This is a genomic window from Pinisolibacter aquiterrae (assembly GCF_019160155.1).
Lineage (GTDB): Bacteria > Pseudomonadota > Alphaproteobacteria > Rhizobiales > Ancalomicrobiaceae > Pinisolibacter > Pinisolibacter aquiterrae.
This window is the reverse complement of the sequence record NZ_JAFNIH010000055.1, coordinates 1-108,835: the sequence shown is the minus strand read 5'-3', so window position 1 is coordinate 108,835 and position 108,835 is coordinate 1. Positions and strand designations below refer to the sequence as shown.

Annotated in this window: 104 protein-coding genes and 3 pseudogenes; 56 read left to right on the top strand and 51 right to left on the bottom strand. The window is 65.3% G+C overall.

What is annotated here, in order from left to right; all coding sequences use genetic code 11:
• The 3 genes from J3S89_RS20850 to J3S89_RS20840 all read right to left on the bottom strand — a co-directional run.
• Positions 1-325: TrbC/VirB2 family type IV secretion system protein (locus J3S89_RS20850; RefSeq protein ID WP_217931080.1), on the bottom strand; the 325-nt coding region annotated here is incomplete at its 3' end.
• Complete coding sequence (trbB, locus tag J3S89_RS20845; protein WP_217931071.1) at positions 322-1,335, bottom strand: P-type conjugative transfer ATPase TrbB; 1,014 nt, start codon at positions 1,333-1,335, stop codon at positions 322-324. The genes trbB and J3S89_RS20850, both read right to left, overlap by 4 nt.
• A gap of 628 nt (positions 1,336-1,963) precedes the next feature.
• Positions 1,964-2,581: a phospholipase D-like domain-containing protein gene (locus J3S89_RS20840; RefSeq protein ID WP_217931069.1), complete on the bottom strand. Its 618-nt coding sequence runs from the start codon at positions 2,579-2,581 to the stop codon at positions 1,964-1,966.
• Here J3S89_RS20840 and J3S89_RS20835 point away from each other — a divergent pair.
• The 4 genes from J3S89_RS20835 (at position 2,574) to J3S89_RS20820 (ending at position 7,229) form a co-directional block, all read left to right on the top strand.
• The gene (locus J3S89_RS20835) at positions 2,574-2,732 is read left to right on the top strand and encodes a hypothetical protein (RefSeq protein ID WP_217931067.1); all 159 of its coding nucleotides are present in this window, start codon (positions 2,574-2,576) and stop codon (positions 2,730-2,732) included. The genes J3S89_RS20840 and J3S89_RS20835 overlap by 8 nt on opposite strands.
• A gap of 134 nt (positions 2,733-2,866) precedes the next feature.
• Positions 2,867-3,562 carry an SH3 domain-containing protein gene (locus J3S89_RS20830; protein WP_217931066.1) on the top strand — a complete coding sequence of 232 codons (696 nt, stop codon included), beginning with the start codon at positions 2,867-2,869 and terminating at the stop codon, positions 3,560-3,562.
• Positions 3,563-4,229: 667 nt separating this feature from the next.
• Positions 4,230-5,480, top strand: a complete 1,251-nt coding sequence (locus J3S89_RS20825; RefSeq protein ID WP_217931064.1) for a DUF4297 family anti-phage-associated protein — start codon at positions 4,230-4,232, stop codon at positions 5,478-5,480.
• Positions 5,481-5,489: 9 nt separating this feature from the next.
• A complete protein-coding gene (locus J3S89_RS20820; protein WP_217931062.1) occupies positions 5,490-7,229 on the top strand; it encodes an ATP-binding protein in 1,740 nt (579 codons plus the stop codon).
• A gap of 564 nt (positions 7,230-7,793) precedes the next feature.
• Here J3S89_RS20820 and J3S89_RS20815 read toward each other — a convergent pair.
• The 3 genes and pseudogenes from J3S89_RS20815 to J3S89_RS20805 form a co-directional block, all read right to left on the bottom strand.
• Entirely contained in the window at positions 7,794-9,053 is a 1,260-nt protein-coding gene (locus J3S89_RS20815; RefSeq protein ID WP_217931059.1) for a helix-turn-helix domain-containing protein, read from the bottom strand.
• A 40-nt stretch (positions 9,054-9,093) separates the two neighbouring features.
• A complete protein-coding gene (locus J3S89_RS20810; protein WP_217931057.1) occupies positions 9,094-9,846 on the bottom strand; it encodes a hypothetical protein in 753 nt (250 codons plus the stop codon).
• A gap of 148 nt (positions 9,847-9,994) precedes the next feature.
• A pseudogene (locus J3S89_RS20805) lies at positions 9,995-10,660 on the bottom strand (IS3 family transposase); the annotation flags it as partial.
• Here J3S89_RS20805 and J3S89_RS20800 point away from each other — a divergent pair.
• The 5 genes from J3S89_RS20800 to J3S89_RS20780 all read left to right on the top strand — a co-directional run bounded on the left by J3S89_RS20800 (position 10,622) and on the right by J3S89_RS20780 (position 16,746).
• On the top strand, positions 10,622-10,855 hold the full coding sequence (locus tag J3S89_RS20800; protein ID WP_217931055.1) for a hypothetical protein: 234 nt from the start codon (positions 10,622-10,624) through the stop codon (positions 10,853-10,855). The pseudogene J3S89_RS20805 and the gene J3S89_RS20800 sit on opposite strands and share 39 nt — an antisense overlap.
• 9 nt (positions 10,856-10,864) lie before the next feature.
• Positions 10,865-11,791 carry a hypothetical protein gene (locus J3S89_RS20795; protein WP_217931053.1) on the top strand — a complete coding sequence of 309 codons (927 nt, stop codon included), beginning with the start codon at positions 10,865-10,867 and terminating at the stop codon, positions 11,789-11,791.
• Between the two features lie 51 nt (positions 11,792-11,842).
• Positions 11,843-13,258, top strand: a complete 1,416-nt coding sequence (locus J3S89_RS20790; protein WP_217931051.1) for a hypothetical protein — start codon at positions 11,843-11,845, stop codon at positions 13,256-13,258.
• Between the two features lie 449 nt (positions 13,259-13,707).
• Entirely contained in the window at positions 13,708-14,661 is a 954-nt protein-coding gene (locus tag J3S89_RS20785) for a 5'-nucleotidase (RefSeq protein WP_217931044.1), read from the top strand.
• Between the two features lie 165 nt (positions 14,662-14,826).
• Positions 14,827-16,746, top strand: coding sequence for an ATP-binding protein (locus J3S89_RS20780; RefSeq protein WP_217931035.1), 1,920 nt, complete (start codon positions 14,827-14,829; stop codon positions 16,744-16,746).
• Positions 16,747-16,820: 74 nt separating this feature from the next.
• Here the strand turns inward: J3S89_RS20780 and J3S89_RS20775 are convergent, their stop codons facing one another.
• The 3 genes from J3S89_RS20775 to J3S89_RS20765 all read right to left on the bottom strand — a co-directional run bounded on the left by J3S89_RS20775 (position 16,821) and on the right by J3S89_RS20765 (position 19,719).
• Entirely contained in the window at positions 16,821-17,300 is a 480-nt protein-coding gene (locus J3S89_RS20775; protein ID WP_217931028.1) for a ribbon-helix-helix domain-containing protein, read from the bottom strand.
• Positions 17,301-17,311: 11 nt separating this feature from the next.
• Positions 17,312-19,297: a conjugal transfer protein TraG gene (locus tag J3S89_RS20770; RefSeq protein WP_217931026.1), complete on the bottom strand. Its 1,986-nt coding sequence runs from the start codon at positions 19,295-19,297 to the stop codon at positions 17,312-17,314.
• A gap of 128 nt (positions 19,298-19,425) precedes the next feature.
• Positions 19,426-19,719, bottom strand: a complete 294-nt coding sequence (locus J3S89_RS20765) for a DNA -binding domain-containing protein (RefSeq protein WP_217931023.1) — start codon at positions 19,717-19,719, stop codon at positions 19,426-19,428.
• A gap of 107 nt (positions 19,720-19,826) precedes the next feature.
• On the opposite strand from J3S89_RS20765, the gene J3S89_RS20760 reads away from it, so the two are divergent.
• Positions 19,827-20,069: a helix-turn-helix domain-containing protein gene (locus J3S89_RS20760; RefSeq protein ID WP_217931020.1), complete on the top strand. Its 243-nt coding sequence runs from the start codon at positions 19,827-19,829 to the stop codon at positions 20,067-20,069.
• A gap of 139 nt (positions 20,070-20,208) precedes the next feature.
• Here J3S89_RS20760 and J3S89_RS20755 read toward each other — a convergent pair whose 3' ends face one another.
• The gene (locus J3S89_RS20755; protein ID WP_230489000.1) at positions 20,209-21,714 is read right to left on the bottom strand and encodes a DUF3363 domain-containing protein; all 1,506 of its coding nucleotides are present in this window, start codon (positions 21,712-21,714) and stop codon (positions 20,209-20,211) included.
• Here J3S89_RS20755 and J3S89_RS23245 point away from each other — a divergent pair.
• Positions 21,658-22,287 carry a hypothetical protein gene (locus J3S89_RS23245; RefSeq protein ID WP_230488999.1) on the top strand — a complete coding sequence of 210 codons (630 nt, stop codon included), beginning with the start codon at positions 21,658-21,660 and terminating at the stop codon, positions 22,285-22,287. The two genes, J3S89_RS20755 and J3S89_RS23245, sit on opposite strands and share 57 nt — an antisense overlap.
• A 254-nt stretch (positions 22,288-22,541) precedes the next feature.
• Here the strand turns inward: J3S89_RS23245 and J3S89_RS20750 are convergent, their stop codons facing one another.
• From J3S89_RS20750 to J3S89_RS20720, 7 genes are read right to left on the bottom strand one after another with little or no spacing between them, the layout of a single operon-like run.
• Positions 22,542-23,381, bottom strand: a complete 840-nt coding sequence (locus J3S89_RS20750; RefSeq protein ID WP_230488998.1) for a lytic transglycosylase domain-containing protein — start codon at positions 23,379-23,381, stop codon at positions 22,542-22,544.
• Positions 23,378-23,905, bottom strand: a complete 528-nt coding sequence (locus tag J3S89_RS20745; RefSeq protein WP_217931018.1) for a S26 family signal peptidase — start codon at positions 23,903-23,905, stop codon at positions 23,378-23,380. Before J3S89_RS20745 ends, J3S89_RS20750 begins: the two co-directional genes overlap by 4 nt.
• Positions 23,902-24,423, bottom strand: a complete 522-nt coding sequence (locus tag J3S89_RS20740; RefSeq protein WP_217931016.1) for a DUF2840 domain-containing protein — start codon at positions 24,421-24,423, stop codon at positions 23,902-23,904. Before J3S89_RS20740 ends, J3S89_RS20745 begins: the two co-directional genes overlap by 4 nt.
• Positions 24,420-24,677, bottom strand: coding sequence for a hypothetical protein (locus tag J3S89_RS20735; RefSeq protein ID WP_217931014.1), 258 nt, complete (start codon positions 24,675-24,677; stop codon positions 24,420-24,422). Before J3S89_RS20735 ends, J3S89_RS20740 begins: the two co-directional genes overlap by 4 nt.
• Positions 24,674-25,312: a ParA family partition ATPase gene (gene parA, locus J3S89_RS20730; protein WP_217931012.1), complete on the bottom strand. Its 639-nt coding sequence runs from the start codon at positions 25,310-25,312 to the stop codon at positions 24,674-24,676. The genes J3S89_RS20735 and parA overlap by 4 nt, the downstream gene beginning before the upstream one ends.
• Entirely contained in the window at positions 25,309-26,388 is a 1,080-nt protein-coding gene (locus tag J3S89_RS20725) for a replication initiator protein A (RefSeq protein ID WP_217931010.1), read from the bottom strand. The genes parA and J3S89_RS20725 overlap by 4 nt, the downstream gene beginning before the upstream one ends.
• 1 nt (position 26,389) lies before the next feature.
• A complete protein-coding gene (locus tag J3S89_RS20720) occupies positions 26,390-26,659 on the bottom strand; it encodes a helix-turn-helix transcriptional regulator (RefSeq protein WP_217931003.1) in 270 nt (89 codons plus the stop codon).
• A 576-nt stretch (positions 26,660-27,235) separates the two neighbouring features.
• On the opposite strand from J3S89_RS20720, the gene J3S89_RS20715 reads away from it, so the two are divergent.
• A complete protein-coding gene (locus J3S89_RS20715; protein WP_217931001.1) occupies positions 27,236-27,472 on the top strand; it encodes a hypothetical protein in 237 nt (78 codons plus the stop codon).
• A gap of 61 nt (positions 27,473-27,533) precedes the next feature.
• Positions 27,534-27,953, top strand: coding sequence for a Ros/MucR family transcriptional regulator (locus J3S89_RS20710; RefSeq protein ID WP_217930999.1), 420 nt, complete (start codon positions 27,534-27,536; stop codon positions 27,951-27,953).
• A gap of 70 nt (positions 27,954-28,023) precedes the next feature.
• On the opposite strand, the gene J3S89_RS20705 is transcribed toward J3S89_RS20710, so the two are convergent.
• From J3S89_RS20705 to J3S89_RS20700, 3 genes are all read right to left on the bottom strand, one after another.
• Complete coding sequence (locus J3S89_RS20705; protein WP_217931092.1) at positions 28,024-28,581, bottom strand: DUF2285 domain-containing protein; 558 nt, start codon at positions 28,579-28,581, stop codon at positions 28,024-28,026.
• A 16-nt stretch (positions 28,582-28,597) separates the two neighbouring features.
• On the bottom strand, positions 28,598-28,819 hold the full coding sequence (locus J3S89_RS23240; RefSeq protein WP_230488997.1) for a transcriptional regulator domain-containing protein: 222 nt from the start codon (positions 28,817-28,819) through the stop codon (positions 28,598-28,600).
• A 229-nt stretch (positions 28,820-29,048) separates the two neighbouring features.
• The gene (locus J3S89_RS20700) at positions 29,049-29,969 is read right to left on the bottom strand and encodes an ArdC family protein (protein WP_217930997.1); all 921 of its coding nucleotides are present in this window, start codon (positions 29,967-29,969) and stop codon (positions 29,049-29,051) included.
• Between the two features lie 494 nt (positions 29,970-30,463).
• On the opposite strand from J3S89_RS20700, the gene J3S89_RS20695 reads away from it, so the two are divergent.
• Positions 30,464-31,678, top strand: a complete 1,215-nt coding sequence (locus J3S89_RS20695) for an MFS transporter (protein WP_217930995.1) — start codon at positions 30,464-30,466, stop codon at positions 31,676-31,678.
• A gap of 17 nt (positions 31,679-31,695) precedes the next feature.
• Here J3S89_RS20695 and J3S89_RS20690 read toward each other — a convergent pair whose 3' ends face one another.
• From J3S89_RS20690 to J3S89_RS20655, 8 genes are all read right to left on the bottom strand, one after another.
• Positions 31,696-31,995, bottom strand: coding sequence for a type II toxin-antitoxin system RelE/ParE family toxin (locus tag J3S89_RS20690; protein WP_217930987.1), 300 nt, complete (start codon positions 31,993-31,995; stop codon positions 31,696-31,698).
• Positions 31,992-32,252, bottom strand: coding sequence for a type II toxin-antitoxin system ParD family antitoxin (locus J3S89_RS20685; protein WP_217930984.1), 261 nt, complete (start codon positions 32,250-32,252; stop codon positions 31,992-31,994). The genes J3S89_RS20690 and J3S89_RS20685 overlap by 4 nt, the downstream gene beginning before the upstream one ends.
• An 88-nt stretch (positions 32,253-32,340) precedes the next feature.
• On the bottom strand, positions 32,341-32,685 hold the full coding sequence (locus J3S89_RS20680) for a DUF2958 domain-containing protein (RefSeq protein WP_217930982.1): 345 nt from the start codon (positions 32,683-32,685) through the stop codon (positions 32,341-32,343).
• Positions 32,686-32,747: 62 nt separating this feature from the next.
• On the bottom strand, positions 32,748-33,056 hold the full coding sequence (locus J3S89_RS20675; protein WP_217930972.1) for a DUF736 domain-containing protein: 309 nt from the start codon (positions 33,054-33,056) through the stop codon (positions 32,748-32,750).
• 528 nt (positions 33,057-33,584) lie between these two features.
• Positions 33,585-35,591: a ParB/RepB/Spo0J family partition protein gene (locus J3S89_RS20670; protein WP_217930970.1), complete on the bottom strand. Its 2,007-nt coding sequence runs from the start codon at positions 35,589-35,591 to the stop codon at positions 33,585-33,587.
• A gap of 659 nt (positions 35,592-36,250) precedes the next feature.
• Entirely contained in the window at positions 36,251-37,168 is a 918-nt protein-coding gene (locus J3S89_RS20665; protein ID WP_217930961.1) for a plasmid partitioning protein RepB C-terminal domain-containing protein, read from the bottom strand.
• Positions 37,165-38,064 carry a plasmid partitioning protein RepB C-terminal domain-containing protein gene (locus tag J3S89_RS20660; protein WP_230488996.1) on the bottom strand — a complete coding sequence of 300 codons (900 nt, stop codon included), beginning with the start codon at positions 38,062-38,064 and terminating at the stop codon, positions 37,165-37,167. Before J3S89_RS20660 ends, J3S89_RS20665 begins: the two co-directional genes overlap by 4 nt.
• A complete protein-coding gene (locus tag J3S89_RS20655; protein WP_217931088.1) occupies positions 38,061-39,554 on the bottom strand; it encodes a recombinase family protein in 1,494 nt (497 codons plus the stop codon). Before J3S89_RS20655 ends, J3S89_RS20660 begins: the two co-directional genes overlap by 4 nt.
• Positions 39,555-39,891: 337 nt before the next feature.
• Here J3S89_RS20655 and J3S89_RS20650 point away from each other — a divergent pair, with 337 nt between their 5' ends.
• Positions 39,892-40,449, top strand: coding sequence for a hypothetical protein (locus J3S89_RS20650; RefSeq protein ID WP_217930959.1), 558 nt, complete (start codon positions 39,892-39,894; stop codon positions 40,447-40,449).
• A 97-nt stretch (positions 40,450-40,546) separates the two neighbouring features.
• Here the strand turns inward: J3S89_RS20650 and J3S89_RS20645 are convergent, their stop codons facing one another.
• From J3S89_RS20645 to J3S89_RS20630, 4 genes and pseudogenes are all read right to left on the bottom strand, one after another.
• Positions 40,547-40,762, bottom strand: a complete 216-nt coding sequence (locus J3S89_RS20645) for a hypothetical protein (protein ID WP_217930950.1) — start codon at positions 40,760-40,762, stop codon at positions 40,547-40,549.
• Positions 40,763-40,937: 175 nt separating this feature from the next.
• Positions 40,938-41,606, bottom strand: a complete 669-nt coding sequence (locus J3S89_RS20640; RefSeq protein WP_217930948.1) for an HNH endonuclease — start codon at positions 41,604-41,606, stop codon at positions 40,938-40,940.
• A 321-nt stretch (positions 41,607-41,927) separates the two neighbouring features.
• Positions 41,928-43,136: an AlbA family DNA-binding domain-containing protein gene (locus J3S89_RS20635; RefSeq protein WP_217930939.1), complete on the bottom strand. Its 1,209-nt coding sequence runs from the start codon at positions 43,134-43,136 to the stop codon at positions 41,928-41,930.
• Positions 43,137-43,183: 47 nt separating this feature from the next.
• Positions 43,184-43,405 (bottom strand): annotated as a pseudogene (locus J3S89_RS20630) (DUF3363 domain-containing protein); the annotation flags it as partial.
• Between the two features lie 16 nt (positions 43,406-43,421).
• Here J3S89_RS20630 and J3S89_RS20625 point away from each other — a divergent pair.
• The 3 genes and pseudogenes from J3S89_RS20625 to J3S89_RS20615 all read left to right on the top strand — a co-directional run.
• Positions 43,422-43,604, top strand: coding sequence for a hypothetical protein (locus tag J3S89_RS20625; RefSeq protein WP_217930937.1), 183 nt, complete (start codon positions 43,422-43,424; stop codon positions 43,602-43,604).
• A gap of 390 nt (positions 43,605-43,994) precedes the next feature.
• Complete coding sequence (locus J3S89_RS20620) at positions 43,995-44,225, top strand: helix-turn-helix transcriptional regulator (RefSeq protein WP_217930935.1); 231 nt, start codon at positions 43,995-43,997, stop codon at positions 44,223-44,225.
• Between the two features lie 421 nt (positions 44,226-44,646).
• Positions 44,647-44,826: pseudogene (locus J3S89_RS20615) on the top strand (JAB domain-containing protein); the annotation flags it as partial.
• Between the two features lie 261 nt (positions 44,827-45,087).
• On the opposite strand, the gene J3S89_RS20610 reads toward J3S89_RS20615, so the two are convergent.
• Together J3S89_RS20610 and J3S89_RS20605 are read right to left on the bottom strand one after the other, a co-directional pair.
• Entirely contained in the window at positions 45,088-45,399 is a 312-nt protein-coding gene (locus J3S89_RS20610; RefSeq protein WP_217930933.1) for a hypothetical protein, read from the bottom strand.
• 11 nt (positions 45,400-45,410) lie between these two features.
• The gene (locus J3S89_RS20605; protein WP_217930931.1) at positions 45,411-46,094 is read right to left on the bottom strand and encodes an RNase A-like domain-containing protein; all 684 of its coding nucleotides are present in this window, start codon (positions 46,092-46,094) and stop codon (positions 45,411-45,413) included.
• 347 nt (positions 46,095-46,441) lie between these two features.
• Between J3S89_RS20605 and J3S89_RS20600 the strand changes: the two genes are divergently transcribed.
• The 4 genes from J3S89_RS20600 to J3S89_RS20585 all read left to right on the top strand — a co-directional run bounded on the left by J3S89_RS20600 (position 46,442) and on the right by J3S89_RS20585 (position 50,595).
• Positions 46,442-47,893 carry a circularly permuted type 2 ATP-grasp protein gene (locus J3S89_RS20600; protein ID WP_238481876.1) on the top strand — a complete coding sequence of 484 codons (1,452 nt, stop codon included), beginning with the start codon at positions 46,442-46,444 and terminating at the stop codon, positions 47,891-47,893.
• A 43-nt stretch (positions 47,894-47,936) separates the two neighbouring features.
• On the top strand, positions 47,937-48,881 hold the full coding sequence (locus tag J3S89_RS20595) for an alpha-E domain-containing protein (RefSeq protein ID WP_217930929.1): 945 nt from the start codon (positions 47,937-47,939) through the stop codon (positions 48,879-48,881).
• 3 nt (positions 48,882-48,884) lie between these two features.
• Positions 48,885-49,697: a transglutaminase family protein gene (locus tag J3S89_RS20590; protein ID WP_217930920.1), complete on the top strand. Its 813-nt coding sequence runs from the start codon at positions 48,885-48,887 to the stop codon at positions 49,695-49,697.
• Between the two features lie 148 nt (positions 49,698-49,845).
• On the top strand, positions 49,846-50,595 hold the full coding sequence (locus tag J3S89_RS20585; protein ID WP_217930917.1) for a proteasome-type protease: 750 nt from the start codon (positions 49,846-49,848) through the stop codon (positions 50,593-50,595).
• A gap of 40 nt (positions 50,596-50,635) precedes the next feature.
• Here J3S89_RS20585 and J3S89_RS20580 read toward each other — a convergent pair whose 3' ends face one another.
• Complete coding sequence (locus J3S89_RS20580; RefSeq protein WP_217930916.1) at positions 50,636-50,917, bottom strand: usg protein; 282 nt, start codon at positions 50,915-50,917, stop codon at positions 50,636-50,638.
• Positions 50,918-51,141: 224 nt separating this feature from the next.
• Between J3S89_RS20580 and J3S89_RS20575 the strand changes: the two genes are divergently transcribed.
• The 5 genes from J3S89_RS20575 (at position 51,142) to J3S89_RS20555 (ending at position 58,165) form a co-directional block, all read left to right on the top strand.
• Positions 51,142-51,834, top strand: a complete 693-nt coding sequence (locus J3S89_RS20575; protein WP_217930914.1) for an HAD-IA family hydrolase — start codon at positions 51,142-51,144, stop codon at positions 51,832-51,834.
• Between the two features lie 240 nt (positions 51,835-52,074).
• Positions 52,075-52,362 (top strand): co-chaperone GroES, encoded by a 288-nt coding sequence (groES, locus tag J3S89_RS20570; RefSeq protein ID WP_217930912.1) that lies wholly within the window; start codon positions 52,075-52,077, stop codon positions 52,360-52,362.
• 83 nt (positions 52,363-52,445) lie between these two features.
• The gene (groL, locus tag J3S89_RS20565) at positions 52,446-54,080 is read left to right on the top strand and encodes a chaperonin GroEL (RefSeq protein WP_217930905.1); all 1,635 of its coding nucleotides are present in this window, start codon (positions 52,446-52,448) and stop codon (positions 54,078-54,080) included.
• Positions 54,081-54,475: 395 nt separating this feature from the next.
• Entirely contained in the window at positions 54,476-56,440 is a 1,965-nt protein-coding gene (locus J3S89_RS23545) for a methyl-accepting chemotaxis protein (RefSeq protein WP_217930903.1), read from the top strand.
• Between the two features lie 120 nt (positions 56,441-56,560).
• Positions 56,561-58,165 carry a multicopper oxidase domain-containing protein gene (locus J3S89_RS20555; protein ID WP_217930901.1) on the top strand — a complete coding sequence of 535 codons (1,605 nt, stop codon included), beginning with the start codon at positions 56,561-56,563 and terminating at the stop codon, positions 58,163-58,165.
• A gap of 79 nt (positions 58,166-58,244) precedes the next feature.
• Here J3S89_RS20555 and J3S89_RS20550 read toward each other — a convergent pair whose 3' ends face one another.
• Positions 58,245-58,580, bottom strand: a complete 336-nt coding sequence (locus tag J3S89_RS20550) for a c-type cytochrome (protein ID WP_230488992.1) — start codon at positions 58,578-58,580, stop codon at positions 58,245-58,247.
• A gap of 189 nt (positions 58,581-58,769) precedes the next feature.
• Between J3S89_RS20550 and J3S89_RS20545 the strand changes: the two genes are divergently transcribed.
• Positions 58,770-59,240, top strand: a complete 471-nt coding sequence (locus tag J3S89_RS20545; protein WP_217930899.1) for a protoglobin domain-containing protein — start codon at positions 58,770-58,772, stop codon at positions 59,238-59,240.
• A 21-nt stretch (positions 59,241-59,261) separates the two neighbouring features.
• Here J3S89_RS20545 and J3S89_RS20540 read toward each other — a convergent pair whose 3' ends face one another.
• Complete coding sequence (locus J3S89_RS20540; RefSeq protein ID WP_230488991.1) at positions 59,262-59,720, bottom strand: flavin reductase; 459 nt, start codon at positions 59,718-59,720, stop codon at positions 59,262-59,264.
• A gap of 649 nt (positions 59,721-60,369) precedes the next feature.
• Here J3S89_RS20540 and J3S89_RS20535 point away from each other — a divergent pair.
• From J3S89_RS20535 to J3S89_RS20505, 7 genes are all read left to right on the top strand, one after another.
• On the top strand, positions 60,370-61,287 hold the full coding sequence (locus tag J3S89_RS20535) for an ABC transporter permease subunit (RefSeq protein ID WP_217930895.1): 918 nt from the start codon (positions 60,370-60,372) through the stop codon (positions 61,285-61,287).
• Positions 61,288-61,291: 4 nt separating this feature from the next.
• Positions 61,292-62,653 (top strand): high-affinity branched-chain amino acid ABC transporter permease LivM, encoded by a 1,362-nt coding sequence (livM, locus tag J3S89_RS20530; RefSeq protein ID WP_217930892.1) that lies wholly within the window; start codon positions 61,292-61,294, stop codon positions 62,651-62,653.
• Positions 62,653-63,564 (top strand): ABC transporter ATP-binding protein, encoded by a 912-nt coding sequence (locus J3S89_RS20525; RefSeq protein ID WP_217930884.1) that lies wholly within the window; start codon positions 62,653-62,655, stop codon positions 63,562-63,564. The genes livM and J3S89_RS20525 overlap by 1 nt, the downstream gene beginning before the upstream one ends.
• An 8-nt stretch (positions 63,565-63,572) precedes the next feature.
• Complete coding sequence (locus J3S89_RS20520; protein WP_217931082.1) at positions 63,573-64,286, top strand: ABC transporter ATP-binding protein; 714 nt, start codon at positions 63,573-63,575, stop codon at positions 64,284-64,286.
• Between the two features lie 15 nt (positions 64,287-64,301).
• Complete coding sequence (locus J3S89_RS20515; RefSeq protein ID WP_217930882.1) at positions 64,302-64,652, top strand: DUF6867 family protein; 351 nt, start codon at positions 64,302-64,304, stop codon at positions 64,650-64,652.
• 437 nt (positions 64,653-65,089) lie between these two features.
• Positions 65,090-66,205: a branched-chain amino acid ABC transporter substrate-binding protein gene (locus J3S89_RS20510; RefSeq protein WP_217930880.1), complete on the top strand. Its 1,116-nt coding sequence runs from the start codon at positions 65,090-65,092 to the stop codon at positions 66,203-66,205.
• A gap of 142 nt (positions 66,206-66,347) precedes the next feature.
• A complete protein-coding gene (locus J3S89_RS20505; protein WP_217930864.1) occupies positions 66,348-67,424 on the top strand; it encodes a P1 family peptidase in 1,077 nt (358 codons plus the stop codon).
• On the opposite strand, the gene J3S89_RS20500 is transcribed toward J3S89_RS20505, so the two are convergent.
• On the bottom strand, positions 67,399-70,905 hold the full coding sequence (locus J3S89_RS20500; protein ID WP_217930862.1) for an indolepyruvate ferredoxin oxidoreductase family protein: 3,507 nt from the start codon (positions 70,903-70,905) through the stop codon (positions 67,399-67,401). The genes J3S89_RS20505 and J3S89_RS20500 overlap by 26 nt on opposite strands.
• A gap of 147 nt (positions 70,906-71,052) precedes the next feature.
• Here J3S89_RS20500 and J3S89_RS20495 point away from each other — a divergent pair, with 147 nt between their 5' ends.
• Positions 71,053-71,589 carry an Lrp/AsnC family transcriptional regulator gene (locus tag J3S89_RS20495; RefSeq protein ID WP_338020055.1) on the top strand — a complete coding sequence of 179 codons (537 nt, stop codon included), beginning with the start codon at positions 71,053-71,055 and terminating at the stop codon, positions 71,587-71,589.
• Between the two features lie 102 nt (positions 71,590-71,691).
• Here J3S89_RS20495 and J3S89_RS20490 read toward each other — a convergent pair whose 3' ends face one another.
• Together J3S89_RS20490 and J3S89_RS20485 are read right to left on the bottom strand one after the other, a co-directional pair.
• Entirely contained in the window at positions 71,692-72,102 is a 411-nt protein-coding gene (locus J3S89_RS20490) for a hypothetical protein (RefSeq protein WP_217930858.1), read from the bottom strand.
• Entirely contained in the window at positions 72,102-73,349 is a 1,248-nt protein-coding gene (locus J3S89_RS20485) for an NAD(P)/FAD-dependent oxidoreductase (RefSeq protein ID WP_217930856.1), read from the bottom strand. The genes J3S89_RS20490 and J3S89_RS20485 overlap by 1 nt, the downstream gene beginning before the upstream one ends.
• A gap of 234 nt (positions 73,350-73,583) precedes the next feature.
• On the opposite strand from J3S89_RS20485, the gene purB reads away from it, so the two are divergent.
• From purB to J3S89_RS20470, 3 genes are all read left to right on the top strand, one after another.
• Positions 73,584-74,906, top strand: coding sequence for an adenylosuccinate lyase (purB, locus tag J3S89_RS20480; RefSeq protein WP_217930847.1), 1,323 nt, complete (start codon positions 73,584-73,586; stop codon positions 74,904-74,906).
• 175 nt (positions 74,907-75,081) lie between these two features.
• Positions 75,082-76,020, top strand: a complete 939-nt coding sequence (locus J3S89_RS20475) for a phage minor head protein (protein ID WP_217930845.1) — start codon at positions 75,082-75,084, stop codon at positions 76,018-76,020.
• A gap of 5 nt (positions 76,021-76,025) precedes the next feature.
• Positions 76,026-76,568, top strand: a complete 543-nt coding sequence (locus J3S89_RS20470) for a hypothetical protein (RefSeq protein WP_217930843.1) — start codon at positions 76,026-76,028, stop codon at positions 76,566-76,568.
• A 622-nt stretch (positions 76,569-77,190) separates the two neighbouring features.
• Here the strand turns inward: J3S89_RS20470 and J3S89_RS20465 are convergent.
• Entirely contained in the window at positions 77,191-77,991 is an 801-nt protein-coding gene (locus J3S89_RS20465) for an HpcH/HpaI aldolase family protein (RefSeq protein WP_217930841.1), read from the bottom strand.
• Positions 77,992-78,714: 723 nt separating this feature from the next.
• Between J3S89_RS20465 and J3S89_RS20460 the strand changes: the two genes are divergently transcribed.
• Together J3S89_RS20460 and J3S89_RS20455 are read left to right on the top strand one after the other, a co-directional pair.
• Positions 78,715-79,287 carry a hypothetical protein gene (locus tag J3S89_RS20460; protein ID WP_217930839.1) on the top strand — a complete coding sequence of 191 codons (573 nt, stop codon included), beginning with the start codon at positions 78,715-78,717 and terminating at the stop codon, positions 79,285-79,287.
• On the top strand, positions 79,284-79,793 hold the full coding sequence (locus J3S89_RS20455; protein ID WP_217930837.1) for a hypothetical protein: 510 nt from the start codon (positions 79,284-79,286) through the stop codon (positions 79,791-79,793). Before J3S89_RS20460 ends, J3S89_RS20455 begins: the two co-directional genes overlap by 4 nt.
• Positions 79,794-79,973: 180 nt before the next feature.
• On the opposite strand, the gene J3S89_RS20450 is transcribed toward J3S89_RS20455, so the two are convergent.
• Positions 79,974-80,297: a DUF1476 domain-containing protein gene (locus J3S89_RS20450; protein ID WP_217930828.1), complete on the bottom strand. Its 324-nt coding sequence runs from the start codon at positions 80,295-80,297 to the stop codon at positions 79,974-79,976.
• Positions 80,298-80,702: 405 nt separating this feature from the next.
• On the opposite strand from J3S89_RS20450, the gene purC reads away from it, so the two are divergent.
• A complete protein-coding gene (gene purC, locus J3S89_RS20445) occupies positions 80,703-81,512 on the top strand; it encodes a phosphoribosylaminoimidazolesuccinocarboxamide synthase (RefSeq protein WP_217930826.1) in 810 nt (269 codons plus the stop codon).
• 120 nt (positions 81,513-81,632) lie between these two features.
• On the opposite strand, the gene J3S89_RS20440 is transcribed toward purC, so the two are convergent.
• Positions 81,633-82,949 carry an SAM-dependent methyltransferase gene (locus J3S89_RS20440; RefSeq protein ID WP_217930812.1) on the bottom strand — a complete coding sequence of 439 codons (1,317 nt, stop codon included), beginning with the start codon at positions 82,947-82,949 and terminating at the stop codon, positions 81,633-81,635.
• 262 nt (positions 82,950-83,211) lie between these two features.
• On the opposite strand from J3S89_RS20440, the gene purS reads away from it, so the two are divergent.
• From purS to grxD, 5 genes are all read left to right on the top strand, one after another.
• On the top strand, positions 83,212-83,451 hold the full coding sequence (gene purS / locus J3S89_RS20435) for a phosphoribosylformylglycinamidine synthase subunit PurS (RefSeq protein WP_217930809.1): 240 nt from the start codon (positions 83,212-83,214) through the stop codon (positions 83,449-83,451).
• 95 nt (positions 83,452-83,546) lie between these two features.
• A complete protein-coding gene (gene purQ, locus J3S89_RS20430; RefSeq protein ID WP_217930807.1) occupies positions 83,547-84,233 on the top strand; it encodes a phosphoribosylformylglycinamidine synthase subunit PurQ in 687 nt (228 codons plus the stop codon).
• A 59-nt stretch (positions 84,234-84,292) separates the two neighbouring features.
• Positions 84,293-86,512: a phosphoribosylformylglycinamidine synthase subunit PurL gene (gene purL / locus J3S89_RS20425; protein ID WP_217930805.1), complete on the top strand. Its 2,220-nt coding sequence runs from the start codon at positions 84,293-84,295 to the stop codon at positions 86,510-86,512.
• An 84-nt stretch (positions 86,513-86,596) separates the two neighbouring features.
• A complete protein-coding gene (locus J3S89_RS20420) occupies positions 86,597-86,830 on the top strand; it encodes a BolA/IbaG family iron-sulfur metabolism protein (protein ID WP_217930803.1) in 234 nt (77 codons plus the stop codon).
• 80 nt (positions 86,831-86,910) lie between these two features.
• Positions 86,911-87,237 carry a Grx4 family monothiol glutaredoxin gene (gene grxD / locus J3S89_RS20415; protein WP_217930801.1) on the top strand — a complete coding sequence of 109 codons (327 nt, stop codon included), beginning with the start codon at positions 86,911-86,913 and terminating at the stop codon, positions 87,235-87,237.
• 76 nt (positions 87,238-87,313) lie between these two features.
• Here the strand turns inward: grxD and J3S89_RS20410 are convergent, their stop codons facing one another.
• The gene (locus J3S89_RS20410; protein WP_217930798.1) at positions 87,314-87,778 is read right to left on the bottom strand and encodes a Fur family transcriptional regulator; all 465 of its coding nucleotides are present in this window, start codon (positions 87,776-87,778) and stop codon (positions 87,314-87,316) included.
• A 449-nt stretch (positions 87,779-88,227) separates the two neighbouring features.
• On the opposite strand from J3S89_RS20410, the gene J3S89_RS20405 reads away from it, so the two are divergent.
• On the top strand, positions 88,228-88,452 hold the full coding sequence (locus tag J3S89_RS20405; RefSeq protein WP_217930789.1) for a hypothetical protein: 225 nt from the start codon (positions 88,228-88,230) through the stop codon (positions 88,450-88,452).
• A 190-nt stretch (positions 88,453-88,642) separates the two neighbouring features.
• Here J3S89_RS20405 and rpsD read toward each other — a convergent pair whose 3' ends face one another.
• The 4 genes from rpsD to J3S89_RS20385 form a co-directional block, all read right to left on the bottom strand.
• Positions 88,643-89,260, bottom strand: a complete 618-nt coding sequence (rpsD, locus tag J3S89_RS20400) for a 30S ribosomal protein S4 (RefSeq protein WP_217930787.1) — start codon at positions 89,258-89,260, stop codon at positions 88,643-88,645.
• Positions 89,261-89,485: 225 nt separating this feature from the next.
• Positions 89,486-90,532, bottom strand: coding sequence for an SEL1-like repeat protein (locus J3S89_RS20395; protein WP_217930778.1), 1,047 nt, complete (start codon positions 90,530-90,532; stop codon positions 89,486-89,488).
• A gap of 231 nt (positions 90,533-90,763) precedes the next feature.
• Positions 90,764-91,588 (bottom strand): glutamate racemase, encoded by an 825-nt coding sequence (gene murI, locus J3S89_RS20390; RefSeq protein WP_217930777.1) that lies wholly within the window; start codon positions 91,586-91,588, stop codon positions 90,764-90,766.
• 213 nt (positions 91,589-91,801) lie between these two features.
• The gene (locus J3S89_RS20385) at positions 91,802-92,623 is read right to left on the bottom strand and encodes an RNA methyltransferase (RefSeq protein ID WP_217930774.1); all 822 of its coding nucleotides are present in this window, start codon (positions 92,621-92,623) and stop codon (positions 91,802-91,804) included.
• A gap of 140 nt (positions 92,624-92,763) precedes the next feature.
• Between J3S89_RS20385 and J3S89_RS20380 the strand changes: the two genes are divergently transcribed.
• From J3S89_RS20380 to J3S89_RS20355, 6 genes are all read left to right on the top strand, one after another.
• Entirely contained in the window at positions 92,764-94,536 is a 1,773-nt protein-coding gene (locus J3S89_RS20380) for a tetratricopeptide repeat protein (RefSeq protein WP_217930772.1), read from the top strand.
• Positions 94,537-94,967: 431 nt separating this feature from the next.
• Positions 94,968-95,384 carry a MerR family transcriptional regulator gene (locus J3S89_RS20375; protein ID WP_217930764.1) on the top strand — a complete coding sequence of 139 codons (417 nt, stop codon included), beginning with the start codon at positions 94,968-94,970 and terminating at the stop codon, positions 95,382-95,384.
• A gap of 253 nt (positions 95,385-95,637) precedes the next feature.
• Positions 95,638-96,858, top strand: coding sequence for an NADP-dependent isocitrate dehydrogenase (locus J3S89_RS20370; RefSeq protein ID WP_217930762.1), 1,221 nt, complete (start codon positions 95,638-95,640; stop codon positions 96,856-96,858).
• A gap of 796 nt (positions 96,859-97,654) precedes the next feature.
• Positions 97,655-98,107 carry a hypothetical protein gene (locus J3S89_RS20365; RefSeq protein WP_217930760.1) on the top strand — a complete coding sequence of 151 codons (453 nt, stop codon included), beginning with the start codon at positions 97,655-97,657 and terminating at the stop codon, positions 98,105-98,107.
• Between the two features lie 129 nt (positions 98,108-98,236).
• Positions 98,237-98,680, top strand: a complete 444-nt coding sequence (locus J3S89_RS20360) for a GNAT family N-acetyltransferase (protein WP_217930758.1) — start codon at positions 98,237-98,239, stop codon at positions 98,678-98,680.
• Between the two features lie 71 nt (positions 98,681-98,751).
• On the top strand, positions 98,752-100,389 hold the full coding sequence (locus J3S89_RS20355) for a CorA family divalent cation transporter (RefSeq protein WP_217930756.1): 1,638 nt from the start codon (positions 98,752-98,754) through the stop codon (positions 100,387-100,389).
• Positions 100,390-100,417: 28 nt separating this feature from the next.
• Here the strand turns inward: J3S89_RS20355 and J3S89_RS20350 are convergent, their stop codons facing one another.
• The 3 genes from J3S89_RS20350 to recA form a co-directional block, all read right to left on the bottom strand.
• Positions 100,418-101,656 (bottom strand): cyclic nucleotide-gated ion channel, encoded by a 1,239-nt coding sequence (locus J3S89_RS20350; RefSeq protein WP_217930745.1) that lies wholly within the window; start codon positions 101,654-101,656, stop codon positions 100,418-100,420.
• Between the two features lie 37 nt (positions 101,657-101,693).
• Entirely contained in the window at positions 101,694-104,402 is a 2,709-nt protein-coding gene (alaS, locus tag J3S89_RS20345) for an alanine--tRNA ligase (RefSeq protein WP_217930742.1), read from the bottom strand.
• Positions 104,403-104,538: 136 nt separating this feature from the next.
• Positions 104,539-105,618: a recombinase RecA gene (gene recA / locus J3S89_RS20340; protein ID WP_217930739.1), complete on the bottom strand. Its 1,080-nt coding sequence runs from the start codon at positions 105,616-105,618 to the stop codon at positions 104,539-104,541.
• A gap of 786 nt (positions 105,619-106,404) precedes the next feature.
• On the opposite strand from recA, the gene J3S89_RS20335 reads away from it, so the two are divergent.
• Together J3S89_RS20335 and J3S89_RS20330 are read left to right on the top strand one after the other, a co-directional pair.
• The gene (locus J3S89_RS20335; RefSeq protein ID WP_217930718.1) at positions 106,405-107,970 is read left to right on the top strand and encodes a glycosyltransferase family 2 protein; all 1,566 of its coding nucleotides are present in this window, start codon (positions 106,405-106,407) and stop codon (positions 107,968-107,970) included.
• Between the two features lie 472 nt (positions 107,971-108,442).
• Positions 108,443-108,709 carry a Gfo/Idh/MocA family oxidoreductase gene (locus J3S89_RS20330; protein ID WP_274383235.1) on the top strand — a complete coding sequence of 89 codons (267 nt, stop codon included), beginning with the start codon at positions 108,443-108,445 and terminating at the stop codon, positions 108,707-108,709.
• The last annotated feature ends 126 nt before the right edge of the window (positions 108,710-108,835 follow it).

Sequence of the window (108,835 nt, the reverse complement as noted above, 5' to 3'; positions counted from 1 at the left end):
GCGCTCCACCGGCGAAAGAGAAGAAGGACAGGAAGAAGCTCGAGGCGGCGAAGGCGATCGACAGGCCGAAGACGATCTGGATCAGCCGGCGGAAGCCGCCGGAGGTGTCGCCGAAGGCCAGCGTCAGGCCGGTCACCACGATGATGATCACCGCCATGATCTTGGCGACCGGTCCTTCGACCGATTGCAGGATCTTCTCCAGCGGCTGCTCCCACGGCATGCTCGAGCCGGAAGCCCAGGCCAAAGGCGCGAGAACGATGTTGAAGGCGACGAGGGCAGTGCCAGCGGCGAGGTGGCGGCGCAGAGCGGTGACACGACGGATCATGCGGGGTCTCCGTTGACGGGCATGGAGGGACGCGAGGAGGACGGCTCGACAGCGCCCGCGACGACGCGGTAGTCGCCGGTCACCGGATCGAGACCGGTGACCACGCCGAGTTCGACGAGGCGGCGCGCGGCACCACGGCCGGCGAGCACCGCGACGAGATCGATGGTCTCGGCGATGAGCGCGCGGGGGACGGTGACGACGGCTTCCTGGATCAGTTGCTCCAACCGCCGGAGCGCACCGAGCGCCGATCCGGCATGAATGGTGCCGATGCCACCGGGATGGCCGGTGCCCCAGGCCTTCAAGAGATCGAGAGCCTCGGCGCCGCGGACTTCGCCGATCGGGATCCGGTCGGGGCGCAGGCGCAGCGACGAGCGGACGAGATCGGAGAGCGAGGCGACGCCGTCCTTGGTCCTGAGCGCCACCAGATTGGGCGCCCGGCACTGGAGCTCGCGGGTGTCCTCGATCAGCACGACACGATCGGAGGTGTCGGCGATCTCGGCGAGGAGCGCGTTGGTCAGCGTCGTCTTGCCGGTCGAGGTGCCGCCGGCGACCAGGATGTTCTTCCTCGATACGACGGCCGCGCGCAGCACCTCGGCCTGGGGGGCCGTCACGATGCCGGCGGCAACGTAGTCATCGAGGGTGAAGACGGCGACGGCCGGCTTGCGGATGGCGAAGGTCGGTGCCGCGACCACCGGCGGCAGCAGTCCCTCGAAGCGCTCGCCGCTTCCCGGCAGTTCCGCCGACAGCCGCGGCGCCCCGGCATGAACCTCGGCGCCGACGTGATGGGCGACCAGCCGAACAATGCGCTCGCCATCGGCAGCCGAGAGCTGCTCACCGGTGTCGGCGAGACCGGTCGACAGCCGGTCGATCCAGAGCCGCCCGTCGGGGTTGAGCATCACCTCGACGATCGACGGGTCGTCCAGGAACCCGGAGATGGCGGCCCCCAACGCCGTGCGCAACATGCGCACGCCGCGTTCCGCCGTCTCGGATCGTCGCTGGATGACTGCCATGTCGTCCCCGTTCTCTGCGGGCCGCAACCGGCGGCCCTGGGTCGGGGATGATTAGAAGAGGCAGGAATTGGGGCAGAGCAACAACCGAAATGAGGTCGCGGGCCACAGAGTAAAAATGGCGAGGATCGGCGGCTCTACTCCGGAGAAGTCAGATCGGCAAAAGGGGCAAACGCCGGACGGCTACGCTCTCATCCGCCATGGAGTTCTTCATCGGAATCGACCCGAAATGGAAGCTCGAACCGACGAACCTCCAATAGATCCGGCGCGGCCTGGCCGGCCTATCCGGTCGGCAGGAGGGGCGCTGCTTTCGAGGACAACAAATCGAGCTCCGGAGCCGAGCGCTCCCTTGGCGCCTCTTTGCCGTCAACACGAAAGTCCCGGTCTCGGCCGGTCGGAGACGAGGAAGGTGTTCAGCGGGGTACATACTCGGATCTCCGATCCGATGCGTCGCAAGTTTGGTTGCTTCGCCCTGGCCGTGCTCGCCGCATGCGGCACATGCGTGTTGCCGAGGCCATCTCACGTGCAGCGGTCCTTGGGGGCGTCACCCGAACGCCGATCAAGGCAGCGACTTTCCCGAACCGATGATCTCGCGTCATTCCGGCGGAGCTCACGAGAATCTGCGCCGCTTTCACTCTGCCGCTGGCGCTGGTTTGGCTTCCGAGATCGGAACGGCCTTCTCCCACATACGATCGAACGATGCGCCAAACCCCTCGACCAGTCGCGGGGCTCGCGTCACTACGAGATCATTGTCCTGCTGTTTCAGGCCGCTCGCCGTGAGGTTCGCCGATCCCGATCGCAACAGTCGACCATCGACCGCGTAGGACTTCAGATGCATCAGCGGTCCCCGACGCTTCATGCGGATGTCGTCGGTCAACGGCCGCAGTCTCTCGAAATCCGACCTCTGCGATGGATCGAGTAGAATGCGCAGCGCCACACCACGCTCCTTCGCGTCGATCAGCGCCTCGATGATCGGGCGATCGGTCAGAATGAAGGCGGCGATATCCACCGTGTCGCCGGCTTCGGCGATCAGATCGACATCAATGTGCTCGAGGTTTTCGACCGGCGCGTAATGGATCTCGAGCGCCTCCGCAGCGATGCCGACGCTCGGCATCAGCAGGGCAACGGCCACCCCGCCGGCGCGCAGAAAAGTTATCCCCGCATCCAGAAGGCGTGGCATCATCGATGACGAGGCAATGGAGAGCAAAGGCATGACGGAAAGATCCGAGTCGGCGGCGCGAATGATCACGGTGACATTGAAGGAACTCGTCCGCATCGCCGACGAGGGCGAGTTGCCGATGCTTTCCTACATGCTCGGCATGGCATTGATCGAAGCCCGTGCGCAAGGAGGAGGCGACGAGAGCCTTCCAGACAATGTCATGCCCTTCGTCAAGAACTGACAAGCCCGGGCTCTCCCGTCTCCGAGCCGACCGACGACCAACGTAGCAGTGCATCCTGGGACGTTCACTGATGTAGTGCACAACATCTCGTCATACTATTTTGGTTGCGTTCGATGCGTGTGGGGTAGCCGGTCATGGCCAGACGTCGTGGAAGCGGAGGTGCTCTCCTTCTCGGCTTGGCCGTTCTCGGTGGGCTGTTCGGTCTGGGAAAGGGCAGCGATCCGCCGAAGACATCTTTGCCAACGACGCCGGTGCAGACAGCTTACGCGCTGCAGCCGGTTTCGACCCAAGTCACTCCGACAGCGCCGCTCTACACCCGGGCAAGCACCGCCGCGACGAGTTCCGCCGAGCCGACGCGCCTCGTCGTCTCGGGGCATGACGTTTCGTTGAGGAGTGGTCCGGGCCCGAAGACCAAGATCTTGGATCGCCTTCGTCAAGGAAGCGAAGTTTTGGAGTTGGAGCGCGAAACCGGCTGGGTCAAGGTTCGCCATCCCGTCACGGGCACCGACGGATGGGTGAAGGCGAGCCTCGTCCGCTCGAAAGACTCCGCGGCGGCAGAGGCGCCGCACAAAGCCCGCAAGGAGATACCCCCACCCAAAGCCCCCATGGTGGCGACGTCGGTCATCGTCGCTCGTCTTCTCGCGGAGAGCCGCGCGAGCTATCCCGGAAATTGTGCCTGCCCCGACGACGTCGACAAACGTGGTCACCGGTGCGGAGCCAGAAGCGCCTATTCGCGCCCCGGCGGATATGCGCCTCTCTGCTATCCGCGCGACGTGACGGCGGAAATGATCGCCGAATACCGCAAGACACAAACGGCATCGGTTCAATAGGAGAAAGTACTCCTCCTGAGGTTGAGGCCGGGCTCGATTCACGGCCGCATCTCCAAGCCAGGAAACGTTCGCGTCCGGAAAATGCTGATTGAGCAGCCAGGTCGGCGAAGAACGCCCGCAGCGCCCCTGGGCGGTCTCCGAACGGGTCGGCGCGATCAGAGCCGCCGCCGCAACAATCATTGCAACAGCCCGGAGACTCGCAACATTGAGAGGGGATCATTTTGTGTCTAGGTGACGGCCTGCGACCCGAAGCGGACGTTCGATTCATCCGATTGGAACGGCAACTATGCGCCCCATTTCGGTCGTTCGGCCCCGAAATTGTTGGACCAAAAGCTGCCACTAAATGGAGAGCATTTGAGTTCCCATAATGAGCTGCTGTATTCGATTGACCGTTCGTAAACATGGTGCCCGTTGAGTTCCCCGTCCGGTGGGAACTTTCAAGCCTTGTAGACGCAAACAACCACGCGCAATCTAATATTGTTAGCGTGTAGGATCGGTAATGAGGTTGCCGCCTGTAAGGCTCCCAAAAAGTCGATACTCACCAGCTTAATCCGCCAAGTCATTCATTAAATTCTCGCTAAAATTTCCCGTCGGCGCAAATCCGCCCACTCGCGCCTCGCGCTTACTCTCCCCATAATGTCAATCGGGGATTGATTCGGGGGGTAGGATGCTGGAGGTAGACAAGAAACGCGAAGCGACAGCTTCGATCAGGGGGTATTTTTATCAACTCGACGCTGCCTTGCTCGAAATCCTGAATGCGGGCCTGAACGATAGCGTCGTCATTGAGGGCATTGAAGACTTCGACCGTTACACCGATGAAGGCGTCATTTACGGCCAAGTAAAATACTACGCGGAGCAGAACCTGACAGACTCGGTGCTGCGTGATCCCCTGCATAAGCTCTTTGTTCATTTCCACGGGCTCGAAGAAGCACAACGCGCAGGCCGAAAATACCTGCTGTACGGGCATTTTTCGGAAGTTAAGATCGATATTGGTGAGCTTTCCGTCGAACGATTTAAATCAGTGATGGAATACCGGAAGGAAGTGAAGGCCGCTGATGGCACGAAAACATACGAGAAGAAGTCCCTACTCGATGGCACGGTAGCGTCTGACGAATTGATCGAGGCGTTCTGCAAAAACTTCAGCATCCAAATCTCGGCGGAATTTTCTGAACATCGCAACATCGTCATCGAGGCAATACGGAAAAACCAAAACATCTCCGCGTTTGAGGCCGAAGGCTTTCACTATCCAATGGCCCTCGATTACATTGCGACACTAGCCACGAAAAAAGATCACAACGACCGCAAGACCACGCGTCGTGACTTGCAAGAACTGCTCAAGGGAACCCAAGCTGTCCATAATCGTTGGCTTCTTCGAGAGAAGGGTGCATTCGAATATGCGAAGCATATGAAACGCCTGTATTTCTCACCCACAAACAGCGCGGGAGTTGTCCGTGCTTTCATGATTGAATGCGATGCGGCAACAGACGGTTCGATCGTCTGCGACCAGCTCAGGGCAATAGGCAACAACTGGAGTTCGGCTAAGAGGCGCCGCATCCAGAATTCCGAGCGCTACGCGCCATTCATCGTGCTACGCGGCGCGGACGAAAACCTCGTCATACAAGTCAAGAACGAGCTTTTCGATACTGGAACCGTTTTCGTAGACGGTTACCCATATCGCGGATCACCCTTCCGTAACGATCACGTTCAGAGCCCGCAGACCCAAGAGCACCAGATCGAAATTCGTTTTGTCGACGACGTTGGCCAGTTGCTGGAGGCCCTCAATGGGGTGGGACGGAAGTTGTGCCACATCTACGACTTCTTCCTTGAACGCCCTGCAGCCATGGCGCTGCCGGGTCCAAAGAGTCGGATGTATTCGATCCCCGTCAGCAGTATCTCCACAATCATGAGCATCATCTGAGGACGAACAATGACTGAGGAAATCGCGAATGCCGAGGTTGTCGCCGTTTATCCCAACAAGGTTCGAGTGGCCGTCGATGATCTTTTGAACTTCCAGACGGTGGGTGAATCTCTTCGCGTTGGGTCCTTTCTCAAAGTCTCAGACAATGACAACGTTTCGCTCATCTGCATCATCGAAAGCTTTTCAATCGAGATGAAAGAGGTGAAAGGCGACGGTGGTAGTGACTACAAGCGCGTCTATATGATCGATGCGTATCCTCTCGGGTCCCTTAAAGACGGAAAGTTCAATCGCGGCGGTGACGAACTGGCCATTCCGCCAAAGAAGGTCGTCCCGGCGACGAAAGCGGAAATAGCGGCCATATATGCTGACTGCTATGCCGCTGATAAGCGCTTTTGCTTTTCGTCACTGACTAGGCAACGTGATATCGTCGTACCTGTTCACGGCGACCGGTTCTTCAACAAGCATATTGCCGTTGTCGGTGCTTCGGGATCGGGCAAATCGTCGAGTGTGTCGTCAGTTCTGCAGAAGGCGATATCTGCCAAAACTGGCGAATACCAAGGCCTCAACAACTCCCATGTCGTGATTTTCGATCTTCATTCCGAGTATGCCACAGCGTTTCCGAAGGCGAATGTCATTACCGTCGATGACCTCGTCCTACCATACTGGCTGCTTAACGAAGACGAGATGGAGGACATGTTCCTGGAGTCAGGGGATAGCAACAATTACAATCAGGAGGCGCTGCTCCGGCAGGTTGTCACCATCGCAAAAAAGATCAGTAATCCCGACGCAGAGAAGGTCAATTTCGACAGCCCCCTTCCATACGAGATCAATCATGTCGCAAATGCGTTCAGAAATCTTACCAGAGAGACAAAGAACGCTGATAATTCTTTGCTGATCAAGTTCATGGATAACACGGAAATCAATTTCTCTGACGTCGATGCCCAGATCAAGCACTACTGTATGGAGTTGCGCCAATTTGCGCCGACAAAACGTAGTGAGATTAATAAAGGGCCATATGCCGACGGTACTATCGACAAGTTCGAACGACGGATTAGATCAAAAATCGCGAACACGCGGCTTGGGTTCATTTTCGGTGAAAGAGCTAAGATGGCCTCTTTGGAGGACGTGCTCAGGCAGTTCACGGGCTACAAGGCAGGAGGCGAGTCGAATGTCACTATCATCGACCTTAGCGGCATCCCTTTTGAACTGCTCAGCATCACCGTCTCGCTGATCTCCCGCCTAATGTTCGACTTTTGCTATTATGCCCGGCGCGTTGAAAGCAAAATCGAACAGCCATTCTTGATGGTCTATGAGGAAGCGCACAAATATGCGCCGAAGAGCGGTCTTTCCCGCTACAAGGCTTCACTGGCTGCAATTGAACGCATAGCCAAAGAAGGCCGAAAATACGGCATCAGCCTACTGATTTCGAGCCAGAGACCATCTGAAATATCAGAAACTATTTTTTCACAATGCTCCAACTTCCTGGCAATGCGTCTTACCAATCCCGACGACCAAAGCTATGTCCGCCGACTACTGCCAGATACGCTCGGCAATCTGACCGAGGGCATGCCCGCGCTGGAGCAAGGGGAAGCGCTTCTGATCGGCGACGCCGTCATCATGCCGTGCGTGGTATACGTGGAGAAATGCGATCCCGAACCATCGTCCATTGACGTGAAATATCTCACCCTCTGGAAAGAGGAATGGAAGAAGATCGATTTCGAAAAGCGTGCCGACAATTGGCGAGGGTGATGGGTGCTGATCAAGGAGCGCCGGTCCAGATTGTCGGTATGGGGAAATGATCCGAAGCGAATGAATCCGGGCTGACCCGAGGTTCCGTGAACTCAGTCACTTTCGTAGTCGAAAGAAAAGTCGCCCGTGAAGTAATCGCCTCGGCGGCATTACACAGCCTGCATTGAGCTTGTTCTGATCGCGATCACGGCCTCTAGGACCGGACGGTCCGTTGTCGGCCCCCCATTTCGGTCGCCCAAGCGAAGCAAGCCTGACATCCGCTTTCGGCGCGATGCGGTAGGTGACGGCCTGCGACCCAAAGCGGACGCGCATCAGGGGGGGCACATCGCACCAGCTCTTCGATCGGTTCACGATCCACACGACGGAGAGCATCACCGGCACTTCGATGAGAATGCCTGTGATTCGGTCTGTCGGAATCGTGTTGGGGCTGCATCGAAGGGCGCACTCTATCGGACAAGACGGCGACGGAATGGTCCGACGCCACCTGGAATCCGCCGACAGTCTGCACCAAGATCTCACGCAACTGCGTGTCGACGCGCTGAGGTCCGCCCCTCCGATAAGGGTCTAACTCTTCCGCCCAAACGGCACGACGACGCCAGGATCGGACTGCCCGGCCTTCTCCCGCGGTCGTAGTTGCAGCGAGACGACGTCCCCGGTCGCAATCTCGAACCACCCCGGTGTGAGGCCGCACAGATCCTCGACATCGCCGGCCGCCAGCGTGAAGTCGCTGGCGAGTAGGTCCTCCTTCGTCCGCAACCCTTCGTCGATGATCATGCCGAGCGCCTGGGCGAGCAGGCGCGGCTTCGCGACGGCCACGGCATCGTCCCCCGGCTCGCCCTTCGACCAACCCCGAGCGCTGTAGTACTTGTAGAGCTGCGTCGCCTCGTCTCGGTCGAGGATCTCAAGATCCTGACAACGACGGATCATCGCCTTGATCGACACCCGCCACGTGTCCTTGAGCACGCGGAACCGGCTCATGCTCGGCTGCGCCACGGCCAGTGAGAAGGTCTCGCTCGGCATCAGGAAGGCGCTCGCCAGACGAAAGGCCTGCCGCTCGACGAGATCGAATTCGGCCGCCAGGGCCGCCGCGTCGACGCCGCGATGCAGAACCGCATGCGCCATCTCGTGGGCGGCGTCCATCTGACGGCGGAAGAAGTTCATCTTGTCGGTGGCGAGCAGCACATAGGGCCGCCCATCGGCCGTCGACCAGCGGCAGAGACCGTCGAGATTGGTGGTGCCCATCTCATCGCAGGCGACGATGATGCCTGCCTTCTCGATCGGCGTCAGGACGTTGGCGATGGGGCCGAGGCCGAGGCGCCAGTGCCGGCGCAGCTCGGTCGCCAGTCCCTCGATGTCCTCGTCGCGCAGCGTCCGCCAGTCGGCGCAGGCGAGGAGATCGGGCACGTCGACCCTCGGAAGCGCGATGTAGTGGGCGACCACTTCGGTGATGTCACGCACCCACTCGAGCCGAGCGAGCTGCCGTGCGCGATCGCGCTTGCGCGCGGCTGCGAGGGAACGGAAGAACACGGCCCCTTTCGAATCGTCTCCCGAGCGCAAGAAAAATGCCGGGCGAACGCGCAGGAGCGCCGCCAACTTCTCGAGCATGTCGGGCGATGGGCTGGAGGTGCCGTCTTCCCATCGGCTGACGGTGCTTGTGTTCACCCCCAAGAGTCCGGCGAGCGACAGCAGCGTATTCAGGCCGCGCGCTTCACGCGCCTGGGTCAGGCGGGCTGCCTGGAATCCCGGCGTACCCGCCCGAGTCCGGTCTTCGGATCTCGGCGACATAGCGATCTCGCAACTTTCGACTGGTGAATTCCCATACACCGCAAGGATCGGTGCGAGATATTACCATTTTGTTCGAGCGTCACGCCTTTTCTTCGGCGGCGCCTTCAGCACGATACTCCGCGCCGGCATAGGGCTCGACACCCTTGCGCGGGACGAGGCCGAAGTCGCCGGCATCGGCGGGCATCGGCTCAATCGTGCCCTCCTCTTCACCGTAGCCGGCGATGAAATCGTCGATCTCCTCGACGAAGAGCAACGAATTGAAGTCCGGCGCGATCACGGCGAGATAGGTGGCGGCGATCTTGTCCAGGTCGTGGAAGTCCGGCAGCGTCAGGAGCAGAACGTGAAACGGAGCGCTGGCATCCGTCGACGGATCGAAGAGATCGGCGGTAAGGGCTCGGTTGAGCGCAGCACCGTTGCGACGCGTCACGTTGGCAGAGGGCATGCCCTTGCGCTCGTGGATGGTCGCACGGCCGAGGAGAATACGGCCGTATCGCGAAAGGGGCTGGTGGAGCATCAGTTCTGTGCCCGGGAAGGCGCGATCCTCGATCACCACGCCGCCGGCTCGCTCACAGAGATCCTTCAGCAGGTTCTCCATGACCAAGTGGGCATTGAAACCGGTCGAACGTCGCGCAGCGCGGCCAGAGAGCCCCAGTTCACGCGCTTTCTCCGCCGCCGCCTTGCGTGCGACCCCGGGGATTTCGGCGTGATCGAGCATAACCTGCTTGGGTACGGCCTGGCGGATGAGAGTGGCAATAGCGGCGTGGCCCACAGCATGAACTCCGATTTGCATCAATAAGGATTTTATATACGATTTTTTGCGAGATGCAAACACGGATCATTCTCTGTCCACCGATACACGTCACCTCAGCTGCCATCGTCCCCGGTCAGTCAGCCGTCCAAGTCGTCCGGGATCGGCATGAGGTGGCCCCGCCCGGCTGGACGGATTGGCGGCCTTCGTTAGTTTGGGCCTTTCGGGTCCGTCACGCCGCCAGCCTGATGCCGTCGGCCTCCTCGTGAACCTCGACGGGCGTAGGCCTACTGTGCGTCGAGTGAGGCCGGTCGAAGTTGCGTAGCCGATCCACCGTCCGATGCCGGCACGGGCTTCCGATCTGGTTTCGAAAGCATGGAGGTAGATGCACTCGTACTTCAACGATCGCCATAGCCGCTCGATGAAGACGTTGTGCATCCACCTGCCGCGTCCGTCCATGGAGATTCGAACGCCTGCGTCGGTCAGGACCTCGGCGAACCGTGGGCTTGTGAACTGGCTGCCCTGGTCTGTTGAAGATCTCCGGCCTCCCATGTCGCGCCATGGCCTCCTCGAGAGCGGCGATGCAGAAGTCGGCGTCCATTGTGTTCGAAAGTCGCCACGCCAACGCCCGCCTGCTCGCCCAATCTATCACGGCGATGAGGTAGAGGATGCCCTGTCGCATCGGGATGTAGGTGATGTCCGCGCACCAGACGTGGTTCGGCCAACTGATGTGGAGGTCCCGCAGCAGACATGGCCACTTTTTGTGCTCGGCATGCGGGACGGTCGTCTTCGGTCGCTGATAGACTGCCTGCAACCCCATCTTCCGCATCAGTCGCCGGATCTACTTCCGGTCGACCGTATGGCCCTGCTGGCGCAGATGATGGGCCATCTGCCGCGCGACGTCGTTATCACCGACCGTCAGCGAAACCCGACACTTCCCGCTGGGTCACGCTGGACATTTTACGCAACCTTCGCCAGTACACTGAAGGCAGCAGTCGCCTTCGGCGTCAGCGACATCAAGCAACTCCGCCAGCAGGTCCACTCCCAAGGCTATCACCGGGCGCAGGTCCCCCGGATCCTGCGCCGGGCATGAGGCTACCCGATGAGCGATCTTTTTGACGTTGACGGCGCCAATCTCGATCTTGGGTTCGAGAATCTGAAGGCGGCCGAGTTTCCGATCGAGCAGCAACTCCGCACTATGCTGCAAGAGATGTGGACGCGCTACGAGCCATTTGCCGATCCCGACTTCCGCCAAGGCTTCGCGCGCGACGTCGACGGGCGCTTCTGGGAAATGTATCTGGGCTGCACACTGATCGAGGCGGGGCGGACGTTGATGCCCGTCGTCGATCGTCAACGCGACGGCGGCCAGCCTGACCTTTGCGTCCTCGAAGATGGTCGCCGGATCTGGATCGAAGCTATCACCCCAGACGAAGGGGCTCCAGGGCCTGACCAGATCGTACGTCCCGTGCCGATCAATGAGGGCGGCGGCGTGATCTGCGCGCCAATCCGCCAGGCGCAGCTTCGGACCTCGGGGGCGTTCTGGACCAAGGCGCAGAAGATAGGCCGCTATATCGAACAGGGCGTTATCGCGCCGGGCGACACCCGCATCATCGCCATCAGCACCAGCCGCTTCGGCGCCTATGTCTCCGAACAGCCCTTGCCGCTCATCATGACGACGCTGTTCCCGATCGGCGACGCCTTCATCACCATCGACCGCGACACCGGTGATGTCATCGAAGAAGGCTTTCATGCCGCGCCCTTGATCCACCGCGAGCGCGATCCGATCCCGCGCACAGCGTTCCTCGACGAGCGCTTCGCAGATATTTCGGGCGTGATCTGGTCACGGGTCAGCCTCGGCAACCTCTCGCGCCAGGTCCGGCCAATCACCTATGTCCACAATCCCCTGGCGCAGGTTTCATTGCCCACCAACTGGGGCGTCTGGGACCGCGAGTTTGTGACGGTCCGGCAGGGCGACGGATGGGAATCCAACGACATTCTCGCCACGACAGCCGCGGCGGCGGCGTCATGACGATGGGATCATACGCGCCCATTTGCTACCTGCAGGATCATAAGGCCGGTCATGGCCCAAACCGATGAGTCACGACTGATCACGCCGATCAGCCAGCGCCAGTTCGAGCTCTATGCGCTGTCGCTAGAACGCGGCCCCAATTTCGACCCCGCACATATCTTCAGCGCTTATCAGGCCGGACGGGGCTGCACGAGCGGCTGCATCCTTCTCGATCCGGAGCAAGGGACCTCCTCCAGCCTCGCCTTGCGCCGGCAGGTTGATCACCGCTGGATCAAGGTCGATGAAAGTGGCCCCTATTCTACCCCAGAGGCCGCGCTCGATCGCCTCAGCATCGCCATGCGCGCCGGCGATCCGCCGGAACCCTTGCCGCCGGGCGCAAGGCGACGCCCGCTTTTGGTGAAACCCGGAGCGCGCGGGACATCCCCGGAGTTCGATCTGCTGACGAGCACGATCAGCCATTGGCCGGCCCTGATGGCGATCGGCGAATGCTATCTCGCCCTTCCCAATCCCGACGCCAACTTCGTCCCGGATTTTCAGACCAGCAACTTCGCTTCCCGGCTGTTCGAACTCTACCTCCTCGCCTGCTTTCGCGAACAGGGCCTGAGCATCGGGCAAGATCATGTCTCGCCCGACTTCTTCATCGAGAAGAACGGCGACGCCTGCTGGATCGAGGCGGTGACGGCGAATTCCGAGACTCCTCGCGCCGGCGGGATCGGCGACTGGGTGCATGCGCCGGAGGACCGCAATGAACGCCTGACAGGAGGTCCAGCCGAGCGCTTCGCCAAAACGCTGCGGGGCAAGCTCCAGCGCAACTATCATGAGATGGACCACGTGAAGGGGCAGTCCTTCGCTCTCGCCTTGGCCGACTTCCACCAGTCCGGTTCGATGGTCTGGAGCCGCGAGGCCCTGCCCACCTACCTCTACGGGCTACGGGCTGATATCGCAGGAGAAGGCGCGGAGCGCCGAGCGGTCGGGACACCGATCGCCAACCTGACGGGCAAACATGGCATCCCGGCAGGGCTCTTTCGCGATCCCGACTTCGCCCACCTGTCGGCCGTCATCTTCAGCAATGCGGCAACGCTCGCCAAGTTCAACCGTATGGGTTTCCTCGCCGGCTGGCGCCCGCCCGGGCTGACGATGATCCGAAGCGGCATCCTGTTCGACCGCACCCCGGGCGCGTTGGAGCCAATCGACTTCAATCTGTCGGTCGCCAGCGACGAATATCAGGCGCTCTGGCCCTGGGGCGAAGCCTGGTGCCAGGAGCTGGAGGTGTTCCACAATCCGCTGGCCACCCGCCCCATCCCGTTCGACCTCATTCCAGGCGCGACCCATTGGTTCGAGCGCGACGACGACATCGAGTGCAGCACCATCTGGGCGAACTCAGTGCTGTCGTCGGTCACCCGATTGCACATTGCTGGAGAAGCCGGGACGCGCAGCGGCGCGCCTGGCGAAAGTGCGCCGTCATGACCGGGCCGCACTTCCTATTCCTCTACCGGCCGCGGCGTGACGAACACTGCCTGCCGCACCTACCTTGCGGCAGGCCGAGGCCTCGATGCCAACGTCGGCAATCGGCGCGATGCGGTAGGTGACGCCTTTCGACCCGAAGCGGACGTCCACGCACTTGAGCGCGGATGGCTCATGCCGAGCAACGTCACCAGATCGTAGAGTGGGCGAGCCAATATGCCCCGGGCATTGCCGCCCAGACGACAGGATTCAAGGCGGCAACCTAATCAGGCGACCCGCATCGGACGTTTCGTTGCTCGATCTAGCGATTTCCCTCGATAGTGGTGCAATTCAACGGAACACCGCTACCAAATGGGCTTCAGTTGGATATGATCGCCGACAGCTTTTCCGTCGGACCATAATCTCAGCCACGGGATAATCGCGCCAAACCAGCCAGCCCCGGGGCATCAATGATGTCTGAGAGCGTCGAAGATCTGAAAGCCCGGTTACGGGCAGCACCCCTGCGGATCGGCATTTCCACCCGCGCGCTGTTCGACCTTGAAGAAGAGCACAAGGTTTTCGAGGAACAGGGCGTTCACGCCTATATCGATCTGCAACACGAGCGCGAAGGCGAATTGATCCGGAAAGGGACGGCCTTTGAAGTCGTTGACCGGCTTTTGCGGCTGAACGAGCCCGACAGCGACCCATATGTTCAGATCGTGGTCCTGTCGCGCAACTCTCCCGACCTGTCCTTGCGGGCGTTCAAATCCATAGAGCATTACGGCCTGCCAGTGGTCACGGGCAGCTTTACCAGCGGCGCGCCCATCGGGCCGTACATTCCCGCATGGAATATTGACCTGTTTCTTTCGAACGATCCCCATGATGTGAAATCCGCGATCGGCGCGAAGTGTGCTGCCGCCAGACTGGGCAAGGTTCCCGAGCAGCTACGATTTCAATCGAACGACGAAGTGCGTATCGCCTTTGACGGTGATGCCGTCGTCTTCAGCGCCGAGTCAGACCAAATTTTTGCGGAAAAGGGGCTTGCGGCATTCCGAGCGCATGAATTGGAGAATGCTCAAAAGCCCATGGAGGGCGGGCCATTCGGCGAATTCCTCAAGAAGCTGTCCATTCTGAGGGCGATCTATATGGGTGACAACGGTGTGAGCAAGGTGCGGATCGGCATCGTGACCGCGCGTGACAGCGCCGCCCACGCCCGCGTCATCCATACCCTTCGCGCGTGGGGGACGCCTGCCGACGAAGCCCATTTCGTCGGGCGCTGGAAGAAAGCTCCGATCCTTGAGGCATTCGGTGCCCACATCTTCTTCGACGACCAGGAAAAGCACGTTCTCGGCGCGGCAGGCGTGGTTCCCGCAGGCCACGTTCCCGGCCCCCACCATCCCAACAATGCAATTATTCCTGCGGGGTAGCGGCGGGGCGATGGGGTTGCTCTATACTTTTGAGTTACGCGGTATTTTCCAAATTTCGAGGCAATGCAAATGACTTCTCTCCGACCAAATTTAATAAAACGCATTGAGAGATTGCCGAAGCCGACAAATGTGTCCGACGCATTGCTTCCGCTATTCGAAGCTGTGATGAACGCCATCCACGCAACACAGACCAAATTTGGCAATGATGCCGCACAATATGGTCGCGTAACTATCGTTGTCTCGACAGATCGAAAGAAGGACGATGTTTGGGCAACCGTTGAAGACAACGGAGTTGGTCTCAATGAAGCCAACTGGGACGCTTTCACGACAACAGATACGGACAACAAAATTGCAATTGGCGGCAAAGGTGTTGGGCGTCTTCTTTGGCTTGATTGCTTCAAAAATATAGCTGTTGATAGCGTATTTCAAGAGAATGGCAATTTTAGTCGACGCAAATTTAAGTTCGTTCTTTCAATAGAAAATCAAATTCAAGAAGAAGTAGTTGAGCTTGCGCCTGGTGCATCAAGTACATCATTCTTCGTTCGATTTGATGGACTTCGGCCAAATGGATACTATGAGAAATTTCCTGGGCGCGGAAATTTCGTCTTTCAGCATTTGACTTCCCACTTCTTGCCCATCTTCATCGGCGGTCGCTGCCCTATGGTTAGCGTTCACGTCGGAGATGAGGCCAAGCATTATCCGGAAGCGATCAATGAAATTGTACGGCGTCGTAGCTCTGAAATCTCGAAGCAAACCGACGATTTTGGGGAACTCAGGATAACCCTTCTTGAGTGCGACAAAGTTGCCAGCGCAGATTTAAAGGGGAGCCACTTCGTTCATTTTATCGCGCATGACAGGACTGTTCATTCGCAAGCTATTGACGGCAAACTTGGTCTGAAATTATTCGGAGACAACAATGATCATGTATTTCATGCAATTGTCACTGGTGATTTTCTCGACAAGAATGTAAATCAAGAAAGAACAGCCTTCAATTTTGAAGATGCTATAATTGATAGGATCATCAACGAAGTCTGCTTCGAGTATATAGAAAAATTCCTTGAGGGGCCATTGGCTTCTTTAAAGGGGGAGCAAAGGGCAAAAATTGTGTCCATTGCTGCGACGTATCCCTCAGTTGCATTCGGAGATACTGAAGAGCTTCAAAAAAAGGTGCCGTCCGGGGAGTTGAAGGAAGATGCCATTTATGGACATCTATCGAGGGAACGCTATCGGCGTGACGAAAAGCAAGCCGAGAAGATCAGAGGTGTGCTTTCACGGCTGAAAGATACCGGCGCAGATACGAATACATTTGCAGCTGCAATTGCAGATGCAGGCAAGGCGCTTGAGGAAACCGAACAACGCAGCCTTGCCGAGTACGTTGTACGACGCAAAGTCGTTCTGGATTTTATAGAGATATTGCTTCAAAAGGTGCGCGATAAAAGCTCAGATAGCTCCTATCAGAGAGAGGATATATTGCATTCATTCATTTGTCCTGTTCGGGTAAACACGATTTCATCCGGTAAAAAAATAGAGGCCGCATCATCTCATGATCTTTGGATAATAGATGAACGGCTTACCTTCGCCCAATATTTTAGTTCAGACACGGAATTTTCAGCGCTTGCTCAAGAGTTTGACAGCGATGAACGACCTGACGTGTTGATCTTTGATCATGTTCATGGGCTCCGTCAAACGGACGCTCCCTCCCGAGTTCTGCTTGTTGAGTTCAAGAGACCCGGACGGACTTCGTATAACGACGATGAGAATCCTCAGCTGCAAGTAGAAAGATATGTTCGGCAGCTTCAATCTGGAAAACTGAGTGACGTCAAAGGTCGTCCGATAAAACTGGATGAGGTCACAATATTCTATTGCTTTATTGTAGCCGATATCGTCGGGAAGCTTGATGACTGGACTTACTCGTGGCAGAGAACGGTTGACGGTCGCGGGCGCATATATAGGCCCAACAACGGTTTTCGTGGATCCATCGAACTCATTGGTTGGGATGCACTTCTTGAGGATGCGAAGGCTCGTAATCAGGCCTTTTTCGATAAGGCTGGCATTTCTGGTCGCAGCTTTTTCGGAAATGACTAACATCAGTGGCCATTCATCTCTGATCGATGTGAGTCCGCTTTCGGCGCAATGTGGCCGCTCGTTGCCACTCCCACCTACCCTGAAGAGCCAGAGGGCACGAATGCCTCGTCCGACCCGTCCATCTTCTGTGATTTCGCCACACTCGCCACGCCGACATCGCGCACCAACTCTTTGATGAACCGGTCACCGGTGGCGAGCCGCCGCCCCAATGCGTCGATGAACCCCTCGAAACGCTCCAGCCCCTTGGTGCGGGCCGAAGCTTGAACACTCTCAGGCAACGGTGGCGTGATCGTCAGCCAGAAGCGGATGAACAGCGCGACGGTCTCTCCGAGGATGGCGTGATCCCGATCGAGCGCCTCGATCTGGCGTGAGAGCCGATCCAGTCGTCGTGCAAAGGCGGCTTCACGACGATCCGCAGAGTCGACCGACAGGAAGGACGCGACAGCGGCTTCGATCACTGCCGATTTCGAGACGTTGCGGCGGAGTGCCAGAGCTTCGACCCGTTTCAAGAGATCCGGCTCGAAATAGACGTTCATGCGGGTCTTAGTCTGCATGGGGCGCCCCCTCACAGTTCGATGCCGTCGGCGGGATCGAGCGCTGCCTGTCGCGCGACGAAGCGCATGCTCTGGCGCATCTGCCGCGCTCTCGCCGCATCGACATCGGGTTCGTCGTCGAGCACGTCGAACTCGTGGTCCGACGGCAATTGCGGAGGCACGATCTCTTCGTGCTCCGGGAGCTCGGGCTCGCGGCGAATGCCACCGTTCGCCGTGTCGATCTCGGCGGCGGGTCCACCCGCATTCGCTTGCGTGCGCCCTGTCATAGGGATGACCCTGCCGTTCCAATCGTCTTCGGTCGACGTCGCGGGCTCGGTCGTCCGCTCTGGTGGTGACACGATGCGCTCCATGAGACGCGGGTCCTCGAAGTAGCGGACTTTCTTCGCCCGAACCGGATGGATGCCGGAGACGAGCAGCAACTCGTCGGCAGATGGAAGCTGCATCACCTCGCCAGGTGTCAGCAGCGGCCGCGCCGTCTCCTGACGCGACACCATCAGGTGGCCGAGCCACGGCGCGAGGCGGTGTCCGGCGTAGTTGGTGGAGTCACGCATTTCGGTGGCGGTACCAAGGGCGTCGGACACACGCTTCGCTGTTCGTTCGTCGTTGGTGGCGAAGGCGACGCGGACGTGGCAGTTGTCGAGAATGGCGTTGTTCGGGCCGTAGGCCTTTTCGATCTGGTTGAGCGACTGGGCGATCAGGAAGCTCTTGATGCCGTAGCCCGCCATGAAGGCGAGCGCGCTCTCGAAGAAATCGAGCCGCCCGAGTGCGGGGAACTCGTCGAGCATCAGCAACAGCCGATGCCGTTCAGTTACGGCGGTCAGTTCCTCGGTCAGTCGACGGCCGACCTGATTGAGGATCAGGCGGATCAACGGTTTTGTGCGGTTGATGTCGGAGGGAGGAACGACGAGGTAGAGGCTGACGGGGCGCGCCCCCGCCACCAGATCGGCGATGCGCCAATCGCAGCGCGCCGTCACTTGGGCGACGACCGGATCACGGTAGAGGCCGAGGAAGGACATGGCCGTCGACAACACGCCAGAACGCTCATTCTCCGACTTGTTGAGCAACTCGCGCGCCGCCGAGGCGACGACGGGATGGACGCCGCCGTCACCGAGATGCGGTGTTGTCATCAGGGTGCGCAGGGTCGCCTCGACCGGGCGTCTCGGATCGGACAGGAAGTTGGCGACGCCGGCAAGCGTCTTGTCGGGCTCGGCGTAGAGAACGTGCAGGATTGCGCCGACGAGCAGGGAGTGGCTGGTCTTCTCCCAATGGTTTCGGCGATCGAGCGCGCCCTCGGGGTCGACCAGGATGTCGGCGATGTTCTGGACGTCGCGGACTTCCTTCTCGCCGCGGCGTACCTCCAGCAACGGATTGTAGGCGGTCGAGCCGGCGTCGGTCGGATCGAACTTCAGAGCCCGGCCGAAGCGCGCGCGGAAGCCTGCCGTCAGCCCCCAGTTCTCCCCCTTGATGTCGTGGACGATTACCGAGCCGGGCCATGTCACCAGGGTCGGGACGACGAGGCCGACGCCCTTGCCGGAGCGGGTCGGAGCAAAACACAGGACATGCTCCGGACCGTCGTGACGGAGGTAACTCTCCTCCAGCCGCCCCAGTACCACGCCGTCGGGCGCAAGCAATCCGGCGGCCTCGATCTCCTCTCGTCCTGCCCAGCGCGCCGAGCCGTAGGTCTCGACGTTGCGCGCCTCACGCGCCCGCAGGATCGACAGGGTGATGGCGGCGGCGATCGAAATGAAGCCGCCGGAGGTCGCGATCGCCGCGCCTTCGAGGAAGATCGACGGCGCATAGGCGTCAAAGAAGTACCACCACCAGAAGAAGGCCGGCGGCAGATAGAACGGCAGTCCCCCGAGCGTGAACCAGGAATATCCGAGCTGCGGCTGAAATCCGAGCCGCCACGCCGTCCATTCGGTCGCCCCCCAGATCGCCACCGACACGATGACGAAGACGACGGTGATCTGTCCCCAAAGGACGCGAGTTCCCGACATGATGGCTCCGATCGGCGAGAGGCGTGGAGCCGATCAGAGAATAGGCTAACTAAGGACGGGCAAGAGCAAAGCTGCGCGATCGCGCCAACGGATACCACGGCGCGCAAATCGGCGGGGTGACAGAGAAATCAAGGTCGGCTCTTCGCTGCGGCACTCTGTTCCAAGAGGCGGCGATAGCCTTGCTTCGTCATCCAATGGGCGCGCGCGAGATGGGTCTCCCAGCACCGCCGGGTTCGCGCCTCGTCCACCGTCGGATCGCGATGAAGCACGATGCACGCGACCTCGGCCCAGTCGGCCCCAGCCGCTTCGGCATCGAGCAGCCGCAGGTAAGTGACGAGGCGGGCCTCGTCGTATCCGGTGAGGCCGGGAGCCGAGGGAGCTTCGTCGTCGACTTCGGGATCGAGTTCCAGCTTCAAACACATGAAGCACTCCCCTCCCCATCAACACGACAAGAGAAATCCTGAAATGGGATAATCCTGTTCCAGGATTACCGGAAAAGCTCACTGTCTACAACGGAGAGCTTCACCGGATGCCGAAGTCCCTGCGGTCGCCTCGGCAGGTGTTGCTCCAGGCACTGCTCATCGAAGCACGCAAGGGCAAGGGCCTGACGCAGGCGGACGTCGCCGGCGCGCTCGGAAAGCCCCAATCCTATGTCGCCAAATATGAGAACGGAGAGCGCCGACTGGATGTCGTCGAACTCATCGACATCACAATGGTGCTAAATATTTCGGTAGCAGACGTATTGTACAGACTGCAAATGTTACCACATTAGAACAGCAAATATGATCTTACTTATATTTACAACAATGCAGAATTCAAAATTTTTAGTTATTCAATAATCAATCACACCATTCACATAAAGAAGCGCGGACGTTTAGCGAGATCGAAGAGATCGCGAGCATCTCTCTCCCTCAGATCCCCAACCCTCGCGTCTTGCCCAACTGCCAGGAGATCGACGTCCCCTGGACGATGCCCATTACCTCACGACCGAGACGGTCGTCGATCACCGGCCGCCAGGGCACCAGCGTGAATTCCCTGGCGTTCTCGACGAGAGCGTATCGACCACTCGCCAGTGAGACCGTCCGCCGGAAGGTCCCCTGCACTGTTTCGCCATCCACAGATGCCCGGAACGACACGGGTCGTTCGAAGGCGAGTTCGCTACCCACTCGTGCGACCTCACGGGTCTCCAGCGTCGCAAGCAGGTTGCGGCGATAGGCGATCTGGCCATCCGAGCGACGCAGGGCGTCGCCCTGCGCGATCAGACGCTCGCGGCGATGCTCCATCGCGCGGTCGACAACCTGTCCGAACCCGGAGGGAACGAGATCGGACGTATTGCGCCCGATCAGGCGGCGGTCGAGCCAGGTCGCGCCGTCCGCCGAGATCTGGGCTTCCAGATCGAGGGTCGAGAGCGTGCGGATCGTCGCCTGTCGACTCCGGGCGGCATCATCGGCGGCAGCCCGGCTCTCGAAGTCCTGCGGGATGCGCCAGTGATCGGCATCGATCCGTTCGACGATGCCGGCTCGACGCAGGGCTTCGAGCCGGCGGACATGGGCTTCGACGAAACCTTCGGGATCAGCACCAGGACCATGCCTTTCGAAACGAGCCTGTTCGAGATGACGGCTCGGTCGATAGATGCCGCCCTCCACTGATGCGGCGATGGTGCGATCGGCTGGTCGAGGACCGGCCTCTCGTGGCCCGACTTCGATGATCGCACCGATGGCGACCTCTTCGAGATGAGCCGGATCGAAGCCGGCGACATGATGGAGACGACCGTCGATACCGTCGACGATCAAGGCGACGCTGTCGCCGAGCTCGTCGGGCAGATGCTTGCCGAGAAGGCGGCCGATGATCGACGACGACGGCACCCCATCGTGGATCCGGAAGCTCGCCGGATCGCGGTCCTCTCCTTCGACACGCAACGCCCGCTGCATCGTCGCGATGATGTCGCCGCGCTCACCCAGTTGGCGAAGGGTCGGCTCCAGACGGTTGCTCAGGGACCAGATTCCAGGCGCCTGTTCTGTCGCGAGCCCCATGCGCCCGAGCTTCTTCAGTCGCCCGAGACGCGAGGCACGGTCCGCGATGTCCCGGCGGTCGGTCGGCGCGTGGCGAAGGTCGAGAAGCCCCTCTCGCACCTCTTCGATCAGGGCGCGATCGATCCGGGTGAAGCGATCCTGGTCGAGCTCGACCGTCAACTTCTGCTGTCGTTCGAGCTCGCTGACCGGCCCGAGTTCCAGTGTCACCAGCTCGCTCGCCCGCTCTCGGACGCCATGCGCAATGTAGTCGCCGTTGATGACCAGCTCCTCGCCCCGTTCGTCGCGTCCGCTGACGACGACATGGACGTGGGGATGGCCGGTGTTGAAATGGTTGACCGCCACCCAGTCGAGCCGGGTGCCGAGATCCTTCTCGACCTCGGCCATCAGGTCGCGCGTGAAGCCGGTGAGATCGTCGAGGGCGACCCCATCCTCGGGCGCGACGATGAAGCGGAACTGGTGGCGATCGTCTTGGCCACGCGCGAGGAAGGCATCACCGTCGGCGCGATCCTCGCTCGCCGCATAGAGCTGGCCGCGCTCGCCATCCCGCGAGGTGCCGTCGCGCTGGACGTAGCGCAGATGCGCCGCCGCGCGACCGCCCTGCCCTGCCGCCCGGACGAAGCGCGCCTTGACCACCACCCGGCGCGCACCGGGCTTCCGATGGCTCCAACCGCGACCGAGATCACAGGCACGGACGAAGGCTGCTCCACGCCCACGGGCCACTCCGCGACTGGCCGCACCCCCGAGCCTCGATGCAGGCGAGGCTACTCCCGGGCCGATCGAGGACCCGGGCGATCCACCCATCCCATGTTGCCGGGCAACCTTGCCGACCTTGGTGAAGAAGCTGGCCGTGGCCTTGCCGTCGCCACCACGCCCCACCCGACCGGGCTTCGGCCGAAACCGATGTTCGTCGTCACGACTCACGGTCGCCACTCCCGCCTGCACACGCAGAACCGGTAGAACCCACGGGGTAGTGCCGCCGAAAAGACCGCATTCAGCGGAGTTTCGGGAAGGAACGGCACCATGGCTCGTTGCCGGCAGTGCCGCCCCTCTCCTTCCAACCCACGTGCAGACAACGACAATTCGCCGCGATGGGCCGGAACGGTGCCGCCGGCTTTTATCTTGCCCTCCCTCACCTGCCCTTCCTCCTCCACCTTTCGCGCGCTTTCCCGAGGTTCGAGCTTCGATCTGTCCCTCGAGCAGACGGCTCGCGCTCAACGCCCGGGACCGGCAGGCGTGCGGGAAACGAAGAGCGAGGCCCTGGTCTCCGTCGCACTCGATCGTCGTCCTCCCGACGGTTCGGCAACCACGGACCCCACGGCGGGTCGCTCGGCCGATCGATCCTCGGCCGGCTCCCAATCGGCGCTCGGCCCGATGACGACTCGGCCGATGAACAACGGCGCCGTCGTCCAGGTCGGCTCAACGGAACGGTTCGTCGTGGCGGCATCGGTCGACACGGTTCCGATCAGCGGCAGGAGATGGGCGACGCGGATCTGCACCTCCGGCGGCAGCGGCCGGCCGGTCCTCAGATGGTCGTCGTAGCGTCGAGGCCCGGCGAAATAGGCGGCGAGAAACCCCTCCGCCCCGTAGCGATCAAAGAGCTCGCGCAAAAGGGCCGCTCCCGCCATGATGTTGTCGTCGGGGGGGTAGGGATCGTTGCCCAGATGGTAGCGGGCGCGCAGCTCGGCCCAGGTCTCCGGCGGGATCTGCATCAGCCCGATCGCCCCCTGCGGTGAGGTTGCACGGGCATCTCCACCGCTCGCGACCTCGATCACTGCTCGAATCCAAACAGCGGGGATTTCGAAGCGCTGAGCGGCGTCGCGGATCGCGCCTGCCAGAGGATCCGTTGCAGACGACGTGGTGATCGGACGATCGGCCGCCTGCGCCGCCGCGACGGCAGGAAGACAGATCGACGTGATCTGCAACGACGCCATGACGACGGCGCTGCGCAATACGGCGCCGGCGGCGCCAGCACCGACACGACAGGCGCTCTCCACTGTGGGGAGACGCCGCCGATCGGGAATATCGGTGGACGACGAGCCGTGTCGCATCATCGGTCGCACCCATCGCCGTGTTCTACGATCCACAGCGGATCGGCGCGACCGAGGATCATGCTCGTCGACGTCGGGCCGAAATAGCGGCCGTCCAGACTGTCGGCGACCTCGGCATTCATCAGGAAGATTTCGCCTTCGGCGAGGGTCCGGCATCCGCTCCAGATCGGGAGATTGTGCCCTCGATCGTCCTGCGACCGGGCCGCGCCGACCGAGACGCCGTCGACGGTGAGGTCGGCGCCGTCGCGGCACACGGTCTGCGACGTGAGCGCCCGTACGTGTTTGAGGAGCGGCACGCCCAACGGCAGACGACCGCTCTCGGCGAGGAAGCGCGCGACCCGATCGGGCGGTGTCATCGCGACCAGATCGCCGACGTGCAGTCGGTCGGTCGGCCGCAATGCGTAGAGACCGATCGGCGTACTGGCCGTGGCGTTCCACAGCAGCCGCGGCACCGGAGACGGGACGATCGAGGCGCCGATCCCGAGCACCGCGGCATAGGTCACCATCACGAAGCCGAAGCGCGTCACGGATTGATCCTCCGGCGTTTCAGCCAGGCGGCATGCTGCTCGCGGGTATAGATCCGCGCCTCCTCGCCGGCGACGATACGATTTTGAACGTGACGCCAATAGTCGGGCATCACCTCGACCGCATCGATGCCGAGGGCCTCCACCGCATCGATCACGCCGAGCACCCGCTCGACCTTGGGCCAGCCGTCGATCCGCAGCAGGATTTCGCCGCCCGGCCGCACGAAGGGCAGCGTCTGGTAATCTTCGCTCGTCGTGACCGTGCGCAGGATGTCGATGCGCGACAGGATGGTGCCGAAGTCGTTCGATGCCCAGCGGACGAAGGCGAAGACGGTGCCGGCGGCGAAGCTGACGATGCGTCGGCGCCGGTCGAGCTTCAGGCTCTCGACCGGATCACCGAAGCGGATCCAGTGTTCGATGCGGCCCTCGACCCAGGTCAGTTCGACATGGGTCAGATGTTCACCGGCGCGATCAGGCGACGATCGATCGGCCTGCGGGGCACGAATGTCGTTGTCGTTCATCGAGGTTCTCCTTCGATGTCGGGAAATTCCCGCGCGAGCAGATCGCGCAGCATGTCGGCGACGGTGACGCCGCGCCGGAACGCCGTGACCTTGATGCGGCCGCGCAGTTCGGGCGTGACGTCGATGGTGAGGCGGGCAGTGAAACCCGCCGACCGAACCGGCTCGTCCCGAGGCGCCGGCTCGGTGGTGCGGATCCAGGCATCGGCATCCCCCGGGCGGGCAGCAAAGCCGCGACCACGGCCACGGTCGGTCATGGCGCGAGCCTCCCGATCTCCACGGCTAGCGCCGCGATCTCGCGCGCCGCCGGACCGGCCTCGTCGATCTCGAAGACCAGGCGTCCGGTTTGCGCCGCATCGGCATAGGCGACGCGTTGGCCGATGCGGGTGGCGAGCAGTGGCGGATCGTGATCGGCCAGCGTCTCGGCCGTCTCGCGCGCGATGATCGTCCGCGCGCCGCAGCGGTTCAGCAGGAAGCGGGCGCGCAGCTCGGGACGGAACACCCGCGCTTCTTCGACGAGCCTCAGCATCTCCGCCGAGGCCCAGCCGTCGAACGGCGACGGTGTCGCCGGGATGACGACCAGGTCGGCGGCGAGCAGGGCCGAGCGCATCAGCCCGGCGACGCGCGGCGGCCCGTCGATGACGACGTGATCGACGGTGCGTGCGAGCTCGGGGGCTTCGCGGTGGAGCGTGTCGCGGGCGAGCCCGACGACGCCGAAGAGCCGTGGCAGCCCTTCCCTCACCCGTTGCTCCGACCAGTCGAGCGACGACCCTTGCGGATCGGCGTCGATCAGGGTGACCCGTCGGCCCTGCCGAGTCCAGGCCCCGGCGAGATGGAGCGCCAGCGTCGTCTTGCCGACGCCCCCCTTCTGATTGAGGAACGCGACGATCATGGCGCACCTCGTCGCGTGGTGCCGGCACCATGGGTGCGACGCTCGCGCGCAACAGAAGAAGAGTTAGACTCTCTGTTAGAGTCTGAGTTAGCAGCGCCGATCTGGTCGGCCGGCCAAGGGGTTGCGCCACCTTCGTGCGCCTGATGTGCCGATAGGGCTGCGCCTGATGTGCCGATACCGCCTGCGCCCGATGTGCCAATACGATCCACAGGTCTGTCCACAGGCACTGTGGACGAGTTCGTCGGGCGAATTCTCAGACGCTCCGTCGCGCCGTCGCGCTCGATCGCGAGCCGGTAGCCCGGCAACGGCTGGCGTAATGCGATCCGGCGCAGATCGAGGGCGAAGTCGGAGAGCCGCGCCAGGCTGCCCGACTTGGCATGAAGATGAGCGACCTCGAAGAGCCAGCCCTGCGGTTGGCGGCCGGCATGTTTGCGGGCGACCCGATAGAGCCAGCGCTCGATGCCACCGGTCAGTCGGAAGTAGGCCGGATCGATGGTGAGGACGAGCGCACGATCGAGGATGCTGCGGTAGAACCATTCCGGCAGGACGAATTCCATGCCCTCGACCCGCCCGGTCCGCGTCGCGATCTCCTCCCATTCGTTGATCCAGGAGAACTGCTGGCGACGCCAATGTGGCCCGGTTCGGATCGTCGTGGCGACGACGGTCGACTGCAGGCGCGACAGAGCCGCCTTCAGCAACAGGTACTGCCTGTTGCCGGTCGATCGCCCGACCCCGCGCAGCAGCTGATATGGGGTGAAGCGCACGAAGCGCGAGGTGCGCAACCCGCGGTTCTGCGCCTCGACCAACTGGCTCGCCGCCCAGATCAGCACGTCGGCATCCCAGATCGTCGCCATCCCGTGCTCGGGCATGCCGAAGACCTGGACCTCGACGTCGGCGGTGGCATAGAGGATCGGCGTGGTGCGTCGTGACTTCGACAAAGAGAAGAACGGCCGTTCCATCAGATCGCGCTGATCGCGGGGACGGGCGTCCCCGCCGATCACGACGAAGGGCACGAGCCGATTGCGTTCGCTGTCGCGCGATGCCGGCTCGGTTCCGGGTTTGCTGGAGAGCACCATTTCAGCGGGCTCCCCGTTCGGCCGGCGTCAACGGTCGCGCCGGGAAGACGCGCCGAGGCGTGTCGTCGGAGGTCGACCTGCGCGCGCCGATCGCCGTCCAGGCCTGCAGATCCTCGACGGCATAGACGACACGCCCGCCGATCTTCCGGTACATCGGGCCGGTACCATAGGTGCGGTGCTTCTCGAGGGTGCGGATCGAGATGCCGAGGAAACGCGCCGCTTCGGGCGTGCGCAGGAAACGTGGCGGCAGACCCGCCATCGGATCGGGCATGGAGACCTCCGGTTCGCCATTCGCGCAGTCGAGGGCGACCGCGCGTCCTGGCGAACCGTGGCGGAGAACAGGAGGGGACCGGCATGCCGGATATCGCCCCCTGCGATTCCGGCACTCCCTACGAAACGGCATGTGGATCCGGCGGCGGCTCTCTCCCCGGTACGCCCGAAGGTCCGACTCCGCGCGCCGCGTCGATGTACGATGAGAAAGCACGCCACCATGATCGACCGACCCGTCGAACCCCGGTGCGACGAACGGCGGCGGCGGTGTCCTCGACGAAACGATCGGCGCTGCGGTTTCTCCGCATCGGTGCGATTGCGCGCAGACCTCACACGCTCCGCGAGATTGCCATCTTTCTGCGAGAACCAAGGGTGTCGCGGGAGCGACACACGGGGCTCGGGCGGAAGACGGTCCCGGCAATCATTTTGGAGCCGCACCGGTTTCCGTCGAACGTGGTCACGGAGTGGCAAGCGCCCCCTTCGGGGCACGCGATGGACTCCATGCCCCCCCGAATCTCGAGATCCGAGCCGAAGCCGCTGCGCTCGTCCCATCCCCTTCGATGCAGGAAACCGACCGATGCCGCATTCCGGAAGCAACGAACTGGACGCCTTTCGGTTCTCGGACCAACCGTTCTGTCACAATCGCTATGTCGGCGTGGTCGAAGGACGGACGGTCATCGTGAACGTCCAATTCAGTGAGACCGACGACAACGGTGACAATCCCCTTCGCGAAAGGGAATTCGATGCCTTCGTCGTGAGGGCCTTGAAGGAAGTCATCGCCAGGACCGAGCGTGGGGTCTCCGCGTCTCAGTGACCGAGGTCCGCCTTGGGGAAATTTGATAGACTGCCCTCGAAACCATGAGAGCCGGCGAAACATGACCGACCTCCCCAACGACCTGTTCATCGATCTGACCGTCGGCATCGTCTCGGCCTACGTCGCACACAACACCCTGCCGGCATCGCGGCTGGCCGATCTGATCGCCGAGGTCCACGCAGCTCTCGGGAGGGCCGTCTCCGGTCCGGCTCTGCAGCCGACACCCGAGATCGTGGCACCGGCGGTGCAATTGCGGAAGTCGGTCACCCCGGACTTCATCGTCTGTCTCGAAGACGGCAAGAGGTTCAAATCGCTGAAGCGCCACCTGCGCACCGCGCACGGCCTGAGCGCGGAAGCCTATCGCGAGAAGTGGGGGCTACCGGCGGACTACCCGATGGTGGCAGCCAACTACTCCGAAGCCCGGTCGACCATGGCAAAGGCGATCGGGCTCGGTCGACCACGGGGGCGTCGCGCGGGTTGATTGCCCGGCGCCCACGCGTCTCATCGAGGCGACCCGAGCCGAGCAACGAAAGGTCGAACGCCGTCGTTTTCTATCCGGGACCACGGCGTCGTTTCACCGGATGGCAGAGCAGATGGAGATATCCGCCGCGCATCAGGCGCAAGGCATCGGCGACGAGACGGCGCGTGCGGTTCTTCAGCGGATCGATTTCCCAATCCCGCTTGGTCCGGCTGCGAAACGCGAACATCGCTTCGGCAATGGTGCGATAACTCGCCCCCGTCAACCGAGCGTCCAACGCCCGCAGCATCAGAATGTGCCGCTGCCGTGTCGTCTCGGGCAGAGGCCGTAACGATCCGCCCGGTGGCAGTCCGGCGAGAGCCCTCCAGAATCGGCGCGCCGCGTGAGCCCGCAGTTCGAACAAGGCATCGAGCGGCAGCACCACGACATATCCGGCACAGACTCGCGGTGGCAGTGCCTTCAGCCAGAATTGGTGATCGTTCCCACCGTGACGCCAGACCGCATGCCAGTCGTCACCGGCGTTTCGCAGATCGACACCCGGTAGATTCGACAGTTGGAGCGGCCTAACACCTCCCGCTTCGCCGGGCGGCGTAGGCTGGATCAGGATCGCCTCCGGCTGAAGGTCCGGCATCCAGAACAGCGAGGCTTCATCGGCCGGAACTCTCGGATCTACGGGGAAATCGAAGCCCCCAACGCCGAGAGAAGGCGTCGAGGACATCGTCTCTCGGGCGCGCCACATCGGCGTTGATCCGGACGAAATCCCACTGATAGTCTCGATCGCGGCGCAGATACTCCCATGCGAAGCCGGCAGGGGGAATGTCGCGGGCATGCGCGTAGGCCTCTGGCGAACGCCAGTCGATGTCCAGCATGGCACACTCCCGTTTCGAGTGGTGCGTGAGAAATACCCGCCCTGCCTGTAGATCTTCGGAAGAGCACTCGGCGACGTGAAGCCGGAAAGTTGCGATACCTCGATCGCCGAATCCGAACGCAGTCGCCCCGAAGTCGCGACGACTCCATCGAGAAACCGGCTTGCCGTCGATCCGTCTTTCAGGATCGGCGACAAGCCGGAAAGGCGACTTCGCGGGAATACGGGCCGCATCATGCGGTCCGCTCCTCGGCGAGCTTCGGCTGATGGCCATGCAGGAAGTCGACCGCCCGGCTGGCATGCGATGCGGCGGTGAAGACGAAGCGCTTGTCGTCTTTCAGGACTTTGATCCAGGACGCGATGTAGGCGGCGTGGTCGGAACGCGGTTCGGGGGTGAGCCCGAGGTCTGCGGCAAGAAAAGCCGCCCCGAGTTCGGCGACCAGTTCCTCACGGGCGTAACCCGCGTCGCCGAAGCGGGTGCGGCCGAAGTCACGGTCGAGGCGGGAGGGATGCCGGGTCCAGTGGACACATTCGTGTCCGAGGGTCGCATAGTAGGAGACGGGATCACGGAAGCTCTCGAAGAGCGGCATCTGCACGTGGTCGGAGCCGACCGCGTAATAGGCCTGGGCACCGCCGTGACGAATGTCTGCGCCGATGGCGGTGAAGAAGGCATCGGCACGGGCATCACGGGTGATCGGATCGAGAGGGTCGGTGGCCGGCGCGTGAAACCGATCGGGCAGCCCATCGATCTGGTCGACGCAGAAGACGGTGTAGGCCTTGAGGAAGGGGATCTCGCGCTCGACTTCGTCGCCGCGATCGTCGGTCTCGGTGCGGCGGATGCGATCGGCATAGACGACGGTGGAGCCGGTCTCGCCCTTCCTGACGTGACCACCGAGTTCGCGCGCCTGTCGGAAGGTCATCCAGGTCGGCGAGGAAAAACCACACGCGACCGCTTCGGACCACAAGAGCAGGACGTTGATGCCGGAGTAAGGCTGACCGTTGTGGCGCAGCGGCCGAACGATGCGGCCTTGGGTGTTGCCCGCCGACCAGGGCCTGATCCAGGTCGGGACCCCGCTCTCGAGGTCGGCGAGAATGCGATCGGTGACGCGGGCGTGGATGTCGGAGCGGGCGGAGGCGTTGGTCTTCGGTGCCATGATCGGGATCTCCTTCGTCGTGACCGCCGGGAGTGGCTTCGTCACGGCGACCGAGAGGCCGGGGCGTCGGGGGACGGGCGCACCCGAAGGGCCGAAACGCCAGTGGAGGACGGCAACGCCGTTGCACCCGTCCCCGCCTCGGCCAGGATCGCCGCCCATCAGACGAGGCCTTCCCGAGCGGACACCGGGAGAGAGAGCGCTGGCCCGGAGGCACCGATCTGCCCGCTTGGCGCTCTCCCGCGCGAACGTGCATCTCAACGGACGCATTTCCGGGGGGAAGACACGTCAGGCCCGGTACGGCTCACCTGCCGTCGTCGGGATCGGTGCCGAGCCGGCAGCCTCGGGCTCCACGTCACGTGGTGGCCGGACCGACGAATGCCCGCCTTTGCCGAAACGCTTCCGCGGCTGCGTCTCAGGTGGCATGAAGGAGATCGTGAAGCTGTTCGAATCCGTCGTTCGGTGCCGACGCTCCGCGCATCGAGAAGGATCGGGCGATGGACCAGAAGACCCCGCACCGTTCGACCCATCGCCGCATCCCGGCCGGGATCTGGGCGCTCGGCTTCGTCTCGCTGCTGATGGACGTCTCCTCGGAGATGATCCATGCACTGTTGCCGATCTGGCTGGTCACCGGACTGGGCGCCTCGACATTGGCCGTGGGTCTGATCGAAGGCATCGCCGAAGCGACGGCGTCGATCACCAAGGTGTTCTCCGGCGCGATCTCCGACCGGCTCGGCAAACGCAAGCTCCTCGCCGCCATCGGCTACGGCATGGCGGCCTTCACCAAACCGGTGTTCCCGCTCGCCGGCTCGCTCGGCTGGATCGTCGCCGCCCGTTTCGTCGATCGCATCGGCAAGGGCATTCGGGGGGCCCCGCGCGATGCGCTCGTCGCCGACCTCAGCCCGCCCGAGCTGCGCGGCGCCAGCTTCGGGCTGCGCCAGACCCTCGACACGATCGGTGCCTTCCTCGGCCCCTTCCTCGCCATCACCCTGATGGCGGCGAGCGGCGGCGACATCCGCCTGGTCTTCTGGGTGGCGGTGATCCCGGGGTTCCTGTCCTTCGCGCTGATCGTCTTTGCGGTGCGTGATCCTGAACCGTTGAAGGACGCCGAGGGCCGCCCACCACTGCGCTTCGCCGAGATGGCCACCCTCCCCTCCACCTTCTGGTGGGTCACCGGCCTTGCCACGGTCTTCACGCTCGCCCGCTTCTCCGACGCCTTTCTGATACTGCGCGCCCAATCGATCGGCCTGAGCCTGTTGCTGGTGCCGCTGATCATGGTGGTGATGAACGTCGCCTATGCGCTCTCCGCCTACCCGGTCGGGGTGCTCGCCGACCGTTTCGATCGGCGGATCATTCTGGCCACCGGCCTCGTGCTCCTCGTCGGCGCCGACCTCGTGCTCGGGCTCACCGGTTCGGCCGTCGGCCTGTGGATCGGCGCGGTTCTATGGGGACTGCACATGGGCTTCACCCAGGGGCTCTTCGCCACCCTGATCGCCGACACCGCGCCACCGGCTCTTCGCGGCACCGCCTTCGGTCTCTTCAATCTGGTGACCGGTGTCACCCTCTTCGTCGCCAGCCTGATCGCCGGCGCGCTGTGGCAGGCGATCGGCCCGACCGCCACTTTCCTCGCCGGTGCCGGCTTCGCCGTGGTGACGCTCGGCGGTCTGTGGAGTGTCGTGCCGAGGGCGACGATCGACGGATCGAGGCTCTGAAGCCGGATCAACCCGGATCATCCACCGGGGAACAGAATCGCTTCGTAGTCCATCGCCCCGGACAGCACGTGGAGCACCACGAGTGCTTCCGCCTCGACCCGATAGAAGATCAGATAGCGTCCGTGAACGGCACGGCGGACGCCCCTCGCCTCCCAACGAGGAACGAGACGATGTGCCGATGGTTGATCGACCAGAGTGAGGCAGTGAGCCTGCAACTCTCCGACGAATGAGAGGGCACGCGTCGGGCTGTCCTGCGCAATCCAATCGCCGATCCGGATCAGATCCCGTCGCGCTTCTTCGGTGAAGACCAACTTCATGGGCGAGGGTCATCCGACGATGCACCGTAACGGTGCTTCAGTTCGGCAAAGACGTCTTCGGCGGCGAGGACACGACCGGCATCGGCATCGGCGAGACCTCGCGCGAGTGCCGCGTCGAGAACGGCCAAACGTGTCTCGCGTTCGTCGAGCAGACGCACGCCCTCCCGCAGCACTTCGCTCTTGGAGTTGTAGCGGCCACTCTCGACGAGACGGTTCACCACCGCCTCGAGGTTACCGAGTTCGACACTGTGCGCCATGATCCGACCCTCCATCCGCATCAGGATCGCACCGTCGATAACAGTTATCAAGGCAGATCCCCCGACCCTTCGGCCGGGGGATCGTGGATCAGGCGGTGATCCGCCCCTTCCGCCGCGCCTCGTCGGCGTAGGTACCGAGCGATTTGTCGGCGCGGAAGTGCAGATCTCGTTCGACCGGGAGCCCGAGCCGCCCTCGGACGGCGGCGAGTTCCGACAATCGGACATGGCCGAGTTCGGGGCAGCCTAGACCGAGGTCGCAGAGCCCGAAGGCGAGGTCGGGATCGTCGGGGTCGAGTTCGCTGAGGAGCCAGGTCGCTCCGGCGTCGGGGGTGAAGAGCTTCGCCACCGGTCGGGGATCGAAGGCGCCGGTGTCGCGGGACTTCGCCCCATTGGCGAGAAGCCGGTCGCGGAGGGTCTGGGGAATGAGGGTCATGAGGTCGTCTCCGTTGGTTGGAGGAGGAGAGCGCCCCGCCGGGTGGCGGGGCGCCGATCGCCTCAGTCGCCGTTGCGGCGGGACCAGATGAGGGAGAAGCCGTCAGTGCCTTCGACCTCGACCAGCGAGGCGTAGATCGGGGCGGGAAAGCTCGGGTCGTCGAGCTTGACGGAGAGGTAGTCGCGGTTGTCGCGGGAGGTCTTCTTCCAGGCCGCGCCGAATTCGGTCTGGCCGGCGAAGATGCGGTAGTCGGGGGCCTTGTCGCTGTCGCTCTCGGCCGGGGTGAACCGGGCCTTGACGTTGAGGGTGAGCGTCTTGACCGCGCCGGTGTATTCCGCGCCGGACTTCGTGAAGGTGCCGATGGTCGCCATTGTCGTGTTCCTCGTCTGGTCTCGGCCGCGCCCATCGCGGCCTCGATGGCGACGGGAAGGCCGGGGCCGAGCGGACCGCACCCTCCGGGCCGAAGCGTCAGCGGAGGACGGCGGACGACGACTTGTCTTGCGTCGCGAGGAATGCCGCGTCGAGCTCGCCCGACCGGCAGGGGAAGAGAAGTCGGCGATCGCCGTTGCGGAACATGCGAGAGGCCGGGAACCGGCCGTACCTCGGCCAGACACGAAAGACGAGAGGACGCCGTGGGCCGGGACCGATCACAGCAGAAGACAGACAATTCGACGATCGACAGAAACGATGAAACGAGGCAGAAGGATCGTCAGAGTCAGCGCTCCTTGCACATCGAGGCACCCTCCGGCCGGCATAGAGCGACGACGAGGCACACTCCTGCGTTCGCCGCCTCCGACTGAGGCGTTGCCGAAGACCTCCCCGTCTTCACCGCCACGCTCCACACGCACGAAAGCCGGTCGACCCTTGCGGATCGACCGGCACACGCTGTTCAACGGCGATCACTCGGCGGCGATCGTCAGATCCTCGGCGCGCTCCTCGGAGACGAAAGCATCGGTCGCTGCGTCGGCGGGGCTGTTCACCTCCACCTCGACCGGCGTGACGACCGGATGCCCCTTGGTCCGCAGCATCGGCGGCAACCAACCGATCGGACGCAACAGGCGTTCCGCTTCCGCAGCCATCTCCGTCTTCTTGAGGCCGATGATCCGTTCGGCTGCCGCGCGGCCGGCACCTTCCTCGACCGCCTCGACGATCCGCCCTTTGGTGACGCGCGAGAAGTAGCTCTCGGCGGTCGCCTCCCAGAAGCGCGTCATGTCGAGACCGAGCGCTTCCGCCAGACCATCGGCATGGGTGAGCGCGCTCGGACGGCGATCCCACGGCAGGCGCAACGCGTTGACGGTGAGCCCGGCGCAATGGGCGAGGAGATCGAGCACCGCCGTCTCGTCGAGACCCATGACGAAGGACCAGAGATCGTTGACATCGGTAGGCAGGCGCGAAGCCCAGGCGCCATGCCGTGCGGCGATCCGCCGTTCGGTCGGGGTATCGCCGATGCTCGGAGCGTGACCCACGAGCCCCACCGTCTTCGGCTCGATCTCGAGCGCGGTGCCCGAGACGTAACGGAAGAAGGTCCGCGCAGCGAGTGCATGGACGACGGCGCGCAGGGCGATACGCGGGGCCTCGGTGAGCGCATCGCGAAGGGCGAGCGTGCGATGCGCCGAAAGTTCGGCCGTGAGCTTGTCGGAGAGCATCGCCAGCGCCGAGGCATCGTCCGGCTCTTCGTTCTCACCGTTGCTCGCGCCGGCGGATTCGCTCTCGTGAGCCGTGCCGGGAGCACCCTCCCCTTCTTCCTCCGCCTCGGCGGTGACGATCACCGGCTCGTCCTCCGCACGCACGAAGCCACGCTCGATCCGCACCGCACCATCCCACCCGAGCGAGACGAACGCCCCGGCGATCGACCGATCTTCCGCAGCGAACTCCGGCTGCGGCTGCAACGCCGTGATCTCGTCCTCGATCCGCTGCCATGCCGCTTCCGCTTCGTCGGAGAGTTCGCCGTCCGCGATCTCGGCGAACCGGGCCTTCTCGACCTCGAGTTCGGCGATCCGCGTCGCCGTCTCTTCGCTCGCCTCGAGCGTCCGGGGGTAGAGCCGAAGCAGTCCGGCGGCGAGGGCATGCGGATATTCCGGATCGACCTCGACCCACTTCCAACCCTCGGCCCGAACGCGCGCGCCCTCCTCGTCGAGCCGTGTGCGAACGAGCCTATCGAGCGGCGCCACATCGGCGAGCCAACCGCCGCTCGTCTCGTCGAAGAGATCGCGCACCACGACGCCTCCCGCCGCCTCATAGGCCTCGACGCCAACGAGCCGCACGCGCCGATCCCCAGCCGGAACATGCGCCGTCGTCAGGGCGCGACGGATGGCGTCCTTGCTCTTGTTCCAACCGAGCTCCGCCCACACCCGTTCCTGCGCGGCGTGATCGTCGGTGACCGCGAAGGCCATCAACTGATCGAGTGAGACCTCACCCTCGCGATAGAGCGCCATCAGCTTCCGTGACACCGCACCGAGCTTCATCCGTTGGCGCACCACGGTCGCACTCACGCCGAAGCGGGCGGCGATCGCCTCGACGCCCCTTCCCGCCTCGACGAGCCGGGCGAAGGCCTCGTACTGGTCGGCCGGGTGCATCGGTGCCTGGGTGATGTTCTCGGCGAGACTGACCTCCTCGCCGTCCTCCACGGCCACCACCTTGCACGGCACCGCGAAGGACTTCGGCAAACGCTTTTCCTTCACCAAGAGCTTCAACGCGGCGAGACGGCGACCGCCCGCCACCACTTCGAAACGGCTCGCCCCCTCCTCGTCGCCGCCGACCGGCCGCACCGTGAGGTTCTGCAAGAGCCCGTGCGCCGCGATCGAGGCGGCGAGTTCGTCGATCCGCGCGTCGCGGCCGGTCTTGCGCACGTTGGCGGCACTCGACACCAGCCGAGCGAGCGGGATCTCGATGAGCATCGTGGTCATGGTGGTCTCTCCTCGTGGTCCTCGGACACATGCGCGAGGTCCCCGCGCATGTGTCCCGGGGGCGCGTGAGCGCGCGGGGAGAGAGGGGGGCGAGTGTGGTCGCGCGGGACCGGGCTGCCGAGCCGAGCGGGACGGATCGAGGGGATCGGCGAGGTGTCCACGTTCGGGCGGCCTGCGAGCGAGCGGCCCTGTCCCGCTCAGCGACCGCACTCGCGGGGGAGAGCGGGGTCAGACCCCGTTCTCCCCGATCGGAAGGTCGGATCGATCGAGTGGAAGCCGCATCTTTCATTCGGATGCGTCGATCTCGTCATGCTCGGAGGAGGCACGAAGACACCGCGCTCAAGCGGAGCGAACATCCTGCCTTTGCGCAGGGCCGCACCGTCGCTGTCCCTTTCGAAGGTCGGGCGCCCGTCTACTGCCCATGGAAATGGAAACCCCGTTGCGGGGCAGGCGTGCCGAGATCCGCGATCCGGCTCGATCGACACGCCCGCTTCGAGACGCACCCGACGAACCGTCGAGTACGCGGCGGACCGAAACCTCGGTCGACCTGATGGGCTCCGGGCGGGGTCGCCGCCATCCCCATCGCCGCGCTCGATCCGCCTCACCGTGCGGCGTCTCCCGCGGTCCCCGCGTTTGTCGGGTCCGGGTCCCCATTGTCCTCACTCGGCGGCGGACTTGGCGTCGCCAAAACTCTCGATCCCGGCGATCGATTGGAATTCCGTCAGGTACTCCGGGCGATGCTGCGTCAACCAGCGAACGATCCGCCCATTGGCGAGCAATTTCCGCACATAGCCGCAGGTAACCATCAACTGGAGATTATCGATGCCGTAGCTGTCCTCGACAGATTTAACCTGCGTCTGCAGACTCAAGAGCTCTCGTTCCATTCGAGCAATCTGATCAGCCGTGACACTATCGACATTTTTCTTACGGAGGACGACCAATAGCTTGGGAGGAGTGGTGGCCAGCAGAACCTTCGCAAATACGGCCGTATAATTGTTCTGGCCGATCATCAGCTCCGCGGCCTCGACCTGACGGATCGGTGCCATACGACGGAGCATGTCGAACACCGAGAACGGGCATGGACTGTCCTTCAGAAGATCGACGGCATCCGGACAGATCCCCTTCAGCATTCGTGCTCGCCGCCGGATCGAGACCGCATCCAGCCCGAGAGCCTCGGCGAGGCGTTCCTCCGGCACGCCGCGTTCGATCGCCCGGGTGATCATTCGGTGTTCCTGAACGGCCGCCAGCCGATTAATCCTCTTGTTGTAGGTGTAGGTCTCGTCGTCCGTCGACACGAGACACTCGACCTCCTGGATGCCGAGGTCCTTCAACGCCTCGACCCTGAGATGCCCGTCGAGCAGGAAATACCGACCTGGGTGTTTGGGGTCGGGCGCAACCGCCGGAGCTTCGACGAGGCCGATCGCCCGTACCGAGCCCAAGATCTGGGCATACTTCCGGCTCTCCTTCATTCCGGCGCGGAGGGTCTTGAGCGGCACCAGTTGGCTGATCGCCACGACGATGCTCTGCCGTTCGAACGACAGTTTGACGTCCCGCCCCTTGTCTTCGGCTTCGATCATCGGACCACCTCCCCGGGAATACGGGCCACCAGCGCGCGAGGCATGGTCGCCAGGTCCTCGGCACGCAGCAGCGTGCTGAACCCTTCATCGTTCAAAAGATCCTTGAGCGCTTCGATCATGAAGAGAAGCTTGGTCTGGGCAAAGTTCGAGCGCTTCACCAGGAGGCGCTGCTTGTCCGTCTCTCGCTGGTAGACGCGGACGAGATCAGCGGCCGTCACACGCCGTGGCGCGTTTCTCGGACCGAAGCCGTTGTCGGGAACTGTCTTGCTCCGCTTCAACCGTTGGTCGATCATTCGACGGACCGACGCCAATTTCTTGCCCTTGATCTTACCGGCCGCGTAGGCGTCGATGAGAATGTCCTGGGTCTCGGCATCCTCGGCGCGAGCAATATCGATCGCGAAGCTGATCGGGATGAGCCCCGTTTCCACCGCAGAGACCAGTCGCTCCTCACCGCGCTCCAGCAACACCACGATCATGTTGACCCAGCTCGGGGTGCAGCCGATCTTCCGCGCGATCTCGCCGTCACTATACCCGCGTTCGTGCAGGGCTCCGATCTCCTGCATAATGTCGATCGGGCGATGCTGCCGCCGAGCGATGTTCTCCACGAGGCTCATCACCAGACCGTCTCTCTCCGACACTTCGACGATGATTGCTGGGATCTCCGTCGCGCCCAACATGCGGAAGGCTTCCAGACGCCCCTCGCCGCAGATGAGTTCGTAGCGGACCGATCCCCCATTTCCCTTCCGGCTCACCGTGATCGGTCGCTTCAGGCCGACAACCCCGATGTTGTCGACGATCTCTCGGTGTTGCTTCTTGTTGCGCGCACGCGGATTCAGCACGTGGATGAGCGCGATCGGGATCATCTCGATAGTCTGGGACCGCAATGGTGAGGTCATGCTGCCTCCGTGATGCGCACCGGCATCGCCAAGTCGTAGAGGAGGTCGAGCGTCTCGAACCGGTAGGCATCGAGACCCAACCCATTGTCTTCGGCGAGGTTGAGCTTGCCTCCGCCGACGTCGAACCGGGGGAGCAGATAGAAGTCGAAGGGATGCCGGTTCTCGGCATCCATCCGTACCGCCACGGTGATGTCGGGCTGCAATCCGGCATCGAACCGAAGGCGCCACCGGAACCCGCCGGTCGGGAGTTGCCGGCAACGCGCGATCACCACGGACACCGCGAATTCGCCGTTGATCATGATCAGATCGGTGTCCGGTTGCCGCAACACGGTGGCGCCGACGCCATCGAGGCCGGCAACGATGGTCTCGACCACCTCGGGATGAAGGCGGCGCAGGGCGCGATTGATCTCGATGTATCGATAGTCTCGACGGGGGGCGTAGCCGACGAGGCTGTAGGCACGCAGCAAGCTGCCGAAGCGAGAGCCGTAGGCGCTACTCGACGGAAGCCCTTCTGCTTCGTCGATGACGAGGCCCGACAGCATCCCCTGCGTCTGGAGCAAGGCGTGGAGAGCTCGTAGCATTTCCTCGTCCGAAAGCCGAAACGACCGCGCCCGAATGATGGATTGGGCCGCGTCGAAGAGCGGCCGATCGATGATTGCCGGAAAGACCCCGTCGGCCCGGATCCACATCGACGGCTCATTGTGAACCCTCTTCTTCTTCAGCTTGAAGGACATGCGGTTCCAGACGTTGTTGCCGATGTACTTCTCGTTGATGAGGATCTGGTGGACGGTTCCACGTGACCAGGGGCGCCCGAGATCGGTCACCGCCCCCCGTGCATTCAGAGCGTCGGCAATCTGTCGCTCGGTTCGATCCGCAGTGACGAAGGTCCTATAGATCTCCGCGACCAGGGCGAGCTCCGCCTCCGGCCCCGGTCGCAGCACGACGCGGTCGGTCTGGATGCTCTTCTGCTCACCACGCGTCAGCTCACCCTTGGTGGCGCCGGCCTGATCGATGAGCACCCGGCGCAGACCGAACCCCGCCTGTCCGCCTTGTCGGTAGCCGTGCTCGATCAAGCGACATTGACCGGCAAAGACCTTGGTCGACAATTCGCGACTGTATTCGCCGGCCATGGCCCGCTTGACGCTCTTGACGACCGTTGCGATCGGGCTGCCATCATTCTCGAACTGCTCGGCGCAATAGTGCACCGCAATGCCGGCGCGCTTGCAGATGTATTCGTAATAGGCGCTCTCGTCGGCATCCTGAAAGCGCCCCCAACGGCTGACGTCATAGACGAGAATGGCTTGGAAATCGGTACGGCCACTCGCGACATCATCGATCAGGAGTTTCAAGCCGTCACGACCTTCGATGCGAAGGCCACTTTTACCTTCATCGGCGTAGGTTCTGACAATGTCGATATCACGAGTGGCTGCATACTGACGGATGGCATCGGCCTGGTTCTCGGTCGAGTACTTCTGATGTTCCGTCGACATCCGGACATATTCGGCCGCCCGAACCCTGATCGTCGGGTCGCTCGTCTCATCTTCACGATGTCGGCTCCAATCCGCCACGACACGCCATCCCCAACCGGCTTGTATTCGAGGACGCCGACCGCGCAGCCCCGAACAGAACAAGGCGGTTCGGGCGAGGTCTGCCGTCTCCGCATCGACAGCAGTCTAGTTGTGGAGGGCCGGCAACATGTTGCCGAAAAGGGGCAGGATTCTACCGGGTCATGCGGCGGCGGTTCGGTCAGCGACCGACTTTGCCAACGCCGTCGCGAGGGCGCTGCAATCAGAGCTCGGAGATACCCACCGGGCCGTCAAGACGGTCATGAAATGGACAGGTGCCAGTGAGCGGGCCGCCAAGAATTGGCTCGAAGGCTCGGCCGGTCCGAGAGGGCATTATCTCATTCGCCTGATTGCAGAATCTGATCTCGTCTTCGAACTCGTCATCGATGCCGCCAATAGAACCGTCACAGGAGAAGTGCCTTCGATCGGAGGCAATGGGATCTCGAACGAGAAGGCCACGGCCGGCGGCAAGGACCCGGCACAAAGCCGACGAAGCTCGGGATCGGCCACCAGTCAGGAGGCACCGAGAGCCATGGACGGCATGTCCGATGTCCCTGGAAAAGTCCCTATAAATGACCCAGGAAATGACCCTGGAAACGTCGAGTGGCTCGGGATCTTGAACGATCGCCAACGGTGGTTCCTCGGCGAAATGGCCGTCCGCGATCGACTGCGTTTTACCGATATCGTCGTGCGCTGGGAGGTTGCAGCAAAGACCGCCAAGCGGGATATCGCCGGCCTACGAGCGACAGGCCTGATCGTCTTCGTCGGCTCGAGGAAAACAGGAAGATATATGGTCCGGCCGAGGCCTGGCGCCGCGTGAGTGGAGGCGACTGGCCCCGCTTCACTCAGCATGGCCATGCCATGGGGAACATTTCTCAGGACACCGCATCCCAGTGGGGCCATTCGAGCGGAATGCCTCAGGCAACCTTTGCGGTCCTCCCAATCCAATCGGCGAAAGCATCGAGGAAGGTTTTCATGAACGCCTCGGTCTTCGGATCGGCGAAACCGCCATCACGACCGAACATCTCACCGGCATGGCCGAGATAGGCCTCTGGCTGCTGGAGTGTCGGCACGTCGAGGAAGACCAGCGACTGGCGCAGATGGCGATTGGCGCCGAAGGCGCCGAGAGCCATTAATGTCGCCCCGAGTTCAAGCGGGGACAGACAGACGTTCCCCATATGGGGTCGATTAAGAGAGACGTATTTCAGGTTGATTCAACAAATACTTGTTATCGCGGTAGCGTTGAGTACAAATACAGAAGAACAGCGAAGGAAAACCCAAATCTCTCGCGTTGGAAATTCATCAAATCTATTTAGCTTGAAATTTCCTGAAGAACGCTTCTAGAGTCCCATTCTCGATTATTTTAAATATATACCGTTTGCACTCTTCTTCGGATTTAAAGAATTTTTTCCCGGTCACTTGATTTACCGTCAGCCTAAAATTTTCTGATACTTTTTCGAGTGAAATATGTTGCCCCTTTTGCATGAGGCTTAAGAGCCCATCTTGGTTGCGTTTCCATCTTGAGGACGAAATAAAGCGACTTTCGCGTAAAGCATAACGCCTCTTTGAATCCATATAGTCGCTTGCTTCGGAGGTCTGTGTGAGATGATCGCAGCAGATCTCCCCAACCTCCATCGCAGGCCATTTTTCGTGCTGCACAAAAAATACGTAACGTATCTGCGTGCCGCATAAATCGCATTCGCCCGATAAATCCCCAAGATCGTCATCGCCGACACAGACCCATCCTTGGAAAGGGCGGACTATACCGTGTTCTGATGCATGACATCCTCGGCAGAGAGTCTCACAATACCCGTATGGGTATTCCCATGGCATCTTCCCTGGCAGATAAGTTTTGTGGTGAACTTGTAAGATCGCTCCTTGTAGCGGGCCGCGGCCACATCGACGGCAGACGCCGCCATCGAGTTCGATGACTTCATCTCGAAATTTCTGCCAATCTTTGCGGTAATAGTGACGCATCGCCATCGCCAAGCGAACAACGCATGTTGCTGAATGGTAGCATCAAGCTGCGCGCCCCTACAGGTCGTCGCGTCCCGAAAAAACGAAACACCTACATTCTTGTATTCCGGGTTTGCCCTCTAGGATCTCCTGCCGCAGCTTCGGCCCCTTGGCGAGCCGTCGGCCGAGAGCGGTGACGAAAGCGTCGTAGCGCGGCGGGTTGCGGACACAGCTCTTTCTCTATGGACGACATCCATCTATTCCGGCCCAGGGGCGGAAAAGGGCAAGCTGCTTCAGAGCATCGTACAAGTTCCGGATAGAAATACGGGCAAGGGGTGAACCTTAGCGGCGCACATATCGATCCGATCGATCGTAGTTTGGCGAACCATATTGGCCAAAGGCATTCCACATGAGATCAAAAAGGGGCCTGAGCTCAATCTCTGGCGCATTTTCTGCCCCCGCCGCGTCAATGGCAAGTTCGGGAAGCATGATGCTGTCGGAGCGGTGAGGATAGGCAATCCCGCCACGCCACTCGTCGATCGGTGCCGATACACCACGCACGCCAACAAGGCTCAAAAAAACTGTATAGGGCGCGGGGATAGATCGTCTTTTATACTCGCCGAGAATCTGGCAAAGGCCCCTGATCACCTCTTGTTCTATGCCGGTCAACGATATGTTGCGCTGACCGTCCTTGTTTCCTACACGCACGCCTGCCACGGCTTCAGCAATGCCATTGCGAAAGAGGGCCGAAAACGCACGGACGGTTTCGAAACGTTCCTCCGGTCCAGAATAGCTGATCAGACCATCAAGCGAGTACATCGAATTGGCGCCACTTCCCCCGCCGAGCGGCCATGGCCACATCGAACCACCTCGTTCGTCAAACGAAAGCTGAATGCCGTCCGTGAACGCCGTCCGGGGCACGACATGCATGATCAGCCGCGCCTCGCCCTCCTTGCCGACACTGAGCGGTCCTTCATTAACGGTTAGGGTTCCAAGGCGTTCAATCCGGAACCGCCTGATCCTTTCCTCTACCTCGGAAGCGAATAGGAAGGCACGGCGCAACTCCTCTACCGACATCGGGTGTTTTCCATTTTCGTCCCGGACGAAGAAGCGATAGTCCTTGGCGACAGTGACGCGATGGGGAGCGCTCCAACTCCGCGTGATTTTGATCACCACAACACCACGTGCGGCCTCGATTGAGACCCACTTGACCCTGAATTCAATAAGCGGTGGTTCGAGCGACGCGCGAATGGCCTCGCTGATCGCGCGAACCAACCCGTCGGGATCCGGCGCCTCAACGCCGCAAACGCTCGAAGCAATCCCGTTGCGTTCATCGACACCAATAAGCAGGTATCCGCCACGCGCATTGGCTATGGCGGAGACATCGGCGGCAAACTCTCGCCTATCATCGTCCTTGCGGCCATAGTGATCGCGCTTGAATTCAAGCTGCCTGCCTTCGGGGATTCCCTCGTCGACGAGCGCCTGGATATCCCTCAGTGAGATTTCGTCGAATTCTTTCGCAAACATCGAATCGCTCTTGGGATTTGGCATTCAGTTTGTCGTATCTGGGAACTCCCAATAATAACCGGTTGTCGCATCTACAACCCCAATCCCCGTCTGCGGCTAACACTCCAGTCGATGCCGCCGTCGTCACGGGCGATACCGGAAACATGACGGCCGATCTGTTTTTCGAGGGAGGGCGTCCAGGGGACGAGCTGGAAGCCGAGACCGTCATCGATCATGGCGAAGCGGCCGGAGGCGAGCGAGAAGCGCTGACTGTAGGAACCTGCGACATAGTCGCCACTGCCCGCCCGATTGAACGACCGGCAGCGCGCGATGTTCAATCGACTCCTCGAAGGCTTCGACGGCAAGCTGACATTATCGAAATGGGCCAAGCTCACGAAGGTCTCGCCCGACACCGCCCTCCGCGACATCACCGACCTCGTCGCGTGCGATATCCTGATGAAGGATGAGGGGAGGAGGAAGCACAAGCTGCTCCCTGAAGTCGGTGCAGCCTGATTTCCGAGCCCTCGCCGCAGGTGGCGACCACAACCGCCGCCGCTATCCGATACTATGAAAAAGGCCCGCTTCGATCCTCTGCCCCTGGCAGATCTCGCACCGCGCGCGACAGGCCAACACACCGCAAGTTTAAGATGAAATCTAGCCCCTGCATCGGTCCGTCCTGTTTGCGGCCGGGAACCGCCTTCTCTCCTATACCAACAGAGAAGAGCTTCCCAAGACGACAGGTCGTACCGCATTTGTCTTCGTGACAAAGCAGGAGCCACCGGAGTTCGACAGGCCCCGCCATGATGAGGAGTGACGGCAACACGCGTATATTCGCTTTCACTCTGGACCGGTAGCACGCGATTGGTGAGACGGCGTCGACCAACGTTGTCAAAAGGAGGCAATATGGCGGAGAGTAAATATCTTACAACAGAGGAAGTGGCGGAGCGCTACCGAGGTGGAGTGTCCGTTGGTACACTCAGAAACTGGCGAGCAATGAAGATTGGCCCTTCATTCATAAAGATTGGCAAGGCCGTCCTCTACCCCATCAACGAGCTCGAAGCATGGGACAAGCAGAACAAGGTACAATGCCGTGCATCGAAGCACTTTTCAGATTACACACCCGATAAGCAGTGATAATAACGAACACTAATCTCAGATATACACTATTTCCGATGCCAGCTTCAATCGGAAATAAATTATATTATTAAACCGCTTAAAGGGAGACTCTTGTGGTTGTGGATCACCCTCCAGCCGTTTGCCTCATCGAGCAGACCGCCGAATGCGCAAGGGCAGCTGGCGGAATCGTCACCATCCAGATCCGCGACGGCATCACCATCACGTCGGAGGTAAAACGGAACGCCGATGACGGACCTCTATCCCGGCATCGGGCTTGAAGCCAGGAATCGGAAAAATGTCGTGACGTGCGGCAAAACGACTCGAAATGAGAGGGGGGGATCGACGGTGACAAACCGCAGGGGTCGGCAAAATCTCCGATCCCCAGAACCTACCCCAACCGAATCCACAACCACATATAAACTATTGTTTTCAATTACTTAAATGGGCGATCATCCTGATCCACAACCACCCCTCCGGCGACCCGACGCCCTCGAACGCCGACATCCAGATGACTCGCCAGATCGTCGACATCGCCCGGCCCCTCGGCATCGCCGTCCACGACCACGTCATCGTCGGCCGCGAGGGCCACGCGAGCCTGAAGGGGCTGCAGCTGATCTGAGTTTCGGACCGGAGCCGAGATGGACGATCCGTCCGCGCATGCCGGCTGCGGCGAGACGAACGACAGAAGAACAGGAACGACGCCTCTCGTATATGGCCTCGATGGGGTCGATCGTGGCAGAGGAGGCCTCTCCGCGTCGACGACCGGAGCCGAGGTCCCGGGCGCGCGCGCCCTCGGGGGGGAAGCCCCGCTCCGACGTCCCCGCGGCCGCGATCTCGACCCCGACGTCCGGCGGCGAGCATCGGACATCCGTCGCCCTCCTCACCCCGGCATGCCGCCGCCGCCCGTGGCGACCCGTTCGGCGACACGCTCCCGCATCGAGCGGAGGATGTCGCGGATGAACTCGGGATCCTCCCAATCGTACTCGCAGCGCAGCGACGACCACGCCTCGGACACGACCTCGGGCGGCGAGGCGATCAGGTCGTCCAGCCATTCGAGTAGCGCCGGGCATTGGCTCTGTAAGACCATTCCGACACCAAAGCCGACACAGTCCTCGACCGTGTGGCCACCGTACTCGAGAGCCCCTTGATAGAAACCTTCGGAGGCTCGCTGAAAGCTCGCGGGAATTTTCATGGGGAGGTCCTTCAGTCGAAGTTCATCGGGTAGGCCGTGTGGATGCGGAATCCCCGCAACCGTCCGGGGTCGTGTATGAGGACGACGGCGACGCCACTCGCCTCCCGGTAGTGCACGCTGCCTCGGGCGAGAGAGGCGACGGCCTCGCGTCCGGTTCTGGTCCCGAGCTCCAGATAAACCGCCTGGAACGGAACGACTCCCGACCCGACGGCCGACACCGTGTCGGCATTTGCGTCCAATGTCGCGTTGACCAGCGCATTGGCGCTCTCGATCGTATCGAACGTACCCGCTCGCGCGTCACCTCTCTTGCGAGCCCTCGAAGTCGACAAGTTGGAGACGGCCTCGATTGCGAGCTGATCGTCGGTCATCCCGACATGCAATTTCAATGTGTGCCCGTTCTTGAAGTCTTCTTCGGAGCGCAGATCGACCGGCCCCTGATCGAACGGCCCCGCAACCCGGACCCGTCCGTCCGCCCCTGCGTCCGGCGTCACGGCGTCGGGATCGCCGACCCGGGCCGTCGACGACCATCCGGTGTCGGTCCAGCGGCCCTGGCCGTCGCGAGGCTGAGCCGGATCGAAGTTCGCTCGGCGTTCGAGCAGGAGGAGAAGCCGAAGCCCAGCCAGGATCACCCAGTCGCCGGCGAGACGGCTCCGAAGGGCTCGTGTTTCGATGTCCGTGAAGTCGGTGCGGAACATACCCGCATTCCATGTATCTTTCGCTCACACGATCATCACGCGCGATTTCGGACCGGGAACATTTCCCGATCGTGCTCGCAGACCCGGGCACCGCCCCACGCCCCACGACCCCGATCGGTAGCGGGCGCCGTCATCCCGACGTCACCGGAAATGTCGCTCCATTTTCGCTCAAATCTTGGGCATCGCGCCGCAAGTCTATGCAATATCGGCCGATATGCGTATTTTCCTGCCGCTCCAAGCCGCTTGCGCGGCTCTTTTCGGCAGCCGAATATGATCCTCGCAGCATGCTTCGGATCTGCGAACCGCGAGGAGACGCGAAGTCGATGGTGGCCACGGCCTTTGACGAGATGTCCGCATTCGGTACCGAGGTGCGGCCCGGTTACGAAATCGTCGCGAACTGGTTGCGCGATACCCCCGCCGAGATCCTGACCCAGCGCCAGCACGAGGCGGAGCTGCTGTTCCGCCGCATCGGCATCACCTTCAACGTCTATGGCGACGCCGAGGGCGAGGAGCGCCTGATCCCCTTCGACATCGTGCCGCGCGTCATCGCCCGCCCCGAATGGGAGAAGCTGGCCGAAGGCCTGCGCCAGCGCGTCACCGCGCTCAACATGTTCCTGAAGGACGTCTATTCGAAGGGCGAGGTGGTCAAGGCCGGCATCATTCCGGAAGACCTCGTCTACAAGAACCCCTGCTATCGCCCTGAAATGCAGGGGATTTCCCTGCCCCACGACATCTGGGTGTCGATCGCCGGCATCGATCTCGTCCGCGTCGACCCCGACACGTTCTACGTTCTGGAAGACAACGCCCGCACCCCCTCCGGCGTCTCCTACATGCTGGAGAACCGCGAGGTCATGCTGCGGCTCTTCCCGGAACTGTGCTCGCACCATCGCATCGCTCCGGTCGAGAACTACGCCGACGAGCTGCTGGCGACGCTGAAGTCGATGGCGCCGCGCACCGCCTCGGCCGACCCCAACGTCTGCCTGCTCACCCCCGGCCCCTTCAACTCCGCCTATTACGAGCACTCCTTCCTCGCCGACAAACTCGGCACCGAGCTGGTCGAGGGCTCCGACCTCTACGTGCGCGAGAACGTGGTCTACATGCGCACGACCGAGGGACCGAAGCGCGTCGACGTGATCTACCGCCGCATCGACGACGACTTCATCGATCCGCTGACCTTCCGCCCGGATTCGATCCTCGGCGTGCCCGGCCTGATCTCGGCCTATCGCGCCGGCAACGTGACGCTCGCCAACGCGGTCGGCACCGGCGTCGCCGACGACAAGGCGGTCTATTCCTACATGCCGGAGATCATCCGCTTCTATACCGGCAAGGACGCCATCCTGAACAACGTGCCGACCTGGCGCTGCCGCGAGCCGGACGCGCTGAAGCACGTGCTCGACAACCTGCCCGATCTCGTCGTCAAGGAAGTCGACGGGTCCGGCGGCTACGGCATGCTGGTCGGCCCCAAGGCCGACAAGGCCAAGATCGAGGCCTTCCGCGCCAAACTGAAGGCCCATCCGGAGAAGTTCATCGCCCAGCCGACGCTGGCGCTGTCGACCTGCCCGACCTTCGTCGACGAGGGCATCGCGCCCCGTCACGTCGACCTGCGCCCCTATGTGCTGAACGGCGCCGACGGCGTGCGCATCGTGCCCGGCGGCCTCACCCGCGTCGCCCTCCAGGAGGGATCGTTGGTGGTCAACTCCAGCCAGGGCGGCGGCACCAAGGACACTTGGGTGGTCGACGTCGCCTCGCCCAAGGTCGCCCAGCAGCACCAGCAGCAGCAGTCCGCCCCCCTCGTCTGAACCGACCTGCCGAAAGCGCGCATCGCCTTTCGAGGAACCGCCCATGCTCAGCCGCACTGCAGACAGTCTCTTCTGGCTCTCCCGCTACGTCGAACGCGCCGAGAACACGGCGCGCATCATCGACACCGCCTCCCGCCTCGCCACGCTGCCCTCCGGCTACGGCGCCTCGACCAACGAGTGGGAATCCGCCCTCGCCGCCACCGGCTGCCTCTCCGCGTTCAAGGACGTCTACGGCGAGGATCCGACCGCCGAATCCGCGGTCGACTTCCTCGCCTTCTCGCCGGCCAACCCGTCCTCGATCAAGAACTGCCTCGAGGTGGCGCGCTTCAATGCCCGCGCCGTGCGCACCGCGCTCACCGCCGAGATGTGGGAGACGATCAACTCCGCCTGGCTCGAGCTGAAGAACTACGGCCCCGGCGAACTCGACCTCTCCCAGCTCGCCGACTTCCTGCGCTTCGTGAAGCGGACCTCGCTCGCCTTCGACGGCTCCGCCTATCGCACGATGCTCCGGAACGACAATTACTGGTTCTCCCGCCTCGGCGTCTTCATCGAGCGCGCCGACGCCACCGCCCGCCTGATCGACGTGAAATATCACGTGCTCCTGCCGCCCGAGAGCCACGTCGGCGGCGGCATCGACTATTTCCAATGGTCGTCGATCCTGCGCGCGGTCTCGGCTCAGACCTCCTACCACTGGGTCTACCGCCAGAGCCTCAAGCCGTGGCTGGTCGCCGATCTGATGATCCTCAACACGCAGATGCCGCGCTCGCTCGCCGCCTGCTACGCCAGCCTCACCCGCAATCTCGACCAGATCGCGCAGGGCTACGGCCGCCAGGGCGCCTCTCAGCGCGCCGCCCGCTCGACTTTCACCCGGCTCGAGAGTACCGACATCGACACGATCATCGCCGGCGGTCTGCACGAGTTCCTCGCCGAATTCGTCGCCGACAACAGCCGGCTCGGTGCGCTGATCACCGAACAGTATCTGGTCTGAACCATGCGCCTCGCCATCACCCACGAGACGGTCTACCGTTTCGAGAATCCCGCCGTTCGCGCCATCCAGACCCTGCGTCTGACGCCGCGGACCACCGAGAACCAACTGATCGACAGTTGGCGCATCGACGTCTCCCAGGACTGTCGGCTGTCGCCGGTCGAGGATGCCTTCGGCAACCTCACCCATTCCTTCTCCATCGACGGGCCGATCGACGAACTGTCGATCGTCGCCTCCGGCGAGGTGGTGACCGAGGACACCGCCGGGGTGCTCCACACGACCCGTGAACGCCTGCCGCTCACCGTGTTCCGGCGCGAATCCGGCCGGACCCCGATCGAGCCGGCCACCCGCGCCTTCGCCGAGGCGCTCGCCGCCGAGGGCGACGGAGACCGCCTCGGTCTGCTCCATCGCATGATGGACCGCCTGCACGAGACCATCGCCGTCGAGCCCACCACCGAGAGCCGCCTGCCGCACGAGGTTCTGGCGGCCGGGACCGCCTCGGTCGAGGATCTCGCCCATCTCTTCGCGGCCGCCGCCCGTGCGCTCGACATCCCGGCCCGCTACGTCTCCGGCTTCCTCTACGATCCCGAGGTGTCCGTCACCGACGCGCCCCATGCCTGGATCGAAGCCCATCTCGGTCCCGCCCTCGGCTGGGTCGGTTTCGACGCCGCCGAGAACTGCTGCCCGACCGATCGCTGGGTGCGTCTCGCCGTCGGCCTCGACAGCCTCGACACCATGGCGATCCGTGGCGTGCGGACCAGCTTCGGCGAGGAGACGGTGGAGACCCGCATCACCGTGCGCGAGATTGCGCGCGCCTGATCCGGGCACCCGCGCCACACTCGTATACGATTCGGGAAAGGCCCCGTTTCCGGCCGGTTGCGCATCGCACCCGCCTTCCCTATGGTCCCCCCGCCTCGTCGTCGGCCGTGACGGGCCGTGACGAAATTCGCCATCGAAGGACGGTGCGATGACTTATTGCGTGGGAATTCTGGTCCGTGAGGGCCTGGTGATGATCGCCGACACCCGCACCAACGCGGGCCTCGACAACATCGCCACCTTCCGCAAACTCAACGTCTTCGAGAAACCGGGCGACCGCATCGTCACCATCGCCACCGCCGGCAATCTCGCCATCTCCCAGTCGGTGATCTCGCTGATCACGGAGGGCCTCGAGAATCCCGAGACCGGCGAGACCGAGACGATCTGGAATCAGACCTCGATGTTCCGCTGCGCCCAGCTGGTCGGCCGCGCCATCCGCGAGGTGTGGCGGCTCGACGGGCCGATGCTCGAGAAGAAGAACCTCACCTTCGACGTCACCATGCTGCTCGGTGGCCAGATCGAGGGCGGTCGCCTGCGCCTCTTCATGATCTACGCCGCCGGCAACTTCATCGAGGCGACCATCGACACGCCCTATCTGCAGATCGGCGAGCACAAATACGGCAAGCCGATCCTCGATCGCGCCGTCAAATACGACTACGACCTCCAGGACGCGCTGAAGCTCGGCCTGATCTCGATGGATTCGACCATGCGCTCGAACCTCGGCGTCGGCATGCCGATCGATCTGGCGGTGATCCGCCGCGACGACATCCGCGCCGAGCTGAACCACCGCATCGAACAGGGCGAGCCCTATTTCCACGACCTGCGCGAACGCTGGTCGGCGGCGTTGCGCAAGGCGCACCAGGACATCCCGCGCCCGCCCTACGGCGTCACCCCCCGCTGACGGCCGGACCGGGGCGTCGCAGACCGACGCCCCGCCCGCTTCAATGCAGACGGAAGATCCCGTCGACGCGCTTCCATTCCGACGCCGCGATCATCTGGGCATGCGTCACCTCGACCGAATGGATCGGCCCGTCGAGTTCGCGCTCCCAGAACTCGAGAAACTTCTCGAGCTGTGGGAATTTCGGCGCCATGTCGTAGTCCTGCCAGACGTAGCTCTGCAGCAGAGCCCTGCAGTCGGGCATCCGATAGAGAATGTGGGCGGTGGTGAGAGAATACCCTTCCAACTGACGGCGGAAGGCATCGTCGATACGCGGCTCCGGCATGGAATGACCCTCCTCGTGAACGGCGCGACGGAAAGCGTCGCCGCCCCGTTCCATGCAAGCGTGATACCGTTTATAAACCTTTACCATCAATGACTTGGCAGCCGACGATCGAGACTGCTGCCAATCTCCTCCGCGCCCTCCCAGGCGCCCCTGCGACGACGGCGCGCTTGCCGCCCGCCGCGCCTCGCGACACCGTCGCGAAAAAGCCCGGGAGAGAAGACGCCATGCCGATCGCCGCCCTGATCTTCGACGTCGACGGAACCCTCGCCGAGACCGAGGAGGTTCACCGCGCGGCCTTCAACCGGACCTTCGCCGAGGCGGGATTGCCCTGGGTCTGGGACGTCGACCTCTACCGCGAGCTTCTGAAGGTGACCGGCGGCAAGGAGCGCATCCGCCGATGGCTCGCGATGCTCGGCGCCGACGCCCCCGCCCTCTCCGACGCCGGCCTCGCCACCCTCCATGCCGCCAAGAACACGGTCTACGGCGAGATCGTGCGCTCCGGCGCCTGCGCCCTGCGCCCCGGCGTCGCGACGCTGGTCGAAGAGGCGCGGGCGCGCGGCCTGCGACTGGCGATCGCCACCACCACCTCGCGCGCCAACGTCGAGGCGCTGCTGCCGGCGACCTTCGGTCCCGACGGCCCGTCGCTCTTCGAGGTGGCGATCTGCGGCGAGGACGTGGTGGCCAAGAAACCGGCACCCGATGCCTATCTCCGCGCCCTCGAGGATCTGCGCCTGCCGGCCGAGGCCTGCCTCGCCCTCGAGGATTCCGCCAATGGCCTCGCCGCCGCGACCGCCGCGGGCCTACGCACGATCGTCGCGCCCTCGCTCTATACCGCCCACGAACACTTCGACGGCGCCGAGGCGGTGCTCGCCGATCTCGCCGCCTTCGATCTCGCCGTCGCCCTCGCCCGGTCCTGAGACGCGCGAGGACCGGGTGTGACGCCGTTCACCGTGCTGGCACTCCTTCGTGGGGAGTGCCAATTTTTTTGCGTGGCCCTCTTGATCCCGGCGGCGATCTCTCCCAGATGATCGCCACCGGCACCGCGCCTCGCTCTCCGGAGGATCCTCCGTATCGAGCGGCGGGACGTGAGGCCGGCCAGTCGGGAGCCCATCCGGGTCCCGCCCACTCAACTGTCCCTCGATTGGAGGATGAGTTCCATGAAGTTCCGACCGCTGCACGATCGGGTCGTCGTCAAGCGCATCGAAGCCGAGCAGAAGACCGCCGGCGGCATCATCATCCCCGGCACCGCCCAGGAGAAGCCGCAGGAAGGCGAAGTCGTCGCCGTCGGCCCGGGTGCCCGCGACGAGAAGGGCGCGCTCGTCGCCCTCGAGGTGAAGGCCGGCGACAAGGTGCTGTTCGGCAAGTGGTCCGGCACCGAGGTCAAGATCGACGGTCAGGATCTCCTGATCATGAAGGAGAGCGACATCCTGGGCATCGTCGCCTGACGGCGACCGGCTCGGCCTCGCGCCGGAGCCCCCAAACCGCTCTTCTCCCACCGACCCCGTTCTCAATTCAGGAGTAGGCCACAATGGCTGCCAAGGACGTCAAGTTCTCCATCGATGCGCGCGAGAAGATGCTGCGCGGCGTCGACATCCTCGCCAACGCGGTGAAGGTCACCCTCGGCCCCAAGGGCCGCAACGTCGTCATCGAGAAGTCCTACGGCGCGCCGCGCATCACCAAGGACGGTGTGTCGGTCGCCAAGGAGATCGAGCTCGAGGACAAGTTCGAGAACATGGGCGCCCAGATGGTGCGCGAAGTGGCCTCGAAGACCAACGATCTCGCCGGTGACGGCACCACCACCGCGACCGTTCTCGCCCAGGCCATCGTCAAGGAAGGCGCCAAGGCGGTCACCGCCGGCATGAACCCGATGGATCTGAAGCGCGGCATCGACCTCGCCACCGCCGCCATCGTCGCCGACCTCCAGGCTCGCGCCAAGAAGGTGACCTCCAACGAGGAGATCGCCCAGGTCGGCACCATCTCCGCCAACGGCGACACCGAGATCGGCGCCTTCCTCGCGGAAGCGATGCAGAAGGTCGGCAACGAGGGCGTCATCACCGTCGAGGAAGCCAAGTCGCTCGTCACCGAGCTCGACGTCGTCGAGGGCATGCAGTTCGACCGCGGCTACCTCTCGCCCTACTTCGTCACCAACACCGACAAGATGCGCGCCGAGCTCGAGGAGCCCTACATCCTCATCCACGAGAAGAAGCTGTCGTCGCTCCAGGCGATGCTGCCGATCCTCGAGGCCGTCGTGCAGACCGGCCGTCCGCTCCTCATCATCGCCGAGGACGTCGAGGGCGAGGCGCTCGCCACCCTCGTGGTCAACAAGCTGCGTGGCGGCCTGAAGATCGCCGCCGTCAAGGCGCCGGGCTTCGGTGATCGCCGCAAGGCCATGCTCGAGGACATCGCGATCCTGACCAACGGCCAGGTGATCTCCGAGGATCTCGGCATCAAGCTCGAGACCGTGACCCTCGACATGCTCGGCCGCGCCAAGAAGGTGACGATCGAGAAGGAGAACACCACGATCGTCGACGGCACCGGCGCCAAGGCCGACATCGACGCCCGCGTCGCCCAGATCAAGGCTCAGATCGAGGAGACCACCTCCGACTACGATCGCGAGAAGCTCCAGGAGCGTCTCGCCAAGCTGGCCGGCGGCGTCGCGGTGATCCGCGTCGGCGGCGCCACCGAGATCGAGGTCAAGGAGAAGAAGGACCGCGTCGACGATGCGATGCACGCCACCCGTGCCGCCGTCGAGGAAGGCATCCTGCCGGGCGGCGGCGTCGCCCTGCTGCGCGCCCTCGCCTCGCTCGACGCCGTCGTGACCGCCAACGCCGACCAGAAGACCGGCGTCGACATCGTCCGCAAGGCGATCACCGCCCCGGCCCGCCAGATCGCCCTCAACGCGGGTGACGACGGCTCGATCGTGGTCGGCAAGATCCTCGAGAACGCCGACGCCTCCTTCGGCTGGAACGCTCAGACCGGCAAGTACGGCGACATGTTCGCCTTCGGCGTGATCGACCCGGCCAAGGTGGTGCGTTGCGCTCTCCAGGACGCGGCCTCGGTCGCGGGCCTTCTGATCACCACCGAGGCGATGATCGCCGAGAAGCCCAAGAAGGACGCCGCTCCGGCCATGCCGGCGGGTGGTATGGGCGGCATGGACTTCTGATCGAAGATCGGAAGGCCATGAGAGCCGCCCATCACTGAAGTGCCGAAGTCGGGCAAGCCCGACTTCGGTGGCGGCACGGACTTCTGATCGAAGATCGGAAGACCACCGAATCGAGAGAGTGCGAGAGGCGGCCGAAGGGCCGCCTCTTTCGCGTTTCCGCCGGCCGTTTCCCGCCCGGACCGGGCGCGACCGCTCTTCCCGGTTGCTCGGAGTCGAATTTGCACGAAATTTCACCACTGCGCGACCAAAGTTCCGCTGGGTAAGCGTAAACCCTTGTTAATGCTCACTCCACACACTTCAATCATCAGAACGAGCCGTCGTCGGATCGACTGCCACCGGAGTGTTCCATGCGTTCGAGCCAGAAAGTCGCCGCATTGCGAGGGGTCCTTCCCTCGGTGTCGATCAAGACCCGAATCTGGGCCCTCGCCTTCGTCTCCATCGCCGGCCTCGTCGGCGCCGGTGGGTTCGTGTGGCTGGGCAACCGCGATCTCGACGCCGCGATCGAACGGCGCGACGCCTATTCGGCGCTCGCCACCGTCGTCCGCGACATCCGCTCCGACGTCCTCGAATTGCGCTCCGGCGTGGTCACCCTCGCCGCCGACCGCAACAAGCTGATCGCCGACCGCTTCCACGACCGCGCCCGGATCGCCCGCACCGACATCGATCGGCTCGTCGGGCTGCCGTTGGCGCGCGACATCGCCGATGAGACCGCCGCCCTCGGCGACGGTTTCGCCACGGCGCTCGACCGCTTCACCCCCCTCGAGACCACGCTCGGCCGCATCGGCTGGACGCCGACCGAGGGCCTCAACGGCCTCGTCGCCGAGACCGCCGACGCCGTCGAACGGCCGATCCGTTCGCTCACCCTCGGCGAGGGCGGCGAAGGCGCCTTCCGCCTCGCCCAGGCCTTCGCCCAATTGCGCGCCGACCGCTGGCGCTACGGCGTGACCCTCGACCAGTCCGCGCTCGGCGGCGTCGACGCCTCGATCGGCCGCATCACCCGCGCGCTGCCCCGGGCCGGCTTCGACGAGGAGACCCGCAAGGCCGTCGCCACCGCCGTCGCCACCCATGCCGAAGCGGTCCAGAACTGGATGACCGCAACCGGCGACGCCGTCCTCGAGCGCGATCGCGTCCTCGACACCATCGACCTGATGCTGCCCGTGATGGCCAAGATCGAGACCTTCTCCGCCGCCGGGCTCGCCACCGCCGACACCGACCTCGCCGCCGGCCGCCGGCGCACGCAGATCGCCCTCGTCGCCACCATTCTCGCCGCCCTCGCCGCCTCGCTGGTGCTCTCCATCCTGACCGCGCGCTCGATCCTGCGTCCGCTCGGCCGCCTCAAGCAGTCGATGGACACGATCGCCGCCGGCGATCACCGCGCCACCGTCGCCGACGTCGAGCGCGGCGACGAGATCGGCGCCATGGCCCGCGCCGTGGTGGTCTTCCGCGACAGCGCCGTCGAGCGCGACCGGCTCTCCGCCGACCAGATCCACGAGGCCGAGGATCGCTCGCGCCGCGCCGAATCGATCGACGCCGCCGCCCGCCGCTTCGAGACCTCCACCAGCGCGGTGCTCCAGTCGATCCGCGCCACTGCCGGCGACCTCGACCGTTCCGCCGGCCGCCTCGATCAGGCCGCCGTCCTCGTCGGCGACGGCGCCGGCCGGGCGCGCGCCTCGGTGGAGAACGCCGGCCGCGACATCACCGCCGCCGGCGGCGCGACCGAGGAACTCGCCGCCTCGATCGCCGAGATCGCCGCGCGCACCCGCACCTCCGCCGAGGTCGCCCAGACCGCCGTCGCCCAGACCCGTCGCACCGCCGAGCACCTCGGCACCTTCGCCGATCTCGCCCGCCGCATCGGCGACGTCGTCGGCCTCATCCGCGACATCGCCGAACAGACCAACCTCCTCGCCCTCAACGCCACCATCGAGGCGGCCCGCGCCGGGGACGCCGGACGCGGCTTCGCCGTCGTCGCCGGCGAGGTGAAGGCGCTCGCCACCCAGACCGCCCGCGCCACCGAGGACATCGCCGCCCAGGTCACCGCGATCCGCGACGCCTCCGGCGAGGCCGTCGCCGCGGTCGGCACCGTCGACGAGACCATCAACCAGATGGCCGCCATCGCCGACGCCGTCGCCACCGCGATGGCCGAGCAGAGCGCCGCCGTCACCTCGATCGCCGAGGGCATGCATCACGCCACCAACGAGTCGCGCACCGGCGCCGAGGCGATCGAGGGCGCCTCCCACACCGCCGGCGACGTCGGCGCCATGGCCGGCGACGTCGGCCGCCTCGCCGGCGATCTCGGTCACCGCGCCGAGGATCTCGCCGGGGAGATCGATCGCTTCCTGAAGTCGATCGCCGCCGCCTGAGGCCGGGCTCGCCCGGCTCCGGACGGGCGGCCTCGCTTTCGCCTCATCCCTCACTCAGACCCGCGCGAACGTGGGAGATCCGCCCTCATCCGATTCGCTTCACCGAACCCGAGTTCCGAGATGTCATCGACCCGTCCCCGCCTCACGCGTCGCGCGCTCCTCGCGGGAACCGCCGTCGGTCTGATCGGTCTCGCCGCCCCCGCCGCCGCCGCGCGCAAGCGCGCGACCGCCGAGACGCAGGCGCGGGGCGCCGCCGAAACGACGCCCCTCCCCGTTCCGCCCCTGGTCGAGATCACCCCCGGCACCGTCCACGACCTCGTCGCCGAACCCGGCACCCACGCCTTCCTGAAGGATCGGCCGGTCGCGGTCGCCGGCTACGGCGGCGGCTACATGGGCCCCGCGCTCAAGCTGAAACGCGGCGAGACCGCACGGATCCGCCTCGTCAATCGCCTCGACCGCCCGACCAACCTCCATTGGCACGGCCTCCTGGTCGAGGGCCGCTTCGACGGCGGCGCCGTCCCGCTGATCGCCCCCGGGGAGAGCTGGGAGACGCCGCTCGCCGTCGACCAGCCCGCCACCACGCTCTGGTATCACGCCCATGTCCCCGGCCACGCGGCGCGCGACCTCCACGACGGTCTCGCCGGCCTCCTCGTCGTCGAGGACGAGATCGCCGCCACGCTCGGCCTGCCCTCGACCTGGGGCGTCGACGATCTGCCGCTGGTGCTCCAGGACCGCGACTTCGACGAGGCCGGCCGGCCGGTCCTGCCGCCGCCCGAGGTCTCGCTCCGGCACGGATTCCGGGGCCGCACGCCGATCGTCAACGGTGTCGCCGGCGCCGTCGCCCGGGTGCCGGAACGGCTCGTGCGCCTGCGCCTCCTCAACGCGTCGAGCGCCCGGACCTGGCGCCTCGCCTTCGAGGATCGTCGCGCCTTCCATCTGATCGCCACCGACGCCGGCTTCCTCGACGTTCCGGTCGAGCTGACCTTCCTGCCGCTCGCCCCCGGCGAGCGCGCCGAGATCCTGGTCGATTTCGCGGTCGGCGCGGTCGCGCTCGTCACCGAGCCCGATCCACACGAATTCCGCCTGGGTCACGCCGTGACGGTGGTCCCGGACGTCCTGACCGGCCCGACCGGCGTCCTCGCCTTCGAGACCATCCGCGCCGACGGCCCCGCCCCGACCCGGCCGAAGACGCTGGCGACGCTGCCGACCCTGCCGCGATCGACCCTCGGCATGCCCCGCCGCCGGTTCGAGCTGCGCGTGCGCCCGGGTATCGAGGTCGCGACCGGCGTCGCCGGACACGATCACGCCGCGCGCGCCACCGTCGTCGACGCCGAGCCCGGCCCCTCCGTCGGGGCGCCCGTCGGCGGTGTCGATCCCGTCGCCCTCGGCCCGCCGCCGCGCCTCACCATCAACGGCAAGCGCTTCGCCGCCGGCCGTGTCGACGAGCAGGTGCGCCTCGGCGCCACCGAGATCTGGGAGATCGTCACGCCCGACATGGCCCACCCGTTCCACCTGAGCGGGGCCCACTTCCGCGTGCTGAGCGAGGATGGCGACCGGCCGAAACTGTGGAACGCCGGCCTCAAGGACACCGTCCTGGTGGAGAACAGCGCCGAACTGCTGGTGACCTTCACCGAGCGCGCCGATCCGGCCGCGCCCTTCGTCTATCGCTGCCAGATGCTCGAACACGAGGACGGCGGCATGATGGGCACCTTCACCGTCACCTGACCCCGGTCGCCATGGCGACCACCGGACGACAGTCGCCGCGGCGGCGCCACGCCCATGCCGCCGGCTCGGGCGACGGCGGTCAGGGCACCTGAACCGACTTCAGATAGGCGAGGAACACCGCGATCTCGCGTTCCGTCATCTTGACCTGCGGCATTTCGGGATGGCCGACCACGACGCCTTCGGCCAGCGCCTCCTCGAGGCTCTCGACCGGATATTTGCGCCCGAGCTCGCGGAAACGCGGCGCCTTCGCGTCGGCGCCGTCGCCGGTGGGACCGATCGCGTGACACGGCGCGCAGGCATCCATGGCGATCTTGCGGCCCTCGGCGATCGCGCCGTCGTCGGCGCGCGCCGCTCCCGTCGCCCCAGAGACCACCCAGATCGCGATCGCGAGACCGCGCATGCCACGCCCGAACATGATCGAACTCCCTTGCACCCGATCGTCGGGATGGACCGATTCGCGACGGCTCGCAACGGCCGCGCCCGCTCCGCGACGCCACGTCGAAGGCCCCCGTGACATTCGAACGCGATCGGGTTCCTCCCGATGAGCCGAGCCGCGACCCGTGACACTATGAACGATGCGACGAACAACCCGGGGAACGCCGTCATGCCCGCAGAACTGGTCGCCCACATGCGCAATTTCGGAATGGACGCGCGCGGCGTCGAACTGGTCCGCGCCCATTCCATGCCGCTCGCCCGCCATCTCGGCGAGGTGGTCGACGCCTATTACGCCCATCTCGCGGCGAGCGATCTCGCCCCCCTGATGCGCGCGGACCGGATCGACGATCTCAAGATGCTGCGCGCCAATCATTGGCGCCTGCTGCTCGCCGCCGATTTTCCCGCCATTCGCGCCCATTACGCCGAGAAGATGGGCCCGCGGCTGGTCGACGGCGGCTTCCCGCGCTCGGTCTTCGTCCTCGCCGCCGAATGGTTCGCGGTCGAATTCGCCCGCGTCGTCGACCGCGAGGAGGACATTCCCCGCACGATCCGCCCGGCGCTGCGCGCCGCGCTGACGCGCTTCGCCTTCTTCGATCTCGCGCTCGCCCTCACGAGCCGCGAGGTCGCCTGGATCGATTGAGCGCGAGACGCGCGGACCCGCTCAGAGCGGCGGCAACACGCGATAGGTCCGGTCGACGTAGAGCAACGCCGGACGCGCCGCCCCCACGCGCACCGCCTGAACGGTGCCGAAGATCACCGTGTGCGAGCCGACGTCCTCGCTCGCCGTCACCCGGCAATCGAACGCCGCCCGCGCATCGGTCAGGACCGGGGCTCCGGTCGCCGCCCGCGTCCAGGTGCCGTGCGCGAAACGGTCGGGATGATCGATCCCCCCGACGCCGGCGAAGACCCCGGCGAGCGCCTCCTCCCCGGCGAACAGCGTGTTGACGCAGAAGACCCCGTTCCGGCGCAGGATGGTGGCGAGGCGCCCGGTCCGGTTGAGGCAGATCAGCACCGTCGGCGGCGCGTCGGAGACCGAGGTCACCGCCGTCATCGTCGCCCCGCCCGGGCCGGCTGGTCCGTCGGTGGTGATCACGTGCACCGCCCCGGCGACCCGGCTCATCGCATCGCGATAATCGGCGCCCGAAACCTCGCCCCCCGAAACTGAGACCGACGTCTCCACGTCCCCGCTCTCGACGACCACGCTCTTCCTCGCTGCCCTCGTCATTCCACACCCCTCACTCGCCGGCTCCTCCTTTCGAACGAGAAGCCGTGAGCGCTAGTCTGACAGAGGCGAATATAGAAACTCCTAAGGTCGCGGCCAGGGCGGCGAGGGCGGCGCGATTCGCCGCGCGCGGCCCCGTCGAGCCGCATATCGTCACATTTCGTCCACCGCCCGCCGATCGACCGGAAAAAACATGCTCCGCCGACGCGAAAGATCGGCGAAGTCGCGCAAACCGCTTTCATCGGCTTCATGCCCTCGCTCGCGGCACGGGAGCCATGCTCTGGGACCATACCACGGGGACGGCGGACGAACCGCCCATGCGAGAAATTTCTTCCGGTCACTCTCCGTTCCCGGGAGAAAAATACTTTTGTGCAGGGGATTTGACGACGCGAATTGTCTCATCCTAAGGTGCGCCTCACGAACTCGGCGAAATTGGGACGCTCTCACGCCCCTCCTCTCGCCGATCCTCTTCTTCGCGCCGCTGCGGCATTCCGACACTGGTCGCCCCGCGACCGTCATCGTCCTTCGATGGGAGCATACGTCCCCGATGGAAGTCTTTCTTCAGCAACTCATCAACGGGATCACCCTGGGGTCGATCTACGGCTTGATCGCCATCGGTTACACGATGGTCTTCGGCATCATCGGCATGGTGAACTTCGCCCACGGCGACGTCTTCATGGTGTCGGCATTCATCGCGGTCATCACGTTTCTCATCGTCACGACGTGGCTGGGGATCGGATCGATCGCGCTGGCACTGTTCATCTGCCTGATCGCCGCCATGGTCCTGACGTCGATCTGGAACTGGACGATCGAACGGGTCGCCTATCGGCCCTTGCGAGGCTCCTTCCGTCTCGCACCCCTGATCTCCGCCATCGGCATGTCGATCTTCCTGTCGAACTTCGTCCAGGTCGCCCAGGGCCCGCGCAACAAGCCGGTCACCCCGATGCTGACCGACGTCATCACCCTGATCCGGTCCGATATCTATTCCGTCACGATCTCCTACAAGCAGATCATGATCTGGGCCGTCACCGCGGTCCTGCTGATGGGCTTCTGGTATCTGGTGCAGAAGACGCCGCTGGGTCGTGCGCAGAGAGCGTGCGAGCAGGATCGCAAGATGGCCTCGCTGCTCGGCATCGACGTCGACCGCACCATCTCGCTGACCTTCGTCATGGGCGCAGCCCTCGCCGCCGTCGCCGGTGTCATGTACATGGTCTACTACGGCGTGGTGAGCTTCTCCGACGGCTTCACGCCGGGCGTGAAGGCCTTCACCGCCGCGGTTCTCGGCGGCATCGGCTCGCTGCCCGGCGCCGTCATCGGCGGCCTCCTGATCGGCCTGATCGAAGTCTTCTGGTCGGCCTATTTCACCATCGACTACAAGGACGTCGCGGCGTTCTCGATCCTCGTCGTGGTGCTGATCTTCATGCCTCAGGGCATCCTCGGCAAACCCGAAGTCGAGAAGGTGTGACCCCATGAGTCATGACGCCCCCGCCGCCGCGCCGTCGATCGACTGGTCGCGCACGCTCAAGGACGCGGTGATCACCGGCCTCATCGCCACCGCGATCCTCGGCCCCTTCATCGGCCTCGTCACCGTGCAGGACATGGAGCATCGGCTCATCCTGCAGACCCGATGGCCGCTGTTCCTGGCGCTGCTCGCCATCCTGGTCGTCGGCCGCCTGCTCCTCCAGATCTTCGTCTGGGGCCGCCCGGCTAAGCCGAAGCGCGCGCCGCTCGCCCTGCCGCCGTCGGTCGAGCGCATCGCCGCGCCCTTCTTCATCGGGTTGCTGTTCGTCTTCCCGATCAGCGTGTTGTTCGCCCTCGGGCCGCAGGGCTCGATCAAGTGGATCGACAACTACGGCATCCAGATCCTGATCTACATCATGCTCGGCTGGGGCCTGAACATCGTCGTCGGCCTCGCCGGCCTGCTCGATCTCGGCTACGTCGCCTTCTACGCGGTCGGCGCCTATTCCTACGCGCTGCTCGCCAAGACCTTCGGCCTGTCGTTCTGGGTGCTGCTTCCGCTCGCCGGCATCCTGGCGTCGTTCTGGGGCATCATCCTGGGCTTCCCGGTGCTGCGCCTGCGCGGCGACTACCTCGCCATCGTGACGCTGGCCTTCGGCGAGATCATCCGGCTGATCCTGATCAACTGGGTCGATTTCACTTCCGGTTACGCCGGCATCTCCGGCATTCCGCGCCCGACGCTCTTCGGCATTCCCTTCAACGCCTCCGACAACGGCTTCGCGGCGACCTTCGGGCTCGAGTTCTCGCCGATCCACCGAACGATCTTCCTCTATTACCTGATCCTCGCCCTGGCGCTCCTCACCGCCTTCGTCACGACGAAACTCAGGCGCCTGCCGATCGGCCGCGCCTGGGAGGCCCTGCGCGAGGACGAGATCGCCTGCCGCTCGCTCGGCATCAACACCACCACCACCAAGCTGACGGCCTTCGCCACCGGCGCCATGTTCGCGGGCTTCGCCGGCTCGTTCTTCGCGGCGCGTCAGGGCTTCATCTCGCCGGAGAGCTTCACCTTCATGGAATCGGCCAACATCCTGGCGATCGTCGTTCTCGGCGGCATGGGCTCGCTGTGGGGCGTGGTGATCGCCGCGGTCGCGTTGGTCGGCGGCTTCGAACTGATGCGTGAGATGGACTTCCTCAAGCTGATCTTCGGCACGGACTTCGATCCGACCCAGTATCGCACCCTGCTCTTCGGCGCCGCCATGGTCGGCATCATGCTGTGGAAGCCGCGCGGTCTCATCTCGACCCGCGAGCCCACCGCCTTCCTCAAGGAGCGCAAGGCCGTGTCCGGCTCGCTCGTCACGGAGGGTCACGGCTGATGTCGCGCTGGCAGACCCAACCCCTGCTCGAGGTCGAGCACCTGACCATGCGCTTCGGCGGACTGGTCGCGATCAACGACCTCTCCTTCACCGTCGGTCAGGGCGACATCACCGCCCTGATCGGCCCCAACGGTGCCGGCAAGACCACGGTCTTCAACTGCATCACCGGCTTCTACAAGCCGACCGAGGGGCGCATCGCGCTGCGCCACGGCGAACAGTCGATCTGGCAGGAACTCCCCCGCGCCACCCAGGCCTCCGGACGCAAGTGGGCCAAGGGCGGCTCCTCCCTGTGGCTGCTCGAGCGCATGCCCGACTTCGAGGTCTCCGCCCACGCCAAGGTCGCCCGCACCTTCCAGAACATCCGCCTCTTCCAGGGCATGACGGTTCTGGAGAACCTCCTGGTCGCCCAGCACAATCCGTTGATGCTGGCGTCCGGCTGGTCGGTCCTCGGCATCCTCGGCTTCTCCGGCTACAAGAAGAGCGAGAAGGCCTCGATCGAGAAGGCCACCTATTGGCTCGACAAGATCGGCCTGATCGATCGCGCCGACGATCCCGCCGGCGACCTGCCCTACGGCGCCCAGCGCCGGCTCGAGATCGCCCGCGCCATGTGCACCGACCCGGTGCTGCTGTGCCTCGACGAACCCGCCGCCGGCCTCAATCCGCGCGAGAGCCTCGAGCTCAACACGCTGCTCCGATCCATCCGCACCGACGAGGGCACCTCGGTCTTGCTCATCGAACACGACATGTCCGTGGTCATGGAAATCTCCGATCACGTCGTGGTGCTCGACTACGGCACCAAGATCTCCGACGGCTCGCCGAGCGAGGTGAAGGCCGATCCGAAGGTCATCGCCGCCTATCTCGGCGTCGAGGACGACGAGGTCGAAGAGATCGAAGCGGAGGTGGCGTCGTGACCGAACCCCTGCTCGCCGTCCGCGGCGTCGAGACCTATTACGGCAACATCATCGCCCTGAAGGGCGTCGACATGGACGTCCACGAAGGGGAGATCGTCACGCTGATCGGCGCCAACGGCGCCGGCAAGTCGACGCTGATGATGACCATCTTCGGGTCCCCCCGCGCCCGCACCGGCCGGATCACCTATGCCGGGGTCGACATCACCAAGATGCCGACCCACGAGATCGCCCGGCTGCGCATCGCCCAGTCCCCCGAAGGCCGCCGCATCTTCCCGCGCATGACCGTCATGGAGAACCTCCAGATGGGCGCGGCGATCGACGATTTCGCCCATGTCGACGAGGATCTCGACAAGGTCTTCGCGCTCTTCCCGCGTCTCAAGGAACGCATCGCCCAACGCGGCGGCACGCTCTCCGGCGGCGAGCAACAGATGCTGGCGATCGCCCGCGCGCTGATGTCGCGGCCGAAGATGCTGCTGCTCGACGAACCCTCGCTCGGCCTCGCGCCGCTGGTGGTCAAGGGCATCTTCGACGCGATCCGCGAGCTGAACCGCACCGAGGGCCTGACCGTGTTCCTGGTCGAGCAGAACGCGTTCCACGCGCTGAAGCTCGCCCATCGCGGCTACGTGATGGTCAACGGCGTCGTCACGATGAGCGGCACCGGGCGGGAGCTCCTGGCCAGTCCCGAGGTCCGCGCCGCCTATCTCGAAGGCGGTCATCACTGATCGGGGGAACGATCCATGCTTCAAGGCATCCTGCACGAAGAAGCCTCGATCTGGCTCTTCCTTCTCGTCACCTGCGTCCTCGGCGGCTGGGCCGCCTGGATGACCGGGCGCGCCATGGCCTCGACCTGGCGCTCGGCGCTGCACCTCTTCGGCTATCTGTTGATTCTCGGCGCCGCGGTGCGGTTCATCCACTTCGCCCTGTTCGACGGCACGCTCCTGTCGCTCCACTATTACGTGGTCGACACCGCCGTCGTGCAGATCATCGGCGCCCTCGGCTATCGCGTGACGCGAGTCACCCAGATGGTCGACAAATACCGTTGGCTCTACGTCGCCGATGGTCCGGTCGCCTGGAAGGATCGGGTCTGAACGACGGCCTCGAAGTCGTCGCACGACCCCGTCGAGGTTTGCGAAACGTGGTTACCGCCGTTCGAGCGAGATCGAACGGCGGCAAACCAATATGACGCGCAGATAGAACGATCCCCCCTTCGCTTTTGCACTGCACAAACGTACGGCAAGTGCTTCGCGCGACCAAATATTACGCAACAGGGGGGATGACAACGACGCGGAAGCGGTGGAGAGTACGCCCACCGGAAAGCGAGATGCCACCCCGACGGGGGCGTCTCGTCCCCGTCGGAGTCGTCTCGGAGCCTCGTCGTTCCGAGGAGGACGGCCGCATGGGGGCCTCCCTCTCCCCGGGGGAGAGGGAACGGACGACGCGGCCCCGCCGCCGGGCACGACGCCCGGTCCAGGGGCGCGACAAGGTTTCGACGTTCGAAGAACGAACGATGGAGAGGAGTAATCCGATGCAGAAGAAGTTGATGACCGGCCTGGTGCTCGCCGCGGGTCTCGCCTGGTCCGGCGTGGCTCAGGCCGACGTCAAGCTCGGCGTGGTCGGCCCGATCACCGGCCCCAACGCCGCCTTCGGCGCCCAGCTCAAGAACGGCACCGAGCAGGCCATCGAGGACATCAACGCCGCCGGTGGCATCCTCGGTCAGAAGATCGAGCTGAGCGTCGGCGACGACGTGTCGGATCCCAAGCAGGGCGTGTCGGTGGCGAACAAGTTCGTCGGCGAGGGCGTCAAGCTGGTGGTCGGCAACTTCAACTCCGGCGTGACCATGCCGACCTCGGAGATCTTCGCCGAGAACGGCATTCTCCAGATCACCCCCTCGGCGACCAACCCGAAGATCACCGAGCGCGGCCTGTGGAACGTCTTCCGCACCTGCGGCCGTGACGACCAGCAGGGCAAGCTGTGGGCGGACTACGCCAAGGCCAACCTGAAGGGCAAGAAGATCGCCATCGTCCACGACAAGACCACCTATGGTCAGGGTCTGGCCGACGCCGCCAAGGGCTTCATGACCGCCGACGGCATCAAGGAAGTCCTCTACGAAGGCGTGAACGCCGGTGAGAAGGACTATTCGGCGCTCGTCTCCAAGATCAAGGCGGCCGGCGCCGACGTGATCATGTGGGGCGGCCTGCACACCGAAGGCGGCCTGATCATCCGCCAGATGCGCGACCAGGGCCTCAAGACCGTCATGCTCTCGGGCGACGGCATCACCTCGGCCGAGTTCGCCTCCATCGGCGGCGACGGCGTGGTCGGCACCCTGATGTCCTTCGGCCCGGATCCGCTCAAGAACCCGGCCGCCAAGAGCGTCATCGAGAAGTTCCGCGCCAAGAAGTACGAGCCGGAGGCCTACACCCTCTACTCCTATGCCGCGGTCCAGATCATGAAGCAGGCGGCGGAGAAGGCCGGCAAGCTCGACCCGAAGGCGATGGCCGACGCCATCCACTCCGGCATGACCTTCAAGACCGTCCTCGGCGACATCTCCTACGACAAGAAGGGTGACCGCAAGGACGTCGACTACGTCATGTACACCTGGAAGAAGATGCCCGACGGCAAGATCGGCTACGAGCAGAACTGATCTCGCTCGGTCCGGGAGGCGGCCCGCCGCCTCCCCACTTCTCGAAGAAGCGCGAAACCGTCGCCGAGGCGCCCTCGCGACGGTTTCGTTTTCGTGGCGTATCCTCGCCACGTCCGCCCGACCCGAGAGGAGAAACGCCACGATGCGTCCCGGCCCCCTGAATTCCATCCTCGACGTCGCCGGCCTCACCGTCGGCCACGCCGTCGACCACCGCCTCGCCTCCGGCGTCTCGGTGGTCATCCCCGACCGACCGGCGGTCGCCTCCGTCCACGTCATGGGCGGCGCGCCGGGCACCCGCGACACCGAGCTGCTCTCCCCCGAGGAGACCATCGAGCGGATCGACGCGATCGTTCTCGCCGGCGGCTCGGCCTATGGCCTCGGTGCCCCTTCCGGCGTGATGGCCTACATGACCGAGCAGGGGCGCGGCTTCCGCGTCGGCGACGTGCGCGTGCCGATCGTCCCGGCGGCGATCCTGTTCGACCTTATGAACGGTGGCGACAAGGATTGGGGCCGCTTCCCGCCCTATCGCAATCTCGGCTGGACCGCCGCCGAGGACGCGAACCGCGAGCCCTTCGACTGCGGCTCGACCGGCGTCGGCTTCGGCGCCACCACCGCGACCCTGATGGGCGGCCTCGGCACCGCCTCGATCGTCCTGCCGTCGGGCCACATCGTCGCGGCGATGGTCGCGGTCAACGCGGTCGGCTCCGCCACCGTCGGCGACGGACCGCATTTCTGGGCCGCCCCCTTCGAGATCGACGGCGAATTCGGCGGCCTCGGCCTGCCCCATCCCTGGCCCGAGGACGCGGCGACGCCCCGCCTCAAGGGCGCGGTGCCGACCTCCGGCGCCGCCACCACGCTCGCCATCGTCGCCACCGACGCGACCCTCACCAAGGCTCAGGCCAAGCGTCTCGCGGTCCAGGCCCACGACGGCTTCGCCCGCGCCCTGTGGCCCGCCCACACGCCGCTCGACGGCGATCTCGTCTTCACGATGGCGACCGGCGACAAGCCCCTCGACGATCCGCTCGCCGACATGGTCGCCCTCGGCATCGCCGCGGTGAGCGTCACCGCCCGCGCCATCGCCCGCGGCGTCCACGGCGCCAGTTCCAAGAACTGGTCCAAGGTGCCGAGCTGGGCCGAACGCTGGGCCCCCGAGGCCGACGCGGACGCGGCGTCCGCATCGGCCGAACCCGGCGTCACTCCGCCGCCAGAGCCGGCGTGACCGCGCCCGCCTCGAGCCGCGCCAGCAGCGCGGCGCGTCGCTCGCGCGCCGCCGCCATCGACGCCTCCTTGATCGGCCCGTAGCCGCGCACCTCGCGCGGCCACGCGGCGAAGGCGGCGAGCGCCTCGGCCTCGCCCTCCCCGGCCGCGAGCCGCCGCGCGATCCGCCGGAGGTCGTCGCGATAGAGATCGCGCAAGGCCCGCTCCTCGCGCCGCTCGGCGGTGCGGGCGAAGGGATCGAGCAGGCTGCCACGCAAGCCCTTCAGCGCCGCCATCGTCTTCAAGACCGGCCGGATCCACGGCCCGAAGGCGACCTTCATCGGCCGCCCCGTCGCCGGATCGCGCCGCGCCAGGAACGGCGGGGCGAGCAGGGTGCGGATCTCGCGCGCGCCCTCGAAGGTCTCGGCGAGCCGCGCCACGAAGGCGGGATCGGCATGGAGCCGCGCCACCTCCCATTCGTCCTTGATCGCGGTCAGCCGGTAGAGTTGCTCGGCGACGATGCGGGTCAGGCGCTCGGCCCCAGATCCCGCCGCCGTCGCCGCCTTGCGAACCGATTCGACCGCCGTGCGATAGTCCGCCGCCACCCGCCGGCCGCCCCATCCGACGAGCGCCTCGGCGAGAAAGTCGATGCGCTCGGCGAGCGGCACCGCCTCGATGTCGATCGCCGCGCGCGGCGTCACCAGGGCGGCGACCCGCTCCGGCGCCGCGACCAGGGCGCGCCCGAGCGCGATCGCCGCGAGATTGCCGTCCACCGACGCCCCGTTGAGGCGAACCGCCGTCTCGAGCGCCGTGAGCGACATCGGCAGCCGCCCCGATTGGAGCGCCGCGCCGATCAGGATCATGTTGACCGCGAGCGTGTCGCCGAAGAGCTTCTCGGCGATCGCCCCGGCCGGCCAATGGGCGAGGCTCGCCGAGGCCTCGCCGAGCGCCGCCGCCAGCCGCTCCGCCTTGAAGGACTGGGTCTGCCGCAACACGAATTCCGCCGTCGGCTGGAGATCGCCGTCGGCGAAGGTCGCGGTCCGGCCCGGCGCCGCCATCGCCAACACCTCCGCTCCCGCCGCCACCAACATGTCCGAGGCGATCAGCACGTCGAGCGAGGCGGTCGGCACGCGCGGCCCCTCGATCGGCCTGGCGAAGGTGGAGAAGCGGACGTGACTGGTCACCGGCCCGCCCTTCTGGGCGAGGCCGGTCATGTCGAGCGTGGTCACGTCGAGCCCGTCGACATGGGCGGCCATCGCCAGAACCGCCGCCGCCGTGGTCACCCCCATGCCGCCGATGCCGGCGATCAGGAGATTGAGCGGCCGCTCGAGGCGCGCCCGGACCGGCGGCGCCAGCCCCTCGACCAGCGCGGCCGGATCGATCTTGCGCCCCTCGCGTTTCAGATGGCCGCCGATCACCTCGACGAAGGACGGGCAGAACCCGGTCTCGCAGGAGAAATCCTTGTTGCAGGTCGCCTGATTGATCCGCCGCTTGCGCCCGAACGCGGTCTCGATCGGCTCCACCGCGATGCAGTTCGACTGTTTCGAACAATCGCCGCAGTCCTCGCAGACCCGCTCGTTGACGAAGATCCGCTTGGGCGGATCGATCATCGTGCCGCGCTTGCGCCGCCGCCGCTTCTCCGCCGCGCAGGTCTGATCGTAGACGAGCGCCGTGACGCCCGGCGTCGCCGCCAATTCCCGCTCGACCACCAGGAGATCACCGCGCGGCCGCACCGTGACGCCGGCCGCCAGATCGGGCGAGCCGATGTGCCGAGTGGGATCGTCGGCCACCACCACGATCTTGGCAACACCCTCCGCCTCCAGCGACCGGGTGATGCGCTCGACGGTGAGCATGCCGCCGTCGACCTTCTGCCCGCCGGTCATGGCGACTGCGTCGTTGAAGAGGATCTTGTAGGTGATGTTCACCTTGGCCACCACCGACTGGCGGATCGCCAGCGAACCGGAGTGGAACCAAGTGCCGTCGCCGAGATTGGCGAAGACGTGCCCGTCCCGCGAGAACGGTGCCTGCCCGACCCAGGGCACGCCCTCGCCGCCCATCGCCGTCAGCCCATCGGTGGTGCGCTCGGCGAGTTCGGTCATGGCGTGACAGCCGATCCCCGCCATCGAGCGCGCGCCCTCCGGCGTCTTGGTCGAGGTGTTGTGCGGGCAGCCCGCGCAGAAGAAGGGCGAACGCCGCGCGTCCGCCCCGTGGCCCACCGCCCACATCGCCTGCGCCACCAGCCCGTCGGCCGCGCGCCGCACGCCCTCGTCCTCGCCGAGCCCGGGGATCACCGCCATCAGCGCCGGCACGATGTCGGAGGCCGCGAGTTCGCGCACCGCCCCGAAGAACGGCTCGCCGGTCGGCGTCGTCTTGCCCCAGACCGCCGGACGCTGATGCTCCGGCCAATGATAGGCGAGGTCCTTGATCTGCGGCTCCATCAGCGCGCGCTTGTGCTCGACCACGACGAGGCGCTCGAGCCCGCGCGCGAAGGCGGAAAGGCCGATCGGCTCGAGCGGCCAGCTCATGCCGACCTTGTAGATCGCGACCCCGAGGGTGCGCGCCCGCGCCTCGTCGATGCCGAGGAGATCGAAGGCCTGGCGTAGATCGCGATAGGCCTTGCCGGTGGCGACGAAGCCGATCCGTGCCCGGCCGGTGCCGAAGGCGAGCCCGTCGATGCCGTTGGCGCGCGCGAAGGCCCGCGCCGCCGGGATCCGGATCTCGCGGACCGAGACCTCGTTGTCGAGCCGGTGCCGGAGCAGCATCGGCCGGTCGACGTCGGCCCGCGCGCGCGGATCGAACTCCTCGCGCGGCCGGCGGAAGGCATGGCGGCCGAGCGAGACGTCGACCACGCCGGAGGAATCCATCGTGTCGGCGAGGGCGATCATCGCCACCCACAGGCCCGAGAAACGCGACATCTCGAGACCCATCAGGCCGTAGTCGACCACGTCCTGGAGATCGGCCGGATTGAGGACCGGGATCTCGCAATCGGCGAATTGAAACTCGGATTGACAGGCGACCGTGGAGGACTTGGCGAGATGATCGTCGCCGGCGATCGCCAACACGCCGCCGTGGCGGGCGGTGCCCGAGGCATTGGCGTGTTTGAACACGTCCGAGGCCCGGTCCACCCCCGGCGCCTTGCCGTACCAGAGGCCGAACACCCCGTCGCGATCCGATCCCGCCCCCGAACCGATCGTCTTCTGCGATCCCCATACGGCGGTCGCCGCCAGTTCCTCGTTGACGCCGGGCGTGAAGTGCACGTCGTGGGCGGCGAGGTCCGCCGCCGCTGCGATCAGCTGCTGATCGTAGCCGGCGAGCGGCGAGCCGCGGTAGCCGGAGATGAAGCCGGCGGTCTTCAGACCCGCCCGCCGGTCGAGCCGGATCCGGTCGAGGGGAAGGCGCACCAGCGCCTGGATGCCGGTCAGATAGACCCGCCCCCGATCACGCTCGTATTTGTCCGAAAGCCGAATCGGCCGCGTCCCCGGCGGCAGGGTCTGGTCGTTCATGGGCGTCCTCCTCGACCCAGGCGACGCCGCGCCCCGGTCCCTCACGACGTCTGATGCGTCGCTTTTCCCTGGGAGGCCGGGGATTTCCGCGGTGTCGACAGGAGTTTCGTCGAGCCACCAGAATACACCTTCTCATTGTCGACATTCATGCTAACTTGCCTGCCCTCACGGGATTTCAGACTTGTTTCTTCCAAGAGAGACGGGATGGCAGAAAAGATTCTCCTAGATCCGCATGACGTGCGAATCCTCAGGATCCTGCAGCGCGACGCTTCTCTGGCCATTGCCGACGTCGCCAAGGAAGCCGGGATGAGTCAGACCCCGTGCTGGCGCCGCATCAAGCGCATGAAGGATGCGGGCATCATCAAACAGATCGCCGCCCTCGTCGATCGCGAGGCGGTGGGGCTGGAATTCGTCGTCTACACCTTCGTCAAGCTCGGCGTCCCCTCGCTCGACAACATGACCGAATTCGACCGCATGGTGCGCCTGTGGCCGGAGGTGATCACCTGCGAACGCGTCACCGGCGCGGTCGACTATCTGATCAAGGTCGTCGCCGAGGACATGAAGGCCTATGACACCTTCCTGCGGATGAAGTTGCTCGACAACAATCTGGTCACCGACGTCCAGTCCCACATCGTCGTCGCCACGGTGAAGGACACGCCCGCCCTGCCCTTGCGCGAGACCTGACCCGCTCGGATCCCGCCGCGCGAGACCCGACCGGCGGCGGCCTTCGCCTCCCGCCGGTCCCTCGCGTCGGTGGTCCCCCACGTCGCTGGTACTTCGCGCCGATCAGCGCCGGCCGTCCTCGCGCTGGCGAGCGCGCCCCTCTTGGATCTGCCGCAGCGTCTCGCGCAGCACCTCCACTTCGTCGGGATCGCCCGGTTCGCGGCCGGATTCCGCGATCGGCCCGCTCTTGTTCCGCGCCGACGGCAGCTCCGGCGGCGCCTCCTCGCGCCGGCCGATGCCCATCACCCCGAGGACGATCAGCACCCCGCCGACCACATAGGCCGGCGACGACACCTCGACGCCGACGATGAGCCCGCGTTGCACCGCCTGGGTGACCATGATGATCGCCGCCCCGATCAGCGTCATCGCCACCGGAACGGCGCGGCTCGACGCGGAGGGAAACGGCCGCCGCTCGCCGGGCGTCGACGACGGCGACGCGAACAGCCCCGGCCGCTTCCGCTCCTCGTCCGCCATCAGCGCCTCCCGAACCGCTCCGCCCGAAACGGCGTCAGATCGACCAGGGTCGGCTCCCCGGTGATCGCCTCGGCGATCAGCCTGCCCGAAATCGGCCCCTGGGTGAAGCCGAGATGGCCGTGTCCGAAATCGAGCCACATGTCCGGCACCCCCGGCGCCGGCCCGATGATCGGCAGCGCGTCCGGCAACGCCGGCCGGCGCCCGAGCCACGGCTCGGGATCGAGCTCGGCCCCGAGCGGAAACAGGCCGCGCGCGATCGGCTTCAACTGCTCGAGCTGGCGCGGGGTCGGATCGGCGTCGCGATCGGCGAATTCGACGCCGGTGGTGAGGCGGAGCCCTCGCGCCATCGGCGTCAGGCAATAGCCCCTCTCCACGTCGACGATCGGCCGCGACAACCGCGCCCCCCGCAGGGCGCCGAAATGCATGTGGTATCCACGTTTGACCGCGAAGGGGAAGCTCAGCCGGAAGCGATCGAGGAGATCGTTGGACCACGGCCCGAGCGCCACCACGACCGTCGGCGCGGCGACCTCGCCGGCCTCGGTGGAGACCACCCAGGTCTCCCCCACCCTCCGCAGCGACCGCGCGTCGCCCCGCGCGAACGTGCCGCCGAGCGCCTGGAACCGCTCGCCATAGGCCTTGGTGACCGCCTCCGGCCACGCCACCGTCTGCGTCTCCGGCCAGAGCACGCCGGCATGGAGAACCGGCTTCAGATCCGGTTCGAGCGCCCGGAGCGCCTCCGGATCGAGCCGGCGATACTCGATCCCGAACCGCGTCGCCAGCTCGTGCAGATCGGCGTCGCGGGCGAGCCCCGATGCGGTGCGATAGACCCGGACCCAGCCGGTCTCGCGAAACTGATCGGAGACCCCCGCCGTCGCCGCGAGCCGGCGATGCTCGGGAATGGCGAAGCGCCCGAGCGTATCGATGGCGCGCGCATAGGCCTCGATCCCCGCGCGATCGGTCGCCTCGAACAGGCGCCACAGCCAGGGCGCGATCTTCGGCAGGAACGAGGGATGGTAGTTCACCTCCGGCGCCAGATTGAGCGCGTAGCGGAAGAGACGGACGAGATCGCGCGGGATGCCGACCGGCACCAGCCCCTCGCGCTCGATCACCCCGGCATTGCCGAAACTGGTCTCCTCGCCGATGCCGCGCCGGTCGACCAGGGTCACGCGGCGACCGCGCTCCGCCAATTGCAGGGCCGCCGAAGTGCCGACCATTCCGGCCCCCAGCACGATCACGTCTGTGGTCATTCGTCGCCTCGTCGCTCGGCGCGCGTGCCCCGCGCGCCTTCATCGCCTCGTCCGCACGGTCCGCGCGTCGCCGTCTCGCTCGCGAGGAGCCGCCGCCCGAGGCGCGGCCCCTCCGATCGACTCGATAGATAGCGCATTTCGCACCGCCGCGTTGAGCGCGGGCGCCGGGTCTGATAAGTGCGAGCCGCGAGCCCCCGCGCGGCCCGTGCCCGTTTCCGACCTTCGAGGTGTCCCATGATCCCGCGCTATTCGCGTCCCGAGATGACCGCCATCTGGGAGCCGCAGTCCCGTTTCCGCATCTGGTTCGAGATCGAGGCGCACGCCACCGACGCGCTCGCCGATCTCGGCGTGGTGCCGAAGGAGGCGGCGGAAGAGATCTGGGCGAAGGCGAAGGACGCCACCTTCGACGTCGCCCGCATCGACGAGATCGAGGCGGTGACCAAGCACGACGTCATCGCCTTCCTCACCCACCTCGCCGAAATCGTCGGCCCCTCGGCCCGCTTCGTCCACCAGGGCATGACCTCGTCGGACGTGCTCGACACCTGCCTGTCGGTCCAGCTCGCGCGCGCCTCCGATCTCCTGATCAGTGGCGTCGACCGCCTGCTCGCCGCGCTGAAGACCCGGGCGATGGAGCACAAGCACACCGCCACCATCGGCCGCAGCCACGGCATCCACGCCGAGCCGGTCACCTTCGGCCTCAAGCTCGCCGAGGCCTACGTCGAGTTCCAGCGCAACCGCGCCCGTCTCGTCGCCGCGCGCGCCGAGATCGCCACTTGCGCCATCTCCGGCGCGGTCGGCACCTTCGCCAACATCGACCCGCGCGTCGAGGCCCATGTCGCCGCGAAGATGGGCCTCACCGTCGAGCCGGTCTCGACCCAGGTGATCCCGCGCGATCGCCACGCCATGTTCTTCGCCACCCTCGGCGTCGTCGCCTCGTCGATCGAACGTCTGGCGATCGAGATCCGCCATCTCCAGCGCACCGAGGTGCTGGAGGCGGAGGAATATTTCTCGCCCGGCCAGAAGGGTTCCTCGGCGATGCCGCACAAGCGCAACCCGGTTCTGACCGAGAACCTGACCGGCCTCGCCCGTCTGGTGCGCGGCATGGTCGTGCCGGCGCTCGAGAACGTGGCGCTCTGGCACGAGCGCGACATCTCCCACTCCTCGGTCGAGCGCATGATCGGCCCCGACGCCACCGTGACGCTCGACTTCGCGCTCCATCGTCTCGCCGGGGTGATCGAGAAGCTCGTCGTCTATCCGGAGCGCATGGAAGGCAACATGAACCGCCTCGGCGGCCTCGTGCATTCCCAGCGCATCCTCCTGGCGCTGACCCAGGCCGGCGTCAGCCGCGAGGACGCCTATCGCCTCGTCCAGCGCAACGCCATGAAGGTCTGGGACAGCTACCAGAAGACCGGCGCCGCCACCGTCGACTTCCTCGAGGAACTGCTGTCCGACGCCGACGTGCGCAAGGCGCTGTCGGAGGCCGAGATCCGCGAGAAGTTCGACCTCGGCTATCACCTGAAACACGTCGACACGATCTTCGCCCGCGTCTTCGGCTGAACGCCGGCGAAATCCGAGGATATGAAAAAGCCCCGTCGGAGCGATCCGGCTGGGCTCTCTCGTGACCGAAGTCCGCGAGATCGGTTTCGGGTCGGTGGGGACAAATCGTACTTTGATCTCGCCATTCGAAACGGCCGTATCCTCGACGAAGATCCCATTGAGGACTTCGCGCCCCATGACCCTGCATCGCGCCGATCTCTACCGCCTCCGTTTCGACAGATACCTGCGCTTCGGTACGCCGATCGACCTGCCCCTCGAGCGCAAGAACGATCCCACGACAGAGCGTTACGTCTGGCGCACCCGGCAGGACGCGAAAGTACGTTGGACCCATCGCGCCAACGACGGTCAAATCTTCGCGTGGTCCGCCCCACCCACGACGGGACACCCCGGCGAGGCGGCGAACTGCCGTTGCGAGGCGATCCCCTATCGCCCCGGCGAAACGGAATTCGCGTACCACACCTTCACGACCGGTCTCGCATCGTCCTACAAACGATGGGAAGACAGCGATTTCGTCTGGCACTTCTTCACGGGTGGGGGACACTCGGTCACGTTGAGTGAAATCGGACAACTCCGCGACATCGCCGAAGTCTACGCCTACGAGACGGGTACGGAAGGCGCCTTCCGTCGACTGTCGGATCAGATCGCCGATGAGGCACGAAAATCACCTTCAGGGAGCGTGCACGTCCATTTCGACAATACCTACGACTTCGGCGACGTGGCATTCTCTCATGGGCGCTCGCGGGTCTACGGAGATTTCGATGGAACGGCCGTACAACGAGGAGACATGCTCTCGATCGAAGGAGAGACCGAGTTTCATTTCAGAGACGTCTTCACCGACCCGCTGGATCTGCGACAGTTTTCGGCTTGGCTCAAGGCGAATCCATTGTCTTTTTGGCGGCTGGTGGACTTGATACGAGTTGCTTACGCCGTATCGGGAGTGGCGCCACTACCCCCTGGTTTTTACAAGAAGGTCGATGTCGAGGACGTATCCAGCATCTTCCGTTTCATTTCCGAACTGGGCGGCACACGTTATAAGATCGTCGACGACTGGACGGCCTCGTTCCGCGCCGATATCTTTCGAAATCAAAACTTAAGTGATTATAAAATAAAATAATAAAGATGAAGCCGACCGACCCAACCGAGACGAAACCAAAATGGATGCGTCGTACCCAGATTACGATCGGGTACGTCGCCGCATTCTGCGTCATATACCCCACGCTGATCGTTCTCAGTCGGTTCGATGACTACTATATGTTTCCGAATGGCGCGGTCCTCGATCGTGTCTTCGACTGGGAAAACTGGTCTCGCATCGACCTGCTTCGAACCTGGGACGGCGAACTCTTGGTCCGCGATGTCTATGACGTTTGTTTCGATCGAAGAGCCATCAAAGGAACCACCGTGAGGTCCGGCAGCTTCGTCTGGCTGGGAGGAGACGCACCTCTGATCAGAGGAGGGGACGCGAACTATGACGACGTGGAGCGGGCGAGCGGCCTGGACCCACCCGGCGAGAGCTGCGTCGGCTATTTCGGGAGCCACCTCGGCGCGGAACTCCTCCTGTTCAGTTCGGAATTCGATTGGCAACGCGCGAAGCCGAACCAGAAACCCCGCGCGAACCTCCGCACCCAAGGACAATCGACATCGACCGGCCGCCCTCCACCCTGATCGCCGACAGGGAGCGGACCTCCCGAGAAGCTGCGAGCGCGCACCATGCCGAAGACCGTGACGAAGGTGATTCTGCGCGGCCTGCGCTGGTTCGGGCTCGGGCTCCTCGGCCTCGTCGGCCTCGTCGTCGCGGTCCTCATGCTCAACTGGACCGTCGTTCTCCTGACCTTTGCGACCATGACCGTCGAACTGCCGAACGGCGCGGTCGTCGCCCGCGCCTTCGACTGGAACCTCCATCCCCGCGCCGATCTCTACGCCTCCCGCGACGGCCCTCTGCTCGTCCGTGACATCGACATGATCTGCTGGGACGAGACCACGATCGACGGTTTCACCAATTCGATCCGAAGCGCCGACGGAAGCGTCTCCCGCACCATTTCCTTCCTTTGGACCAAGGGCGAAGAGAAAGTCCTGACCTCTGAGAGCCCGGAATACCTGCCGCGAGCGCGGAACTCGAGTTTGATGCGGAATTCTCCGGGTGGCTCAGGTCTGTCCGGTGGCTACGTCGGCGGAGACCTGATCCTCCGTCATCCCGAGCGGGTTTCGCAGCCGCCGGCGTCGAAGCCGGACCAGAAGCCGTGTTCCGCCGCCCACACCTCGGAACGGCGGACACGTCGAATGCGCGTCACCCGGTCGTCACGCCCGCCGCCGCGATCATCGCCTCGATGCCGGCCTTCACATAGGCGGTGTCGTGGCCGATCGAGACGAAGGTGAAGCCGAACTGGCGGACGATCTTCACCCGTTCCGGCGCGCCGCCGAAGATGCCGGCGATCTTGCCGGCGCCCTTGGCCGCCTCGACGATGCGGGTCAGCGCCAGATCGACCAGGGTCGAATGCGGATCGACCCGATCGCCGCCCGAGAGCGCGATGGAGAGGTCGTTCGGCCCGACGAAGACGCCGTCGATGCCCGGCACCGCCAGAATGTCCTCGACCGCGTCGAGCCCCTCGCGGGTCTCGATCATCGCCAGCGCCAGCGTGTCGCGATTGGCGGTGGTGAGATAGCGCTGGGCGACGCTCTCGCCGGACAGCATCATCGCCCGCCCCGGTCCCCACGAGCGGCGGCCGAGCGGCGCGAACTTCATCGCGTCGACGAAGGCGCGCGCCTGCTCGACGGTGTCGATCATCGGCGCGATCACCGCGGCGGCGCCCATGTCGAGCGCGCGGCTGGCCATCGCCATGTCGCCGACCGGCACCCGCACCGCGACCGGCTTGCCCGCGCCCGCCGCCGCGCCGATCGAGCCGGCGAGCGAGGCCGGGCCGAACATGCCGTGCTGCATGTCGAGGACGATCGCGTCGAAGCCCGAGCGCGCGACGATTTCCGCGAAGATGGGATCGCCGATCCCCATCCAACCGGCCTGCACCGTGGCACCGGCGCGCAGACGCCCGGCCAGATCGAAGGCGGTCGTCCGCCCTGCGGTCGCGTTCATGAAAGTCTCCTCGGTTGAAGCGCGAAGATCGCGCCGCTCGACGGGACGAACCTCGAACGAGGCCCCTGTCCGCGCGGGGAAGGTTCGGACCCCGAGGCCCCGAACCGAACGAAAAGGCGCGCGCACGTCGCCGCGCGCGCCCCTGAATGAACCGAGACGCCGCCGAGATCAACCGCCCGCCCCGGTCGTGGTGGTCGCAGGCGCCCGCGCACCCGAACCGGGCGAGCAAAGATCCGGCCGACCGGCGAGCCCCGGAAGCGCCCCTCCTCCCGGGGACATGTCCCTACCCCGTCCCCGTCGCCGAAACGGGGTGATGATCGAAGGCGAAAACTCATCGAGAGACCCCGCCATGATCACGACCCGAACCGACGCCTACCGCCTGCGCTTCGACCGATACCTGCGCTTCGGAACGCCCCTCGTGTTCTCGCTTGAACGCAAGGACGAGCAGAGGACCGACCGTTACGTCTGGCGCACCCGCCGCGACGCGAAGGTGCGGCCGTCCCATCGGGGAACGACGGCCGCATTTTCTCTTGGGACCAACCGCCCGAGACCGGGAACCCCGGCGATGAACCGAATTGCCGCTGCGAGGCGATCCCTTATCGCCCCGGCGAAACGGAATTCGCGTATCACACGTTTACCACCGGTCTCGCATCGTCTTATGAGCGCTGGGACGACAGCGATTTCGTCTGGCACTTCTTCACGGGTGGTGGACGCCCGGTCACATTGAGTGAGATCGGACATCTCCGCGACATCGCAGAAGTCTACGCCTACGAGACGGCTACCGAAGGCGCCTTCCGTCGACTGTCGGATCAGATTGCCGAAAAGGCACGGAACTCGTCTTCAGGGAACGCGCATGTCGATTTCGGCAGGGCCTACGACTTCGGCGACGTGGCGTTCTCCCACGGGTATTCGAGTGTCCACGGAGCTTTCGAAGGAACGGCCGTACAGCGAGGAGACATGCTCTCGATCGAAGGAGAGTCCGAGTTCCATTTCAGAGACGTCTTCACCGACCCGCTGGATCTGCGACGGCTTTCTGCTTGGCTCGAGGCGAATCCGTTGTCTTTTTGGCGGCTGGTAGACTTGATACGAGTTGCTTACGCCGTATCGGGAGTGGCGCCACTACCCCCTGGTTTTTCCGAGAAGGTCGATGTCGAGGACGTATCCAGCATCTTCCGCTTCATTTCCGAGGTCGGCGGCACGCGCTATGAGATCGTCGAAGACTGGACAGCCTCGTTTCGAGCCGATGTTTTTAGAGATCCAGAATCAAGCGCTTACAAGTCGGGAAACTATAGATGAAATCGGCCATCCCGTCCGACCCTGAACCAAAATGGATGCGTAAAACTCGGATCACGCTCGAGTTCTTCGCGGCTTTCTGCGTCATCTACCCCACGATAAACGTTCTCATCCCGTTTGATCAATACTATATGCTTCCAAAGGGAGCGGTCCTCGTTCGTGTCTTCGATTGGAAGAAATGGTCACGCATCGATCTGCTTCGGTCCTGGGACGGCGAACTCTTGGTCCGCGATGTCGATGACGTTTGTTTCGATCGAAAAGCCATCGAAGGAACCACCGTGAGGTCGGGCAGCTTCGTCTGGCTGGGCGAAGACGCGCCACCGACCCGGGGCGACGACAGAGCTCATAAGGACGTGCTGCGCGAGAGCGGATTGAACGGGGACGATGGGAGATGCCTGGGATACTTCGGGAGTTACCTCGGCGCGGAACTTCTCTTGAGATACCCTGAATTCGATTGGCAGCGGGCAGAGCCCGACGAGAAGCCTCGTTCGCGTCCCCACTCCCCCTGACCGGCCGCTCTCCCCGACCGACCGATACCCCGAGCGGCCGACGCCCCGCCCGCGCCCGACGCGTCGCGCGCGGATCTCCACCGCGTCGTCCCGAGAGCCCCCACCACGATCCGAACACGAAGAAGCGCGCGGACCCTCAGGGCACGCGCGCCTCCCGAAGACCCGTCCGATCGCTCGCGATCAGCCGGCGGACTTGATCTGCTCGATCGCCGTCACCATCAGCTCGTCCATGGTGCGGCGGATCTGATGCTCGGACTGCTCGGCGCCCGCCGCCTTCAGATCGGCGAGAACCTTGGCGAGCACGTCGGCGTCGCCGGCCTCGGCGAGATCCGCCTCGACCACGGTCTTGGCGTAGTCGGCGGCCGCGTCGCCGGCGATCCCCATCTTCTCCGCCGCCCACAGGCCCAGGAGCTTGTTGCGTCGCGCGGCGGCCTTGAACTGAAGCTCTTCGTCGTGGGCGAACTTCTTCTCGAAGGCATCTTCACGCTTGTCGAAGGTCGTCATGTCTTCGATTCTCCTGGAAATCCGGGACTGGATCCTATATGGGATCCGCGAACGGCTGAATGAATAGCCCCCGGCGTCGGCCAAATCAACGCGACGTTCGACCGACGATCCGTCGGAACGATGTCCGAGTGCCCGTCGGTGGGCTGTCTTTCGTCCACATTGAGCCGGGTCGGCGTTTCGGCTAGGGTGCCGGCGGTGCGCGCGGGTGCGAGAGGCGATTCCCTCTCGGTCCCGCGCTTCGTTCTTCGACCCAAGTCTGGCGCCCGCCGGGATCCCACACCCGAACGGCGCGACGAGAGGGAGCGATCGCCGTCCCGCCGTCCCCTCCCCCCTCGGATGCCCATCCCGGGTGGGAGAAGTACCGCCGCCGCGAGGCGACGGTTTCGACCGGAGGCCTTCGGCCCAATGGATTTTCTCTTCAAGTCACGGTACGTACCCATGAATCGTCGGCGTCGCATCTACGAAGGCAAGGCCAAGATCCTCTACGAGGGCCCGGAGCCGGGAACGCTCATCCAACACTTCAAGGACGACGCGACCGCGTTCAACGCCAAGAAGCACGCGATCATCGACGGCAAGGGCGTCCTCAACAACCGGATCTCCGAGTTCGTGTTCAATCAACTGAACGCGCTCGGCGTCCCCACGCACTTCATCAAGCGCCTCAACATGCGCGAGCAGCTGATCCGTGAAGTCGAGATCATCCCGCTCGAGGTGGTGGTGCGCAACGTCTCGGCCGGCTCGCTGTCGACCCGCCTCGGCATCCCCGAGGGCACCCAGCTGCCGCGTTCGATCATCGAGTTCTATTACAAGAACGACGAGCTCAACGACCCGATGGTCTCGGAAGAGCACATCACGGCCTTCGGCTGGGCGAGCCCCCAGGACATCGACGACATCATGGCGCTCGCCATCCGCGTCAACGACTTCCTCAGCGGCCTGTTCCTCGGCGTCGGCATCCGCCTCGTCGACTTCAAGCTCGAGTTCGGCCGCCTCTGGGAAGGCGACATGATGCGCATCGTCCTCGCCGACGAGATCTCGCCCGACAACTGCCGCCTGTGGGACCAGTCCTCCGGCGACAAGCTCGACAAGGATCGCTTCCGTCGCGATCTCGGCGGCATGCTCGAGGCCTATCAGGAAGTCGCCCGTCGCCTCGGCATCCTCAACGACAACGGCCCGGCCAACACCGGCCCGGCCCCGGTCACGCCGGCCCCGGAAGCGTGAGTCCGCCTCCTCGCGCGAAATGAGGCGTGAGCCTCCACGGCGCGACGTCCATCGAAAACAGAACGGCCGGCCCCCAGGGGCCGGCCGTCTTCGTTTACGCCTCGCCGCGCCAGGAAGACCTCAGCGATAGAGATCCTTGCGCGTCCACGGCAGGCCGGAGAGGCCCGAGCGCCGCTTGGAGGCGAGCGTCTGGTAGACCAGGATCGGCCCGCGATGGAAGCCGAGCGCCGTCATCGCGAAATAGGCGAGCCACAGACGGGTCTTGGCCGCGCCGACCTCGGCGACCGCCGCCTCGCGATTGGCCGCGAGCCGCTCGCTCCACAGACGGCAGGTCTTGGCGAAATGCTCGCGCCAATTCTCCACGTCGTGGACCTCGAAGCCGAGCCGCTCGAGATTGGTCACCGTGAGACCGATGTGATCGAGTTCGCCACCCGGGAAGATGCAGGTGTTGATGAACTTCATGTAGCTGGTCTGCTTGCGGAACTGCGAGAGATCCCGGGTCGCCCGCCGCACCGAGGCCTGATGCAGATAGAGGCCGCGCGTCTTCAGGAGCCGGCGCATGTGCTCGAAGTGGCGGTCGTGATTGTCGAGCCCGAGATGCTCGAACATCTCGATCTGGGCGATCGCGTCATAGGCCTCCTCGGCGTCGATCTCGCGATAGTCCTTGAGCTCGAGCGTCACCTTGTCGGCGATGCCGAGCCGGGCGAGCTTCTCGGTCACGAAGTCGAACTGCGCCTTCGAGAGGGTGACGCCGTGCGCGGTGACGCCGTAGTTCGTGACCGCGTGGCAGATCAGGCCACCCCAGCCGCAGCCGATGTCGAGCAGGTGCTGGCCCGGCTTCAGCCGCAGCTTGCGGCAGATCATGTCGAGCTTGTGGAGCTGCGCTTCCTCGAGCGTGGTGTCGTCGTCCTGGAAATAGGCCGAGGAATAGACCATCTCCGGATCGAGGAAGAGGCCGTAGAAGGCGTTCGAGACGTCGTAGTGGAACTGGATCAGCTCCATGTCGTTGCGCCCCGCCTCGGGCTTTGCGGCGATCCCTCGGGTGTCGAAGGCGTCCGAGGCGGCGAACCCGCCGCTGTCGCGCCGGCCGAAGAGGAACGGCAACAGGTTCCGGGCGAGCCAGACCTTGCTGAGCCCGCGCACGACGCCGAGCGCCCGCATGTGATCCCAGCGCTGCGCCGCCTCGAGCGGGGTTCCGCCGATGATGTCGATGTCGCCGGAGGCATGGAGCGCGAAGACCGTCATCAGCGCCGGCGAGAGCAGGAGCCGCCGGATCACGTCCGGGCTCGAGATGCGCACGCGGATGTCGTCGCGCGCCTTCGTACCGAGCGGCACCACCTCGCCGTTCCACAGCTCGACCGACAGGTCGGCGTCGAGTCGGGTCGCGACCTCCGCGACGATCCGTTTCGCCGCTTCGATCCGTCTGTCGCGCGCCATTTTCCACCTCTCGCTCGATCGCCACGACCGCGCCGGTCGACGGGCCGGGTCGGTTCTACAAGTGCCGTCGACGTCTGCCAACCGGGAATGGCGGAAATCCGCAGCGAAGGGGCCTCCGGCCAAGCTCCGGCTTGCCCCTCCCGCCCCCTCGTGGTACGCGCGGATCCCATGACGAGAGCCGGCCGGCGGGCATGCCCCGAAGGCCGCTCTCCCGTTCGTGCCACACTCTTTTCGTGTCTGCCGACCAGCCGAGGATGCCCCCATGAAAGCCCGCGTCACCGTCACCTTGAAGAACGGCGTTCTCGATCCCCAGGGCAAGGCCATCCAGGGCGCGCTGAAGAGCCTGGGCTTCGCCGGCGTCGACGACGTCCGCCAGGGCAAGCTCATCGAGCTCGAGCTCTCCGGCCACGACCGCGTCCAGGCCGAGGCCGACCTGAAGGACATGTGCGAGAAGCTCCTCGCCAACACCGTGATCGAGAACTACCGGATCGAGCTGATCTGAGGCGTGGGCGCGGCTCCTCGCGGCCGCCCCGTCTCTCCGCCCGGTCCCTTCCCCTCTCTTTGAGCGCGCCCGCCGCGCCGGACAGGATCCGCCCCATGAAGTCCGCCGTCCTCGTCTTCCCCGGCATCAATCGCGAACGCGATCTCGCCCGCGCCTTCCATGAGGTCTCCGGCGTCGCCCCGCACATGGTCTGGCACACCGAGACCGAGCTGCCCGACGTCGACGTGGTCGCCATCCCCGGCGGCTTCTCCTACGGCGACTATCTGCGCTGCGGCGCCATCGCCGCCCGCTCGCCGATCATCGAGGCGGTGCGCCGTCACGCCGACCGCGGCGGCTACGTGCTCGGCATCTGCAACGGCTTCCAGATCGTCACCGAGATCGGCCTTCTGCCCGGCGCGCTGATGCGCAACGCTTCGCTGAAGTTCGTCTGCAAGGAGGTACGGCTCCGCGTCGACAACGCCTCGACCGCCTTCACCTCCGCCTATGCGCCCGGTCAGGTGATCCGCTGTCCGATCGCCCACGGCGAGGGCAACTATTTCGCCGACGCCGAGACGCTCGCCCGCCTCGAGGGCGAGGGCCGGGTCGCCTTCCGCTACTGCGACGAGGCCGGCGAGACGACCGACGCCGCCAACCCGAACGGCTCGATCCACTCGATCGCCGGCATTCTCAACGAGCGCGGCAACGTCCTCGGCATGATGCCGCATCCGGAGAACCTGATCGAGGCCCTCCAGGGCGGCATCGACGGCCGCGGCCTGTTCGAGAGCCTCGCCCGGGTCGCCTGACGGCCGACCGTTTCCGCCCCTTTTCGGCGCCCGCGCGCCCGAGCCTCACGAGGCCCCCGATGATCCCCAACGACATCAAGATCACCCCCGAACTGGTCAAGGAACACGGTCTCAAGCCGGACGAGTACCAGCGGATCCTCGATCTGATCGGCCGCGAGCCGACGCTGACCGAACTCGGCATCTTCTCCGCCATGTGGAACGAGCACTGTTCCTACAAGTCCTCGAAGAAGTGGCTGAAGCAGCTCCCCACCAAGGGCGAGCGCGTCCTGATCGGCCCCGGTGAGAACGCCGGCGTGGTCGACATCGGCGACGGTCAGGCCGTGGTCTTCAAGATGGAGAGCCACAACCATCCCTCCTACATCGAGCCCTATCAGGGCGCGACCACGGGCGTCGGCGGCATCCTGCGCGACGTCTTCACCATGGGCGCGCGCCCGATCGCCGCGATGAACGCGCTGCGCTTCGGCGAGCCGACCCACCCCAAGACCCACCACGTCGTCTCCGGCGTGGTGGCGGGTGTCGGCGGCTACGGCAATTCCTTCGGCGTGCCGACCGTCGGCGGCGAGGTGAACTTCCACCGCCGCTACAACGGCAACTGTCTCGTCAATGCCTTCGCGGCGGGTCTTCTCAAATCGGATGAGATCTTCCTGTCGGAAGCCAAGGGCGTCGGCATGCCCGTGGTCTATCTCGGCTCCAAGACCGGCCGCGACGGCATGGGCGGCGCCACCATGGCCTCGGCCGAATTCGACGAGAACTCGGCCGAGAAGCGCCCGACCGTCCAGGTCGGCGACCCCTTCGCCGAGAAGCTGCTGCTCGAGGCCTCGCTGGAGCTGATGGCCTCCGGCGCCGTCATCGCCATTCAGGACATGGGCGCCGCCGGCCTCACCTGTTCCGCCGTCGAGATGGGCGCCAAGGGCAACCTCGGCCTCGAGCTGAACCTCGACATGGTGCCGACCCGCGAACCCAACATGACCGCCTACGAGATGATGCTGTCGGAGAGCCAGGAGCGCATGCTCATGGTCCTCCACCCCCATCTCGAGGAACAGGCCGAGGCGATCTTCCGCAAGTGGGGCCTCGACTTCGCCATCGTCGGCTACACCACCGACACGCTGCGCTTCGTCGTCAAGCACCACGGCGAGGTCATGGCCGACCTGCCGATCAAGGAGCTCGGCGATCAGGCCCCCGAATACGATCGCCCCTGGGTCGAGCCGGCGAAACAGCCGGTGCTCGACGTCGCCGACGTGCCGGCGCCCGCGAATTACGCCAAGGCGCTGCTCGATCTGCTCGGCTCGCCGAACCTCTCCTCGCGCCGCTGGGTGTGGGAGCAGTACGACCACCTGATCCAGGGCAACACCGTCCAGCGCCCGGGCGGCGACGCCGCCGTGGTCAGGGTCGAGCGCCCGAACGGCGGCACCGCCAAGGGCCTCGGCTTCACCTGCGACGTCACGCCGCGCTACGTCGAGGCCGATCCTTACGAGGGCGGCAAGCAGGCGATCGCCGAGAGCTGGCGCAACCTGTCGGCCGTCGGCGCGCTGCCGATCGCCGTCACCGACAACCTCAACTTCGGCAATCCCGAGCGTCCCGAGATCATGGGCCAGTTCGTGATGGCGCTGAAGGGCATCGGCGAGGCCTGCCTCGCGCTCGACATGCCGATCGTCTCCGGCAACGTCTCGCTCTACAACGAGACCAACGGCGAGGCGATCCTGCCGACCCCGGCGATCGGCGCGGTCGGCCTGATGGACGACGTGGAGAAGACCGTCGGCGTCGCCTTCGCGAACTCCGAGGACGTCATCCTGCTCGTCGGCGAGACCACCGGCTGGATGGGTCAATCCTCCTATCTCTATGAATTGTATGGCCGCGAGGAGGGCGCCCCGCCCCCGGTCGATCTCGCCCTCGAGAAGAAGACCGGCGACTTCGTCCGCGACTGCGTGATCGCCGGCCGCGTCACCGCCGCCCATGACCTCTCCGACGGCGGCCTTCTGGTGGCCTTGGCCGAGATGGCCATGGCCGGCGGCAAGGGCGCGCGCCTGCTCCTGCCCGAAACCGAGGTGCCGCTGCACGCCTTCCTCTTCGGCGAGGATCAGGCCCGCTACGTCCTCACCGCCTCGCCGATCGAAGCCTCCAGGCTGATCGTCGACGCCGCCATGGCCGGTGTCGCCGCGACGGCGATCGGCGCGGTCGGCGGCTCCGAACTCGTGATCCCAGGCCACTTGACGGTCGCCGTCGCCGACCTACGTGAGCGGCATGAATCTTGGATGCCCTCCTACATGAGTGCCGCCTGAGAAGGGGGCACTCGACAGGGGCGCGACGACGACCGACAATTCCGACAAGATGTCGGAAGTGCCGCGAAAGGGAGTGGGACGAGCATGGCGATGACCGCAGGCGAAATCGAGAAGCTGATCAAGGACGCCTTCCCCGAGGCCCAGGTGACCATCACCGACCTCGCCGGCGACGGCGATCATTGGGCGGCCGAGGTGATCTCCGCCTCCTTCGTGGGGAAGTCGCGCGTCCAGCAGCATCAGATGGTCAACGCCGCGCTCAAGGAGGCCCTCGCCGGGCCGCTGCACGCGCTGGCGCTCACCACCCGCGTGCCCGCCTGATCCCCTGATCATCCAGGAATTCGATCGAACCAGTTCCACCGCCGGTCCTTGAAGCCGGGTCATGAGAGAGGGAAGAACCGATGTCCGATATTCAGGCCGCCATCGACGCCGAAGTGAAGTCCAACGACGTGCTGCTCTTCATGAAGGGCACCCCGAAGATGCCGCAGTGCGGCTTCTCGGGCCAGTGCGTCCAGATCCTCAACCACCTCGGCGTGCCCTTCAAGGGCGTCAACATCCTGGAATCCGACGAGCTGCGTCAGGGCGTCAAGGACTACTCCAACTGGCCGACCTTCCCCCAGCTCTACGTCAAGGGCGAGTTCATCGGCGGCGCCGACATCACCCGCGAGATGTTCCAGGCGGGCGAGCTCCAGGCGCTCCTCAAGGACAAGGGCCTCGTCGCCGCCTGATCGGGCGCGACTGCCGCGAGACGACGAAAGGCCGGGGAGCGATCCCCGGCCTTTTCGATTCGTCGCGACGACACCGTCAGTGTTCGTGTTCGTGGCCGTGCCCGCAGCCGCAGCCCGGGCCGTGGCTGTGGAGACCGCGGGTCTCCTCCTCCACCGCCTCGCCGCGACAGGCCGCGCAGAGACCCCGCACCTCGATCGTCCGCCCGCTGACGGCGAAGCCGGATCGCGCCGCCTCCGCGCCGATCAGCGCGTCGATCCCCTCGCCCGACCATTCCTCGACCCGCTTGCAGCGGGTGCAGACGGCGAAGACCGTGCCCTTGGCATGATCCCGGCCACAACAGGCGAAATAGGCGTTGAGCCCCTCGAGACGATGAATGCGCCCGGCCTTCTCCAGCCGCTCCAGCGCGCGATAGACCACCGGCGGCGACTGGATGCCTTCCGGCCGCAGCCGGTCCAGGACCTGATAGGCGCTCATCGGCGTCGCCGCCTCGGTGAGCACCGTGAAGACCGCATCGTCGGTCGCCGACCGAGGTCGCGCCATCTCACTCTCCGGCGTATCCCGCGCCCTCCATGGGCGCCGCCCCGACCATAGGCCATCGCGCCGCCGCCGTCAGCCCTCGAGCGCCGCGCGTCGCACCCCGGAATCCTCGTCTCGCCGGGATCGTCTCCGAGAAACCACGTTCCGCGTACACGCAATCGTGTGCAATGATTTCCGTTGTCTGCCAGACGAAAGGATGACATCCTCGAAGACGTCGAGAGCGTGGTCGCTGGCATCCTTCGGTTCCCTCTCGGCATAACCGCCTACCGGCAGTCCCCCTCGAACCATGACCTCCGTCACACGGTCGTCACGAGGCTGGTCTAGTCGCAGGGCGTCCATTCACTCGAACGCACCGCCCCGCCCCGTCGAGGGACGCGGCAATCGACATCGGAAGGAGAATTCGCGAGGACGTCGGGAGCGAAATGCTCGCCGACCGCGAGAGGAGAAGAGCCATGGGACGGAGTGCATCCTACACCCCCGAGACCGTCGCGGATCTGCGCGACTGGACCGATCCCTGCATCGAGCCGACGCTGACGGAACTCCTCTCCGATCCGATGATGGACCTCGTATTCCGTTCCGACCAACTGCGTCGAGAAAACGTCGAGAGTTTCCTGCGCGATCACGCCGTCCGACTCGCCGCCGTGCGGCCGTGGACGCGACCCTGCCGCTGCGCCTGATCGCACCGACGGTCTTCTGAGAGCCGATCGCTGACAGACGACGAGGTCGAACCCACGGGTCCGGCCTCGTTGAGCCGTGGCCATCGCCTCGCGGACGACACGGCCGGCGTGAAACGACGAAAGCCCCCATGAAACGACGAAGGCCGCCGAATCGCTTCGGCGGCCTTCGCATGTCTCGTCTTCGAACCGATCAGCGCGAATAGAATTCGACGACCAGGTTCGGCTCCATCTGCACCGGATAGGGCACGTCGGAGAGCGACGGGATGCGCTGGAACTTGGCGACCATCTTGTTGTGATCGACCTCGATGTACTCCGGCGTGTCGCGCTCGCCCGACTGGACGGCCTCGAGCACCAGGGCGAGCTGCTTGGAGCTCTCCTTGACCTCGATGACGTCGCCGACCTTGCAGCGATAGGACGCCACGTTCACACGACGGCCGTTCACCTTGACGTGGCCGTGGTTGATGAACTGGCGCGAGGCGAACACGGTCGGCACGAACTTGGCGCGATAGACCACCGCGTCGAGACGGCGCTCGAGCAGGCCGATCAGGTTCTCCGACGAGTCGCCCTTCAGACGCATCGCTTCCTGATAGGTGCGCTTGAACTGCTTCTCGGAGATGTTGCCGTAGTAGCCCTTGAGCTTCTGCTTGGCCTTCAGCTGAACGCCGAAGTCCGAGAGCTTGCCCTTGCGGCGCTGGCCGTGCTGGCCGGGACCGTACTCGCGCTTGGCGACCGGGGACTTGCCGCGGCCCCAGATGTTCTGGCCCATGCGGCGGTCGATCTTGAATTTCGCAGAATGACGCTTCGACATCGCGGTCTCACGTTGGTTGGCGCGGAAACGGTTTCCCGTCCGCTCGTTTCTTCGAGAGCGCGCCCTCCTCTGCGCCCGGGGGCGCCGACAGGTTCCGCCTCCGAGCGTTCGGGGGGATCCACGGGTGCACGTGAAATGACTTCGCGGACCGTCGAGGCCCGCGAAGCTGCGACGGCTATAGGCGCCACGCGGGTCGGAGTCAACCGCATGCGCGCCATCGGCGCCTCAATGCGCCGACCGCTTCGCCGCGATCTCCTGCAGTTGCTCCTCCATCTCCACCTGCATCGCCTGAACGCGGCGGGACCGCGGATCCGGGCGCGCGCCGGAACAATCGCCCGTCCGCAGATCCCGAGCGACGCTCGCGGCGCGCGCCTCCTCGAAGGTCGGCAGGGGCTTCTGCCCGGCGGCGGGATCCTCGTCGTCGAAGTCCCACTTCGGCTCGCCGTATTTCACCTCGTCGACCAGACCCGTCCAGAGGCCGGGAGTGCGCGGCGGCGCGGTGATCTCGTCGGCCCACGCCTGCGGCGAGACGAAACGACTCACCTGCGTCGCCAGAAGATCCCTCATGGCGCGGCTGACGCCTCGCCCGCGAAAGCGCGTGTGCATCAGGACGTCGTCGAACATGTCGTCGCGGTTCGGCGCCCGAACCAACGGCAGCCATCCGCCCCCCGCCCGTTCGGTGCATTCGATCGCGCGATCCTGGTAGCCCATGATCCGCAGCCGCTCGAGATTATAGGCCGCGACCGGGGATCCGGCGTCGTAGGCGACGAGATACCACCGGCGCGCGGCGACCTCGTCGCGTCGCCCCAGAAGGCCGAACTGATACATCGAGCCGAGATTGTTGGCGGCCGGCGCGAACCCCTTGCGCGCGGCCTGCGCGTACCACAGGAGCGCCAGGGCGCGAGCGGCGTCGAGGGCCTCCTTCGCGTCGGCCGGAGCCGAGCGGGCCTCGATCAGCGCCTCGAAGGCCTCGCCCTCGGGCAACGCGTCCGGGCCATGGACCCTCACCTCGGGCAACGTGGACCCGGCCTCCAGCCGTCGGCCGACGCCGGCCCGATAGACCTCTTCGTGATGCCACCCCAGTTGAAACGCCGCCACGGCATCGCCGGCCAGAGCCAGAGGACGCAACACGTTCACCGCAGAGCCGGAATCATCGGCGCCGAAATAGAGCTGAGCCTGAGCACGCAGACGCTTGCGGCAGAGATCCTCCGCCGCGTCGCACTCGACCTTGGGGACGAGCAGGGCACGGATCGACCGGCCATCGGACGGCATCTGATACAGCGCCGTTCCGACGAAACCCGCGGTGAACACGAGCCCTACGAGCACGGAGAATCCCGATCGCGACATGCCCGCACCACTTCGTCATTGAAGAATTCCAGAGGGGAGTACAACCGAAGGCTTTAAGAAATCTCGAGGTCGGAGCGGCATTTCGACTACTTATGCGCGAATGTCGCTTCCGAACGGATCGAGGGGCCGACCCGGCCGGTCCTTCGAGACGGGCCTTCAGGCGGTTTCGAGCCCGAACTCGGCCATGAAGCGCGCGAGAGGCGCCGCCGGCGCCCGTCCCGAGGTGAAGATCGCCCGTCCCCGCCCGACCCGGCCCTCGGCCGGGCCGATCAGGGCCACCACCCGCCGCGCGATCGCCGGCGCCGGATCGATCCATTCGACCTCCCACGGCGCCAACCGGCGGAAGTGCTCGAGGAGAAACGGATAATGGGTGCAGGCGAGCACCACCCGGTCGGTGCGCTTGCCCTTGCGCCGCTTGAAACAGGGCCGGATCTCCGCCGCGACGGCGGCGTCGGCGATCGCCTCCCCCGCCATGAAGGCCTCCGCCAGCCGCGCCAGCCGGGTCGAGCCGACCAGCGTCACATCGACGTGGCTGGCGTAGGTGTCGATCAGGGCATGGGTATAGTCGCGCTTCACTGTCCCCGGCGTCGCCAGCACCGAGATCATCCCGGACCTGGTCGAGGCCGCCGCCGGCTTGATCGCCGGCACGGTGCCGACGAAGGGAAGCGAATGGCGCATGCGCAACGACGGCAGCACCAGCGTCGCCGCCGTGTTGCAGGCCACCACGAAGAGATCCGGCGCATGGGCGGCGACGAGATCGTCGGCGAGCGCGACGATCCGCGCCGTCAACGCCGCCTCCTCCCAATCGCCGTAGGGAAAGCCGGCGTCGTCCGCCACATAGATCAGATCGGCGTCCGGCCGCGCCGCGCGGATCTCGCGCAGGACCGACAGGCCCCCGACGCCGCTGTCGAAGACCAGGACGCGCGGGGACCGGCCGGTGACGGTGATCGCGGGAAGGGCGGAGGACGCGGGAGCGTTCATCGAGGCATCCGGACGACAGGCTCGGCGTCGCCGTGCGGGTCCGGTTGCGTCTCGTCCCGCGACGATGCGGGAGAGAGGCGGGGCGCGGGCGCGACGCAGAACCTTCTTTCGCCCGGCCCCGAGACGAGTTCTAGCCGAGCGTGGTTAAGGCGAGGTTGAGGAAAGATTGACGGAAAATGAAGACGAAAGAACGGCTTCCGTCCCGTTTTCGGATCACTCCTCGTCGCGTTCGCGTCTCTCCAGCTCGGCGCGCGCCTGATCGAGCCGGGTCGGCCGCCGCTCCAGCGCCGCGATGACGCCGCGCAGCGTGCGCACCTCCTGCTCGGAGAGCCGCGCCTTCTGGAAGATCTGCCTGAGATTGCGGATCATGTGCTGGCGCTTCGACTCGGGCCGGAAGAACTCCACCGCGTCGAGCGCGCCCTCGAGATGCTCGAAGAAGGCGAAGACGTCGCCCTTGCTGGCCTGCGGCGAGCGTTCCTTCTCTCCGAAGGGCGTCCAACTGGCGTCGCCCAACACCTGACGCCGCCATTCGTAGACGTTGACCATCACCGCCTGGGCGATGTTGAGCGAGGCGAAGACCGGATCGACGGGAATGGTGACGATGCGATCGCACAGGCCGACCTCGTCGGAGGTGAGCCCCCACTTCTCGCGCCCGAAGACGAGCCCCGTCGCCGCCCCGGTCCGCGCCGCCTGCATCAGCGAGTGGGCCGCGACCGCCGGGCTCTCCACCTCCTTGGCGATGTCGTGCGGCCGCGCCGTCGTGGCGAAGACCAGCTCGAGATCGGAAATGGCCTCGGCGAGCGTGTCGTAGAGTCGCACGTCGTCGATGATCGCGTCGCCGCGCGAGGCCGCCGCCCGCGCCTTCTCGTTGGGCCAGCCGTCGCGCGGCTTGACGAGACGCAGCTCTCTCAGCCCGAAATTCGCCATCGCCCGCGCCGCCGCGCCGATGTTCTCACCCATCTGCGTCTCGACCAGCACGATCACCGGCGGTCGAACCGCCTCGCCATCGACCATGGCGCCCTGGACGTCCGTCATCACCTCTCTCCGGCACGAAGGGGAAGCGCCGAGGCCTACCCCATCGCACCCGCCCTGTCGACGCCCCCTTCGCCGGAGAGATCGGTTGACAGAAACGTTTTCGGAGACGGACATTCCGTATCTTCCGTCGGGGAACCGGAATGAGTGGCCGCGACGATGCCATCAGAGACGAACTCGGACGCGTCCTCGCCTCCGATGCCTTCGTCGCGTCGCCGATGCTGTCGGCCTTCCTGCGCTTCGTCGTCGAGGAGACCCTGGCCGGCCGCGAGGACCGGCTCAAGGCCTATACGATCGCCGTCGGCGCCCTCGACCGCCCCGAGAGCTTCGATCCCAACGACAGCCCGGTCGTGCGCGTCCAGGCCCGTCGCCTGCGTCAGGCGCTCCGGCGCCATTACGAGACGGCCGGCGCCGATTCGCCGATACGCATCGACCTGCCGCTGGGGAATTACGTTCCCGTCTTCGTCGACTGCGCCCCGCCGGAGGCCTCCGAGGCGGCCCCCGCCGCCGACACGCCGGCCGCGCCGGTGGTCGACGTGGCCCCGCCACGCCGCCGCCCGCCGCTCGGACGGCGCGTCTACGGCCTCGGGCGTTCGGCGGTCTCGATCGCGCTCGCCGCCCTGATCGGCGTCGCCCTCGGCTTCGGCGGCTGGCAGCTGTGGCATCGCCTCCAGGAGGCCGCGACCCCGGTGGAGACCCGCGACGCGGCGCGCCCGGCCGTCGAAGACCGCCACGGCCTCGACGCGTCGCGCGTGCTGCCGCTCCTCAGGATCGACGTCGAGACGCGCGCCTCCATGACCGCCCTCGATGCCGACATCTATCGCAACCGCCTGGAGAGCTTCGCCCGGCACTTCGACGACACCATCGTCCTGACCCGCCGCTCGCCCGACTATCCCGCCCCCGACGGCCAGCCGCTCTACGTGCTGGGCGTGCTCCTCTCGCAAGACGGCAGCGCCACCAACGCCTATTACCGGCTGTCGCACGCCGGCGACGAACGCATCCTCGCCTCCGGCGCCCTGCGCCTCGGCACCGTCGACGTCCCCCTCGCCGCGCCCGACGATCCGCTCGCCACCCCGCCGGATCTGGCGCTCCTGCGCGACGTCGTCCAACTCCACGGCGTGATCTCGCACGACCTCGCCAATCTCCCCGATCTCACTCCCGAATTGACCTGCTTCACGCACGCCTGGGCCTTCGAACTCGAGGCCTCCGCCGACGCGCTCGGCGCGGCGCGCCACTGCCTCGAGCCGATCGTCGCCGACAATCCCCGCCTCGCCCCGGCCGCGACCCTGCTCGGGGCGGCCTATCTCGGGGAATACCGATTGGGCCTCGCGCCGAAGCCGGCCGATGCGTTGGCACGGGCGGAACGGATGCTGCGTCGCGCCATTCTCATCTCCCCGAACTCCTCCGGTCCCTATCAGGTTCTCCAGAATCTCCTGTTGATCGAAGGCGACGCCGCCGCCGCCGTCGAGGCCGGCGCGCGCGCGGTCATGCTCAATCCCGAGGACATGAACGCCGTCGGCGGCGACGGCGCCGCGCTCGTCAGCCTCGGCCGTTACGAGGAGGCGCTCGCGCGCCTGCGCCGCGCCGAGGCCAATCTCGCCCGCCCGCCCAAGTGGCTGCAGTTCTATACGTTCGTCGCCCTCAACAATCTCGATCGCACCGTCGAGGCCGACCGCCGCGTCGCCTATTTCGAGGGAACCCGCTCGGCGCTCTATCTGACCGCCGTCGCGATCCGCGCCCACCGCCGCGACGACGATGCCGCCGCCACCGCCGCGCTCGCCGAGATCGCCGAACTGGAACCGAGCTTCACGACCGCGCCCCGCGCCTTCTTCCGCCACCGAGGCTTCTCGCACGCGGTGATCGATCGCCTGATGATCGACCTCGAGGCCGCCGGCCTGCGCGTCCCGACCCAGTGAACCGCCACCGCCGAACGCCGTGGCCGAGACCCCTCCCCCCGCGCCCGCGCCGCCCATGACGCGCGCCCGCGAACGACCCCTCCCGACGCCGCGGGAAGCGCACCCTCACGCACTGGATTCAATGAAATCGTTTTCATTCACAAGAGCGAAGCACGCTGAAAATGCATGAAACGCCAGGTAACACCCGCCGGACACCCCTGGAGCGGACGCCACGGAGGATCCAGGAAACGGTTTCATGAAACGCAATTTTTTCATTTAATATCAATCATATGTGGTGGATATCCGTTTTCGACGTAACGGTATCACGTAACGGAAGCTACGGTTTCGATCTGTGATTTCGTTTTCACCTATCTCATGTTTCCGTCATCGAGCCTGCCGCGTCCGTCTCCCCCACGTCGACGCCGGGTTCCCTAAGGAGGAGAGTCGTCGCCGTGTTCGTTCCCTTTACCGACCAGATTCCGACCAACGAAGTGATGCAGCTGGAAGATCGCCCCCACCAGATCGGCGAACTCGCCGACAAGTTCGGGATCACGCTCCGCACCATTCGCTTCTACGAGGAACGCGGGCTCATCACGCCGCGCCGGATCTCCAGCCGCACCCGGCTCTATGATCTCGCCGACGTCGCCCGGCTGAGCCTGATCGTGACCTGCCGCCGCTTCGGCCTGTCGGTCGACGACATCGCCGCCCTCCTCGCCGTCCGCGACACCGAGGGCGCGGCGGCGTTCCGCCCCCGTCTCGTCGAGGCCCTGCGGCGGCGCCATGCCGAGATGATCGCCGAGGCGGCCGAGGCCGAGAGGCTCCGCGCCGAGATCGAGGCCTGGACCGCCGAGATCGCGGCCGGCGCCTGACGCCGACCGCCCTCCCATCGACGCCACCGACCGGCGGCGCGGACGATCCCTCGTCCGCGCCGTCTTCTCTTCGACCTTCGCCGGACCCGCGAAACGCCGCCTCGCCCGTCCGATCGTGGCCTCCTCCGAAGGCAAGGGTTGGCGCCTCTCGCGCGCCCGTGATATGGACCCCCGCGACAATTGATCGCTCCCGGTCGATCACCTGGACCTGTGCCGGATCCGGGGCCGGAGCGCGTGAGCTGAGGACACCCATATGGCGAAGATCAAGGTGGCGAACCCGGTCGTCGATCTCGACGGCGACGAGATGACCCGCATCATCTGGCAGTTGATCAAGGACACCCTGATCCTGCCCTACCTCGATCTCGACATCGAGTATTACGACCTCTCGGTCGAGAACCGCGACGCCACCAACGACCAGGTGACGATCGACGCCGCCAACGCCATCAAGAAGCACGGCGTCGGCATCAAGTGCGCGACCATCACGCCGGACGAGGCCCGCGTGAAGGAGTTCAACCTCAAGGAAATGTGGAAGTCGCCCAACGGCACCATCCGCAACATCCTCGGCGGCGTGATCTTCCGCGAACCGATCATCTGCAAGAACGTGCCGCGCCTCGTCCCCGGCTGGACCCAGCCGATCGTCGTCGGCCGTCATGCCTTCGGCGACCAGTACAAGGCGACCGACTTCAAGTTCCCCGGCAAGGGCACGCTGACCATCAAGTTCGTCGGTGAAGACGGCGCCGTGATCGAAAAGGAAGTCTACAAGGCCCCCGGCGCCGGCGTCGCCATGGCCATGTACAACCTCGACGATTCGATCCGCGACTTCGCCCGCGCCTCGATGAACTACGGCCTCATGCGCAAGTGGCCGGTCTATCTGTCGACCAAGAACACCATCCTCAAGGCCTATGACGGCCGCTTCAAGGACATCTTCCAGGAGATCTACGACGCGGAGTTCAAGGAGCAGTTCACCGCCCTCGGCATCACCTACGAGCATCGCCTGATCGACGACATGGTCGCCTCGGCGATGAAGTGGTCGGGCGGCTACATCTGGGCCTGTAAGAACTACGACGGCGACGTCCAGTCCGACACGGTCGCGCAAGGCTTCGGCTCGCTCGGCCTGATGACCTCGGTCCTGCTCACGCCCGACGGCAAGGTCGTCGAGGCCGAGGCCGCCCACGGCACCGTCACCCGCCACTACCGCGAGCATCAGAAGGGCAAGGAGACCTCCACCAACTCCATCGCCTCGATCTTCGCCTGGACCCGTGGCCTCGCCCACCGCGCCAAGCTCGACGACAACGCCGATCTGGCGAAGTTCGCCTCGACCCTCGAGAAGGTCTGCATCGACACCGTCGAGTCCGGCTTCATGACCAAGGACCTCGCCCTCCTGGTCGGCGCCGACCAGAAGTGGCTGTCGACCACCGGCTTCCTCCAGAAGGTCGCCGAGAACATGGAAAAGGAAATGGCCACCTGGGCCTGATCCGATCCGGGATCGGTCGCGATCGCGACGATCGATACGAGAGAGCCCCGGCGCCCCGCGCCGGGGCTCTTTCTCTTCGAGCCGAGGCCGGAGCCCTGCGGCCGTTCGAACCGGCGACGGGCGTCAGGTCCGGGCGCCGTCGCCCTCGCCGCCCCGACGCGCCCGCGCGATCCAGTCGGCGAGCGACGGACAGATCGTCTCGTCCTCCTCCGCGCCCGGGTGCGCGGACCGCGACACGCCCTCCCCGTCACGTCGTTCGGGTGACCGCGACATCGGCGCGCGCGCCGACGGCCGCGGGCGCGCACGGAATACCTCCCGGACGGCGGCGCCCCGAGACGGTCGTGCCAAGACGGCGAGGCGCAGAGCCGCGACGACGACCGCGACACCGCCGATCGTCGCCACGACGAGCCCGGCCCACTCCATTGCGGAAAGACCGCAGGAGAGCGTCGAACAGGACCCCAGATACACGGCCACCGCCGAGCCCGAGGCGGCCACGCCGAATCCGACGATCGTCGCGACCGGGACGACGAGACGCGCCGCCCCCCGGCGCCGCGACCCCTTCGACGCGTTCGACATGATGCCCCCCCTCCAAACTCTTGTTCCTAACATGCCAACGAAACCGCGGCGCGTTAACCATTTGCTATCGATGCGCAGGGTGGGGGACCACCAATCAACGATTGAAATGCACCGCTTGTTATTTTGATGCCATCAAACTCGTTGGGGAGGACCCGGCGTGTTTGACGTTAAGGATGCGTTAGGATACGTTACCAACAAGTTGATCCGAGAAAATGCCGATATGTCCGAGTTCGCGCACGACCCCCGCCCACCTTCCGTTTCGTCCGGCCATGGTGTCGAACGGATCTTCGAGGAATTGACGCTCCAGCTCGACCGCGCGGCCTTCCTCTATGGCAACGCCGCCTATTTCGATCTCGAGCGCAGCCGTCAGATCCGCCGTGCCTTCGACGCCGCCGTCGCCAGGGCCGAGGGCTTCGTCCGGCGCGAGGAGGAGCCCGCTCCTTCCGGCCCGACGATGGCCACGGGCGGCAATCGCGCCCAGCGCATCGAGGCCGAGATCGTCGATTTCATCCAGTTGATGGCCAAACCCGTGACCATCGACGAGGTCCTCGAACATCTGAACGGCTGTTCGCTCGGCGAGCCCCGCGCCAGCCTCATCACCCGGATGAGCCGCATGACCGCCGCCGGCAAGCTGATCCGCTCCGGACGCGGTTATTACGAACTCGGCGAGTGAGCCGGCGGCGCCCCGCCGCTCGCCTCCTCGTCGTCGTCCCCTTCGTCGCCCCCCTGTTCCGTCGTCCGCCCTGCCTTCCGCGCCGCCGCGCGACCGTGATCGGCCGGGGCCAGTTCCGCGAGGCCCGTCATGCTCGTCGTCCGCTCCCTCACCCCCGCCGATCGCCCCGCCTGGGACGATCTCTGGGCCGGTTATCTCGAGTTCTATGCCTGCGATCTCGCGCCCGCGATCACCGAGCGCACGTGGGCGCGCTTCTTCGATCCGGCCGAGCCGATGGAGGCGTTGGTGGCGGAGGAGGAGGGCCGCCTCGTCGGCCTCGTCCACATGGTGTTCCATCCCTCGACCTGGGTGAGGGAGACGACATGTTATTTGGAGGACCTCTTCGTCTCCGCCGACGGTCGCGGCAAGGGCGTCGGCCGCGCCCTGATCGAGGCCACCGCCACGACGGCGCGGGCGCGCGGCGCCGAGCGGCTCTATTGGCTGACCCACGAGACCAACGCCACGGCCCAGGCGCTCTACGACCGCCTCGCCCGGCGCACCGGCTTCATCCACTACCTGCGCCAGCCGCTCTGACCCCTCTTTGGACGGGCTTGCCCACGGCATCGACCCGAGCGAAGCTCTGCCCAAACGAAGGGGGAATTCGCATGGTCGATCAGCAGCCTACGGCCGGCGACCGCCCGCATGTGGAGGCGTTTCGCCAAATCGTCGTCTGGCCGCTGCAGCTGATGCCGGGCATCGGCGATACGCGTCCGCCGTGGCAGCGCCTCGCGGCCGCCGGCAGCCCCTGGGCCGAGTTGCAGGACGATTTCCCGACCGACGCGGCGCTCTACCAGGAGCGTCACTACCGCGAATTCGTCGCCTTCCTCCCCCATGTCCGCCGCTTCCTCTACGGCGAACGCGCCTCGCACGTCGGCCAGACCACCTATGGCGAGAGCCCGATCCGCATCTTCCGCCGCACCGACGTCGCGCGCCTGCGCCTCCACCTCGACGGCGAGGCGGCCCCGCTGACGCTCGATCTGGTCCATGCCGATCTCTATTTCTTCTACGACGTCGACGTCGTCATCCTGGTGATCGAGATCGCCGGCGCCGACATGCCCCTCCCCCTCGCCCAGGAGATCGTCTACCGCTTCGGCCGCGCCTATCCGGCCGGCTGGGACGAGGAAGGCAGAGCGGTCAACTGCTTCCGCTCGGTCGAATGGCTCGACGGCGACGACCGCGTCCTCGCCGCCTCCGACTTCACCGCCCGCGACCGCTACATGTCGTCCGTCTGCCGCCATCAGACGACCGCCATCTCCGCCCATTGGCAATGGCTGCTCGAGCCGCTGTCGCTCGACCCGGCCGAGGATCCCCCGGTCGCCGCCTATCGCCAGCTCGAATTCCACCGCATGCCGATCATGGCGTGGCTCGCCCTCGACGATCCGCGCCGCCTCACCCGCGCCGACGCCATGCGCCTCGCCTTCGCCTCCGCTCCCGGCGAGCCGGAGGACCTGCCCTACGGCGCGGGGTTCCTCGACGATTTCGAGGAGGCCCACTGCTACGACCGCTTCCACGACGCGACCCGGCGCGAGGGATGGGTCGACACGCGCCTGATGTGCTCGGGACAGGCCTTCGTCGCCGTCGGCGACGCCCGCCGCCCCTTCTTCCTCGACGGCGAACGCGGCTTCCTCGCCCAATTCCGCCACCAGTTCTTCCTGGTCGGCCTGATCGCCCATTTCCACCGCTCGGCGCTCCTGATGTTGTCCGATCGGCTGGTCACCACCATGAACCGCCTCGATCCGCGCCGGCGCGAGTCGGTCGGCCGCTTCCGCCACGACATTCGCGCCACGCTCGAGGTCTTCCTCCGCTTCACCCACCGCTACTATTTCTCGGAGATCTCCGATCAGGCCCCCATCCGCGAGATCTTCCGCATGTGGTCCGGCCACCTCGGCACCGGCCGCCTCTTTCAGGAGTTGCGCGAAGAAATCAACGATATGGCGGGATATCTCGAGACCGACCTCCTGCGCCGGCAGGCCGTCACCATCCTCCAGCTGACCGTCGTCACCCTGTTCAGCCAGATCGGCATGCTCGCGACCGGCTTCCTCGGCATGAACATCTTCGGCTGGAACGAGGTCGACGGCTGGACCAAGGCCGCGATTTTCCTGGCGGCGCTGATCCCCTCCGCCCTGATCACCTTCTACACGGTGCTGAAGGCGCGCCGGCTCGCCAATTTCCTCGACAGTCTCGCCAACGAAAAGATGGGCTGGAAAGCCAAGCTCGCCGCCTTGAGCGAAATCTGGAAATGACCCGCGCCGCCATGAGCGAACCGCGCCGTCACAGCCAGTCGTCGGGTGAAGCGCGCATGTCGTCGACCTCCTCGAGCGCGATGTCGCCGCGCGGCGTCACCGCTTCGTGGGCGATGCGCTCGCGGGCGACCGAGCGGATATGGGTGGCGATCTCGCTCTTCTTCTGCATCAGATATTGCAGATCCTCGGCATCGAGCAGCAGCAGGCGCGTGTGGGTCAGCGCCACCACGTCGGCCGAGCGCCGCGCCCGCCGCAGGACCGCGATCTCGCCGAAGAAGGCCCCGTCGGAAAGGCGCATCTTCTCGTGCGGGAGGTCGATCTCCACCGTGCCGGAGGAGATGAAATACATCGAGTGCGCCGGCTCGCCAGCCGCCGTGATGGTGGTGCCCGCCTCGACCGTCTGCGCCCTGAGGAGGCGCATCACGTCGGCGATCTCCGCCGCCGAGAGCTGCGAGAACAGCGGCACGCGCGCCACCATGCCCCAGGTCACCACGAAGTCGCGCGAATGGATCTCGCGCGCGAAAGCGGTGGCGATGATGCCGACCGGCAGCGCGAACATGCAGAAGCCGAACAGCATGACCACGCCGGCGAGCACCCGCCCCGCCCCTGTGACCGGAACGATGTCGCCATACCCGACCGTGGTCAGCGTCGTCACCGCCCAATACATCGCCAAGGGGATCGACCCGAAGCGATCGGGCTGGATGTCGCCCTCGATCGCGTGCATGAGCGAGGCCGAGGTCACGATCAGGCCCGCCATGATGACGGCGCTCGCCGCCAAGGCCCGCCGCTCCGAGGCGACCGCGTTGATCAGCGAGCTCATACCGGCGGAATAGCGCGCGAGCTTCAGGAAACGCAGCAGGCGGAACACCGCGAAGACGTTGACGTCGTAGACGCCGAAGCCGAAGCCGATCAACGACGGCGCCACCGCCATCAGATCGACCAGCGACGACGGCGAGGTGACGTAACGCAGCCGCGCCCCGATCCGCCCGTGACGCTTCAGCGGCAGATGCTCGTCGGAGACCCAGACGCGCAGGACATATTCCAACGCGAAGAGAAAGACGGTCCCGACCTCGATCGCCAGGAATACCCCACCATAGCGATGGCGCAGGCTCGGAACGGTCTCGAGGACGACCGAGGCGACGTTGACCATGATCAGAACGACGATCGCCCGCTCGACGAACAACGCGACCGGGTCACCCAGCGGCGGGACCTCGAGGACCTCGAAGACCCGACGCTTCCACCCGGCCCGCGTCGTCTGCGCCGTCATGCGGCCCGCCCCTTCCACCGAGAGCGCCGAAGCCCCCTCACGCTCCGACGACCGCAGCGATCCGATCGGCGATCGCCGCGATCGCCGCCTCCGCCTTGGCTCCGTCGGGGCCGCCGGCCTGCGCCATGTCGCGGCGCCCGCCACCGCCCTTGCCGCCCATCGTCTCGGACCCGATCTTGACCAGCTCGACCGCGTCGTGCGCGGCCGTCGCATCCGCCGTCACGCCGACCACGATGCCGGCCTTGCCGTCCTCGGTCAGGCCGGCGATCGCCACCACGCCCGAGGTGATCGTCTTCTTGGCCTCGTCGACCAACCCCTTGAGATCCTTCGGCGAAATGCCGGAGACGACGCGCCCGACGAACTCCAGATCACCGATCTTGCGCACGGCCGACGCATCGGCGCCGCCACCGCCGCCCATGGCGAGCTTCTTCTTCGCCTCGGTGAGCTCGCGATCGAGCCGCCGGCGTTCCTCCGCCACCGCCTCGACCCGCTCGACGACCTCCGACTGCTGCACCTTGAGGAAGGCGGCGAGATCGCGCACGCGCCGATCCTGCGCCACCAGATGCTGCCGCGCGCCGCGCGCCGTCAGCGCCTCGAGGCGGCGCACGCCGGCCGCGACCGCGCTCTCCGCCACCACCGAGACGAGACCGATATCGCCGGTCCTCGACACGTGGGTGCCGCCGCAAAGCTCGACCGAGAAGGCACGTCCGGCGCGATTGCCGTCGCTCTGACGGCCCATCGCGACGACCCGAACCTCCTCGCCGTACTTCTCGCCGAAGAGCGCCTTGGCGCCCGAGGCGATGGCGTCGTCGACCGACAGGAGCCGGGTCGAAACCTCCGCGTTCTGCAGCACCACGTCGTTGGCGATCGCCTCGACCCGCGCGATCTCCTCCGCCGTCATCGGCTTCGGGTGGGAGAAATCGAAGCGCAGACGATCGGCGTCGACCGAAGACCCCTTCTGGGCGACGTGATCGCCGAGAACCTCACGCAGAGCCTCGTGCAGGATGTGGGTGGCGGAATGGTTGGCGCGGATCGCGCGCCGCCGCTCGCCGTCGACCCGCAACTGCACCGCCGCGCCGGCGACGATCCGCCCGGCCTCGACACGGCCCATGTGGACGAAGACGCCGTCGCCTTCCTTGCGCGTGTCCTCGACCCGGAACAGGAAGCCGTCGCCGAGCACCACGCCGGTATCGCCGGTCTGGCCGCCGGACTCCGCATAGAACGGCGTCTGATTGACCACGATCGCCGCCTCGTCCCCGGCCTCGAGCGCCGCCACCTCGGCGCCGCCCTTGACCAACGCCATGACGGCGCCCTCCGCCGTCTCGGTGTCGTAACCGAGGAACTCGGTCGCCCCGACCCGCTCCTTCAACCCGAACCAGATCGCCGCCGAAGCGGATTCGCCCGAGCCGGCCCAAGAGGCGCGCGCCTCGGCCTTCTGGCGCGCCATCGCGTCCTGGAACCCGTCGATGTTGACGTGGATGTCGCGCCGACGCAGCGCGTCCTGGGTCAGATCGAGAGGGAAGCCATAGGTGTCGTAGAGCTTGAACGCCGTCTCGCCGTCGAGCATGTCGCCGGGACCGAGGTCGCGCGTCGCCTCGTCGAGAAGCCCGAGTCCGCGCTCGAGCGTGCGACGGAAGCGATTCTCCTCGAGATCGAGCGTCTCGGTGATGAGCGCCTCGGCCCGCTGCAGTTCCGGATAGGCCCGGCCCATCTCACCGACCAGCGTCGGAACCAGCCGCGCCATCAGCGGATCGCGCGCGCCGAGCAGATGGGCATGGCGCATGCCGCGCCGCATGATGCGTCGCAGGACGTAGCCGCGCCCTTCGTTCGACGGCAGCACGCCGTCGGCGATCAGGAACGACATGGCCCGCAGATGATCGGCGATGACCCGGTGGCTCGCCCGTGCGTCCCCTTCCGCAGCCACGCCGGTCGCCTCGACCGAGGCGCGGATCAACGACTTGAAGAGGTCGATGTCGTAATTGTCGTGAACGCCTTGCAGCACCGCCGCGATGCGCTCCAGCCCCATGCCGGTGTCGATCGACGGCTTCGGCAGCGCCGTGCGCGCACCATCGGCCGTTTGCTCGTACTGCATGAAGACGAGATTCCAGATCTCGATGAAACGGTCGCCGTCCTCCTCCGGCGAGCCCGGCGGGCCACCCCAGATGTGGTCGCCGTGATCGAAGAAGATCTCCGAGCACGGGCCACAGGGGCCTGTGTCGCCCATCTGCCAGAAATTGTCGGAGGTACCGATGCGGATGATCTTGCGGTCGGAGACCCCGGCGATCTTCTTCCAGAGATCGAAGGCCTCGTCGTCGTCGGCATAGACCGTGACCAGGAGACGCTTGGGATCGAGGCAGAACTCCTTGGTGAGGAGCGTCCAGGCGTGCTCGATCGCCTGCGCCTTGAAATAGTCGCCGAACGAGAAGTTCCCGAGCATCTCGAAGAAGGTGTGGTGGCGCGCCGTATAACCGACATTGTCGAGATCGTTGTGCTTGCCGCCTGCCCGAACGCACTTCTGCGCGGTGGTCGCCCGCACGTAGTCACGCTTCTCCACGCCGGTGAACAGGTTCTTGAACTGAACCATGCCGGAGTTGGCGAACATGAGGGTCGGATCGTTGCGCGGCACCAGGGGGCTCGACGGCACGACCTCGTGCCCCGCCTTGGCGAAATAATCGAGGAAGGTCGCGCGGATCTCATTGACGCCGCGAAGCTCGTTGGTACCGCGGATCTCGTTGACGCCACTCATGATGCAACTGGGCCCTCTTCATCGGAACTCGGTTCGAGGTTTTATCCGTCGCCCGTGCCCGTGTCCATGGAAAGGGCCGCGTCTCCGCCACTTCCGACGAAGCCCGCCACGGAAGATCCGCGGCGGGCGGAGAGCGTCAGTCCGTGACGGGGCCGTCTTCGTCCTCGGCCGTGCCGGTGGTGAGGATCTTGTCGGCGATGAGACCGGCGTTCTGCCGGATCGCCAGTTCGATCTTGTTCGCCATCACCGGATTGTCGCGCAGGAACTGCTTGCAGTTCTCGCGCCCCTGGCCGATGCGCTGGCTGTCGTAGGAGAACCACGAGCCCGACTTCTCCACCACACCGGCCTTGACCCCGAGATCGATCAATTCGCCGACCTTGGAGACGCCCTCACCGTACATGATGTCGAACTCGACCTCCTTGAACGGCGGCGCCATCTTGTTCTTCACCACCTTGATGCGGGTCTGGTTGCCCACCACTTCGTCGCGATCCTTGATCGCGCCGATGCGACGGATGTCGAGACGCACCGAGGCGTAGAACTTGAGCGCGTTGCCGCCGGTCGTGGTTTCCGGATTGCCGAACATCACCCCGATCTTCTGGCGGATCTGGTTGATGAAGATCACCATGGTCTTCGACTTGGAGATCGAAGCGGTGAGCTTGCGCAGCGCCTGACTCATCAGACGGGCCTGGAGACCGGGCAGGCTGTCGCCCATCTCGCCCTCGAGTTCGGCCTTCGGCGTCAAGGCCGCCACCGAATCCACCACCAGGACGTCGAGCGCCCCCGAACGCACCAGCGTGTCGGTGATCTCCAGCGCCTGTTCGCCGGTGTCGGGCTGCGAGATCAGCAGATCCTCGAGATCGACCCCGAGCTTGCGCGCATAGATCGGATCGAGCGCATGCTCGGCGTCGACGAAGGCGCAGACGCCGCCCTTCTTCTGCGCCTCTGCGATGCAGTGCAGCGCCATCGTCGTCTTGCCCGAGGACTCCGGCCCATAGATCTCGACCACGCGGCCGCGCGGCAATCCGCCGATGCCGAGCGCGATGTCGAGCCCGAGACAGCCGGTCGAGACCGTCTCGATCTCGACCACCTTGCCCTGGCCGAGCCGCATGATCGAGCCCTTGCCGAAATTGCGCTCGATCTGCTGGAGCGCCGCGTCCAAAGCCTTGGTCCTGTCCATACCGTCCCCTTCGACGAGGCGAAGTGATGCTTGTGCCATCGTCCGGCTCCCTTGTCGCACGCCGATCGTCACCATTCAAAGTGAGGTTAATGTACACCCTTTGTTCCGATGCGCAAGGACCCGGTCAACCCTTTCTGAAAAATAGATTTTTCGTCTTAGGTTCGCAGAGTGTTCCCGGTCGGTGCGCACTTCCCTGGCACCTCGTCCGTGGCGCTCGCACCGGCGATTCGCCGCTCGAGACCTGCGGAAGCATCCGGCGACGTCCGTGGACGCGCCGTCGTAGAGACGGACTTCCGCTTCTCGAGGCGGTCGTCTCCACACGCGATCTGCCCGGGAGCGCCCCGCGGCGCGGGCGAAGTCCCGCCCGGGGGATCGTCCGCGCCCTTCGATCGGACGACAGGCGCAGGTGCGCGGCGCCGATCGAAATGTGAGGCTCACCTCGGCAAGCGACTGGCTTCCGGCGAGCGAGCGAGATATTCGAAGGCGATCGTCCGGCGTTCATGAGAGGTTCGTTTCATGCGTGGTTCCGCCTCTCCCGGCTCTCGCGACCACTCCCCGAAGTCCGGGAGGGCGCGAGAGACGGCGGCGATTCATCGGCTGGTTTCCGCGTGCCTGCCGCAGGGCCAGCATTCTCGAGCGATCCGGTGTATCGGACATCTCCACCATCGCGCCGGCGGAGCATCCGAAGCCTGGGCATCGCGCCTGATCGCCGCCACCGATCGCCCCGTCGCATGGCCCGGCCTGCTTCGGGAGGCACTTCATCACCTCCTTTCGACGCCGGCCAAGCCGAGACCGCTGCTGTTCCGCCTCCTGGTCGACGCCGCGATGCATCTGCTCGCGCTCGACCTCCTCGAAAGCCTGGTCCACGACGGGCAGGTCGCCGCCACCATGCGCGCGTTTCTACGCGGTTACGCCTCTCGTCGCCCGTCGGGTGTGAGACTCGTCTTGGAACAACAGGTCGCGAACGGCGTCTCACGAGCCCGAGCCCCCGAGCACCCGCCGGCGGCCCTGCACCTCGCCCCGTTGGGACTGGGCGAGACGGAACCGTCGCCTCCACCCGGCATCTCGATCGTCGTCGTCCTGCATGGGCGCCCCTTTCTGTTGCACCGCCTGCTGGCCTCGATCGGCCTGCTCGGCAGCGCCACCCCGATCGAGGTGCTCGTGCTCGTCAACGGCGAGACGGCAGCGGACGAGGGCGCGATGGCCGCCCTGCTCGGCGCGGCCGTGCCCCTCACCCTGCTTCGGTCCGATGAGGCGATCCCGATCGGGGTCGCTCGAAATCGGCTCGTCCGGGCCGCCCGCTACGAGACCATCCTCTCGCTCGATTCCGACATGGTGGTACTGCAGCCCGTCGATGCTCTGGTTCCCGCCGCAGGCACGAGCCTCACCGCCCCGTGGTCGCAGGTGTGGAACGTCGGCTACCTCGGCGTCCGCGATCTCACCCATGTCCGCCTCGTGAAGTTCATGGACGGCGGAGATCTCCATGCCGACGGCCTGCGGACGCTGCGAAACCGCACGCAGGCCCACCTCGATGCCCGCACGCTCGCAGAGACGACGCGAACGGGGCAGATTCTGCTCGGCAACCGCATGAGCGGCGGCGCCAGCCTCTTCCCCCGCCGGACCTTCCAGGACGTGGGTGGGTTTTCGGAGGAGTTCGACATCGGTTGGGAGGACGTCGAATTCAGCCTCCGCCTCGCCGCCAGCGGACGCCTGATCCACAACCCCCTCGCCGTCGGCCTCTATCACGGTCACGTGCTCCCCTTCACCTCGGCCGACCTCGAGGTGGAGCAGCGGCGCTTCGATCCCGCGCGGAACGACGCAGGACTGGCGGTCCTCGCGCGCTCCGGCTTCGTTCCGGGCGCCAGCCTCGAGATGGAACGGAGTCGATCCGGCGACGTCGGCGCGTTCCGGCGAAACGGATTCAAGCTGGATCTGCTGCGTGACCTCGATCTGCCGATGATGGACGGCCTCGGACCCGAGGCGATCGTCGGATGGGTAGCGGGCACGAGCGAACTCGCCGACGGTGATCTGCGAAACGCGCTCGCCGTCGCTCCCCCGATGTGGCGCAACGTCGTCCTCTCCGCCTGCGAAGTCGCCAGCCTCCCCCGGCTCGCCTGCAATCTCCTCGGCGTCGACGCCGTCGTACTGGGAGCGGAAGCGGCCCGGTTCCTGGCGGGCCGCTCGGAGCCTTTCGCCGCCTGCTTCGCGGCCCTGAACGAACGCTTCGCGCCCAAGATCGTCGTGCTCGGGCCATTCGGAGCCGCGGCCGGGGCGCTGCGCCGGCTGTTCCCCCGAGCTCGGGTCGAAGAATTGCCGGAGCAGAACACCAACGAACTCGCGCTCTCGCTCATCAAGGCCACTGCGGCACGTCGTCGCCGACGCTCGACATGACCCATGTCCGGTGCCGTGCGCGTCCGCGCCACGAGCACCAGCATGAGAGGATCGGCCCGTGCCGCTCCGCCGAACGTCGAGCGGAGCCGGCAATGCGCTCGAGGAGGCGACCAGGGGCCGATGCCTGGCCGAGGCGGCCTGCCGGTGGGACACAGGGCCTCCGAGCATTCGAACCGTGGACTTTCCGACCGCCGCGACGCGTCGGACGCCCGATGCCGCCGCCTCTCTTCGGCCCGATTGGATCGGCATGCACGGTCTCATCGACGATGCGAACTCGATTCGACGAAGACGTCGCCGTTCGACAATCGACGATTGACACGGTGAAGCACATTTGACATCAAGCTGAATATAAATTCGAGTTGTTTAGCCGGTGAGCGACAGACTGGTCCGGCGCGTGACCCGGTGCCTCGGGCGGTAAATTTATGCCGCGGTTTGTACACGCTGGTCGGTTGTGGCGAGGATGGTAAGTTCCATGACAGAATTCGCGCTGATCGGTGCCGCGGGATACGTCGCGCCGCGCCATATGCGAGCGATCAGAGACTGCGGCGCGTCGCTGGCCGTTGCCTATGATCCGAACGACTCCGTCGGGGTCATCGACAGCTACTTCCCGAACGCGCAGTTCTTCACGGAGTTCGAGCGCTTCGACCGTCACGTCGACAAGCTCCGCCGGCGCGGCACGCAGATCGATTACGTCTCCATCTGTTCACCCAATTACCTGCACGACGCGCATTGTCGCTAGTCGCCTGTGAAGAAGGCGATTTGAGCGCGATCGGCGTTCATACGGCGGCGTGACGCTCGCTTTGTAGCGAGGCGGCGATTGCGAAGAGCAGGGCGACGAGGGCACAAAGAAGCTTCCTCAGCCATG

What these genes read in the sequence shown, in the direction of transcription:
- trbB (WP_217931071.1), bottom strand. Translation starts at nt 1,335, where the DNA reads ATGGCAGTCATCCAGCGACGATCCGAGACGGCGGAACGCGGCGTGCGC.
- J3S89_RS20835 (WP_217931067.1), top strand. Translation starts at nt 2,574, where the DNA reads ATGATCACGGTGACATTGAAGGAACTCGTCCGCATCGCCGACGAGGGC.
- J3S89_RS20830 (WP_217931066.1), top strand. Translation starts at nt 2,867, where the DNA reads ATGGCCAGACGTCGTGGAAGCGGAGGTGCTCTCCTTCTCGGCTTGGCC.
- J3S89_RS20825 (WP_217931064.1), top strand. Translation starts at nt 4,230, where the DNA reads ATGCTGGAGGTAGACAAGAAACGCGAAGCGACAGCTTCGATCAGGGGG.
- J3S89_RS20820 (WP_217931062.1), top strand. Translation starts at nt 5,490, where the DNA reads ATGACTGAGGAAATCGCGAATGCCGAGGTTGTCGCCGTTTATCCCAAC.
- J3S89_RS20800 (WP_217931055.1), top strand. Translation starts at nt 10,622, where the DNA reads ATGGCCCTGCTGGCGCAGATGATGGGCCATCTGCCGCGCGACGTCGTT.
- J3S89_RS20795 (WP_217931053.1), top strand. Translation starts at nt 10,865, where the DNA reads ATGAGCGATCTTTTTGACGTTGACGGCGCCAATCTCGATCTTGGGTTC.
- J3S89_RS20790 (WP_217931051.1), top strand. Translation starts at nt 11,843, where the DNA reads ATGGCCCAAACCGATGAGTCACGACTGATCACGCCGATCAGCCAGCGC.
- J3S89_RS20785 (WP_217931044.1), top strand. Translation starts at nt 13,708, where the DNA reads ATGTCTGAGAGCGTCGAAGATCTGAAAGCCCGGTTACGGGCAGCACCC.
- J3S89_RS20780 (WP_217931035.1), top strand. Translation starts at nt 14,827, where the DNA reads ATGAACGCCATCCACGCAACACAGACCAAATTTGGCAATGATGCCGCA.
- J3S89_RS20775 (WP_217931028.1), bottom strand. Translation starts at nt 17,300, where the DNA reads ATGCAGACTAAGACCCGCATGAACGTCTATTTCGAGCCGGATCTCTTG.
- J3S89_RS20770 (WP_217931026.1), bottom strand. Translation starts at nt 19,297, where the DNA reads ATGTCGGGAACTCGCGTCCTTTGGGGACAGATCACCGTCGTCTTCGTC.
- J3S89_RS20765 (WP_217931023.1), bottom strand. Translation starts at nt 19,719, where the DNA reads ATGTGTTTGAAGCTGGAACTCGATCCCGAAGTCGACGACGAAGCTCCC.
- J3S89_RS20760 (WP_217931020.1), top strand. Translation starts at nt 19,827, where the DNA reads ATGCCGAAGTCCCTGCGGTCGCCTCGGCAGGTGTTGCTCCAGGCACTG.
- J3S89_RS23245 (WP_230488999.1), top strand. Translation starts at nt 21,658, where the DNA reads ATGGTTGACCGCCACCCAGTCGAGCCGGGTGCCGAGATCCTTCTCGAC.
- J3S89_RS20755 (WP_230489000.1), bottom strand. Translation starts at nt 21,714, where the DNA reads ATGGCCGAGGTCGAGAAGGATCTCGGCACCCGGCTCGACTGGGTGGCG.
- J3S89_RS20750 (WP_230488998.1), bottom strand. Translation starts at nt 23,381, where the DNA reads ATGATGCGACACGGCTCGTCGTCCACCGATATTCCCGATCGGCGGCGT.
- J3S89_RS20740 (WP_217931016.1), bottom strand. Translation starts at nt 24,423, where the DNA reads ATGAACGACAACGACATTCGTGCCCCGCAGGCCGATCGATCGTCGCCT.
- J3S89_RS20735 (WP_217931014.1), bottom strand. Translation starts at nt 24,677, where the DNA reads ATGACCGACCGTGGCCGTGGTCGCGGCTTTGCTGCCCGCCCGGGGGAT.
- parA (WP_217931012.1), bottom strand. Translation starts at nt 25,312, where the DNA reads ATGATCGTCGCGTTCCTCAATCAGAAGGGGGGCGTCGGCAAGACGACG.
- J3S89_RS20725 (WP_217931010.1), bottom strand. Translation starts at nt 26,388, where the DNA reads ATGGTGCTCTCCAGCAAACCCGGAACCGAGCCGGCATCGCGCGACAGC.
- J3S89_RS20720 (WP_217931003.1), bottom strand. Translation starts at nt 26,659, where the DNA reads ATGCCCGATCCGATGGCGGGTCTGCCGCCACGTTTCCTGCGCACGCCC.
- J3S89_RS20715 (WP_217931001.1), top strand. Translation starts at nt 27,236, where the DNA reads ATGCCGCATTCCGGAAGCAACGAACTGGACGCCTTTCGGTTCTCGGAC.
- J3S89_RS20710 (WP_217930999.1), top strand. Translation starts at nt 27,534, where the DNA reads ATGACCGACCTCCCCAACGACCTGTTCATCGATCTGACCGTCGGCATC.
- J3S89_RS20705 (WP_217931092.1), bottom strand. Translation starts at nt 28,581, where the DNA reads ATGCCGGACCTTCAGCCGGAGGCGATCCTGATCCAGCCTACGCCGCCC.
- J3S89_RS23240 (WP_230488997.1), bottom strand. Translation starts at nt 28,819, where the DNA reads ATGCTGGACATCGACTGGCGTTCGCCAGAGGCCTACGCGCATGCCCGC.
- J3S89_RS20700 (WP_217930997.1), bottom strand. Translation starts at nt 29,969, where the DNA reads ATGGCACCGAAGACCAACGCCTCCGCCCGCTCCGACATCCACGCCCGC.
- J3S89_RS20695 (WP_217930995.1), top strand. Translation starts at nt 30,464, where the DNA reads ATGGACCAGAAGACCCCGCACCGTTCGACCCATCGCCGCATCCCGGCC.
- J3S89_RS20690 (WP_217930987.1), bottom strand. Translation starts at nt 31,995, where the DNA reads ATGAAGTTGGTCTTCACCGAAGAAGCGCGACGGGATCTGATCCGGATC.
- J3S89_RS20685 (WP_217930984.1), bottom strand. Translation starts at nt 32,252, where the DNA reads ATGGCGCACAGTGTCGAACTCGGTAACCTCGAGGCGGTGGTGAACCGT.
- J3S89_RS20680 (WP_217930982.1), bottom strand. Translation starts at nt 32,685, where the DNA reads ATGACCCTCATTCCCCAGACCCTCCGCGACCGGCTTCTCGCCAATGGG.
- J3S89_RS20675 (WP_217930972.1), bottom strand. Translation starts at nt 33,056, where the DNA reads ATGGCGACCATCGGCACCTTCACGAAGTCCGGCGCGGAATACACCGGC.
- J3S89_RS20670 (WP_217930970.1), bottom strand. Translation starts at nt 35,591, where the DNA reads ATGACCACGATGCTCATCGAGATCCCGCTCGCTCGGCTGGTGTCGAGT.
- J3S89_RS20665 (WP_217930961.1), bottom strand. Translation starts at nt 37,168, where the DNA reads ATGATCGAAGCCGAAGACAAGGGGCGGGACGTCAAACTGTCGTTCGAA.
- J3S89_RS20660 (WP_230488996.1), bottom strand. Translation starts at nt 38,064, where the DNA reads ATGACCTCACCATTGCGGTCCCAGACTATCGAGATGATCCCGATCGCG.
- J3S89_RS20655 (WP_217931088.1), bottom strand. Translation starts at nt 39,554, where the DNA reads ATGTCGACGGAACATCAGAAGTACTCGACCGAGAACCAGGCCGATGCC.
- J3S89_RS20650 (WP_217930959.1), top strand. Translation starts at nt 39,892, where the DNA reads ATGAAATGGACAGGTGCCAGTGAGCGGGCCGCCAAGAATTGGCTCGAA.
- J3S89_RS20645 (WP_217930950.1), bottom strand. Translation starts at nt 40,762, where the DNA reads ATGGCTCTCGGCGCCTTCGGCGCCAATCGCCATCTGCGCCAGTCGCTG.
- J3S89_RS20640 (WP_217930948.1), bottom strand. Translation starts at nt 41,606, where the DNA reads ATGCGTCACTATTACCGCAAAGATTGGCAGAAATTTCGAGATGAAGTC.
- J3S89_RS20635 (WP_217930939.1), bottom strand. Translation starts at nt 43,136, where the DNA reads ATGCCAAATCCCAAGAGCGATTCGATGTTTGCGAAAGAATTCGACGAA.
- J3S89_RS20625 (WP_217930937.1), top strand. Translation starts at nt 43,422, where the DNA reads ATGTTCAATCGACTCCTCGAAGGCTTCGACGGCAAGCTGACATTATCG.
- J3S89_RS20620 (WP_217930935.1), top strand. Translation starts at nt 43,995, where the DNA reads ATGGCGGAGAGTAAATATCTTACAACAGAGGAAGTGGCGGAGCGCTAC.
- J3S89_RS20610 (WP_217930933.1), bottom strand. Translation starts at nt 45,399, where the DNA reads ATGAAAATTCCCGCGAGCTTTCAGCGAGCCTCCGAAGGTTTCTATCAA.
- J3S89_RS20605 (WP_217930931.1), bottom strand. Translation starts at nt 46,094, where the DNA reads ATGTTCCGCACCGACTTCACGGACATCGAAACACGAGCCCTTCGGAGC.
- J3S89_RS20600 (WP_238481876.1), top strand. Translation starts at nt 46,442, where the DNA reads ATGTCCGCATTCGGTACCGAGGTGCGGCCCGGTTACGAAATCGTCGCG.
- J3S89_RS20595 (WP_217930929.1), top strand. Translation starts at nt 47,937, where the DNA reads ATGCTCAGCCGCACTGCAGACAGTCTCTTCTGGCTCTCCCGCTACGTC.
- J3S89_RS20590 (WP_217930920.1), top strand. Translation starts at nt 48,885, where the DNA reads ATGCGCCTCGCCATCACCCACGAGACGGTCTACCGTTTCGAGAATCCC.
- J3S89_RS20585 (WP_217930917.1), top strand. Translation starts at nt 49,846, where the DNA reads ATGACTTATTGCGTGGGAATTCTGGTCCGTGAGGGCCTGGTGATGATC.
- J3S89_RS20580 (WP_217930916.1), bottom strand. Translation starts at nt 50,917, where the DNA reads ATGCCGGAGCCGCGTATCGACGATGCCTTCCGCCGTCAGTTGGAAGGG.
- J3S89_RS20575 (WP_217930914.1), top strand. Translation starts at nt 51,142, where the DNA reads ATGCCGATCGCCGCCCTGATCTTCGACGTCGACGGAACCCTCGCCGAG.
- groES (WP_217930912.1), top strand. Translation starts at nt 52,075, where the DNA reads ATGAAGTTCCGACCGCTGCACGATCGGGTCGTCGTCAAGCGCATCGAA.
- groL (WP_217930905.1), top strand. Translation starts at nt 52,446, where the DNA reads ATGGCTGCCAAGGACGTCAAGTTCTCCATCGATGCGCGCGAGAAGATG.
- J3S89_RS20555 (WP_217930901.1), top strand. Translation starts at nt 56,561, where the DNA reads ATGTCATCGACCCGTCCCCGCCTCACGCGTCGCGCGCTCCTCGCGGGA.
- J3S89_RS20550 (WP_230488992.1), bottom strand. Translation starts at nt 58,580, where the DNA reads ATGTTCGGGCGTGGCATGCGCGGTCTCGCGATCGCGATCTGGGTGGTC.
- J3S89_RS20545 (WP_217930899.1), top strand. Translation starts at nt 58,770, where the DNA reads ATGCCCGCAGAACTGGTCGCCCACATGCGCAATTTCGGAATGGACGCG.
- J3S89_RS20540 (WP_230488991.1), bottom strand. Translation starts at nt 59,720, where the DNA reads ATGAGCCGGGTCGCCGGGGCGGTGCACGTGATCACCACCGACGGACCA.
- J3S89_RS20535 (WP_217930895.1), top strand. Translation starts at nt 60,370, where the DNA reads ATGGAAGTCTTTCTTCAGCAACTCATCAACGGGATCACCCTGGGGTCG.
- livM (WP_217930892.1), top strand. Translation starts at nt 61,292, where the DNA reads ATGAGTCATGACGCCCCCGCCGCCGCGCCGTCGATCGACTGGTCGCGC.
- J3S89_RS20525 (WP_217930884.1), top strand. Translation starts at nt 62,653, where the DNA reads ATGTCGCGCTGGCAGACCCAACCCCTGCTCGAGGTCGAGCACCTGACC.
- J3S89_RS20515 (WP_217930882.1), top strand. Translation starts at nt 64,302, where the DNA reads ATGCTTCAAGGCATCCTGCACGAAGAAGCCTCGATCTGGCTCTTCCTT.
- J3S89_RS20510 (WP_217930880.1), top strand. Translation starts at nt 65,090, where the DNA reads ATGCAGAAGAAGTTGATGACCGGCCTGGTGCTCGCCGCGGGTCTCGCC.
- J3S89_RS20505 (WP_217930864.1), top strand. Translation starts at nt 66,348, where the DNA reads ATGCGTCCCGGCCCCCTGAATTCCATCCTCGACGTCGCCGGCCTCACC.
- J3S89_RS20500 (WP_217930862.1), bottom strand. Translation starts at nt 70,905, where the DNA reads ATGAACGACCAGACCCTGCCGCCGGGGACGCGGCCGATTCGGCTTTCG.
- J3S89_RS20495 (WP_338020055.1), top strand. Translation starts at nt 71,053, where the DNA reads ATGCTAACTTGCCTGCCCTCACGGGATTTCAGACTTGTTTCTTCCAAG.
- J3S89_RS20490 (WP_217930858.1), bottom strand. Translation starts at nt 72,102, where the DNA reads ATGGCGGACGAGGAGCGGAAGCGGCCGGGGCTGTTCGCGTCGCCGTCG.
- J3S89_RS20485 (WP_217930856.1), bottom strand. Translation starts at nt 73,349, where the DNA reads ATGACCACAGACGTGATCGTGCTGGGGGCCGGAATGGTCGGCACTTCG.
- purB (WP_217930847.1), top strand. Translation starts at nt 73,584, where the DNA reads ATGATCCCGCGCTATTCGCGTCCCGAGATGACCGCCATCTGGGAGCCG.
- J3S89_RS20475 (WP_217930845.1), top strand. Translation starts at nt 75,082, where the DNA reads ATGACCCTGCATCGCGCCGATCTCTACCGCCTCCGTTTCGACAGATAC.
- J3S89_RS20470 (WP_217930843.1), top strand. Translation starts at nt 76,026, where the DNA reads ATGAAGCCGACCGACCCAACCGAGACGAAACCAAAATGGATGCGTCGT.
- J3S89_RS20465 (WP_217930841.1), bottom strand. Translation starts at nt 77,991, where the DNA reads ATGAACGCGACCGCAGGGCGGACGACCGCCTTCGATCTGGCCGGGCGT.
- J3S89_RS20455 (WP_217930837.1), top strand. Translation starts at nt 79,284, where the DNA reads ATGAAATCGGCCATCCCGTCCGACCCTGAACCAAAATGGATGCGTAAA.
- J3S89_RS20450 (WP_217930828.1), bottom strand. Translation starts at nt 80,297, where the DNA reads ATGACGACCTTCGACAAGCGTGAAGATGCCTTCGAGAAGAAGTTCGCC.
- purC (WP_217930826.1), top strand. Translation starts at nt 80,703, where the DNA reads ATGGATTTTCTCTTCAAGTCACGGTACGTACCCATGAATCGTCGGCGT.
- J3S89_RS20440 (WP_217930812.1), bottom strand. Translation starts at nt 82,949, where the DNA reads ATGGCGCGCGACAGACGGATCGAAGCGGCGAAACGGATCGTCGCGGAG.
- purS (WP_217930809.1), top strand. Translation starts at nt 83,212, where the DNA reads ATGAAAGCCCGCGTCACCGTCACCTTGAAGAACGGCGTTCTCGATCCC.
- purQ (WP_217930807.1), top strand. Translation starts at nt 83,547, where the DNA reads ATGAAGTCCGCCGTCCTCGTCTTCCCCGGCATCAATCGCGAACGCGAT.
- purL (WP_217930805.1), top strand. Translation starts at nt 84,293, where the DNA reads ATGATCCCCAACGACATCAAGATCACCCCCGAACTGGTCAAGGAACAC.
- J3S89_RS20420 (WP_217930803.1), top strand. Translation starts at nt 86,597, where the DNA reads ATGGCGATGACCGCAGGCGAAATCGAGAAGCTGATCAAGGACGCCTTC.
- grxD (WP_217930801.1), top strand. Translation starts at nt 86,911, where the DNA reads ATGTCCGATATTCAGGCCGCCATCGACGCCGAAGTGAAGTCCAACGAC.
- J3S89_RS20410 (WP_217930798.1), bottom strand. Translation starts at nt 87,778, where the DNA reads ATGGCGCGACCTCGGTCGGCGACCGACGATGCGGTCTTCACGGTGCTC.
- J3S89_RS20405 (WP_217930789.1), top strand. Translation starts at nt 88,228, where the DNA reads ATGGGACGGAGTGCATCCTACACCCCCGAGACCGTCGCGGATCTGCGC.
- rpsD (WP_217930787.1), bottom strand. Translation starts at nt 89,260, where the DNA reads ATGTCGAAGCGTCATTCTGCGAAATTCAAGATCGACCGCCGCATGGGC.
- J3S89_RS20395 (WP_217930778.1), bottom strand. Translation starts at nt 90,532, where the DNA reads ATGCCGTCCGATGGCCGGTCGATCCGTGCCCTGCTCGTCCCCAAGGTC.
- murI (WP_217930777.1), bottom strand. Translation starts at nt 91,588, where the DNA reads ATGAACGCTCCCGCGTCCTCCGCCCTTCCCGCGATCACCGTCACCGGC.
- J3S89_RS20385 (WP_217930774.1), bottom strand. Translation starts at nt 92,623, where the DNA reads ATGACGGACGTCCAGGGCGCCATGGTCGATGGCGAGGCGGTTCGACCG.
- J3S89_RS20380 (WP_217930772.1), top strand. Translation starts at nt 92,764, where the DNA reads ATGAGTGGCCGCGACGATGCCATCAGAGACGAACTCGGACGCGTCCTC.
- J3S89_RS20370 (WP_217930762.1), top strand. Translation starts at nt 95,638, where the DNA reads ATGGCGAAGATCAAGGTGGCGAACCCGGTCGTCGATCTCGACGGCGAC.
- J3S89_RS20365 (WP_217930760.1), top strand. Translation starts at nt 97,655, where the DNA reads ATGTCCGAGTTCGCGCACGACCCCCGCCCACCTTCCGTTTCGTCCGGC.
- J3S89_RS20360 (WP_217930758.1), top strand. Translation starts at nt 98,237, where the DNA reads ATGCTCGTCGTCCGCTCCCTCACCCCCGCCGATCGCCCCGCCTGGGAC.
- J3S89_RS20355 (WP_217930756.1), top strand. Translation starts at nt 98,752, where the DNA reads ATGGTCGATCAGCAGCCTACGGCCGGCGACCGCCCGCATGTGGAGGCG.
- J3S89_RS20350 (WP_217930745.1), bottom strand. Translation starts at nt 101,656, where the DNA reads ATGACGGCGCAGACGACGCGGGCCGGGTGGAAGCGTCGGGTCTTCGAG.
- alaS (WP_217930742.1), bottom strand. Translation starts at nt 104,402, where the DNA reads ATGAGTGGCGTCAACGAGATCCGCGGTACCAACGAGCTTCGCGGCGTC.
- recA (WP_217930739.1), bottom strand. Translation starts at nt 105,618, where the DNA reads ATGGCACAAGCATCACTTCGCCTCGTCGAAGGGGACGGTATGGACAGG.
- J3S89_RS20335 (WP_217930718.1), top strand. Translation starts at nt 106,405, where the DNA reads ATGCATCTGCTCGCGCTCGACCTCCTCGAAAGCCTGGTCCACGACGGG.
- J3S89_RS20330 (WP_274383235.1), top strand. Translation starts at nt 108,443, where the DNA reads ATGACAGAATTCGCGCTGATCGGTGCCGCGGGATACGTCGCGCCGCGC.